The sequence below is a fragment of the Pseudomonas sp. 1176_21 genome, assembly GCF_052850635.1.
In genome coordinates, this window is record NZ_VXCV01000006.1 from 230687 (window position 1) to 346029 (window position 115343).

The window sequence follows — 115343 nt, forward strand, 5'->3', positions numbered from 1 at the left end:
GCAGGCCCTGCACCTGGTCGGCCTTCCAGCGGTGCAGGCGCGACAGGTCCGACAGGTTGGTCAGGCCCAGGTAGCCGTCGATCTCGCCGGCGCCCACGTGGAAGATGCCGACCACGGTGAAGCGCTTCATGCGCGGGAACATGCCGGCCGGGGTCACGGTGACCTCGGGGGCGACGAAGGTCAGCTTGTCGCCGATGCCCACGCCCAGCTTGGCTGCGGCCTTGTCGCCGATCATGATGCCGAAGCTGCCCGGCGCCAGCGCGTCGAGCTTACCCTCGCCCACGAAGTCGTCGATGATCGACACCTTGCGCTCTTGCGTCGGGTCAATACCGTTGAGCAGCACCTTCTGTACCTTGCCGTCATGGGTCAGCAGGCCCTGCATCTGGGTGAACGGCGCCACCGCCAGCACCGCCGGGTTCTGCTTTACTGTATCGGCAAGGGCTGGCCAGTCGCTGATCGGCTGTCCGGTCTCGAGGGTGGCATGGGGCACCATGCCCAATACGCGGGTACGCATTTCATGATCGAAGCCATTCATCACCGACAGCACCACGATCATCACCACCACGCCCAGGGCGAGGCCGATCATCGAGGTCAGCGAAATGAACGAGACGAAGTGATTGCGACGTTTGGCACGGGTGTAACGCGTACCGATAAATACGAAAAGAGGTCTGAACATGTCGGGGCTTGTTCGGAGGAAAGAGGAACGTCCTTGTGGCGGGGCTTGAATAGCAGCTTTACACTCAGACCACCGCCGCTACCATGGGTTCGCCATGTCGACATTAGATGAAGAAGATCGCCGCGAATACTACCGTATCGAGGACAGGATCGCACTGGAAATTACCCCTCTGAGCGCCGCCGAGGCCTTGGGCGGCGAGTTGTTGCAAGATGCTTCACCACTCTTCAACCTGCTCAGCGAACTGCACCTGAGCGAGTTCGAGTCCCAGCACCTGCTGCGCCAGCTCAGTGACAAGGACCGCACCCTGGCAGCTTTTCTCAAGGCCCAGAACAAACGCATCGACCTGCTCAGCGCCGTGGTTGCGCAAACCCTGCTGGGGCAGATCGGCGAGGCGCGCCCGGTGACTCTCTCCGAAGGTGGCGTCGAGGTGCACCAGGCCCAGGCCATCACCGCCGGCAGCCGCGTCTCGGTGAAGATGGTGCTGATGCCCCAGGCCCTGGGCCTGCTGCTGCGGGCCAAGGTGACCCACTGCGACAAGGCCGCTGATGACCTGTTCGACATCGGCGCCGAATTCGTCGAGATGACCGACGCCCAGCGCCAGTTGCTGGCGCGCTATATCCTGCAGAAACAGGCACTGCAACGCCGCCAGGCACTGGAACAGAACACCCCGCCTGCCTCCTGATTTTCCGTCTTGCTTGAAGGAACGAACGTGACCCTGATTTACGGCCACCGCGGCGCCAAGGGCGAAGCCCCCGAGAATACCCTGACCAGTTTCCAGCAATGCCTGAGCCACGGCGTTCGCCGTTGCGAGCTGGACCTGCACCTGTCCTCCGACAACGAGCTGATGGTCATTCATGACCCCAGCCTCAAGCGCACCACCGGCCGTGGCGGCAAGGTGGTGGAGCACAGCGCCGCCGACCTGGTGACCTACGATGCGCGCAAGGGCGGCCCGGGCTGGGTCAACCCCTGCCCGATTCCACGCCTGGAAGAGCTGTTCGAGAAATGTGATTTCGACCACTGGCAGCTGGAGGTCAAGAGTGCCTCGCGCACCCGCGCTGCCACCACGGTGCTGGCGATTCGCGAAATGGCCCAGCGCTTCGGCCTGCTGGACAAGGTCACCATCACCTCAAGCTCGCGGGAGGTGCTGGGCGCCGCCCTGGAGCTGACCCCGGACGTGTCCCGCGGGCTGGTCGCGGAATACACCTGGCTCGACCCGTTGAAGGTCGCGCAGAACTACGGTTGCGAACTGCTGGCGCTGAACTGGACGCACTGCACCCCCGAGCGCCTGGCCAAGGCCCAGCGTCAGGGGTTGCATGTGTCGGTGTGGACAGTCAACGAGCCGGCGCTGATGCTCCGACTCGCCGACTTCGGCGTAGACAGCCTGATTACAGACTTTCCCGGTTTGGCCAGCGCCACCCTCGAGAATCGCTGAAATCGGTCTCCCCGGCCGGCTCAGGCCACCGGCCGGAGCCGCTCAAAAAAGCCGGTTGAGACCGTCGTAGGCGGCAACCCGATAGGCTTCGGCCATGGTCGGGTAGTTGAAGGTGGTGTTGACGAAGTACTTCAACGTGTTCTGCTCGCCCGGCTGGCCCATGATCGCCTGACCGATGTGCACGATCTCCGAGGCCTGGTAGCCGAAGCAGTGCACGCCGAGAATCTGCAGCGTCTCGCGGTGGAACAGGATCTTGAGCATGCCTTGCGGCTCGCCGGCGATCTGCGCCCGGGCCATGCCCTTGAAGAACGCCTTGCCCACTTCGTACGGCACCTTGGCCTGGGTCAGCTCCTGCTCGTTCTTGCCGATCGAGCTGATCTCCGGAATGGTGTAGATGCCGGTCGGCACGTCGTTGACGAAGCGCCAGCTGCCATTGTCGACGATGCTGCCGGCGGCCGAGCGGCCCTGGTCGTGGGCGGCACTGGCCAGGCTTGGCCAGCCGATCACGTCACCGGCACCATAGATGTTCGGCACGCAGGTGCGGTAGGCCTCGTCCACTTCGATCTGGCCACGGCTGTTGACCTTCACGCCGATGTTTTCCAGGCCCAGGCGGTCGGTGTTGCCGGTACGCCCGTTGCACCACAGCAAGGCGTCGGCCTTGATCTTCTTGCCCGACTTCAGGTGCAGGATCACACCGTTGTCCAGGCCTTCGACGCGCTCGTACTCTTCGTTGTGGCGCACGGTGATGTTGTTGTTGCTGAAGTGATAGCTCAGGGCCTGGGAGATTTCCGAGTCCAGGAAGCTCAGCAGCTGGCCGCGGTTGTCCACCAGTTCCACCAGCACGCCCAGGCCGCTGAAGATCGAGGCGTACTCGCAGCCGATGACGCCGGCGCCGTACACGATCAGTTTGCGCGGGGTGTGGCCCAGGCTCAGGATGGTGTCGCTATCGTAGATGCGCGGGTGATGGAAATCGATATCGGCCGGGCGATACGGGCGCGAGCCGGTGGCGATGATGATGTGCTTGGCTACCAGCTTCTCGACCACACCGTTGGCGCAGACCACTTCGATGGTCTGCTCGTCGGCGAAGCTGCCGGTGCCGAAGAACACGTCAACGCGGTTGCGGGCGTAGTAGCCAGTGCGCGAGGCGACCTGCTTGGAGATGACCTTCTCGGCGCTTTTGAGCACGTCGGGGAAGGAGAACCAGCGCGGCTCACCGATGGCCCGGAACATCGGGTTGGTGTTGAACTGCATGATCTGGCGCACCGAGTGACGCAGGGCCTTGGACGGGATGGTGCCCAGATGGGTGCAGTTACCGCCGACCTGGCGACGGCTATCGACCATCGCTACCTTGCGTCCTGCTTTGGCGGCGTTCATTGCCGCCCCTTCTCCTGCCGGGCCGGAACCCAGCACCACTACGTCGTAGTTGTAGACAGCCATGCGTACTCCTTCAGAACAGGCCCGGACGCCAGATTGACCTCCGGGGCTACATCATGCCGCCATCGGCGCCATGCAAAAATTCGGGTGCAGTCTAATCAAGCTTGAACGCCGCGCACATTAACCCTTGGTCGCGTCGTAGGCTATTTTTCTCTGCACTACATGTAGGCCGCCTTGCTGGCGAAGCCTTTCATTTCCCCGCAATGCTGTTGAATGCTGGCGTGGCCCGGGAAACGAACCCACCCTCGACCCGATTCACGAACACTGCCGCAATCCGATGCTCGAGCGCGAAGCGCCAACCCTGCTCCGGGCCCAGGATCAGCAACAGGGTCGAGTACCCGTCAGCCATCAGCGCAGTGGGCGCCAGCACCGTCACCGCCGCCAACGCATGGGCCACCGGGGTGCCCAGGCGCGCATCGAAGGTATGCGAATAACGTTGGCCATTCTCCTCGAAATAATTGCGGTAGTCACCCGACGTGGACACCCCGTACCCCTCCAGCGGCAACACCTGCTGGGCTATCTGCAGATCGTCGCGCGGCAGTTCGAGTGCAATGCGCCAGGCACTGCCATCGGGCTTGCGCCCCATTGCCTTGAGCTCACCGGTAGCCTCCACCAGAAAGCTTTCGACCCCCAGGGCTTGCATACGTGCCACGATCAGGTCGACCGCATGCCCGGCGGCGATGCTGTTGAAGTCGACCTCGACGCCAGCGTCCTTGCACAGTTGCTGGCCTTCGATACGCAAGTGGGTATACCCCACCCGCTCGCGCACCTGCGCCAGCCGCCGGGCATCGGGCACCTTCTCTTCACGCGCCTGGGGCCCGAAGCCCCACAGGTCGAGCAGCGGCTCCACCGTGAGATCGAAGGCACCGTCACTCTGGCGCGAGAGCTGCTCACCTACCCGCACAAGCTGCAGCACGTCGGCCGGCATCGCCTGGCAGCGGTTGGCGGGCAACTGGTTGAACTGCCCCACCAGTGAATCGCTGCGGTAGGTGGAGAAGCGCTGGTCGATGCCCTGCAGGATCGCCTCGACCTCCTGCTGCACCTGCCCAGGCGTCGGGCCGCCGGCCTTGCGCACGTACTGCACGGTGTAGCTGCTGCCCATGGTCGGGCCACTGATGCGCTCGATCGAATCCCTGTGCTCGCAACCGACCAGCAATGCCACCAGGGCAGGCAGCGCAGCCCATCCCTTTTTCACACGACGCCTCCTTTTCTGAAGCCAAAAAAAACGGGAACCCGCAGGCTCCCGTTCTTTCAACGCAACGTAATGCTTAGCGTGGGAACGCTGGCGGGTTGACCCCGGCCATGTCTTCCATCACGCGCACTACCTGGCAGCTGTAACCGAACTCGTTGTCGTACCAAACGTACAGTACAACGCGGTTGTCGTTGCAGATGGTGGCCTCGGCATCGACCACACCGGCGTGACGCGAGCCGACGAAGTCGCTGGAAACCACTTCCTGCGAGCTGACGAAGTCGATCTGCTTGTGCAGGTCCGAGTGCATGGCCATCTGGCGCAGGTACTCGTTGATCTCGTCGCGGCTGGTGGCCTTTTCCAGGTTCAGGTTCAGGATCGCCATCGAGACGTTCGGCGTCGGAACGCGGATCGCGTTACCGGTCAGCTTGCCCTTGAGCACTGGCAGCGCCTTGGCGGCGGCAGTGGCGGCGCCGGTCTCGGTGATGACCATGTTCAGCGCAGCGGAACGACCACGGCGGCTGCCCTTGTGGAAGTTGTCGATCAGGTTCTGGTCGTTGGTGTACGAGTGAACGGTTTCGACGTGACCGTTGACGATGCCGAACTTGTCGTTGACTGCCTTGAGCACCGGCACGATGGCGTTGGTGGTGCAGGAAGCCGCCGAGATGATCTTGTCGTCAGGGCTGATGTCGGCGTGGTTGATGCCGTGCACGATGTTCTTCAGCGCGCCCTTGCCCGGTGCGGTGAGGATAACGCGTGCGGCACCCGGGCAGGCCAGGTGCTGGCCCAGGCCGTCGGCATCGCGCCAGACGCCGGTGTTGTCGACCACCAGGGCGTTCTCGATACCGTACTGGGTATAGTCGACTTCGCTCGGGTTCTTCGCGTAGATAACCTGGATCAGGTTGCCGTTGGCGGTGATGGTGTTGTTTTCTTCGTCGATGGTGATGGTGCCATCGAACGGACCGTGCACCGAGTCGCGACGCAGCAGGCTGGCGCGCTTGATCAGGTCGTTCTCGGCGCCCTTGCGTACCACGATGGCACGCAGGCGCAGGCCGTCGCCACCACCGGTCTTCTCGATCAGGATACGCGCCAGCAGACGGCCGATACGACCGAAGCCGTACAGGACCACGTCGGTGCCCTTGCGTGCGGAGGCGTTCTGCTGGCCAACCACGTCGGCCATTTCTTCACGCACGAACTGCTCGGCGCTGCGGCCGTTGCCTTCTTGCTTGAACTTGTTGGCCAGCTTGCCCAGGTCGACCGAAGCGGCGCCCAGCTTGAGCTCGCTCATGGCCTTGAGCAGCGGGAATGTCTCGTGGACAGACAGTTCGGTTTCGTCGGTCTGGCGATGACGGGCAAAGCGGTGGGCTTTGAGGATCGCGATCACCGAACGGTTGATCAGGCTACGGCCATAGATCGAGCTCACCACATTGTTATTGCGGTAGAGCTGACCGATAAGCGGGATCATCGCTTCTGCAAGCGCTTCACGATCGATCCACTCACCAAGACACTGGTCGGGCTTCTGAGTCACGGGAACCTTCCACATGTAGGGACAGAAAAAAGGGGCTACATTATGACGCCCCGCGTCGCTTCGAGCAATGAGCGCCTGTCGCCGGCGCCGCACGGTATGATCCGGGCCCCACATTCAGGCGGCTGAAACCTGACAGCAATGCCCCGCGCCCGGTACAATCGGCGTTTTGTCGCAACGCTTGGAGCTCGACCTCCCGTGCCTGTTCTGCGTCTACCTCACCTGCCGGCCAGCGCCGGCAAACACACCTGGGGCAACCTGCCCGGTGCCGCCCTGAGCCTGGCCATCGCCGAGGCCGCCAGCGCCGCGAAGCGCTTCACCCTGCTGCTGACCGCCGACAGCCAGAGCGCCGACCGGCTGGAGCAGGAGCTGCGTTTCTTCGCCCCGGAACTGGCCGTGCTGCCGTTCCCCGACTGGGAAACCCTGCCCTACGACCTGTTCTCGCCGCACCAGGACATCATTTCGCAACGGATCGCCAGCCTGTACCGGTTGCCGGAGCTGGACCACGGCATCCTCGTGGTGCCGATCACCACCGCACTGCACCGCCTGGCGCCCACGCGCTTTCTGCTGGGCAGCAGCCTGGTGCTGGACATCGGCCAGAAGCTGGATGTGGAACAGATGCGCACGCGCCTGGAGGCCAGCGGCTACCGCTGCGTCGACACCGTGTACGAGCATGGCGAGTTCGCCGTGCGCGGTGCCCTGATCGACCTGTTCCCGATGGGCAGCAAGCTGCCGTACCGCATCGACCTGTTCGATGACGAGATCGAGACCCTGCGCACCTTCGACCCGGAGAGCCAGCGCTCGATCGACAAGGTCGACTCGGTACGCCTGCTGCCGGCCCGCGAGTTCCCGCTGCAAAAAGACGAAGTCACCCGCTTCAAAGCGCGCTTTCGCGAACGCTTCGACGTGGATTTTCGCCGCAGCCCGATCTTCCAGGACCTGAGCAGCGGTATCGTGCCGGCCGGCATCGAGTACTACCTGCCGCTGTTTTTCGAAGAAACCTCGACCCTGTTCGACTACTTGCCGGAAAACACCCAGGTGTTCTCCCTGCCCGGTGTGGAACAGGCCGCCGAGCACTTCTGGAGCGATGTACGCAACCGCTATGAAGAGCGGCGCATCGACCCTAACCGCCCTCTGCTGCCGCCTGCCGAGCTGTTCATGCCGGTGGAAGACTGCTTCGCCCGGCTCAAGGGCTGGCCACGGGTGGTGGTCAGCCAGGACGACATCGACGCCGGCCCCGGCCGCGAGCGCTTTGCCGCGCAGACGCTGCCCAACCTCGCCATCGAAGCCAAGGCCAACCAGCCCCTGGCGGCGCTGTCGGGGTTTCTCGAGCAATTCCCCGGCCGCGTGCTGTTCACCGCCGAATCGGCCGGGCGCCGCGAAGTGCTGCTGGAGCTGCTCGAACGCCTGAAACTGCGCCCGCAAACCGTCGATGGCTGGCACGAGTTCGTCGCCAGCAAGCAGCGCCTGGCAATCACCATCGCACCACTGGACGACGGCCTGCTGCTGGACGATCCGGCCCTGGCTCTGGTTGCCGAGAGCCCGCTGTTCGGCCAGCGCGTGATGCAGCGTCGGCGCCGCGAAAAGCGCAGCGACGTCAACAACGACGCGGTGATCAAGAACCTTACCGAGCTGCGCGAAGGCGCCCCGGTGGTGCATATCGACCATGGCGTGGGCCGCTACCTGGGCCTGGCGACACTGGAGATCGACGGCCAGGCCGCCGAGTTTCTCACCCTTGAATACGCCGAAGGCGCCAAGCTGTACGTGCCGGTGGCCAACCTGCACCTGATCGCGCGCTACACCGGCAGCGACGATGCGCTGGCACCGCTGCACCGTCTGGGCTCCGAGACCTGGCAGAAGGCCAAGCGCAAGGCAGCCGAACAAGTGCGCGACGTGGCTGCCGAGCTGCTCGACATCTATGCCCGGCGCGCCGCGCGCAAGGGCTATGCGTTTGCCGACCCGTCGGTGGACTACGCCACCTTCAGTGCCGGCTTCCCGTTCGAGGAAACCCCGGACCAGCAGTCGGCCATCGAAGCGGTACGCGAGGACATGCTCGCCGCCAAGCCGATGGACCGCCTGGTGTGCGGCGATGTCGGCTTCGGCAAGACCGAAGTGGCCATGCGTGCCGCCTTCATCGCCGTGCACGGCGGGCGCCAGGTAGCGATCCTGGTGCCCACCACCCTGCTCGCCCAGCAGCACTACAACAGTTTCCGCGACCGCTTTGCCGACTGGCCGGTAACCGTCGAAGTGATGAGCCGCTTCAAGTCGGCCAAGGAAGTCGGTGCCGCCGTGGCGGACCTCGCCGAAGGCAAGATCGACATCGTCATCGGCACCCACAAGCTGCTGCAGGACGACGTCAAGTTCAAGGACCTGGGCCTGGTCATCATCGACGAGGAACACCGGTTCGGCGTGCGCCAGAAAGAGCAGCTCAAGGCGCTGCGCAGCGAAGTCGACATCCTGACCCTGACCGCCACGCCGATCCCGCGCACGCTGAACATGGCGGTGGCGGGCATGCGCGACCTGTCGATCATCGCCACCCCGCCGGCACGCCGGCTGTCGGTGCGCACCTTCGTGATGGAGCAGAACAAGAGCACCATCAAGGAGGCGCTGCTGCGCGAACTGCTGCGTGGCGGCCAGGTGTACTACCTGCACAACGACGTGAAGAGCATCGAGAAGTGCGCCGCCGACCTCGCCGAACTGGTACCCGAGGCGCGCATCGGTATCGGCCACGGGCAGATGCGCGAACGCGAACTCGAACAGGTGATGAGCGACTTCTACCACAAGCGCTTCAACGTGCTGATCGCCTCGACCATCATCGAGACCGGCATCGACGTGCCCAGCGCCAACACCATCATCATCGAGCGTGCCGACAAGTTCGGCCTGGCCCAGTTGCACCAGTTGCGCGGCCGTGTGGGGCGCAGCCACCACCAGGCCTATGCCTACCTGCTGACGCCCCCACGCCAGCAGATCACCCCCGACGCCGAAAAGCGCCTGGAGGCCATCGCCAATACCCAGGACCTGGGCGCAGGCTTCGTGCTGGCCACCAACGACCTGGAGATCCGCGGCGCCGGCGAACTGCTGGGCGAAGGCCAGAGCGGGCAGATCCAGGCGGTGGGCTTCACCCTCTACATGGAAATGCTCGAACGCGCCGTCAAGGCGATTCGCAAGGGCACCCAGCCCAACCTCGACCAGCCCCTGGGCGGCGGCCCGGAGATCAACCTGCGCGTACCGGCACTGATCCCCGAGGACTACCTGCCCGACGTGCATGCGCGCCTGATCCTGTACAAGCGCATCGCCTCGGCGGTGGACGAAGATGGCCTGAAGGATCTGCAGGTGGAGATGATCGACCGTTTCGGGCTGCTGCCCGAGCCGACCAAGAACCTGGTGCGCCTGACCCTGCTCAAGCTGCAGGCCGAGAAGCTGGGCATCAAGAAGGTCGACGCCGGCCCGCAAGGCGGACGGGTGGAATTCGAGGCCGAGACCCCGGTCGACCCGCTGGTGCTGATCAAGCTGATCCAGGGCCAGCCCAAGCGCTACAAGTTCGAAGGCGCGACGATGTTCAAGTTCATGGTGCCCATGGAACGCGCCGATGAACGCTTTACTACAGTGGAGGCGCTGTTCGAACGACTCGCCCCGAAACCCGCTTGAAGGATGATCCATGCGTGCAATTCGTAGCTTGACCCTGCTGCTGGCGCTGATTGCGCCGGCCGCCTTTGCCGACAGCCAGTACCAGGTCGAGATGTTCCTGCTGCGCCAGAATGCGGTGCCCGCGATCACCAGCCAGTTCGCCCCGGAAGACTGGCGCCAGGGCGCCAAGGCCCCCAGCGACTACGACGTGCGCAAGCCGGTGCTGACCGCACAGGCCGAAAAGCTGGCCGCCGACAGCAACTACACCGTGCTGCTGCACAAGGCCTGGCAGCAGCAGGTAGGCAGCGAACCGTCGCGGGTTGCCATCAGCGAGGGCCAGGAGCAGTTCGGCCACTTCCCGGTCGAAGGCAATGTCAGCCTCAGGCAGGGCCGTTTCATCGAAGTGCAGGCCAACTTCTGGGTCAACCAGCTCGATGGCAATGGCAGCGTGATCCAGAGCGAACAGCTCAGGCAGGTCAACAGCACGGTGAAGAACAACGAACTGACCTTCCTCGATGGCGGGCACCTGGCGGTCCTGTTCAAAGTGATCGCCGCCGGCACACGCACCACCTCTCCTGCTGAAGCGGAGATGATGGAACAGTAGAGCCATGTCGACCACACTGCAGCGCGCGCTCAAGAGCAAGCTCTGGCGCGAACAATTCGGCCCCAAGACCCTCACCCGAGGGCTTGACTATGCAGACAACAAGCGCGTCAGGCTCGTTTCGGTCGACGACAAGGGCGCGACCACCCTGTGCCACGGGTCCGGCGGCAACCTCTACCGGCAGACCCTGCTGATCGAAGGCGACGTTCACCCCCTCCTGATCGCCACCTGCAGCTGCCCTGTCCGCCAGAACTGCAAGCATTGCGCAGCGGCGCTGTACACCCTGACGGAGCGGCTGACGGCCAACGACTTTCCGCCGCCTCCAGCCACGGCGACCTACCAGAACCAGGTCATCGAAAATGTACCGGCTGTTGCGCACCTCACCCTGGGCAGCTACGAATTCACCGCCTACATGCCCAAGACCGGCAAGATGCAGCGCCAGTTGCAACACCGTGCGGCACTGGCGTTCACCTATGACGGGCAGCGCACCAGCGACAAGAGCAGCAGCGAAGTCATCCGTATCGACGGCAACGTCCGCCAGCGTATCCAGCGTCAGCCAGACGCCGAAAAGGCGCTGCGCCAGACCTTGAAGAAAATGGGCTTCAGCGTTGCCACGCGCCAGAGCAAGGCATTGCCCGACAGCGCCGGCGAAATGCTGCAGATGGCCGACGACCAGGCCTGGCTGCAGTTCGCCCGCACCGGCATCGATACCCTGCGTGCAGCCGGCTGGGAGGTGGAAGTGAGGCCCGACTTCGCCTTCAACCTGCATGACATCGACGACTGGTACGCCGATGTCGAGGAAGCGCCGGGGCGCGAATGGTTCGACCTGGAGCTGGGCATCGTGGTCAACGGCCAGCGCCACAGCCTGCTGCCGATCGTGCTGCACCTGCTGCGCAGCAACCCCGAACTGCTGCGCCCCAGCGAACTGGCCCGGCGCAGCGACGACGAGCACCTTCTGATCGACCTGAACCGCGCCCGCCATGACAGCCCGGCGCTGCGCGTGGCCTTGCCCTACGCACGCATCAAGCCGCTGATGGCCACCCTGGGCGAGCTGTACCTGGGCAATGACAGCGGGCCTTCGCTGCGCCTGGCAGCGCCGGATGCCGCGCGCCTGAGCAGCATCGACGACATGGCGCTGACCTGGCGCGGCGGCGACCGGGTACGCGACTTTGCCCGCCGCCTGCGCGAGTCCAGGCGTACCGACATCACCGCCCCCGAGGGCCTGAACGCCACGCTGCGACCCTACCAGCTCGAAGGCCTGAACTGGTTGCAGACCCTGCGCGAACTGGAGGTCGGCGGGATCCTGGGCGACGACATGGGCCTGGGCAAGACCCTGCAGACCCTGGCGCACCTGCTCACCGAAAAGAACGCGGGGCGCCTGCAGCGCCCTGCCCTGGCCGTGATGCCGACCAGCCTGATCCCCAACTGGCTCGACGAGGCGCAGCACTTCACCCCGCAGCTGCGCGTGCTGGCCCTGCATGGCCCCGGCCGCACCCGACACTTCGCCGACCTTGACCAGTACGACCTGGTACTGACCACCTACGCCCTGCTGCCCCGCGACCTGGCTCACTTCACCGCGCAGCCCTGGCACCTGCTGATTCTGGATGAAGCGCAGAACATCAAGAACGCCAACAGCAAGGCCGCCGAAGCGGCGCGCGAGATCCAGGCCAACCAGCGCCTGTGCCTGACCGGCACACCGATGGAAAACAACCTGGGCGAACTGTGGTCGATCTTCCACTTCCTGCTACCCGGCTGGCTGGGCGACAGCAAGGCCTTCAGCCGCGATTACCGCACCCCTGTCGAACGCCATGGCGACGTCGAGCGCATGGCGCATCTTGCCGCGCGCATCAAGCCATTCCTGCTGCGCCGCACCAAGGAACAGGTGGCCCGCGAACTGCCGGCCAAGACCGAGATCGTGCATTGGGTGGAGCTGAGCGACGCGCAGCGCGACACCTACGAAACGGTGCGGGTGGCGATGGACAGGAAGGTCCGCGAGGAAATCACCCGCAACGGCGCGGCACGCAGCCAGATCGTGATTCTGGATGCGTTGCTCAAGCTGCGTCAGGTGTGCTGCGATCTGCGCCTGGTCAAAAGCATTGCGCCAAGAACCACCCATTCGGACAAGGGCAAGCTGGGCAGCCTGATGCAGATGCTCGACGAACTGCTCAGCGAAGGGCGACGCATCCTGCTGTTCTCGCAGTTCACCTCGATGCTCGAACTGATCGAGCAGGAGCTGCACAAGCGTGGCGTCCGCTACAGCCTGCTGACCGGTGAAACCCGCGACCGGCGCACCCCGGTGCAGCAGTTCCAGAGCCTGCAGACGCCACTGTTTCTGATCAGCCTCAAAGCGGGCGGCACCGGCCTCAACCTCACCGCGGCCGACACGGTGATCCACTATGACCCGTGGTGGAACCCGGCCACCGAAAACCAGGCCACCGACCGCGCCTACCGCATCGGCCAGGACAAGCCGGTGTTCGTCTACAAGCTGATTACACGGGGGACGGTGGAAGAGAAGATCCAGAAGTTGCAACAGGAGAAGGCAGCGCTGGCTGCAGGCTTGCTGGAGGGGCGTCAGGCGGGGGACTGGAAGCTGGCGGATGAAGACATTGATGCGCTGTTTGCGCCGTTGCCCGGGAAGCGGCAGGCCGCGAAAATTAGTTGAGCCTTTCGCCGGCAAGGCCGGCTCCTACAGGTATCGCAGCACCTGCAGGAGCCAGCCTTGCCGGCGCAGGACCTCAGTCGATCAGTTGTGCATCTTTCAGCGCGCCAAGCGCCTCCAGCCAGCGGGGCTGCTGGCGGTAATCGGTACGCGCAAAACCCTGCCCGCGCATCTGCGCGATCCGCGGCGACGGCCTCACCCTCAACCGCTGCGCCGCCGACAACGCAAGCTCGGCAGCCGCCCGATCATTGCACACCAGGCCCATGTCGCAACCGGCACTCAGCGCCGCCTCGATACGGCTGGCGGCGTCCCCCACCACATGCGCACCGGCCATCGACAGGTCATCGCTGAAGATCACCCCGTCAAAGCCCAGCTCGCCACGCAGAATCTCCTGCAACCAGCGCCGCGAGAAGCCGGCCGGCTGGTTATCGACCTGTGGATAGATCACGTGCGCCGGCATCACCGCCGCCAACTGCCCGCTCAGGCGCGTGAACGGCACCAGGTCGGCTGCGCGGATCTGCTCCAGGCTGCGCTCGTCGGTGGGTATCGCCACATGCGAATCCGCCTCGGCCCAGCCATGCCCCGGGAAGTGCTTGCCGCAGGCCGCCATGCCCGCCGCGTTCATGCCGCGAATGAAGGCACCGGCAAGCAAGGTGGCGCGCTGCGGGTCACCCTCGAAGGCGCGACTGCCAACCACCGCGCTGCGCTGGTGGTCAAGGTCCAGCACCGGGGCAAAGCTCAAGTCGAGCCCTACCGCCAGCACTTCGGTTGCCATCAGCCAGCCGCAGTGTTCGGCCAGGCGCTCGGCATTGGGGTTGTCGGCAATCGCACGCATCGCGGGCAAGCGCACGAAGCCCTGGCGCAGGCGCTGTACGCGACCACCCTCCTGGTCCACGGCCAGGATCAGGTCCGGGCGCACGGCACGAATCGACGCACTCAGTTCGCGCACCTGGCGCGGGCATTCGATGTTGCGGGCAAAGATGATCAGGCCGGCCACTTCGGGCTGACGCAGCAGGTGGCGGTCTTCGGCAGTCAGCCAGGTGCCGGCCACGTCGACCATCAGGGAGCCTTGCAGGCGGGTACTCATAAATGATCCTTCAGTTGAGGGGCGCGCTCGCCCACTGGGGGCAGGCGGCTTCTTCGATCTGTACCGGGCAATGCACAGGCACCCGGTCGAACAGCGCTACCAGGTCGGCGTTGCGCAGGCGTATGCAGCCGTGGGACAACGGCACACCCATGGGTTCGCTGTCGGGCGTGCCGTGCAGGTAGATATAGCGGCGGAACGTATCCACGGGCCCGAGGCGGTTGCGCCCCGGCTCGCGGCCGCTGAGCCAGAGAATGCGCGAGAGAATCCAGTCGCGCCCAGGGAACTGCGCGTGCAGGTCGGGCGTCCAGACCTCGCCGGTCCAGCGACGCCCGCGCAGCACCGCGCCCTGGGGCAAGCCCGCGCCGATCTTCGCACGCACCTGATGCAGCCCGCGCGGTGTACAACCGGAGCCGTTGTGCTCGCCCGGGCCATTGAGTGCGGTGGACACCGCAAGACGCACCGCCAGTCGCCCCTGGGCGAACCCATAAAGGCACTGGTCGGCGATGGAAATGTGCAGCAAATCGAGAATAGGCATGGGCGCTAGCTTAGCCGAAGCCGGCTGTGCCGCCCAGCCGGGGAATCAGGCCTTTGCCGGCACCGGGGCGTGGCTGGTCTTGCTGCGCGGACGCAACTGCGCCGCCGCCATCGCCTCGTCCGTGACCCCGCTGTCGGCACGCATGCCGGCGGCCAGGAACGGCACCATCAGGCGCATGACCTGCTCGATCGAGGTATTGACCCCGAAATCGGTCTCGGCAATCGCGCGCAGGGCCTTGATGCCCGACATGCTGAACGCTGCAGCGCCGAGCATGAAATGCACGCGCCAGAACAGTTCGAGGGGAGGAATCTGCGGCGCAGCCTCGTTGACCAGCAGCATGTAGCGGCGGAACACCTTGCCGTACATGTCTTCGAGGTAACGACGCAGGTGGCCCTGGCTCTGGCTGAAGGCCAGGCCCAGCAGGCGCATGAAGATCGACAGGTCATTGCCGCTGCGCGGCTGCACCACCAGCGCCTGCTCGACCAGCATCTCCAGCAGTTCTTCAAGGCTGGGCTTGTGCTCGGGGCGCGCCTGGCGCCGCTCGAGCTCACGCTCCAGGCTCTGGCAGAACGGCCCTAGAAAACGCGAGAAGACCGCCTGGATCAGCGCCTTCTTCGAACCGAAATGGTAGTTCACCGCCGCCAGGTTGACGCCGGCCTTGCTGGTGATCAGCCGCAATGAGGTTTCTGCAAAACCTTTTTCCGCGAACAGCTGCTCGGCAGCATCGAGAATGCGTTCAACGGTTTCCGACTGGGCCATGACTACTCCGCGAGACAAACACTTGTTTGAAACATACGTTTCAAGGCAGGGTTCTGTCAAGTACGCACGGGCGTTTTGTGCCCGGCCGGTCATGGTATTGAAGGCAGCGACAAGCCACAAGCCGGAAGCGGCAGGCAGCTGCGGGCACGCTTGGAGCTTGCCGCTTGTAGCTTGCCGCTATCACTGTATATAATCCCAGTCACTGTATAAAAAGACAGAGCGATCGACATGCTAAAACTGACGCCACGCCAAGCTGAGATTCTGGCTTTCATCAAGCGCTGCCTCGAAGACAACGGCTTCCCGCCCACCCGCGCGGAAATCGCCCAGGAACTGGGGTTCAAATCCCCCAACGCCGCCGAAGAGCATCTGAAGGCACTGGCCCGCAAGGGTGCAATCGAGATGACCCCTGGTGCCTCGCGCGGCATCCGTATTCCGGGGCTCGAGAGCAAGCCCGATGAAAACGCCCTGCCCATCATTGGCCGCGTGGCTGCGGGTGCCCCTATCCTCGCCCAGCAGCACATCGAGGAATCCTGCGCCATCAACCCGGCCTTCTTCCACCCCCGCGCCGACTACCTGCTGCGCGTGCACGGCATGAGCATGAAGGACGTCGGCATCGTCGACGGCGACCTGCTGGCCGTACACACCTGCCGCGAAGCGCGCAATGGTCAGATCGTCGTAGCCCGCCTGGGTGACGAAGTGACGGTCAAGCGCTTCAAACGGGAAGGCAACAAGGTCTGGCTGATCGCCGAGAACCCCGAATTCGCCCCTATCGAAGTCAACCTGAAAGAGCAGGACCTGGTCATCGAGGGCTTGAGCGTCGGCGTTATCCGCCGCTAATAAGGAGGCGTCATGCAGTTCCCCCACGTACCACAGCAAGCACAGTTGCCCTTGTTCGAAGCATTCCTGGCCCAGCCGGTACTGCCGCGGGTCAAAACCAGGCAGCCCGCCCGGCAAAGCAACAAGCCGCAGGCATTCAGCGAGCTGTCCTTGCGTGGCGCGCTGGAGCACTGCCAAAGCCTGCTGGCACCGGTGCTACGCGACCTGAGCGAACTGAGTGAAGAGCATGACGCCCGCTGGCTTACCCTGATCGCCCCGCCCGGCAGCCTTACCCAGGCCTGGCTGAGGGACGCAGGGCTCAACCGCGAACGCATACTGCTGCTGCAGCCTCGCGGCAACCAGAGTGCGCTGCAACTGGCCTGTGATGCCCTGCGCCTGGGGCGCAGCCATACGGTGGTCACCTGGTTCAATCCGGTCAGCAACGGCGCCCGCCTGCAACTGACCAATGCTGCCCGTGCGGGTGACGCACAAAGCCTGAATATCCGCCTGGGCTGATACTCGCTGAACGCTCGAAGGGTATGCAGCAGGCTTCCTCAGGACGAGGAAGCCGGATACTGACGGTCAGTGCAGAACCCGTGGGCCTGCATGTTCCTGTTCGATCTCGCCTTCAACCAACTTGCCGGCCATCTGCACACCAACGCTGAGCATGGCCTTGGCTACCTCGACGTGTTGGCCCTGCAGGAACGCCTTGGCATCTTCCGAAAAATCCAGGGTTACCAACGACCCCTCGTCCTCGGCGCGGCGCAACTCGATGCGACCGTCAGGCAACTCTACAATTTCTAGAAAGGACGTGGGCATAAAAGACTGTTCTCCAGGAAAGGCCGGCATTGTACCAGCCACTGGCAGGATCAGCACTCACTCAGACCTTCGCGAAAACGCACCACGAGGCGTTTGAGATTCTGCCGCCAGCTCTCCAGTTCTTCGCGCGACAGCGCTGGCGCCTCGGGTTCATCCAGGCTCACGGCCTGAATCAACGGTTGGGTCACATCACCTTTGGGCGCCTTGCTCGCGACAGGTGGTCGGAACAAATCGGCATAAGCCCTGAGCAGTTGCGCCAGCCAGGTTTCAGGCTGCTCGGCGAGTTCGACCAGTTCAGCCAGCTCGGGAATGGCGATGGTCGCCAGTACTTCACGGCTCAGCAGTTGCTCGGCACGCAGCGCGCCGGCCTGGGGCAAGCGATAATAGCCACCGATCTCATGACACAGCCCCAACAGCGCACCATACAGGTGAAACAGCGCAGACTCCCGCTCGGCCTGGGTCTGCGCCTGGGCGTTCATGGCGCGACTGTCCTGCGCCTTGCCCAGTGCCTCCAGGGCCAGACCGGCGAAATAGATCTTCTGGTTGGTACGGGTATAGAGTTCCTGGGCCATCGAGGCGCGCTCCGAGGGAGTGTGAGGCGGGGCTCAGTTTCTGTGATGGATCGCAGGCGCGCAAGCTGAATCACCGCAGGCGTGAGGCTCAACCGCCCTTGCGGTCATCGTTGCGCGGCAAACCGCCAACCGTGGTTGCAGCCGAGTCTTTCGGCGTGGCCGGGGTGACCGGGCCGTAGATCTTTTCGATGCGCAGGCGGCCACGCTGCCACGCGGGATGAAAGTGCCGCCAGTGTGCGTCCTGAGCCGCGGCCAGCAGCTCATGGTCGCCCCGCGTGTCGCCCCAGGCGCGCATGCGGTACTGCGTCAGCACCCCGTAAACCGCCTCCAGGCGCAGAACCTTGGCTTCGCAGCGGCAATTGTCGCCACTGATCCTGCCGGTCAGCACGCCATCGATCACCTCCAGCTCGGTGCCGATCAGCTTGATGCCCAACTGTTCGGCAAAGGGCTTGAGCACTAGCGCCGGCGATGCCGAACAGATCGTCACCTCGGCACCAGAGGCCAGTTCCTGTTTCACCGAAATCACGCCCTGCGGGCGCATCAGCCGGGCCCACGCCTGCGACTTGAACGCCACCGCCCTCTGCGCGACCCATTGCTCTTTCACACCCGCAAGAAACGTCTGGATCAACTGGGCCTTGAGTTCATCGCGGCTGATCCGCCGCCCCATATAGCGCAGGCTTGGCCAGATCATCCGCAGCATGCGGCGAGCAAAAAAGCCGTTGCCGAAAGCGAACCTCAAAAAAGGTACAAAGCTGTCACGGCGGGTCAGCGTGCCATCGAAATCGAACACCGACAGGATTCTGGCCGACTGCGGCCCTGCTTCCAACATTTCCTGACTCATCTGCTTGCCTCTGCTCGATGGTGTACAGCCCTGGCGGAGAAACGTCCCGATCAAACCTCACAACCGTTCGCTGACCTGACTAAAAAAAAGGCTGCGTCCAGGATCACCAGATGCAGCCTCTTGTAGCCGATTCTATCGCTTAGCGCTTGTCTTCCACCTTCCACGCCTTGCCGTCATAGAACGCTCGCCAGCCGGTCGGCTTGCCGTCGACCTCGGTCTGCACATACTGCTCCTTGGTCTTGCGGCTGTAGCGGATCACCGTAGGGCGACCGTCCGGGTCCTTCTTCGGCGCTTCACAGAGGAAGTGATACTTCGGATCGATCTCGTCCTTGTGCGGCACGATCTCCATCACCAGGGGTGCGCGGGTCTCGCGGTTCTTCGGGAACTGGCTGGCGGCCAGGAACAGGCCCGAAGCCCCGTCACGCAACACATAGGTGTCGTTGACCTTCTCGCACTTGAGCTCCGGCATCTTCACCGCGTCCATCTTCGGCGGCGCCGCCTCGCCGCTCTTGAGCAGCTTGCGGGTGTTCTTGCACTCCGGGTTGGTACAGCCGAAGAACTTGCCGAAACGACCGGTCTTGAGCTGCATCTCGCTGCCGCACTTGTCACACTCAAGGCTCGGACCCTCGTAGCCCTTGATGCGGTAGCTGCCTTCCTCGATCTCGTAACCCGTGCAATCGGGGTTGTTGCCGCAGATGTGCAGCTTGTGTTTTTCGTCGAGCAGATAGGCGTCCATCGCCGTGGCGCAGATCGGGCAGCGGTGCTTGCCCAACAGCACGCGCGACTCGGACTCGCCCTCGTCGTCGGCGGCAATCTCGTCACCTGGCACCAGGTTCACGGTGGCCTTGCAACGCTCTTTGGGCGGCAGGCTGTAGCCCGAGCAACCGAGGAACACACCCGTGGAGGCTGTGCGGATCATCATGTGCCTGCCGCATTCCTTGCAGGCAATGTTGGTCGGGGTCGGCTGGTTGGCACGCATGCCCTTTTCGGCATCTTCAGCCAGTTGCAGCTTCTTGCTGAAGTCGCCATAGAACTCGTCCAGCACGTTTTTCCAGTCGCGCTCGCCCTGGGCCACATCGTCGAGGTTCTCTTCCATGCCGGCGGTGAAGCCGTAGTCCATCAGGTTGGAAAAGCTCTCGGACAGACGCTCGGTCACGATGTCGCCCATCTTCTCGGAGTAGAAGCGGCGGTTGTGCAGGGTCACATAGCCACGGTCCTGGATGGTGGAGATGATCGCCGCGTAGGTGGATGGACGACCGATACCGCGTTTTTCCATTTCCTTGACCAGGCTCGCTTCCGAGAAACGTGCCGGCGGCTTGGTGAAGTGCTGGCTCGGGTCGAGCTTGATGAGCTTGAGCACTTCGCCCTGGTTCATTTCCGGCAGTACATCGTCATCGCCCGGCTTGCTCTGCTGCGGCAACACACGGGTGTAACCGTCGAACTTGAGGATACGGCCCTTGGCACGCAACTCGAACTCGCCCGCCGTGACGCTGACGGTGGTCGACAGGTACTGCGCCGGCGGCATCTGGCAGGCCAGGAACTGGCGCCAGATCAGCTCGTACAGGCGCTCGGCATCACGCTCCATGCCGCTGAGCTTGGTCGGGTGCGTGGCCACGTCCGAAGGTCGGATCGCTTCGTGCGCTTCCTGTGCGCCTTCCTTGCTGCCGTAGACGATCGGCGCTTCTGGCAGGTACTTCTTGCCGAACTCGCTTTCGATGTAGCTGCGCGCCATTTCCACCGCATCGACCGACAGGTTGGTCGAGTCGGTACGCATGTAGGTGATGTAGCCGGCTTCGTACAGACGCTGGGCCATCATCATGGTCTTCTTCACGCCGAAGCCGAGGCGATTGCTCGCCGCCTGCTGCAGGGTCGAGGTGATGAACGGCGCCGAGGGCTTGCTGCTGGTCGGGCGGTCTTCACGCTTGGCAATGGTGTAGCTGGAAGCCTTGAGCTTCTCCAGCGCGGCCATGGCCTGGGCTTCGTTGAGCGGCTTGAAGGCCTCGCCGTTCTGGCGAGCCACCTCGAAGCGCACCTTGGCGTCCTTGGCAGTACCCAGGTCGGCGTGCACTTCCCAGTACTCTTCGGGGATGAATGCGCGAATCTCGCGCTCGCGCTCCACCACCAGCTTCACGGCCACCGACTGCACCCGGCCGGCCGACAGGCCACGGGCGATCTTCTGCCACAGCAGTGGCGAGACCATGTAGCCCACCACGCGGTCGAGGAAGCGACGCGCCTGCTGTGCATTGACACGGTCGATGTCCAGCTCGCCCGGCTGGGAGAAGGCCTCCTGGATGGCCTTCTTGGTGATTTCGTTGAACACCACGCGCTTGTAGCGGCTGTCATCCCCACCGATGGCTTCGCGCAGGTGCCAGGCAATGGCTTCCCCCTCGCGATCCAAGTCGGTTGCGAGATAGATGGTGTCGGCATCCTTGGCCAGGCGGCGCAACTCCTCGATGACCTTTTCCTTGCCCGGAAGGATCTCGTACTTGGCCTTCCAGCCGTGGTCCGGGTCGACGCCCATGCGCGCCACCAGTTGCTTGCGCGCCTTTTCTTTCGGCGACAGCGCGGGTGCCTCGCCGGCAGCAGCCTTGCCGCGCTTGGCAGCAGGCTCCTTGCTGGCGGAACCGCTGGTGGGCAGGTCTCGGATATGGCCGATACTCGACTTCACCACGTACTGGTTGCCCAGGTACTTGTTGATGGTCTTGGCCTTAGCCGGGGATTCCACAATGACCAGCGATTTGCCCATGGATCGGAAAATTCCTGAATAACGAAAATAAAAACACGGCAGGTACCTGACGTGGCACCGCTATATATAGTGGCAACAGAGTGAGGTCAAGCGCCGAAGGTTAGCCCGCTTGCGCATCGGCACGCGAAAACCGCTCGGGTTCGGCCTCGACCAAAGCAAAGCGCGGCACGTGCTCGCCGTCAACCTCGACCGACTCGGTGAACATCGAAAGCGGGCGTACCCACAGGCCGAAATCGCCGTACAGGGCCTGGTAGAACACCACCCACTCCTCGGTCTCGGAATGGCGCGCGGCACCGAATACACGATACTCAGGCCCTTTGTAATGCCGGTATACGCCTGGTTGTATCTGCATGCTGCCAACCCTCTTGAAAAAAAATCTGCAAAAAGCAAAAAACCGGGGCACCAGGCCCCGGCTTCCGACAACGAAACGCTTAGATGCGTTCGAAGACGGTGGTGATCCCCTGACCAAGGCCGACGCACATTGTCGAAACACCCAGGGTACCGCCATTCTGCTTCATGACATTGAGCAGAGTGCCGGAAATCCGCGCACCGGAGCAACCGAAAGGGTGACCCAGGGCGATTGCGCCGCCGTGCAGGTTAACCTTCTCATCCATCTTGTCGAGCACTTTCAGATCCTTGAGCACTGGCAGGGCCTGTGCAGCGAAGGCTTCGTTGAGCTCGAAGAAGTCGATATCGGCAATGCTCAGGCCCGCACGCTTGAGGGCTTTCTGGGTTGCCGGCACCGGGCCGTAGCCCATGATCGCAGGGTCCACGCCGGCCACCGCCATCGAGCGGATCACCGCCAGCGGCTGGATGCCCAGGTCCTGGGCACGCTGGGCCGACATCACGATCATGCACGAGGCGCCGTCGGTGATCTGCGAGGAGGTACCCGCTGTCACGGTGCCGCCCTTGGGGTTGAACGCCGGCTTCAACGCCGCCAGGCTTTCCAGGGTGGTGTCCGGGCGAATGGTTTCGTCGTAGTCGAAGACCTTGAGGAAGCCATTCTCGTCATAGCCCTGCATCGGGATGATTTCGTCCTTGAACTTGCCTTCGACCGTCGCCTTGTGGGCGAGCTGGTGCGAACGCAGACCGAAGGCGTCCTGCTGCTCACGGCTGATGCCATGCATCTTGCCCAGCATCTCGGCGGTCAGGCCCATCATGCCCGAAGCCTTGGCCGCATATAGCGACATGTGCGGGTTGGGGTCCACGCCGTGCATCATGCTCACGTGGCCCATGTGCTCGACACCGCCGACCACGAACACATCGCCGTTGCCGGTCATGATCGCCTGGGCAGCCGTATGCAGCGCGCTCATCGACGAACCGCACAGGCGGCTGACAGTCTGGCCGGCCGCAGTGTGCGGGATCTGGGTCATCAGCGAAGCCATGCGCGCGATGTTCCAGCCCTGCTCCAGGGTCTGGTTCACGCAGCCCCAGATCACGTCCTCGACTTCACTCGGGTCGACCTTGACGTTGCGCTCCAGCAGCTTGCTGATCAGGTGCGCCGACATGTCTTCGGCGCGGGTGTTGCGGTGCATGCCGCCCTTGGAGCGGCCCATCGGCGTACGACCGAAGTCGACGATCACGACGTCTCTTGGATTCAAGCTCATACAATATTCTCGCTCTAGTCGTTGGGCGCTTAACCGAAGAAGCTCTGGCCGTTCTTGGCCATCTCGCGCAGCTTCTCGGTGGGGTGGTACAGCGCGCCCAGGTCGGCGTACTGGTCAGCCAGGGCAACGAACGCGGCCACACCGATCGAATCGATGTAGCGCAGTGCACCGCCACGGAACGGAGGGAAACCGATGCCGTAGACCAGGCCCATGTCGGCCTCGGCCGCCGTCTCGACGATGCCGTCTTCCAGGCAGCGCACGGTCTCCAGGCACAGCGGGATCATCATCCAGTTGATGATGTCCTCGTCGCTGACTTCACGCTGCTCGTAGACGATCGGCTTGAGCACTTCGAGCACCGACGGGTCGGCAACCTTCTTCTGCTTGCCGCGCTTGTCGGCCTCGTAGGCATAGAAACCCTTGCCGTTCTTCTGGCCCAGGCGCTTGGCTTCGTAGAGCACGTCGATGGCCGAACGACGGTCATCCTTCATGCGGTCCGGGAAGCCCTCGGCCATCACGTCGCGGCCGTGGTGGCCGGTGTCGATGCCGACCACGTCCATCAGGTACGCCGGGCCCATCGGCCAGCCGAATTTTTCCATGATCTTGTCGATGCGCACGAAGTCCACACCGGCGCTCACCAGCTTGGCGAAACCGCCGAAGTACGGGAACAGCACGCGGTTGACCAGAAAGCCCGGGCAGTCGTTGACCACGATCGGGTTCTTGCCCATCTTCTTGGCGTAGGCAACGGTAGTGGCCACCGCCAGTTCGCTGGACTTCTCGCCACGGATCACTTCCACCAGCGGCATCATGTGCACCGGGTTGAAGAAGTGCATGCCGACGAAGTTTTCCGGACGCTTGAGGGCCTTGGCCAGCAGGCTGATGGAAATGGTCGAGGTGTTGGAAGCCAGGATGGTGTCCGCCTTGACCTGGTCTTCGACCTCGGCCAGCACGGCCTGCTTGACCTTGGGGTTTTCGACCACGGCTTCCACCACCAGGTCCACGTGACCGAAGTCGCCGTAGGACAGGGTCGGACGGATGCCGTTGAGCACTTCAGCCATTTTCGCGGCGGTCATGCGGCCCTTGTCGACGCGGCTGACCAGCAGCTTGGCGGCTTCGGCCAGGCCCTGCTCGATACCGTGCTCGTTGATGTCCTTCATCAGGATCGGCGTGCCTTTGGAGGCCGACTGATAGGCGATGCCGCCACCCATGATGCCGGCACCGAGTACGGCGGCCTGCTTCACGTCCTGGGCGATCTCGTCGTAGGCCTTGGCCTTTTTCTTCAGTTCCTGATCGTTCAGGAACAGGCCGATCAGGCTCTGGGCTGCCGAGGTCTTGGCCAGTTTGACGAAGCCGGCGGCTTCGACTTCCAGCGCTTTGTCACGCCCGAAGTTGGCGGCTTTCTGAATGGTCTTGATGGCTTCGACCGGCGCCGGATAGTTCGGGCCTGCCTGACCTGCCACGAAACCCTTGGCGGTCTCGAAGGCCATCATCTGCTCGATGGCGTTGAGCTTGAGCTTTTCCAGCTTCGGCTGGCGCTTGGCCTTGTGGTCGAGCTCGCCGCTGATGGCGCGCTTGATCAGTTCCAGGGCAGCTTCCTGAAGTTTCTCCGGGACCACCACTGCATCGACGGCACCGACTTTCAGTGCGTCTTCAGGGCGGTTCTCCTTGCCGGCGGCAATCCATTCGATGGCATTGTCGGCGCCGATCAGGCGCGGCAGGCGTACGGTACCGCCGAAGCCCGGGTAGATGCCCAGCTTGACTTCAGGCAGGCCGATCTTGGCCTTGGTCGACATGACGCGGAAGTCGGCCGCCAGGCACATTTCCAGGCCGCCGCCCAGCGCGATGCCGTTAATGGCGGCAACGGTCGGTACATCGAGATCTTCGAAATCGCTGAAGATTCTGTTGGCTTCGAGGTTGCCTGCAACCAGCTCCGCATCCGGCAGCTTGAAGTTGTCGACGAATTCGGTGATGTCGGCGCCGACAATGAACACGTCCTTGCCGCTGCTGACGATCACACCTTTGATCGACGCATCTGCCTTGATGGTGTCTACGGCCTGACGCAACTCATTCAGGGTAAGACGGTTGAACTTGTTGACGGACTCACCCTTGAGGTCGAACTTCAGTTCGACGATGCCGCTTTCAAGAGCCTTAACCGTGATGGCTTTACCTTCGTAAATCATCAACTGATCTCCACGATATGGAAGCTGAACTGTACACGCCGAACGCTGGCACGAAATTCGGCACCAGGCACACCCGTCAGCGCGATAGTCGGGATTCTGCGAGCGTCATGTGACATACAAACGCTCAATTCATACGCCCGTTTGATTTGGGTACGGACACATTCACCGAAAAGCCTGCCGTTGTCAAATACCCAAAAGCACGAGCAAAACGCGACTTTACGGTCATTTTGAGCGAAGGGGTGCGGGTTCAGCCTGTAGGTGATTGGCCATCATTCATGCAGGTGATCGGCCATGGATACGCATGAGAGAAGCAGCGAAGGGATAAAGCGCAGCTACACTGAGGGCATCGAAGAAGTTTCCGGCCTGCCTGGCCTTTTTTATTCAGTTGCCGGCCCCGCCATGGGGCTGGCGCTGGCGTTCAATCACACGACTCACGGGTCACGCCAGCGCCTTGAGCAACCGGGAAATGTCCTGCAACGCTGCGGCATCCCCCTTCTCTCCCCAGCACAACGCGATCATCTGCGGGTTGGCCTCGACCTTGTAGACACTCGCCGGCAGGCGCGACAGGTGCTCGAGCACGCGCGCATCCTCGCAGGGCTCGCGCCACTGGTTGAGCCACACCCCTGGTGTCACCTGCCAGTAGCTCCAGCTGTCGGCGTGCCCGCGACGGCGCGCACAATGATACTGCGCGCAGGTGTGCGGCGGCTCTTCGGGCAGCCAGTGCGGCCAGGTCTGCGGGGTGAGCTGCATGGCCAGCCCCATGCGCCGCGCCTCCAGGCGCAGGGCCATGCGCCCGCTGGTGCGACGCGAGGGCAACAGCCAGACCATGGGGCTGAGCATCAGCGCAAGGATTGACACTACTACCCAGAACGTCATATCTGTTATTCCTATAAAGACTTTGCAAATGAGCTGGTTAGCCGACATCGATGCGATCAGCCTGAAACCGACCATACTTTAACTATCGCGATTGTCAGGAGAGCCCTCATGCCCTACGAACACATTCTGGTCGCCGTCGACCTGACCGAAGAATGCGACCCGGTGATCAAGCGCGCTCGCGAGCTGGCCACGCCCAACGGCACCAAGGTTTCCCTGGTACATATCGTCGAGCCCATGGCCATGGCCTTCGGCGGCGACGTGCCGATGGACCTGTCGCAACTGCAGCAGCAACAGTTCGACCAGGCCAAGGAGCGCATGGACCGCCTATTCAACAAGTATCCGGAGATCAACCGCGGCGATTCCCACCTGACCTACGGCCAGCCTCGCCAGGAGATCCACCAGCTGGCCAAGGACCAGAAGTGCGACCTGATCGTGGTCGGCAGCCATGGCCGCCACGGCCTGGCGCTGCTGCTGGGCTCCACCGCCAATGACGTGCTGCACGGCGCACCGTGCGATGTGCTGGCGGTACGCCTGCAGAAGAAGGCCGACTGATACCAGAAGGCCCGCTGTTGGACACAGCGGGCCTTCTTCATATCAGCTGTCGAGCTCGGCCCAACGCTCCACCAGTGTGTCCAGCTCGCCCTGCAGCTTCTCGAGGCTGGCCAGCACGGCGGTGGTCTGGTCGATTGGCCGCTGATAGAAGCCTGCATCGGAAATCTCCGCCTGCACCGCAGCCATCTTCTGCTCCAGGGCATCGATCTGCCCCGGCAGAGCCTCCAGCTCGCGCTGCAGCTTGTAGCTGAGCTTCTTCTTGCCTTCATTGACCACCGGCGCTGCCGCAGGCTCGGGTGCAACGGCCTCGACCACCGCACTGTTGAGCTCGGACTTGCCCGACTTGCTTTCGGTCACGCCGAGCAGCTTGGGCGAACCGCCCTGGCGAATCCAATCCTGATAGCCGCCCACGTACTCACGCACCTTGCCCTCGCCTTCGAACACCAGGGTGCTGGTGACCACGTTGTCGAGGAACGCCCGGTCGTGACTGACCATCAGCACGGTGCCCTTGAAACCCGCCAGCACCTCTTCGAGCAGCTCCAGGGTTTCCACGTCCAGGTCGTTGGTCGGCTCGTCGAGCACCAGCAGGTTGGCCGGCTTGCTGAACAGCTTGGCCAGCAGCAGGCGCGCACGCTCGCCACCGGACAACGCCTTGACCGGCGTGCGTGCACGCTGGGGGCTGAACAGGAAGTCGCCCAGGTAGCTCAGTACGTGACGGTTCTGCCCATCGATCTCGATGAAGTCACGGCCTTCGGCCATGTTCTCGATCACGGTCTTTTCCAGGTCAAGCTGATGGCGCAACTGGTCGAAGTAGGCCACTTCGAGACGCGTGCCCGACTCCACCTTGCCCGAGCTTGGCTCCAGGTCGCCCAGCATCAGCTTGAGCAGCGTGGTCTTGCCGGTACCGTTGGCGCCCAGCAGGCCGATACGGTCCTCGCGCTGCAGGACCATCGAGAAATCCTTGACCAGGTAAGGGCCATCGGGGTGTGCGAAGCTGACGTTTTCCAGCACCATCACCTGCTTGCCGGACTTTTCCGCCACGTCGAGCAGGATGTTGGCCTTGCCCTGGCGCTCGCGACGCTCGCTGCGTTCCACACGCAGTGCCTTGAGGGCGCGCACGCGGCCTTCGTTGCGGGTACGCCGGGCCTTGATGCCCTGGCGGATCCACACCTCTTCCTGGGCCAGTTTCTTGTCGAACAGCGCGTTGGCAGTCTCTTCGGCAGCCAGCGCAGCTTCCTTGTGCACCAGGAAGCTGGCGTAGTCGCCGTTCCAGTCGATCAACCCGCCTCGGTCCAGTTCGAGGATGCGCGTGGCCAGGTTCTGCAGGAAGGAACGGTCGTGGGTAATGAACAGCACGGCGCCGCCAAAACCGCTCAGGGCATCTTCAAGCCAGGCGATGGCGCCGATGTCCAGGTGGTTGGTCGGTTCGTCGAGCAGCAGCAGGTCGGGCTCGGACACCAGCGCCTGGGCCAGCAGCACACGCCGACGCCAACCACCGGACAGCTCGGCCAGGGTCTTGTCGGCCGGCAGCTGCAGGCGGCTCAGGGTGCTGTCGACCAGTTGCTGCAAGCGCCAGCCATCGCGCGCCTCAAGGTCGCTCTGCACGTGCATGAGCTTTTCCAGGTCGGCGTCGGTGTGAATGTTCTGGCTCAGGTGGTGATACTCGGCGAGCAATGCACCGACACCGTCCAGGCCTTCGGCAACCACATCGAACACGGTGCGCCCGTCGGCCACCGGCAGTTCCTGCGGCAGCTCGCCGATCTTCAGGCCCGGGGCACGCCACACATCGCCTTCGTCGGGCTTCTGGTCGCCCTTGACCAGGCGCAGCATGCTCGACTTGCCCGTGCCGTTGCGGCCGATGATGCAGACCCGCTCACCACGGGCGATCTGCCAGGACACCTTGTCCAGCAACGGCATGGCGCCGAACGCAAGGGACACATCGCTTAATTTGAGCAGGGTCATGATCTTCTCCAAAAACCGGGGGCGCATTCTACCTGAGTTGCGCCTGCTTCACATTAAGCGCGACCGGCGTGCCGACCGCAGTCCTGCATTACATGCCGATACAAGCACAATGCTTTCTTCCGCCCCCGGCAAACGGCTAAGCTTAAGCACGTAATCCCACCAGTGCTGGCGCCGCCGACACTCGTTTTGGTCAAACTGTCCGGAAGTATCATGCGCCGCAGCCTGCTCAGCCTCGTATCCTGCCTGCTTTTTTCCGCCACCGCGGCCAGCACCGTCCAGGCCGCCGATCTCACCCAGCAACGCCAGTACTACGATGAAGCCAAGCGTGCCCTGGCCAAGGGCGACAGCGGCCCTTACCGCCGTTACGAACAGGCCCTGCGTGATTATCCGCTGGAGCCCTACCTGGCCTACGACGAACTGACGGCGCGCCTCAAGAGCGCCAGCAACGCCGAGATCGAGAAGTTTCTTGCCGAGCATGGCGACCTGCCCCAGGCCAACTGGATGAAACTGCGCTGGTTGCGCTGGCTGGCAGAGCGCGGCGACTGGCAACCCTTCGTCAAGTACTACGACCCCAAGCTGAACTTCACCGAGCTCGACTGCCTCAACGGCCAGTATCAGCTCAGCCACAACCTGCGCGCCGAGGGCTACGCCACCGCCGACAAGCTGTGGCTGGTGGGCAAGTCGCAGCCGGCGGCCTGTGACGTGCTGTTCGACCGCTGGGCCGCCGAGGGCCAGCTGACCGAACAGAAGCGCTGGGAGCGCATCAAGCTCGCGGCCCAGGCGCGCAACTACGCCCTGGCCAACACCCTGATCAAAGGCCTGAACACCCTGGGTCCGCAAGGCCGCCTGCTGGTGGATGTGGCGCAGAAGCCCGAACTGCTCAACAACCCCGGGCGCTTCACCCCGGTCAACGAAGCGATGTCCGACGTGGTCAGCCTGGGCCTGCGCCGCCTGGCGCGCCAGGACCCGGAGCGGGCCATGGCGCTGCTCGACGACTACGCCAATCGCATGCATTTCTCCCGCGACGAGAAGGTGGCGATCGCCCGCGAAATCGGCCTTACCCTGGCACGGCGCTACGACCCCCGCGCCCTGGGCCTGATGACCCAGTACGACCCCGAGCTGCGCGACAACACCGTGACCGAATGGCGCCTGCGCCTGCTGCTGCGCCTGGGCCGCTGGGAAGATGCCTACGAGCTGACCAAACGCCTGCCCCAGGACCTGGCCACCACCAACCGCTGGCGCTACTGGCAGGCGCGCAGCCTGGAGCTGGCGCAGCCGAAGAACCCGCAGATTCCACTGCTGTACAAGACGGTAGCGCGAGAACGCGACTTCTACGGGTTCCTGGCCGCCGATCGTGCACAGACCCCCTACCAGCTCAACAACAAGCCGCTGGTGCTCAGCCAGCAACTGATCAACAAGGTACGCAACACGCCCGGCGTGCGGCGCGCACTGGAATTCCATGCCCGCGGCCAGATCGTTGACGGGCGCCGCGAGTGGTACCACGTCAGCCGTCATTTCAGCCGCGACGAGATGGTCGCCCAGGCGCGCCTGGCCTATGAAATGCGCTGGTACTTCCCGGCCATCCGCACCATCAGCCAGGCCCAGTACTGGGACGACCTGGATATCCGCTTCCCGATGGCCCACCGCGACACCCTGGTACGCGAAGCCAAGGTACGCGGCCTGCACTCGAGCTGGGTATTCGCGATCACCCGCCAGGAAAGCGCCTTCATGGACGACGCCCGCTCCCACGTGGGTGCCAGCGGCCTGATGCAACTGATGCCGGCCACCGCCAAGGAGACGGCGCGCAAGTTCAACATCCCGCTGGCTTCGCCGGCGCAGGTACTGAACCCGGACAAGAACATCCAGCTGGGCGCCGCCTACCTGAGCCAGGTGCACGGCCAGTTCAACGGCAACCGGGTGCTGGCCTCGGCCGCCTACAACGCCGGCCCCGGACGCGTGCGCCAGTGGCTGCGCGGCGCCGATCACCTGAGCTTCGACGTATGGGTGGAGTCGATTCCGTTCGACGAGACCCGCCAGTACGTGCAGAACGTGCTGTCGTATTCGGTGATCTACGGGCAGAAACTCAATTCACCGCAGCCACTGGTGGATTGGCACGAGCGGTTTTTCGACGATCAGTAAGCGGTGATCAGCGCTTCGCCGGCAACGTCGAAGCGCAACCTTGTGGAGGCGACGGTGCGTGTGCAGGGGCAAGCCTTGCTGGCAAAGCGGCCCGTCGCTATTCCAGCACCTCGACCGCCATCCCCACCTCCAGCACGCCCTCGCCGTCGGCCACCAGGTTCTGGCCGAACAGCACATCCCCCTCCTTCTGCCGATAGGTCTTGAGCGTGGTCAAGGGTTCGCGATCGGGGCTGCGCTCGCCGGTCTGCGGGTCGAGGGTGGTGAGGATGCAGCGCGTGCACGGGGAAAGCACCCGAAAGGTCTGCTGACCAATGCGAATGCGCTTCCAGCCATCCTCGGCATATGCCGCACTGCCCTCGACCACCAGGTTGGGCCGAAAGCGCAGCATCTCCAAGGGGCGCCCAACCCGCTGTACCAGGTCGTCGAGCGACGCCTGGCCGATCAGCAGCAAGGGGAAACCATCGGCGAAGGCCACACGGTCGCTGTTCTCACCGTAGCCGGCCGGCAGATAGCGGGTACGCGGCTCGGGCACATGCACCAGGCGCACCGGCTTGCCGATGAAGCGGCTCAACCAGTCGGCCGCCGCATCGCCTGCATCCGGTACGCGCAGGGTGTCGCGCCAGATGGTCGCCCCACGCAGATTGGCGTCCGCCTGCGGCACCGCCACCTGCAAGGGGTCAAAACCCGGGGCACTGAGCACCAGCCCGCCATCGGCGTCGTACAGCGCCGATAACTGGCTCATCTGCGGGTAGGCGCGCTGGGTCAGGAAACGTCCGTTGTCCTGCTCCACCAGCATCCAGCGCCGGTCACCCAGCAAGCCCAGCAGGCCGCACGGCGACTGGCCCATGGCTTGCGCCTGGGCCGACTTGAGTGGGTAACGATACAACGCGCTCAGACGCATGGGCCGGCTCCGGATGATAAAGGCGCAAGCTTACACCGAAGGCCGGGCAACCGCTGCCCGGCCCTTGGTGCCGGCTCAGACGGTCGCTTCGTCCAGCATCAGGCGCTGGCGCACCACATCCACCAGCTTGTCGGGCTGGAACTTGGACAAAAAGTTGTCACAACCGACCTTCTTCACCATCGACTCGTTGAAGCTGCCCGACAAGGACGTGTGCAGTACCACGTACAGGCTGCGCAGGCGCGGGTCGTTGCGGATCTCGGTGGTCAGGCGGTAGCCGTCCATTTCCGGCATTTCGGCATCGGTGAAGACCATCAGCAACTTCGAGCACACGTCCTCACCGGCATCCGCCCAGCCTTTGAGCAGGTTGAGTGCCTTGAGGCCATCGCTGGCCACATGCATCTTCACCCCCAGCTGGCTCAGGGTTTCACGCAACTGCGCCAGGGCCACGGTGGAGTCGTCCACCAGCAGCACCTCCCGCCCTCGCGCCTGCGCCAGTACCGGGTCTTCCAGCTTGTCGCGGGACACCTTGGCGTTGTACGGCACGATTTCGGCCAGTACTTTCTCCACGTCGATGATTTCTACCAGTTGCTCGTCGACCTTGCTGATGGCCGTCAGGTAATGCTGACGCCCGGCACTGGTGGGCGGCGGCATGATCGCCTCCCAGTTCATGTTGACGATACGGTCCACGCCTCCCACCAGGAACGCCTGCACCGAGCGGTTGTACTCGGTGACGATGATGGTGCTGTTGGGCCCCGGCTCCAGTGGGCGCATGCCGATGGCCTGGGACAGGTCGATCACCGGCAGGGTCTGCCCACGCAGGTTGACCACGCCGCACACATACGCATGGCGTTGCGGCATCAGGGTCAACTTGGGCATCTGCAGCACTTCCTGCACCTTGAACACGTTGATCGCGAACAGTTGGCGCCCGGCCAGGCGAAACATGAGGATTTCCAGACGGTTCTCGCCTACCAGCTGCGTCCTTTGGTCTACCGTGTCGAGAATGCCAGCCATTAAACAACCCCCAGGCGTGTCGCAAAAATTGAATTATCAACCGTGTATCGGCCGCGTTCGTCTTGGCTTGACCCCCCAAAATAAAATGCTGCGGGGGGCATTGATGTCACTTTAGCATCATGGTTTACTGCGCTGACAGTTTTGCAGTCGCGGCAGGTCATCAGCGATCACACCAAGCCAATGCCATCAGGGAAACCCCTAGCCACAATCGGGCGAGACCTGATGTTCGCAATATCCTTTAGCCATTAATGTGACGCCATTCTCATTGCATGAATGGAGTCAGGCTTTTGCTCGCTACTGCCTTGTTGTCCACAACCAATGCTAGCGTCTTGCCAAAACACCGGCTCCAGGGCGTTTCAGCCCCCATCCGCAGTCTGCGCCTGGCAGGAAACGACTGATGTCCGACACCACTGCGGACATCAGCGCCCTACACGACTTTCAGGTCGATGCCCACGTACTGCTGACCCGCGCTCAGGAGTGCCTGTCGCACCTTGACCTGATCGGCCACGATACCGACGCGTGCGACTGCCTGCTGAACACCCTCGGCACACTGGCCGAGCGTGCCCACCTGCAGGCCCAGACGCAGATCGCCGACTTCTGTCGCCAACTCTGTCATGTGCTCGAACCGCAGCAATGCCGCGCGCGCCTTCACGCTGCACTGCCCAAGCTGAAAGCCTGCCTGAGCCTGCTGGCCTGGCAGCTTGAACTGATCGACCCGCACACCGGCCAATTGAACCTGGACCCCCAGGAGCAACTGGCCTTGCTGGAGGAACTGGAACAGACCTTCCGGCAGTTGCACGCAGAACCGGCCAAGGCGACCGCCACACCCGCCGCCCCTGCACCCGCCCTGGGCGCATGAAGTTGCACAACTAACCGGCGTGGGAAATTTCCCCGCCGCACATCATTTCAAAGCACTTTCCCACAACACTAAGCATTAACTTACGCGTGGGCGGCGAGTTTCTGTCAGCTGTATACAAAAACAATATCAGCGCATATAGGACAAGTTGTGTATCGCCACCAGTGATAGCAAAGTGCTAGACTTTGCGCCATCCGGAACGACCGTACCAGCCCGTAAAACTGACAGTTCGGACATCTTTCACGCCCCGCGACCATTTCCAAGCGAAGTGATACTATGCCCGACGCAAATTGCACACCGACAATGCACGGTGCTGAAGTTTGGCGTTTTCAGCACACTTGAAATCGTCTGATTCCAGTGTTGGCAAAACTGCACAAAGTTAAATCCAGGCGTTGCCCCAAACGCCTGTTGGGCGATATTCGACCGGCTTTCAACAGCGATACTTCAGTGGCTTCATTCCCTATGCTCTCAAGCCTCAAGACACTCAAGCGCGGCCCTCCGGGCGCTTCTCTGCTGCATTGGCTGAGCGCCCTGCTGTGCCTGGTGTCGGCGGCGGCCAACCTGTACCTGTACCTGCGTGCGGCACCGATGCCCGGCAGCCTGCTGGCACTGCAGCTGGCCGCCCTGCTCGGAATTGGCTGGCAATTGCGCCAGGCCGCGCGCTCGATCGCCATGCGCCCCCAGGAGCTGGCCCACCGCCTGCTCGAGGTGCAGGAGAGCGAACGCCAGCGTCTGAGCCGCGAACTGCATGACGATATCGGCCAACTGCTGACAGCCGCCAAGCTGCAGGCAGACTGGCTGCAACGGCGCATGCCGGCCGACCTGCAGGAACACTGCGCCACATTGCGCAGCACCCTGGACGACACCCTGGCCAACGTGCGTGATGTGTCGGCGATCCTCAACCCACGCCAACTGGCCAGCCTGGGGCTTGAAGCGAGCCTGCGCGCGCACCTGCTGCGCACCCTGGAAAACACCGACGTGCACTGGAGCCTGGAGTGCAGGCAGCGCCTGGGTGGCATTCCGGAAGACATGGCCATCGCTGCCTTTCGCATTACCCAGGAAGCCGTCACCAACATTCTGCGACACGCCCGGGCACGCAACCTGAGCGTGCGCATCGAGCGCACCCCCGAAGGCCTGGCGCTATCGATCAGCGACGACGGCCAGGGCTTCACGCCTGCTGCCGCCCCCGGCGAGGAGGGCCAGCGCGGCATGGCCGGCATGAGTGAACGGGTCAACCTGCTCAATGGCCGGCTGAGCGTGAACAGCCATCCCGGCCAGGGCACCCACATCGACGTACTGTTCCCCTGGCCACCGCGTGCCCGTGAACGCGCCAATACAAGTAAACCCCATGATCTGTAATCTGTTGCTGGTGGATGACCACTCCCTGATTCGCGCCGGCGTACGCGCCCTGGTCGCCGACATACCCGGCTACGCCGTGGTCGGCGAGGCCAACGACGGCAGCCAGTTGCTCGAACTGGTGCAGCGCCTGGACCCGGATATCGTGCTGCTGGACATCTCGATGCGCTCGACCGGGGGCCTGGAGGCCCTGGGCCGCCTGAAGGCTGCTGGCTGTCGCAGCAAGGTGCTGATCCTGTCGATGCACACCGACCCCGAGCTGATCATGCGCGCACTGGAAATCGGCGCCCATGGCTACCTGCTCAAGGACACCACCGCCACCGAACTGGAGCAGGCACTGGCCGCGCTGCGCAGCGACGAGCGCTACCTGAGCCCGGCCATCGCGCATACCGTGATCAACCAGGCGTTACTGCGCGCCCAGAGCAGCAAGCCCGAGGCCGTCGAGAACCACAACCTCACGGCGCGCCAGCTGGAAATCCTGCGCCTGATCGTGCGCGGCAAATCCACCCGTGAAATCGCCAACGGCCTGGGCCTGAGCATCAAGACCGTCGAGACCCACCGCTCGCAGATCATGAAACGCCTGCAGATCTACGACGTGGCGGGCCTGGTGCTGTTCGCCGTGCGCGAACAGATCATCAGCCTGGACGACTGAGCAGCGGCGACTCGGCGGGCAGGTGCACGCGCAGCGCCCCCGGCAGCGCACTGAAGCGCCAGCTGTCGCCTTGCAGCGGCTCGCCATCGAGGTTGATGTCCAGGCCTTCGGCGCTCTTGATCTCGACCCACGGCAGGCGCGCGCGAACAAACAGATTGTCCAGACCCAGGCCCTCGCTCAGCAGGTCACGCAAAGTGCCGACCACCTCCTGCGGCGCCGGCAGGATGCTGATATCGAGCAGCCCGTCGTCCACCTGCGCCTGCGGGCACAGCACATGCCCGCCGCCGGCCTGGCGGCCGTTGCCGATTCCCAGGGCCAGCAACTGACCTTGCCAGTGAAAATCCGGACCTTGCAGCTCCACCGAGGCCGCACGCAACTCGCTGAAACGCGACAGCCCGGTGAACAGATAGGCCGCGGCACCGATTACCTTCTTCAGGTCCTCGGAAGTGCTGGCCGTGACCTGGCTGCCGAAACCGCCGGTGGCCATGTTGAGAAACACCTGCCCGCCCACCTCGCCCAGGTCGATCGCCCGCGCCGGCAACTCCAGCAGGTTCAGAGCCTGGTCCGGCTCCAGCGGCACACCGGCAGCCCGTGCGAAATCGTTGGCGGTACCCAGCGGCAATAGTGCCAGGCTGGCATCACCGCGGGCCTGGGCCAGCGCCTCTGCCACATCGCGCAGGGTACCGTCGCCACCACCGGCCACCAGATGCGGGTACCCCGCCGCCAGCGCCTCGTGCACCAGGCGCTGGGCATCGCCCCCCTCCCAGGTGAGTCGAACATCGAGCTGCCAGCCGCGCTCGCGCAAGCCCATTACCGCCGCGCGCACCTCGTCGTTCATGGCCTGCTTGCCATGCAGAATCAACAATGCCCTGCGCTCACCCATAACTGCTCCCCCGCATTGATCACCGCCGACGGCGGTGCCGCGTCAGATGACGCCCGTGTATATCGACCGATTACAACACGGTTCCGTTGCATGCGGACCACGTCAAAAACAGCGCTTTCACACAATTGCCATTGAAAGATTCTCAATCGATGTGCATCATTCGACAAATATTTGGCCTTCACGGACGATGCCAGTGATAAAAGTCACTTTTTTGACTCATTGAGCAAAGCGCCTGCCAGGTTCACCTTTTCCCTGTTATCACACCGCCTAGCGGTGCCCAGAACACGAGGCTGAGTGAAATGAGCACACTGATCCCTTGCATCATTGCCGGTGGAGCCGGCACCCGATTGTGGCCGGTTTCACGCGAGGCCATGCCCAAGCCCTTCATGCGCATGCCCGATGGCCAGAGCCTGCTGCAGAAAACCTTCCTGCGTGCCTGCGCACTCAAGGATGTGGCCCGCGTACTCACCGTCACCAATCGCGAAGTGTTCTTCCGCACCCAGGATGAATACCGCCAGCTCAAACAGCCCGGCATCGCGCTGGACTTCATTCTCGAGCCCTGCGGGCGCAACACGGCCCCGGCGATTGCCGCCGCCGCCCTGCACTGTGCCCGTGAATACGGCGAAGACGCCCACCTGCTGGTGCTGCCCGCCGACCACCTGATCACCGACCAGGCAGCCTTCGAAGAGGCCGTGGAACGCGCCCGCGCCCTGGCCGAGCAAGGCTGGCTGACCACCTTCGGCCTGGTGCCCACCCAACCGGAAACCGGCTTCGGCTACATCGAGAAGGGCCAGGCCCTGGATGCCCATGGCTATCGCGTGGAGCGCTTCGTCGAAAAGCCGAACGCAGAGATCGCCCAGCGCTATGTCGAGGGCGGCCAGCACCTGTGGAACGCCGGCATGTTCTGCATGCGTGCAGATGCCATCCTGCGCGAGCTGCAGCAGCACGCACCGCAGGTTCTGGATGCGGTCGGCGAATGCCTGGGGCTGAGCCAGAGCAAACAGGGCAACAACAGCCTGCAACTGGAACTGGATGCCACCAGCTTCGCGCAGGTTGCCGACATCTCCATCGACTACGCCGTGATGGAGCGTTCCACCCAGGTGGCAGTGCTGCCCAGCCAGTTGGGCTGGAGTGACATCGGCTGCTGGCGGGCGGTGCGCAGCCTGGCCCAGGGCGATGCCCAGGGCAACCAGTGCAACGGCGAGACCGTGCTGCACGACGTGAGCAACTGCTACATCGATTCGCCTCGCCGCCTGGTGGGCGCCATCGGCCTGGACAACCTGATCATCATCGACACCCCCGACGCCCTGCTGATCGCCGACGCGAGCCGCAGCCAGGAGGTCAAGCTGATTGCCCAGCAGCTCAAGCGCCAGGACCACGACGCCTATCGCCTGCACCGCACCGTGACGCGCCCCTGGGGCACCTACACCGTGCTCGAGGAAGGCCCGCGCTTCAAGATCAAGCGCATCATGGTGCGCCCGCAGGCCTGCCTGTCCCTGCAGATGCACCATCACCGCAGCGAACACTGGATCGTGGTCAGCGGCATGGCCTGCGTGACCAACGGCGAAGAGGAATTTCTGCTCGACACCAACGAGTCGACCTTCATCAAGCCGGGGCGCGAGCATCGCCTGAGCAACCCCGGGGTGATCGATCTGGTAATGATCGAGGTGCAAAGCGGCGAATACCTGGGCGAGGACGACATCGTGCGCTTTACTGATATCTATGGACGCGCCCCGGCAGCAGCGATCGGCTGAGGCCCGCCAGGCGCGTTTTCGCATTCAGCCTGTCGACGCCCCTGCGGCAAGAGAGGAAGTGGGTCATGCGCGTACTCTGGACACTGCCTTACCTGCCCTGGCCCACCACCAGCGGCAGCAAGGCCCGGCAATACCACCTGTTGCGTGGCCTGGCTGAACGCGGGCACAGGATCACGCTGCTGGTGCACTCGAAAGTTCCGCTTGGCGAGGCAGCCCGACAGGCACTGGAGCCACTGCTCGAGCGCCTGATCGTGTTGCCGCGAAGGCCTTTGCGCAGCCCGCTCAACCTGCTGGCGGCGCTGTACGTCGGCTACCCGATGCGGGCCAGCACCAACGGCCTGGCGCCCCACCTGCGCCACTGCTTCGAAACGTTGCTGCGCGAGCAGTGGGATGTGATCCAGATCGAGCACAGCTACAGTTTCCAACCCTTCGAAAAGGCCCTGCAAGCCAGCGGCCTGCCTTTCATGGTCAGCGAGCATCATGTGGAGTCGGACACCGGCGCGGTGTGCCAGGACCGCCTGCCCCTGTGGCTGCGACCGTTCAACAGCTTCGACCGCTGGCGCTACCGGCGCTGGGAGTCGCGGGTGCTGCGCCAGGCCAGCGAAGTGGTGGCCGTCAACCCGCGCGATGCCGAACAGATCCGCCAGTTCACCGGCCGCCCTGCCGAGGTGGTGATCAACGGCGTGGACTACGAGTACTACCAGCACATCAGCGCCTGCCCGCACAGCCAGCGCCTGCTGCTGGTGGGCAACTTCGAATACGGCGCCAACCTGGAGGCGCTGGAGTGGGCGCTGGAGGAGATCCTGCCGCAGGTATGGCTGAGCAACCCGGCCGTGCGCCTGGCGGTGGTCGGACATGCCCTGCCCACCCAGTGGAAGCTGCGCTGGAACGACCCGCGCATCGAATGGATCGGCTACCTGCCCGACCTGCGTGAGCTGCAACGCCACTCGGCGCTGTTCTTTGCCCCGCTGCGTCATGCCGGTGGGTGCAAGATCAAGTTGCTCGAGGCCATGGCCGCAGGCCTGCCGGTGGTCACCACCACCCAGGGCGCAGCGGGGTTGGCAGTGCGCAACGGCGAGCACTACCTGGGTGGGGACGACACCGACACGCTGGCACTGATCATCACCCGTCTGCTGAGCCACCCGACGCGCATGCAGCAGTTGTCCGATGCCGCGCGCCAGTTCGTGCGCGAGCAGCATGACTGGAGCAGGGCCGCCGCGCAGCTGGAGAGCGTGTATGCGCGCCTCGCCGCGCAGGCCCCACTGGGCAACGACCGGGTTGCCCGGGGCCTGCTGCCGTCAGCCGAGTAGCTCGCTGAGGGGGATGAACTGCACGCTGTCGCCCTTGCCGGGCGCAGTGCCCTCGCGCACCTCCACCAGGCCCTCGGCCCACGCGGCGCTGCGCAGCACACCCGAGCTCTGGTTCTTGTAGATCAGCGCCTGGCCCTGCTCCATGCGCGCGCGCAGGTACTCGCGGCGATTGCCTGGCTTGGGCCAGTCGAAACCGGCAGGCACGCTGAACTGCAGCGGCGTCACGTCCTGCACACCCTGGCGGCGCAACAGGTACGGCCGGGTGAGCAGGCCGAAGGTGACCAGGGTCGACGCCGGGTTGCCTGGCAGACCGATCACCGGCACCCCGCGAAAATGCCCGAAGGTCAGCGGCTTGCCGGGCTTGATCGCAAGCTTCCACAGCGACAGCTCACCTTCTTCGCGCAGGGCGATACCCAGGTAATCGGCCTCGCCCACCGATACACCACCGGTGGACAGAATCAGGTCGACGTCCTTGAGCTGGCCCAGGCGCTCACGGGTCAACGCCAGATCATCGGGCAGGATGCCGGCGTCCTTCACCTCGCAGCCCAGGCGCTGCAGCCAGCTGACCAGCAGGCGCCGGTTGCTGTTGTAGATCTGCCCGGGGCCCAGGGGCAGCCCCGGCTCGACCAGTTCGTCGCCGGTGGAAAGCACCGCCACCCGCACCTTGCGCACTACCGACAGCACCGCGCAGCCGAGCGAGGCAGCCAGACCCAGCTCGACCGGCCCGAGGCGGGTCCCGGCGTCCAGCACGGTTTCACCTGCCCGGGTTTCCTGGCCCTGCGGGCGCACGTTGAGCCCGGCACTGAGCGGCTCGGTGAAACACACGCGTTGATCGGGCTGAACATCGGCGTTTTCCTGCATCTCAACGCAGTCGGCCCCTGCCGGCAGCGGCGCACCGGTAAAGATGCGCGCACAGGTACCCGGTTCCAGAGGCGCAGGCGCCTGCCCGGCCTGAATGCGCTGGCTCACCACCAGCGGCGTGCCCTGCCAGTCGGCGTGGTGCAGTGCGTAGCCGTCCATGGCGCTGTTTGGCCAGGGTGGCAGGTCAAGGCCGGCGACCAGCGCCGTGGCCAGCACACGGCCCTCGGCAGCAGCCAGTGGCACCTCTTCGCAGTCTTCGATGCGCGCCGCTTCGGCCAGCGCCAGCAAGCGCTCCAGTGCCTGCTCCACGGGCAGCAGCGGCTTTGCCGCAACAGGCTCAGCCACGGCTTTCACACGGCGCCGCCTGCTTGAGGTGCGCGACGAAATTGCACGGGCGATGGCGTACATCCAGTTGCTCGGCAAGAATCCCGTCCCAGCCGGTGCGTACCGCGTTGGTCGAGCCGGGCAGACAGCACACCAGCGTACCGTTGGCCAGCCCGGCCAGGGCGCGGGACTGCACGGTGGAGGTGCCGATATCGGCCAGGGAGATATGCCGGAACAGTTCACCGAAGCCGTCGACCTGCTTGTCGAGCAGGCAACCGACCGCCTCGGGGGTGCTGTCGCGGCCGGTGAAGCCGGTGCCGCCCGTGATCAGTACCACCTGCACCTGCTCGTCGGCGATCCAGGTGGCGACCTGCGCGCGAATCTTGTAGAGGTCGTCCTTGAGCAGTACACGGGCGGCCAGCGCGTGGCCGGCAGCAGTCAGGCGGTCGACGAACACCTGGCCGGAGGTATCGGTTTCCAGGGTGCGGGTATCGCTGACGGTCAGCACGGCAATGTTCAGCGGCACGAACGGTACATCAGCCTTGGCTTTCATGAGGAGGGTGAATCCATGACAGGGAAAGAATGCCGCCAGTTATATCACAGCCCTCCCCGCGCCCGCCCGCCAGCGGCCGATTGCATTGTTCCCGATCAATGACGCGGTTCAGCCGCTATGCTCAAGTTGCGAGGAACTTGCTGGGACGCGATGCGTCTCAATGACATGACCCGCAACTTCCCCCTCAATGGAGAAAGAATATGATTCAACGGACCCTCCCCGCTTTCCTGCTCGCCCTGGGCCTGGGCACCCTCGCCGGGTGTGCTTCGCCTACCGTGATCACGCTGAATGACGGACGTGAGATCCAGGCGGTCGACACCCCCAAGTACGATGAAGATTCGGGCTTCTATGAAATCGAACAGCTCGACGGCAAGAGCACCCGGATCAACAAGGACCAGGTCCGCACCGTGAAAGAGCTGTAAAAGGCAGTACAGACGGCAAGCTTCAGGCCCCTCGCCGGGGCTTGCCGGTCGCGTTTTTTTTTGAGTAGAATTTTGTCATCGGAGTGTAGCGCAGCCAGGTAGCGCGTCTCGTTCGGGACGAGAAGGCCGCAGGTTCGAATCCTGTCTCTCCGACCAGATCGGCAAAAACCACAAAGCCCGCTTTTGCGGGCTTTGTGGTTTCTGGCTGTACTGCATCCGCTGTGGCTCAAACCCGCCCCCACAAGGATGTCAATCATCCGGTGGGGGCGGGCTCGATCCGCGAAGCGTCAACCCGACGTTACTGCGCGGCCACCGCCGTCTCGTCCGGCAGCACCGGCACGAACAGCAGGTTCAGGCGCGAGCTGCTCCACTCACGGGTCTTGTTGGTCAGCTCGAGGTTGTTGTTGAGCTTCTGACCATAGGTCGGCACGATCTGCTTCAGCTTGGCCTGCCATTCAGGGGTCTTGATACGGTCCTTGAAGGTCTTTTCCAGCACGGTCAGCATGATCGGTGCGGCGGTGGAGGCACCTGGCGAGGCGCCCAGCAGCGCGGCGATGGTGCCGTCCTGCGAAGCCACCACCTCGGTACCGAACTGCAGGATGCCACCGTGCTCGGGATCCTTCTTGATCACCTGGACGCGCTGGCCGGCCTGCAGCAGTTTCCAGTCTTCGTTCCTGGCGTTGGGGAAGTACTCGCGCAGGGCATGCATGCGGTCTTCGAAGCTCAGCATCAACTGGCCCATCAGGTAGGTGCTCAGGTCGATGTTGTCGATACCGGCATGGGTCATCGGCATGATGTTGTGGGTGGTCAGTGCCGAGAACATGTCCAGCAGCGAACCGTTTTTCAGGAACTTGGTGGAGAAGGTCGCGAACGGGCCGAACAGCAGCACTTCCTTGCCATCGATGACACGGGTGTCCAGGTGCGGTACAGACATCGGCGGCGCACCGACCGAGGCCTTGCCGTACAGCTTGGCCTTGTGGCGTTTGACGATGTCCTGGTTGTCGGTCATCAGGAACTGGCCGCCCACCGGGAAGCCGGCATAGCCGTCAGCTTCCGGGATGCCGGACTTCTGCAGCAGCTTGAGCGCGCCACCACCGGCACCGATGAACACGAACTTGGCCTTGACGCTGGTTTCGACGCCCTTGTTGGCGAGGTCGGCGACCACCACGGTCCAGGTGTTGTCGGCGTTGCGCACGATGTCGCGCACTTCGTGCGAGGTGTGCAGCTTGACGTTGTCATGCTGGGTCAGCGAAGCGAACAGCTGGCGGGTGATCTCGCCGAAGTTCACGTCGGTACCGATCGGCATGCGCGTTGCGGCAATCTTCTGGTCGGCGGCACGGCCTTCCATCACGATCGGCACCCACTTCTGGATCTGCGCGTGGTCTTCGGAGTACTCCATGCCACGGAACAGCGAACTGTGCTGCAGGGCCGCATGACGTTTCTTGAGGAACTCGACGTTCTTGTCGCCCCACACAAAGCTCATGTGCGGCACGTTGTTGATGAACGAGGTCGGGTTGTTCAGCACCTTCTGCTCGACCTGGTAGGCCCAGAACTGCTTGGAGATCTCGAACTGCTCGTTGACGCCCACCGCCTTGCTGATGTCCATCGAACCGTCAGCCGCTTCGCTGGTGTAGTTCAGCTCGCAGAACGCAGAGTGGCCGGTACCGGCGTTGTTCCAGGCGTTGGAGCTTTCCTCGGCCACCTTGTCCATGCGCTCGTACACGTCGATGGACCAATCCGGCTCCAACTCGTTGAGGTAGGTCCCCAGGCTTGCACTCATGATGCCGCCGCCGATCAGCAGCACGTCGACGGTCTTTTCCGGTTCGCTGGGCTTGGAGCAACCCATGACGCTCAGGCACAGGAGCGTCAGCAGGATTTTTTTCATAGTTCAATCCAATTGAAGTGAAGTGATTGGCAATGACCATCACGCCCGCAGTGCACGCCCGTCTCTTGTGGTTCTGCGCGCGCAGGCCATGGCTCAAGGCATGGCGTCCCGGCCTTCGAGGCTGGCTGGCGGCTGGGGTATCGAGGGTGCGGGGAACGGTCTGACGCCATGGCTGCCGTAGCAGCCCTGAATGTTTCGCAAGGCTTAAGCCTGGGTCGCCTTAAGCATAAAGCGGGCCAACTTGCACAAGACCAACGGCTAATAGCTAGGACCTGTGGTCGCACCCCATCGTTGATGGTTTTGCTGGCGACAATCCGCCACATTGCCCGACATAAAGGCCGGCAGGTGGCGGATTTCCCCCGGTCAGGCCCGCAGGCGCGCCGTCACCTCGCCCAACCGACCCGACAGGTCGTGCAAGTGCTGCCCGGCCTGCTCGGTCCGCTGCACGGCGCCCTGATTGGCGGTGGCGATGCGGGTGATCTCCACCAGGTTGCAGGACATGTCTTCGGCCACGCTGGTCTGTTCCTCGGCGGCGGTGGCGATCTGGCGGTTCATGTCGCGGATGGCCTCCACCGCCTGGGTGATGCGCTGCAACATGGCACCGGCACGCTGTACCTGTTCGGCCCCCTCCTCGCTGCGGGCCTGGCCGTTCTCGATGGCCTTGACCGCCTCCAGCGCGCCCGACTGCACGGCGCTGATGATCTGGTTGATCTCGGCGGTGGACGCCGCCGTGCGCTGGGCCAGGTTGCGCACCTCGTCGGCCACCACCGCGAACCCGCGCCCGGCCTGGCCGGCACGGGCCGCCTCGATGGCAGCATTGAGCGCCAGCAGGTTGGTCTGCTCGGCGATAGCGCGGATCACCTCCAGCACCTTGCCGATACGGGCGCTGTCCTGTTCCAGATGGCGAATCACCGCCGCCGTGCCGGCGATGTCCCGGTTGACCGCGTCGATGGTGGCAATGGTCGACTGCATCACCTGCTCGCCGGACTGGGCACTGTGGTCGGCATCATCCGCGGCGCGCGCCGCGTCCGCTGCATGGCGGGCCACCTCCTGGGCAGTGGCGGACATTTCCTGCATGGCCGTGGCCACCTGGTCGGTCCGCTGGAACTGGTCTTCGGTGCCCCGCGCCATGCCGCCGGCCAGGCTGCGCAGCTCGCCGCTGGCGGACTCCAGCTCCCGGGCGTTGTCCTGCAGGCGCCCTACCGTGTCGGCCAGAAAATCGCGCAGGGTATTGGCAGCCACCGCCAGGCGCCCCAGCTCGTCATGGCGCCCGCAGGCCACACGGGCATCGAAGCGGCCCTGGCTCAGGTGTGCCACGTATTCGATCAGGCGTCGAATCGGCTCGATCAGGCTGCGATCAACCAGCCACAGGCTCAGCAGCGCAATCAGCAGCGCCGAGCCGAGCATCACCAGCAGCCCCAGCCACACCGTACGCTGCGCGCGGGCATCGATGGCCGCCGCCTGCACCTTGGCATCGGCACGCAACTGGCTGACCAGTTCGCTCATCTGTTCACTGGCCGCGCGGTCCACGCCCTTCACTGCCTGGTCCCCGACAGCGGGGTCGGCCCCTGCCGCGATGAACGCATCGCGACCGCGGGCGTAGGCAGCGCCCAGTTGCGCGTGGCTGTCCTTGAGTGCCTGCAGACGCGTTCTGAGCCCCGCATCGTCGGCGTTGGCCCGCACCAGCTGGGCCAGCAGCGCCTGCACCTGCTGTTCACGCGCCGAAAACTGCTGCCAGTACTTGTCCCGCTCGACCGGCTGCTTGCCGCGCAGCAATACGTTCTTCCATTCCTGCACCTGCACCTTGAACTGCAGGTTGGCTTCGTCGATCAATTGCGAAGCCAGTATCGGCCCCTCCACCAGCTGGCCATAGCCGCGCACGCTGGCCGACAGGAACTGAAAGCACACCAGGGCGATCAGCAACATCGCCAGCAGGCTGCCAGCCAGCAGGGCGAGAATTTGCAGCCGCAGGGATTTACGCACGAACATCGCAAGGGTCTCGGAACAAGAGGATAGGAAAGCTGGCGCGCCACCTGCCGCACCAGTCAAAGACGTCCTTGTCCTCGTTCACCGGGCAAAAAAAAGCTGCCATCGAGCGATGGCAGCAAACTGCATTGAGCATTACGCAACAGCTGATCCGATACTCTCAGGGGATTGCTACAGAAATGTTACAGACGTACAAAATCTGTAACATTTCCTTCATGCGCTGTTGAACTGCAAGGCGGCAAGCCGCGCATACAGCGGGTTCTCGGCAATCAGCTGGCGATGGGTGCCCACCGCGACCAGCCGGCCCTGGTCGATCACGGCGATACGGTCGGCGTGCTGCACCGTGGCCAGGCGATGGGCGATGACCAGCGTGGTGCGCCCGGCCATGAGGGCTGGCAAGGCCTGCTGGATCAGGTGCTCGCTTTGTGCGTCGAGAGCACTGGTGGCCTCGTCCAGCAGCAGGATCGGCGCGTCCACCAGCAGCGCCCGGGCAATGGCCAGGCGCTGGCGCTGACCACCGGAAAGCCCAAGCCCGGCATCGCCCAGGTGCGTCTGGTAGCCCTGGGGCAACTGCAGGATGAATTCATGGGCATGCGCGCTGCACGCCGCTGCCTCGACCTCGGCACTGGTAGCCTCGGCACGCCCGTAGCGGATGTTGTCTTCGACCGTGCCGAAGAACAGCGCCGGGTTCTGCGCAACCAGTGCGAAATGTCGACGCAGGTCCTGCGGGTCGAGCCGGGTCAGTGGCTGGCCGTCGAGCAGTATCTGCCCCTGCTGCGGGTCGTAGAAGCGCAGCAGCAGGTCGAACAGCGTCGACTTGCCCGCCCCCGAAGGCCCGACCAGGGCCAGGGTCTCGCCAGGCACCACCGTCAGGCTCAGGCCGTCGATAGCCGCTGGGGTGGGCCGCGAGGGGTAGGCAAAATGCACCTCCTGCAGTTCGAGGCGGCCACTGACCCTGGGAGGCAGGCGCTCCAGCCCTTCGTCGGGGGCGTGGATCTCGCTGCGTGCCGCCAGCAGCTCGGCGATCCGCTCGGCTGCGCCCGCGGCCCGTTGCAGCTCGCCGATCACTTCGCTGAGGGTGCCGAAGGCGCTGCCGACGATCAGGCTGTAGAACACGAACGCCGCCAGCTCGCCGCCGGAAATACGCCCGGCGATCACGTCCATGCCACCGACCCACAGCATCACACCGACCGCCCCGAGCACCAGCACGATCACCAGGGTGATCAGCCAGGCGCGCTGCACGATTCGCTGGCGAGCGGTGTTAAAGGCAGCCTCCACGGTCAGGCCGAAACGCTGCTGGTCACGGGCCTGGTGGTTGTAGGCCTGCACGGTCTTGATCTGGCCGAGGGTTTCGGCCACGTAGCTGCCCACGTCGGCGATGCGATCCTGACTCTGGCGCGACAGGCCGCGCACCCGCCGGCCGAAGATCAGGATCGGCGCCAGCACCAGCGGCAAGGCCAGCACCACGATACTGGTGAGCTTGGGGTTGGTGACAAACAGCAGCACGATGCCGCCCAGCACCATCAGGGCATTGCGCAGGAACAGCGAGAGCGACGAGCCGATCACCGATTGCAGCAGCGTGGTGTCGGTGGTCAGGCGCGACTGGATCTCCGAACTGCGGTTGCTTTCGAAAAAGCCCGGGTGCAGATAAACCAGGTGGTCGAACACCTGCTGGCGTACATCCGCCACGCACCGCTCGCCGATCCACGACACCAGGTAGAAACGACTGAAGGTACCCACCGCCAGTGCCAGCACCAGCAACATGAACAGGCCGATGGACTGGTTGAGCAGGTGTGGCGACTGGGTCATGAAACCCTGGTCCACCAGCAGGCGAATGCCCTGGCCCATGGACAGCGTGATACCCGCAGTGACCACCAGCGCCAGCAGTGCGGCCATGGCCTGTTTGCGGTAAGGGCGAATGAAACGCCAGGCCAGGCGCAGGGCCTGGCGCTGGCGAGCAGAAAGAAGGCTGGGCATGAAGGTCTTCGTTTATCCGGAGTATGCAGGTCAGCCTACACCCGACCACCGGTCAGGCGCCAAGGAACTCTGCAGCGCGTGGGGCATCACTGACAAGACCAGGCGACAAGTTCACTAGAGCGTTTCGTTCTAAAGTGCCGCTGGAGATTTGTCTGACTTTCTGTTGGACTGGAGGTGTGACAGGGCTGTCATGGTGCGGTCATGTCGCGGATCTAGTCTGAGCTTGCAACCTGATGAGGAGACAGGAAATGAGCTTGCAAAACAGCAATACCCAAGCGCAACGCCCAAGCCATCCGAACCCGGCGTGCGGGTCGATCATCGATGCCCAGGGTCGGGAAATCGAGATCACCGAAGACATGATCAGAAAAGCCTGCGAGGACCTGGAGAAAAGCCGGGTAGAGCTCGCCAAGAAAGCCTGACCCCTATTCAAATCAACCCGGCCCTGGTGCCGGGTTTTTTATGCCTGGTGTAAAGCCCGCTTCGCCGGCAAGGCCGGCGCCTGCAGGGAGACCCGTTGCCGGCCGGCGAAAGCAGTACCTCACACCAACAGGCCACCCAACGCCTTGACCATCTGCTGCAACTGCGGCGCATCACCCTCGATGCGCACCATCAGCCCCTCGATCTCGCGCCGCGGCGGGTACTGTTTGCGCAACACATCGAAGGCCGCGCGCTGGGCCTGCGGGTCACGGTCAAGGCTGCGACGAAACTCCGCATCGTCGCGGCGCGGGTCGTACACCGCACGGCACAGTGTGGCCAGAGCCCAGGCCGGATCGGTTTCGGCCTGCAGGCTGAGCTGCGCCAGCCATGGACGCGGCAGCAGGTCGGCCAGGCGCACCGTTTCGGCCTCGCCCCGCCAGGCGCAGAACGCCTGGTAGATCTGCGCCGTGCCGCGCTGCTTGCCATCCAGGCTGTAGCCGGCGATATGCGGGGTGGCAATCACGCACAGGTCGGCCAGCGCCTGATCGACCTGCGGCTCGCCCTCCCACACATCCAGCACCGCCTGCACATCGTCACGCGCCTGCAGCAGGCTGCGCAATGCCGCATTGTCGACCACCGGGCCGCGGCTGGCGTTGATAAGCCAGGCGCCGGGGCGCAGTTGCGCCAAGCGCTCGGCGTCCAGCAGGTGCCAGGTCGAATGCTCGCCGCCCTTGGTCAAGGGCGTGTGCAGGCTGATCACATCGCACTCGGCCAGCACCTGCTCCAGGCTCACGTAGTCCCCCCCCTCCTGCGCCTGGCGCAACGGATCGCATACCCGTACCGCCCAGCCCAGCCCGCGCAGCACCTCCACCAGGCGCCCGCCGACTTCACCGGCGCCAACCACCCCGTAGGTGCGCCGCGCCAGGTCTGCGCCATCCAGCTCGGCCAGGGTCAGCAGGCTGCCCAGCACATAATCCACCACGCCCCGCGCATTGCAGCCCGGCGCGCTGGACCACTGGATACCGGCCTGGGCAAAGTAGTCCAGGGCCAGGTGATCGGTGCCGATGGTGCAGGTGCCGACGAAGCGCACCTTGCTGCCTTCGAGCAGGGCCTGGTCGACGTTTGTCACCGAGCGCACCAGCAATACATCGGCGTCCTGCACGCAGGCGCGGTCGATGCTGCGGCCCGGGTAACGGCGGATCTCGCCGAAGCCTGCGAAGAAGGCATCGAGCAGCGGTATATTCTCGTCGGCAACAATCAGCATGGCGCTCTCCTGTAAGGGAGCGCAGTGTAGGCCCATACACCCGGCTCGATCCAGCCGAGATAAAGCCCGCCGGTGTATTTCCTGACCCGTGCGTCAAGGCGTAGACTAGGCGGTTTTCCGCGCCTTTATTGTGGACATCCGCCCCGTGACACAGTCGAACACCGCTATCACCCGCCTCTCCCGCCCAGCCAGGGTCGGCACTGAAGTACGCAGCCTGCTGCAGTTGGCCACGCCGATCATCATCGCCCAGCTGGCCACCACCGCCATGGGCTTCGTGGATGCCGTGATGGCTGGCCGGGTCGGCCCGCGCGACCTGGCAGCGGTTGCCCTGGGCAACTCGATCTGGGTACCGGTGTTTTTGCTGATGACCGGCATCCTGCTGGCCACCACGCCCAAGGTGGCGCAGCGCTTCGGTGCCGGTCAGCATGCCGAGATCGGCCCGCTGGTGCGCCAGGCCCTGTGGCTGGCCGGCGTGGTCGGCCTGGGCGGTTGCGGCCTGCTGCTCAGCGCCGAGCCGGTACTGCACCTGATGAAGGTCGACCCGGAACTGATCGCACCGTGCATGGGCTACCTGCAAGGCATCGCCTTCGGCCTGCCGGCGGTGGCGCTGTACTACGTGCTGCGCTGCAGCAGCGACGGCCTGGGCCGCACCCGGCCGAGCATGGTGATCGGGCTCAGCGGGCTGATGCTGAACATCCCGCTGAACTACGTGTTCATCTACGGCCACCTGGGCGTGCCAGCCATGGGCGGCGTGGGCTGCGGCTGGGCCAGCGGCATCGTGATGTGGTTCATGGCCCTGGCCATGGCGCTGTGGGTCGGCCGTGCAGCGGCCTATCGCCCGGCCCAGGTGTTCGCCCGTTTCGACTGGCCGCAATGGTCGGTGATCAAGCGCCTGCTCACGGTCGGCCTGCCGATCGGTATCGCGGTATTCGCCGAATCGAGCATCTTCGGCGTGATCGCCCTGTTGATCGGCAGCCTGGGCTCCACCGTGGTGGCCGGGCACCAGATCGCCCTGAACGTGAGTTCGCTGGTGTTCATGATCCCGTATTCGCTGGGCATGGCGGTAACCGTGCGGGTCGGCCAGGCCATCGGTGCCGGCGACCCGCGCCAGGCGCGCTTTGCCGCCGGGGTGGGCATGGGTACGGCACTGGCCTACGCCTGCTTTTCGGCCAGCCTGATGCTGTTGCTGCGCGAGCCTATCGCCAGCATCTACACCACGGACCTGGCGGTGATCCAGATCGCCTCGATGCTGATCGTGTATTCGGCGCTGTTCCAGTTCTCGGACGCGATCCAGGTGACTGCGGCCGGCGCCTTGCGCGGCTATCAGGACACCCGCGTGACCATGATCCTGACCCTGTTCGCCTATTGGGGCATCGGCCTGCCGGTGGGCTACCTGCTGGGGCTTACCGACCACTTCGGGCCGGCCAGCGGCCCCAGCGGGCTATGGGAAGGCCTTATCGTGGGGCTGACCTGTGCGGCGCTGATGCTGTCGGTGCGCCTGGCGCGCAGCGCACGCAAGCGCATCCGCCAGCAGCGCCGGGGTTAGGCGAGTTTCTTGCGGATCCAGTACAGGTAGGTGCCGGCATCTTCCTGCTGCTGCACCAGTTCATGGTCCAGAAACACACAGAACTTGGGGATGTCGCGGCGGGTCGAGGGGTCGGTGGCAATCACCTTGAGCAGGCCGCCGGGCGCCAGGTCGCGGATGTGCTGGTGCAGCATCATGACCGGCTCGGGGCAGTTGAGGCCGGTGGCATCCAGGGTGGCGTCGGGGGTGAGGTCGGTCATCAGGTACTCCGGGGTCAGCGGTTGTTCGGTGTTGATTGAAGGCCTTGCCGGCGAGGGTCTCAACGCGGTTTCAGATCCAGACGACGCAGGTGACACGTCACCTCTTCACGGTCGTGATACAGCTGCTTGCAGCCGATCGACACCTTGACCTTGCGCGCCTTGAATCCGTCCTCGATACGCTCGAGCAGCCGCCGCACCTCGGCATAGCGCTGCTTCATCGGCAGCTTGAGGTTGACCACTGCCTCGCGGCACAGCCCTTCCCCCAGCCAGGTTTCCAGCAGCGCTGCGCTGCGCGCCGGCTTCTCGACAATGTCGCACACCATCCAGTCCACGGTCTGCCTGGGCTTGTAGGTAAACCCGTCGGCCATCAGGTGCTGCACCAGCCCGGTATCCATCAGGCTCTCGGCCATCGGCCCGTTGTCGATCGCGGTCACCAGCATGCCGCGCTTGACCAACTGGTAGGTCCAGCCACCCGGCGCGGCGCCCAGGTCGACCCCGGTCATGTCGCCCGACAGGCGCTGCTCCCACTGCTCACGCGGGATGAAGTGGTGCCAGGCCTCCTCGAGCTTGAGGGTCGAACGGCTCGGCGCCTCGCGCGGAAACTTCAGGCGCGGGATGCCCATCGGCCACATCGCCGAGTTGTCCGCTGCGGCCAGGCCCACGAACACGCGCCGGCCACTGACGAAGGTCAGCAGCAGACGCGGCCTGGCCGGGTCGTCAACCAGCCGGCCAGCCTTGTTCAAGGCCTTGCACAACGGCGCCTCGAACTTGCGGCAGAAGGTAGACAGCTCTTTGCCGTCATTGGTGTCCATCACCTCCAGCCACACGCTGCCACACACCGGGTAGGCGGCCAGGTGCTCGAGCAGCACGCTGATACGGTCGGTTTCGGGCAACTCGACGAAGCTGCCGCGGGCCCACTGGCGCGGGAAGATCAGCTGCTTGAAACGCAGCTCGCGCATCAGGCGCTCGGCGCCCTCGGCGTCGTTGCACACGAACTCGGCACAGGCGCTCTGCGGCTTGCCCTTGGCATAACCGGCAACCCCCAGGCGTGCGGCATGCTCGGCGATCTCGGCGCACACTTCACCCTCGAAACCGGGCCGGCAATGCATAAACAGGGTATTCATCAACTACTCCAGAACGGCTGGCCTGCACGCCAACCCTGACCGGGCGCAACACCTGCACACGGCAAATCGGCGAATGATAAAGCAGTTTAGGAACTGGCGACACGCCCCGCCGGTCCAGTACATGGTCAGGTCCGCCAAACAGGGCTAACCTGACCGCTTAGCCAGGTCCGTGCCGTGCGGACCGTCACAGAGGCGGTGAACTGGCGACTGCAAGGATGATTGCCAGGCACCGACGCAGAAGGAGTTGGCAGATGCCCTCGCTCGACAGCCTGAAAACCCTCAAGACCCTGACGGTGGAGAACCGTGAATACCATTACTACAGCCTGACCGAGGCCGCCCGCAGCCTCGGCGACCTGCAGCGCCTGCCGATGTCGCTCAAGGTGCTGCTGGAAAACCTGCTGCGCTGGGAAGACGGCAAGACCGTCACCGGCCAGGACCTGCACGCCCTGGCCGAATGGCTGCAGCAGCGCCGCTCGGACCGCGAGATCCAGTACCGCCCGGCACGGGTGCTGATGCAAGACTTCACCGGCGTGCCCGCCGTGGTCGACCTGGCCGCCATGCGCGCCGCCATGGCCAAGGCCGGCGGCGATCCGCAGCGCATCAACCCGCTTTCCCCGGTCGACCTGGTGATCGACCACTCGGTGATGGTCGACCGCTACGCCACCGCGCAGGCCTTCGGCGAGAACGTCGACATCGAGATGCAGCGCAACGGCGAACGCTATGCGTTCCTGCGCTGGGGCCAGAACGCCTTCGACAACTTCAGCGTAGTGCCGCCGGGCACTGGCATCTGTCACCAGGTCAACCTGGAGTACCTGGGCCGCACCGTGTGGACCCGCGAGGAAGACGGACGCACCTATGCCTTCCCCGACACCCTGGTCGGCACCGACTCGCACACCACCATGATCAACGGCCTGGGCGTGCTGGGCTGGGGCGTGGGTGGTATCGAGGCAGAGGCGGCCATGCTCGGCCAGCCGGTGTCGATGCTGATCCCCGAGGTGATCGGGTTCAAGCTGACCGGCAAGCTGCGCGAAGGCATCACCGCCACCGACCTGGTGCTGACGGTGACGCAGATGCTGCGCAAGAAGGGCGTGGTGGGCAAGTTCGTCGAGTTCTACGGCGACGGCCTGGCCCAGTTGCCCCTGGCCGACCGCGCGACCATTGCCAACATGGCGCCGGAGTACGGCGCCACGTGCGGTTTCTTCCCGGTGGACGACGTGACCCTGGACTACCTGCGCCTGTCCGGTCGCCCCGCCGCCACCGTGCAGCTGGTGGAGGCCTACTGCAAGGCCCAGGGCCTGTGGCGCGAGGCGGGCCAGGAGCCGGTGTTCACCGACACCCTGGCACTGGACATGGACGAAGTCGAAGCCAGCCTGGCCGGGCCCAAGCGCCCGCAGGACCGTGTGGCGCTGTCCCAGGTGGCCCAGGCATTCAACAACTTCATCGGCTTGCAACTGAAGGTGTCGACCAAGGAGGTTGGGCGCCTGGAAAGTGAAGGGGGCGGCGGCGTCGCGGTGGGCAATGCCGACCAGGCCGGCGAAATCGAATACGAGCACGAGGGCGCCAATCACCTGCTCAAGGACGGTGCCGTGGTGATCGCCGCGATCACCTCCTGCACCAACACCTCCAACCCCAGCGTGATGATGGCTGCCGGGCTGGTGGCCAAGAAGGCCGTGGAAAAGGGCCTGCAGCGCAAGCCCTGGGTCAAGACCTCACTGGCCCCCGGCTCCAAGGTGGTGACCGACTACTACAAGGCGGCCGGGCTGACCCCTTATCTGGATGCCCTGGGCTTCGACCTGGTCGGCTACGGCTGCACCACCTGCATCGGCAACTCCGGCCCGCTGGCCGAGCCGATCGAAAAGGCCATCACCCAGGCCGACCTTACCGTCGCCTCGGTACTGTCGGGCAACCGCAACTTCGAAGGCCGGGTACACCCGCTGGTCAAGACCAACTGGCTGGCGTCGCCGCCGCTGGTGGTGGCCTACGCCCTGGCCGGCAGCGTGCGCGTCGACCTGTCCAGCGAGGCCCTGGGCCTGGGCAAGGACGGCAAGCCGGTGTACCTGCGCGATATCTGGCCCAGCCAGCAGGAAATCGCCGAAGCCGTGGCCAAGGTCGATACCGCGATGTTCCACAAGGAGTATGCCGAGGTATTTGCCGGCGACGCACAGTGGCAGGCCATCGAGGTGCCGCAGGCAGCGACCTATGTGTGGCAGGAGGACTCCACCTACATCCAGCATCCGCCCTTCTTCGACGACATCACCGGCCCGCTGCCGGTCATCGAAGACATCCACGGCGCCCGGATACTCGCGCTGCTGGGCGATTCGGTGACCACCGACCACATCTCGCCCGCCGGCAACATCAAGGCCGACAGCCCGGCCGGACGCTACCTGCGCGACAAGGGCGTGGAGCCGCGGGACTTCAACTCCTACGGCTCGCGTCGCGGCAACCATGAGGTCATGATGCGCGGCACCTTCGCCAACATCCGCATCCGCAACGAGATGCTCGGTGGCGAGGAAGGCGGCAACACGGTGCATGTGCCCAGCGCCGAGAAGCTGGCGATCTATGACGCGGCCATGCGCTACAAGGACGAAGGTACACCACTGGTGGTGATCGCCGGGCAGGAATACGGCACCGGTTCCAGCCGCGACTGGGCCGCCAAGGGCACCAACCTGCTGGGGGTCAAGGCGGTACTGGCCGAAAGCTTCGAGCGTATCCACCGCTCCAACCTGGTGGGCATGGGCGTGCTGCCCCTGCAGTTCGCCGAGGGCCAGACGCGCAAGACCCTGGGGCTGACCGGCCATGAGCGCATCGACATCCTCGGCCTCAGCCAGACCCAGGTGCAGCCACGCATGACGCTGACCCTGCGCATCACCCGCGAAGACGCATCGACGCAGCAGATCCAGGTACTGTGCCGCATCGATACGCTCAACGAAGTGGAGTACTTCAAGGCTGGCGGCATTCTGCACTACGTGCTGCGCCAGTTGATCGCGAGCTAGCCTGAAGCAGGCCCGGCGCCGTTGCGCCGGGCCTGCATTGGCCCGCCGTGTGGCCACTGAGTTCGACCTGAACCGGAGGCACTGTGCGGCGTTGCCCGCCCGCTACCTGCCCCCGCTTGAACACCAGGTCACTAGCTGACTAACATGACAAATATATGAAAGAATGCAAACAAGTTGCTTGACTTTGCAGCCTTTCAACTACAACACGAACAGCTAAGGCACCTTGAGCCGGATCAATATTCTTTAAATATCCATTCAATAAAAACGCCTGTCTGCCGATACACCACGAAAGCCTTCCGGATAGAACAGCTTATGCGTAACAATCAGCCGATTACCCAGCGCGAACGGACTTTCCCTGCCCAACAACGTCTGATATCGACCACCGATGCCAAGGGTGTGATCACCTACTGCAACGATGCGTTCGTCGAGATCAGCGGCTTTTCGCGGGAGGAGCTCATTCGTGCGCCACACAACCTGGTCCGGCACCCGGATGTGCCGCCGGCTGTGTTTGCGCATATGTGGAGTACGCTCAAGCAGGGCCTGCCGTGGATGGGCATCGTCAAGAACCGCTGCAAGTCGGGTGATCATTACTGGGTCAACGCCTACGTCACCCCCATCTTCGAGAACAACCAGGTAGTCGGCTACGAGTCGGTGCGGGTCAAGCCCAGCGCCGAACAGATCCGTCGCGCCGAGGCGCTGTATCACCGCATCAATCAGGGCAAGCCACCCATTCCGCGCCGCGACCGCTGGCTGCCGGTACTGCAGGACTGGCTGCCGTTCATCCTGGTCAGCCAGGTCGGCTTCCTGATCGGCAGCTGGCTGGGCCACTCCTGGGGCTTCGCCGTGGCGGCCGCCCTGTCGGTACCGCTGGGGCTGCTGGGCCTGAGCTGGCAGCAGCGTGGCCTCAAGCGCCTGCTGCGCCTGGCCGAACAGACCACCTCCGACCCGCTGATCGCGCAGATGTACACCGACAGCCGCGGCGTGCAGGCTCGCCTGGAAATGGCCATGCTCAGCCAGGACGCGCGCCTCAAGACCTGCCTGACCCGCCTGCAGGACACCGCCGAGCACCTCAACGAGCAGGCGCGCCAGTCCGACACCCTGGCCCACAACAGCTCCTCGGGCCTGGAGCGCCAGCGCGTGGAGACCGAGCAGGTGGCCGCTGCCGTCAACCAGATGGCCGCCACCACCCAGGAAGTGGCCAACCACGTGCAGCGCACCGCCGATGCCACCCAGGAAGCCAACCGCCTGACCGGGCGCGGCCGCGACATCGCCGGCGAAACCCGCGATGCGATCCAGCGTCTGTCGGCTGCCGTGGGCGAAACCGGCCTGACCGTGACCCAGCTGGCCCGCGACAGCGACGAGATTGGTGGCGTGGTCGATGTGATCAAGGGCATTGCCGACCAGACCAACCTGCTGGCGCTCAACGCCGCCATCGAAGCGGCACGCGCCGGTGAAATGGGCCGCGGCTTCGCCGTGGTGGCCGACGAAGTGCGTCAGCTGGCGCAGCGCACCAGTGAATCGACCGGGCAGATCCACGGCCTGATCGCCAAGCTCCAGCAAACCGCCAGCAATGCCGTACAGACCATGGAAACCGGCCATCGCCAGGCCGAGGAAGGTGTGGCACGGGTGATGGAAGCCGACCAGGCGCTGGTGGGCATCAGCGAGGCGGTGGCCAACATCACCGACATGACCACGCAGATTGCCGCCGCTACCGAAGAGCAGACCGCAGTGGCCGATGAAATCAGCCGCAACATCAGCACCATCGCCCAGCTTGCCGACCAGACCTCCGAGCAGGCCCAGCATTCGGCGCTGCTCAGCGAGGAACTGACCCTCACCGCCACCACCCAGTATTCCCTGGTGGAGCGCTTCAACCGTTGACCCGGTGGCGCACAACCTCTGGTTGTGCGCCCACAGCGGTCTACCAGTCCAGTGTCAGCCGGCTTTCGAAATAGCGCTCCTGCCCATCGAGCGGGTCGTTGAAGCGCAGGTTGTGGGCCAGCAGCTTGAGTGGCCTTGCGTAGTCATCGGGGCCCTGCACGATCTGCGGGTAGAACGGATCATTGCAGATACTCGCCCCCAGCGCCGTCATGTGCACCCGCAACTGGTGGGTCTTGCCGGTGACCGGTGACAGGCCGTAGCGCCACCACTCGCCGTTTTTTTCCAGAACCCGGGCAATGGTTTCGCTGTTGCTGACGCCGGGCACCTCCTGCATGCGAAAGAACGGCTCGCCATTGACCAGTCGGCTCTTGTGCACCCGCGGGAACTCCAGCTGCGGCAAGGCGCGGGCAATGGCCTGGTAGTGCTTGTCGATCTGTCGGGTGGGAAACAGCTGCTGATAGGCCGAACGGCTTTGCGGGTTGGCCGAGAACAGCACCAGGCCCGCCGTGTGCCGGTCGATGCGGTGCAATGGCACCAGGTGCGGGTTGTCGAGCCGGCGAATCAAACGGCGCAGCAACGTGTGTTCGACATATTCGCCAGTGGGCGTCACCGGCAGAAAGTGCGGTTTGTCGGCCACCACCAGGTGCTCGTCGACGTGCAGGATATGCTCCTGCACCGGGATCGGCTTTTCGTTGGGTACTTCGCGAAAATAGTGGATACGCAGGCCTGGCTTGTAGGCAAGGCCCACGTCAATCGGCGCGCCCTGGGCATCCAGCACCCGCCCACGGGCGATGCGATCGAGCCATTGTTCACGGCTGATCGCCTTGAAGTGGTCGCACAGGCAGTCGAGCACGGTGGCCCAACTGCCCGGTGGCAGGCAGACAGTGCTGGCCTGGTGCTGGGCCGGATCGAAAGGGACACTCATGGACATGCTCGCCAGTTGGGGGCCGTCCATTATCCGGCATGCCTGCCGGCTCAGCCAGCCCGGGTTGCCGCAGCCTCGGTAAACTCCTTGAGCCAGCGCAGCACATCCACCGCCTCCCAGCGGCCCGGATCGTACAACGCATACATCAGGCCCTGATAACCGACCACATCCAGCGCCCGGTGGTAACCGGCGCGCTGGAACAATGCCTCTATCTCGGCAAAGCAGGTGTTGAAGTGGATCTTGCTGAAAGGGGTCTTGCCCTCGGTGACCAGGCCATCGAGGCGCAATTCGAGCACGGCCTCGCGCACCTGTTCGACAGCCATGCGGTTGACGCTGTATTTCAATTGTTCGACGTTGACCATCGTCCGGCCCCTCTGGCGCAAGCGCTCACCCGATTACTGTATTTGCATACAGTGTATGAATGAACAGTACTCACTGCAACCCCGGCAGGTAGCCGGTACCCTCGCGCACCGTCAGCACCTGCTTGCGCCCTGCCCCTTCGGCGATGGCCAGGTGAACCCAGCGGTCGAACTCCAGAATGAGCTGGTCGAACGCCAGACCGCTGTCCAGGATACGTTGCGCCACCACCAGGGGTGAAAGCGCCGCGACGCTGATATCGGCTGCCAGCCCGAGGGTATGCGCACTGCCGCTCACCCCGCCGACACGACGGTTGAGCTCGTTGCTGCGGTAGGCACTGTTGACGCGGATGGGATGCCCGAGCAGGCTGCGTACCTGCTCCAGGGTCTGGCTCAGACGGCGCAGGTTGGCCAGGGCATCGGGGCCGGGCTGGTTGGTCAGGCCTTCACGTCGGGCAGTTTCGGAAGCAGTCAGTTCTTCCAGTGTGAAATGCGGACTCAGGTGCATGGTTCGCCACTCCTTGGCGGATGAGACTTCGTCACGGGTGTATGCTGCGCTGGCGATTCTCCAACAGCACCTGCGCCGTTGCATCACAGATTGTGCATCGGCATGTGAACACCCCGCTGGCGACGCTCAGCTCAGAAACGCGACCACCTGCTCGGTATCGAACGGCCAGAGCAGCTCGGCACCGGAGTCACAGCGACGCAGCACCGGAATCAGCAGGCCGTAGCGCTCGACATCGGCCGGATCATCGGCAATATCGACCAGCTCGACCAGCAGCCCGTGCTCGACAAGCGGCATCAGAATGGCCTCGGCCACCTCGCACAGGTGACAGCCCAGGGTGCCGAGCAGTTGAGTTTCAGGAAGCATGGGAAGTACCGTGAAACGTGAAAAGCGGACCCGTATTCTAGGCCCGTACACCTGGCGGGTCGAGACACCAACGACTGACCTGGGTCAGCCTGCGTGGCCTCGAGCGCTGTAGACTGACAAATTTTTTCGCGCCCGTCGGCATTGCAATGGAGTGTATTGAGTGTTTGCCAACCTGCTGATCATCCTGGCCTCGTCACTGGTGGTCATCGCCATTTTCCGGCGCCTGCAACTGCCCCCCGTGCTGGGCTACCTGTGCGTCGGCCTGTTCGTCGGCCCCACCGCCCTGGACTGGGTCAATGAAAGCGAAGAACTGCCCGACCTCGCCGAAATGGGCGTGGTGTTCCTGCTGTTTTCCCTGGGCCTTGAATTCTCCCTGAGCAAGATGCTCGCCCTGCGCCGCGTGGTCTTCGGCCTGGGCAGCCTGCAGGTGATCTGCTCGGCGCTGCTGCTGGCCGGCCTGCTGGGGCTGCTTGGCATGCCGGCCGGGGCTGCCCTGCTGCTGGGCGGCGGCCTGGCGCTGTCGTCCACCGCCATCGTCAGCAAGGAGCTCACCAGCCTCGGCGAAATCTTCAGCAGCCACGGCCAGAACGCCATTGGCGTGCTGCTGTTCCAGGACGTGATTGCGGTACTGCTGCTGACCCTGGTGCCGGTGTTCGCCGGCCAGGGCGGCCAGGCCTGGTACTGGGCGCTGCCGCTGACCCTGGGCAAGACCGTGATCCTGTTCATCGGCCTGCTGCTGGCCAACCGCTGGCTGCTGCCGCGCCTGTTCCACGAGGTGGCCCGCTCGCACTCGGCCGAGCTGTTCGTGCTGCTGGCACTGGTGATCGTGCTGCTGACCGCCTGGCTTACCCACCTGCTGGGCCTGTCTCCGGCACTGGGGGCGTTCCTCGCCGGGATGCTGCTGGGTGAAAGCAACTATCGCCACCAGATCGAGGCCGATATCCGCCCCTTCCGCGACATCCTGCTGGGGCTGTTCTTTGTCAGTATCGGCATGCTCATCGACCTGCAACTGTTTGCCAGCCACGGCCTGGAAATCCTCGGCCTGACCCTGGCCCTGCTGGCCATCAAGGGCGTGGTGGTGGCGGTGCTGGTCAAGCTGCGCGGCAGCGACAGCGAAACCGCCTGGCGCAGTGGCGTGGCCCTGGCCCAGGGCGGCGAGTTCTGCTTCGCACTGATGGCGCAGATGCAACAGACCCGCCTGCTGCCCGAAGACCTCGGGCACCTGCTGCTGGCCGCCACCTTCTGTTCGATGCTGGTCACCCCGCTGATGCTGCGCGGCGCTCCGGCGCTGGCCGCCCGCCTGCATCGCAAACCCAACCAGGAGGTGCAGCTCGAAGAGATCCAGGCACAAAGCGCCTCGCTCAGCGGGCACGTGCTGATCTGTGGTTATGGCCGGGTAGGCCAGTCCATCGGGCGCTTCCTGCGGCGCGAACAGCTGGCCTTCATTGCCCTGGACGACGACCCGGTCAGGGTGCAGGAGGCCGCCGCCGGCGAGCAGCGCGTGCACTACGGCGACTCGCGGCGCGGCGAACTGCTGGCGGCCATCGGCCTGGAGCGTGCCCGGCTGCTGGTGATCGCGGTAGACAAGACCGATGTCGCCATGAGCGTGCTCAAGGCCGCCCGTCACTTCAACACCCAGGTGCCGATCCTGGTGCGCACCCGCGACGACAGCCTGCGCGACGAACTGCGCGCCGCAGGTGCCACGGCGGTGGTACCGGAGTTGCTGGAGTCCAGCCTGATGCTCGCCTCCCATGCCCTGGTGATGCTCGGCGTACCCCAGGAGCGTGTACAGCAGCGTATCGACGAGGTGCGCCAGAGCCGCTATCGCCTGCTGCACGGGTTCTACCAGGGGGCGCAGACCAGCCCGGTCGACAGCGAAGGCCTGCCAAAGGTCATGCTGCATGCGGTCAACCTGGGCGCCGATGCCTATGCCTGCGGTCGCCCGCTGACCGAGCTGGGCCTGGACCTGCTCGGGGTGGAAGTACAGGCCGTGCAGCGCGATGGCGAGGAAGTGGCCCTGGCCACCGATACCTGCCTGCATGCCGGTGACGCGGTGCTGCTGAGCGGCCCCTCCAACGCCATCGATGCCTGCCAGGCCCGACTGCTGACCGGGCGCTAGCGGCTGCCGTGCGCACTACCCTGGCCCGCCATGGGGGGGGGCCGGGGGCGCGAATGCAGCGATGACGTGGAGTTTTTTCCGGGGTTTGTCGTGGATTGGGTTATGGTTTATCGACCGGCCGTCGTTTCGCGCCCTGATCTGGCGCGGCCGCCCGGCCTGCTGCACCAAGGCAAGGCAAATGCTGTACCACTGCCGATTGCACTGAACCTTACGCAGCGCTCGGCACTCGAAATGCCAGACGCCCACTTGACACGGAGAGACCCATGGCCCGCAAAACTGCAAAAGACATCCTTCAGGCAGACTTCGAAATCCTGGTACAGGATGCCGAAAAACTGCTGGAGCACTCCGCGACCCTGGCCGGCGATCAGGCCGACGAGTTGCGCAGGCAGATCGAGGAAAGCGTGTCGCGTGCCCGCGAGACCCTCAAGCAGACCCAGGACTCGGTACGTGAACGCAGCCAGGCTGCACTCAGCGCCACCGAGGACTACGTGCAGTCCAACCCCTGGCAATCCGTCGGCATTGCCGCTGGCGTGGGCTTTCTGATCGGCCTGCTGGCCAGTCGTCGCTGAGGTACGGGGTATGGAAACCGAAACCACCGGCTCGTCTTCACGGCGCCTTGGCGCCGCCATCCTTGGTCTGCTGCACGGCCACGTCGAACTGTTCGGCATCGAACTGCAGGAACAGAAGGCGCGCACCCTGAGCCTGCTGCTGTTCGCCGGGCTGGCCCTGGTGTTCGCCCTGCTGTTGCTGACGGCCTTGTCGGCGCTGCTGCTGATTCTGCTGTGGGACAGTTATCGCCTGGCCGGCATCATCGGCCTGTGCGTGTTCTACAGCCTGGCGGCGGTATTCTGCGGGCTGCGCCTCAAGGCAGCGGTGTTCGACGAGTCCTCGCCGTTCCATGCCACCCTCGAAGAACTTGCCAAGGACCGGGAGCGCCTGTTGCCATGAGCCTGCCTGAATTGCCGCAAACCACCGACCGCCGCGAACTGCGCAAGGCCCTGGTACGCCTGCGCCTGGAAATGCGTCGCCAGGAAATCCGCCACGAATCCGGGCAACTGCTCAAGCCGCTGACACGCCTGCGCGGGGTGGGCGACTCCCTGCAAGGCGGGCTGCAGGGCAGCCTGGGCATCAAGCACGCACCCCTCTGGGGTATCGGCGCCGTGGTGCTGCTGGGCTTTCTGACCGGCAAGGGCGCACGCAACGGCAGCCTGACACGGCTGGCCGGCGTGGGCAGCAGCCTGACCCCGCTGATACGCCTGTTCATGCAGTCAAGGCGCTGAACGCAAACTGGCTGCATTCTTGCAATACGAGGCGGCGGGCCGCAGGCTTGCCGTGCTGAGCATCCGGCCAGCCGTCTCGTAAAAACAAGGAGCCGCCGTGTACGACGGGCACCCGCTCGCCTGCTATCAACCCTTCATCGATACGGCCACTGGCCGCATCGCCGGTATCGAAGCCCTTGGCCGACTGGTTCAGGCCGACGGCCAGCTGCGCTCGGTCGGCCCGCTGTTCATTGACCCGCAAATGCCCACCGCAGCCCTGCGCACCCTCGATCGCACGCTGCGTGGCCAGGCCCTGGCAACCTTCAGCCAGGCACCGGGCGACTGGTTTCTGAGCCTGAACATCTCGCCCCGCTGGATCAGCGAGCTGGCTGCCGACGAGCCCTTGCCCAGCCTGATGCAGGTACGACAGCACGGCATCGATCCACGCCGGGTGGTCTTCGAGATCACCGAACAGGGCGGCGACCTGCAGCGCCTGGCCGATGTGGTCACGCGCTATCGCCAGGCCGGCGCGCGCATCGCCATCGATGATTTCGGCGCCGGCTACTCGCAGCTGGACCGGGTGCTGGCGCTGCAGCCAGACATTCTCAAGCTTGACATGCGCCTGTTCCAGGCCGCCGCCCGCGGCGGGCCCAGCAGCGAAGTGGTCAAGGCCCTGGCCCAGATGGCCGAGAAGACCGGGTGCTGGATCATTGCCGAAGGCGTCGAGAACGAGGCCGAGCTTGACTTCGCCCTGGAATGTGGCGCGCGTTACCTGCAGGGCCACCTGTTCGCCCAGGCCCAGGCCGGTTTTTTCGCCAGCGATGCATTCGTCACCCGCTTCGGCCACCTGCGCGAGCGCTACGTGCAGGGCAAGCTGGACGAGCGCGCACGGCTGATGCAGCGCCGCCAGCAACTGGCCGAACTGATGCCCCGGCTGCAGGCCTGGGCGCAGGCCCAGGCCTCGGTCGAACAGTTGCCGAACCTGCACGCCTACCCTTGGGTGCTGCGGTTTTTTCTGTGTGACCGGCACGGCACCCAGCTCACCCCCAATCTGGAATGGCACGGCCAGCACTGGCACGTGAACAACGGCTACCAGGGCCACAACTGGTCATGGCGGCCCTACTTTTATCACCTGCTGGCCGAGGGCTGGGATGAGCGCCGGTTGATTCTGTCCAGCACCTACCGCGACGCCACCACCAACCAGTACTGCATGACCGCCGGCCAGTTCTTCGACGACGGGCGCCGCCTGCTGCTGATCGACCTGGATGCCGATGGCCTCTGAGGGTTGCGGCCACGTCCGGGACACGGGAAGCTAGGGGCCTGCCCCGCACTGGAGAACCGGCCTTGGACTGGCACACACTGCTTACCCGCGAACGCCTCGGCAAAACCCTGCACAGCCCCGAAGAACTCGGGCGCAGCCCCTTCCACAAGGACCACGACCGGATCATCTTCTCGGGTGCCTTTCGCCGCCTGGGGCGCAAGACCCAGGTACACCCGGTCACCAGCAACGATCACATCCACACGCGTCTGACCCACTCGCTGGAGGTCAGTTGCGTGGGCCGCTCGCTGGGCATGCGGGTGGGCGAGACACTGCGCGACAGCCTGCCGGACTGGTGCGCGCCCAGCGACCTGGGCATGGTGGTGCAGTCTGCCTGCCTGGCCCACGATATCGGCAACCCGCCGTTCGGCCACTCCGGCGAGGACGCAATCCGGCACTGGTTCCAGCAGGCCGCCGGACGCGGCTGGCTGGATGCGATGAGCGATGCCGAACGGGGCGACTTCCTCAATTTCGAAGGCAATGCCCAGGGCTTTCGCGTGTTGACCCAACTGGAGTATCACCAGTTCGATGGCGGCACGCGCCTCACCTACGCCACCCTGGGCACCTACCTCAAGTACCCCTGGAGCGCCCGCCACGCCGATGCCCTGGGCTACAAGAAGCACAAGTTCGGCTGCTACCAGAGCGAGCTGCCGCTGCTGGAGCAGATCGCACGCAAGCTGGGCATGCCGCAACTCGAGCCGCAACGCTGGGCCCGGCACCCGCTGGTGTACCTGATGGAGGCCGCCGACGATATCTGCTATGCGCTGATCGACCTGGAAGACGGCCTGGAAATGGAGCTGCTCGACTACGCCGAGGTAGAAGCGCTGCTGCTGGGGCTGGTGGGTGACGACCTGCCGCAAACCTACCGCCAGCTGGGCCCCGGGGATTCGCGCCGGCGCAAGCTGGCGATCCTGCGCGGCAAGGCGATCGAGCACCTGACCAACGCCGCCGCACGGGCATTCGTCGAGCAGCAGCAAGCCTTGCTGGCCGGCACCCTGCACGGCGACCTGGTCGAGCACATGCACGGCCCGGCCAAGCGCTGTGTGCTGCAGGCCAAGGACATGGCGCGCAAGAAGATCTTCCAGGACAAGCGCAAGACACTGCATGAAATCGGTGCCTACACCACGCTGGAGATTCTGCTCAATGCATTTTGCGGCGCAGCACTGGAACAGCACGGCGGACGCACGCCCTCGTTCAAGCACCGGCGCATCCTTGACCTGCTGGGCAACAATGCGCCCGACCCCAACAGCACATTGCACAGCGCCTTCCTGCGCATGATCGACTTCATTGCCGGCATGACCGACAGCTATGCCAGCGAAATGGCCCGCGAAATGACCGGGCGTTCAAGCCCGATCTGATGCAGTTGACCCGATCAATACGCTGCAACTTCCACGTATGTAACGTAGGCGATTGCAGCCGTATTGATTAGTGCGCAAAACGATATGGCGCGCTTGAAAATCAACTATTTGTAGCCTTGCGCCCAACTTATTGTAGGAATTTTCCCATATTAAGTTTGAGCGCAACTCTATTTACGTGCACGCCTTCCAACTGGGCTATGGTGCGGCTTCTTTATGGCCCCTACCTGGAAGGTGATTATGCACTCCGTATTTATTGTCGACGATCATCCCGTCATTCGCCTGGCTGTACGCATGTTGCTGGAGAACGAGGGTTATCGGGTCACCGGCGAATCCGACAATGGCGTTGACGCCATGCAGATGACCCGCGAAACCGTGCCCGACCTGATCATCCTCGACATCGGCATCCCCAAGCTGGATGGCCTGGAAGTGCTGTCACGCTTCAACAGCATGGCCGTGCCGATGAAGGTTCTGGTGCTGACTGCGCAATCACCCGTACTGTTTGCAACACGCTGCATGTTGTCGGGGGCTTGCGGTTATGTATGCAAGCAGGAGGACCTCAGCGAGTTGCTCAGTGCCATCAAGGCGGTACTTTCCGGTTACAACTATTTCCCCAGCCAGGCAATAAACCCACTTCGCCATCAGGACAGCGGCGACAGCGAGATGGAACTGTTCAAGACCGTCAATGATCGCGAACTGATGGTTTTGCAACTGTTTGCCCAGGGCAAGAGCAACAAGGAAATTGCGTCCGGCATGTTTCTCAGCAATAAAACCGTGAGCACCTATAAAAAACGCCTGATGCAGAAACTCAAGGCCAACTCGCTGGTGGAACTGATCGAGATGGCCAAACGCAACGCGCTGGTATGAGTGCGAGCATGGCCAAACGTCTTCTGTTGTTCTGCCTGCTGTTCGCCGGGGCCTGCCTCGCCTCTTCGCTCTGCGCCAACGAACCCGGCGAGCGCAACTACGAGCTGCTCAGCCGCAGCGGCCTGGCGGCCATGGCTGTAACCCCCACACCGGCCCAGGCCGACTGGCTCGACAAGCATGAGGTGCTGGTACTGGGCACTTCGGCACCGGACTACGCGCCGTTCGACATCACCGCCAGTGGCCGCGACTACGAGGGCCTGACCGCCGACTACGCCGGCCTGATCGGCAATACCTTGAACCGGCCCATTCGGGTAAAGCGCTTCGCCAACCGCGACAAGGCCCTGCAAGCCCTGATAGACGGGCACATCGACCTGCTGGGAAGTGCCAATGGCTACGATGCCGCCCTCCCCGAGGTGGCCCTGTCGCGCCCCTATGCCGAAGACCTGCCGGTGCTGGTCACCCGCGAAAATGAAACCCGGGCACTGGACAACGGCCTCAAGGGGCTACGCCTGAGCGTGGTTGCCCATTACCTGCCATTGAGCGAGGTTCGCGCCACCTACCCCAACGCCACGGTGCAGACCTACAGCTCCTACCACAATGCCCTCAACGCGGTGGCCTTCGAACAGGCCGACGTGTTCCTGGGGGACGCCTTGTCGACCTATTACCAGATCAACCAGGGCTACCTGAAAAACCTCAAGATGGTGAACTTCGGCAAACACGAGCCTGTGGGCTTCAGCTTCGCCCTGCGAGCCGACAACCCGCTGCTGCTCGAGCTGGTCAATACCACCCTGGATGCGGTCACCAGCGCCATGCGCACCAGTATCTTCCAGCGCTGGAGCATCGGCGACGGCATGCTGCTGACTGATCGCAAGCTGCAACTTTCCCCACGCGAACAACGCTGGCTGGCGGCACACCCGGTGGTGCGTGTGGTGGTGGACGAAAACGCCGCGCCGCTGTCGTTCTACGACAGTGCCAACAACCTGCGAGGTATCGTTGCCGACCTGCTCGAGCTGATCCGTCTGCGCACCGGCCTGCGTTTCGAGATCCATCGCAGCGCCGGCATCAGCGACATGATCGACCAGTTGCACCAGGGTCGCGCCGACGTCATCGCCACCATCACGCCCAGCACACAGCGCGAAGCCACCCTGAACATCAGCCGGCCCTACCTGGAGAACGCCTACGTGCTGGTCACGCGCAAGGGCGAGGACGAACCTGCCTCGCTGCGCCAGCTGTATGGCAAGCGCCTGGCCGTGACCCGCGGCAGTACGCTCAACGACGGGCTGCGCATTCGCCATGGCGGCATCGAGCTGGTTGAAACGGAAAGCCCCGCAGCCTCCGCCGAACTGCTGTCGCGTCACCAGGTCGACGGCATGGTCACCGCGCTGATCAATGCCAATTTCAGGCTCACCACCCAAAAGCAGCTGATCATCCGCGCCAACATCGGCGACGAGCCGGCGACCTACTCCATGGCCACCGCCCAGGGCGCCGACGAACTGACCTCTATCCTCGACAAGGCCCTGCTTAGCATCCCGCCCCAGGAGCTGGGCGCAATCAATGGCCGCTGGCGCGATTTCAGCGGCGGACCCAGCTCTTACTGGCAAAGCCACCAGCGCTTCATCATTCAACTGGTGCTGGGCACTGGCCTGCTGCTGATCCTGTCGCTGGCCTGGAACGGCTGGATGCGTCGCCAGATCAAGAAGCGCGAGCAGATCGAGCGCGCCCTGGGCGACCAGCTCGAGTTCATGCGGGCGCTGGTCAACGGCACGCCACACCCGATCTATGTGCGTGACCGCCAAGGCCTGCTCAAGAGCTGCAACGACAGCTACCTGCAGGCCGTTGAGGCGCGCGCCGAAGAGGTACTGGGCAAGTCCATCCACGATGCGCCGCTCACCGATGCCGACAATGCCAGTCAGTTTCAGGCGGACTACCAGCAGGTGATGAACGAAGGCCTGCCATTGATCGTCGACCGCCCCATGATGCTGAAGAACCGCGAGCTGACCATCTACCACTGGGTACTGCCGTACCGCGACTCGCTGGGCGAGGTACAGGGCATCATCGGCGGCTGGCTGGACATCAGCGACCGCCGCCAGCTGATCCAGGAACTGCGCCAGGCCAAGGAGCAGGCCGATAACGCCAACCGCGCAAAAAGCAAGTTCCTGGCCACCATGAGCCACGAGATCCGTACCCCCATGAACGCGGTGATCGGCATGCTCGAGCTGGCACTCAAGCGCGCCGATGCCGGGCACCTCGACCGTCCCGCCATCGAGGTGGCCTACAGCTCGGCCAGGGACCTGCTGTCGCTGATCGGTGATATCCTCGACATCGCGCGTATCGAGTCCGGCCACATGAGCCTGAGCCCCCAGCGCGTCAACCTGGGTGAGCTGGTGGAGTCGGTGGGTCGGGTGTTCGAGGCCCTGGCCCGGCAGAAGGACCTCAGCCTGAGCCTGGTCATCGACGAGAGCGCCTGCCGCGACGTGCTGCTCGACCCGCTGCGCTTCAAGCAGATCCTCTCGAACCTGGTCAGCAACGCGATCAAGTTCACCGACCAGGGCCAGGTACGCGTGGACCTGGCCCTGCAACCGGGGGCCGGGCCCGATACCCTGCAACTGCTGCTCTCGGTCAGCGACAGCGGTATCGGCATCAGCGCGACCGACCAGCAGTACCTGTTCCAGCCCTTCGCCCAGGTCGCCCCCGACAGCCCGCTGGCACGCAGCGGCACCGGCCTGGGCCTGGTCATCAGCCGCAGCCTGTGCGCCATGATGGGCGGCCAGCTGACGCTGCACAGCGAACCGGGCACCGGGACCGAGGTGAAGATCAGCATGCCGCTGACGGGGCTGGCAGCCTGCGAGAAGCTCGCCGACCCCGTGCCCCAGCCGACCTTGCCGGCGCCGGCGGTGAAGGTGCTGGTGGTCGACGACCACCCGGCCAACCTGCTGCTGATGGGCCAGCAGCTGGACTTTCTCGGCGTGCAGCACACCAATGCCGAAAGCGGCCTGAGTGCGCTGCAGGCATGGCGCCTGGAGCCTTTCGACGTGTTGATCGTGGACTGCAACATGCCGCAGATGGACGGCTACCAGTTGGCCCAGGCCGTACGCGAGGAAGAGCGCATACTCGGGCGCGCGCCCTGCACCATCCTGGCCTACACCGCCAATACCCAACCTGAAGTGCGTGATCGCTGCCACGCCGCGGGCATGAACGACTGCCTGCTCAAACCCATCACCCTGCATGAACTCAGTCAGCGCCTGAACGACGCTCCCCTGTCGGCAGGCCGCACCCGTGGTGACATGCCCCTGATCGACCTGATGGGGCTGGGGCCGATCATCGGCAACGACCCAGGCGAACTGCGCCGCCTGCTCGAACAGTTGCTCAGTTGCGCCCCGATCGACCGTCAGCAGCTGCTCGACGCCGATACTCGCGGCTCGCCGGCAATACTCAGGGACGCTGCACACAAGGTGCTGGGGGTGGCGCGCATGGTGCAGTCCGAGGCGCTGATGCTGGCCTGCGAACGGCTGGAAGCGGCGTGCGAGGACGCTGCGCCAGAACCTGTGCTCAGGCGACGCAAACGGCAGGTGCTAAGGGCGATGAACGAGGTGGATCAGGCGTTGCGCGATACGCTGGAGGCGCTGTCGCAGGCCACGGGAACGGGGCCGATGCAGGGGTAGAACGCAAGCGGCAGCCACCAGGGCTGCCGCTTTGACGAGGTATCAGCTAGCCGGGTTGACCGGCTTTTCCGGATACCAGGCATCCAGCAACGGGCTGACTTCGATCTTGGTCAGCTCGCTGCGGCCTTTGAGCCATGCCTGCACTGCAGCACGCTGCTCTTCGGTGACCGAGCCACGATCTGCCTTGCAGACCAGACCGAAGTCGTCGCCGCCGACGTAGTCCAGGCCGTTGGCATCCATGGCTTCATCCAGGAAGGCGTCGAGGAAAGCGTCAATGGCTTCGTCGGACAGGTCTTCCTTGAACTCCAGGTTCAGTTCGAAACCCAGCTCCTGGAACTCGTCTACACACAGTTTTTTACGCAGACGGCGGGAACGGTTGGTCGCCATGAAACAATCCTCTTAAGTAATAACGCGCGGCACTTTACCAGTTCCACCGCGAAACTGCCTGAATAAAACCCGAAAAATCGCCGCACTGACAGGCATTGTTAGGCACATGGGCAGCATGCGTGGTGCATAATGCGCGCTATATTTTTCCATACCGGGGCCGTCACCCTATTGCGCTCTGGTTTTTTTCACCCCTCGCCTGCAGGGTTTCAGTGCAAATGACCACATCTCTACGTTCACTGCTGTTCGCCGGCCTGCTGCTGCCACTGGCCATGCCGGCCCACGCCGCCCCCGTCAACACCACCCTTTCGCCCAAGGTGCAACAGGCCCTCAAGACCAACAAGCTCGACGGCTCCGCGCTGTCGCTGGTGATGCTGCCGCTCAATGGTCCGGGCACACCCACGGTGTTCAACGCCGATGTGTCGGTCAACCCGGCCTCGACCATGAAACTGGTCACCACTTATGCCGCGCTGGAAATGCTCGGCCCGACCCACCAGTGGAAAACCGAGTTCTACACCGACGGCACCCTGAGCAACGGCACCCTCAACGGCAACCTGTACCTCAAGGGCGGCGGCGACCCCAAGCTGAACATGGAAAAACTCTGGCTGCTGATGCGCGACCTGCGCGCCAACGGCGTACAGACCATCAATGGCGACCTGGTGCTGGACCGCAGCCACTTCGTGCAGCCCCAGCTTCCCCAGTTCAACGACGACGGCGGCGATGAAAACAAGCCGTTCCTGGTCAAGCCCGACTCCCTGCTGGTCAACCTCAAGGCCTTGCGCTTCGTGGCACGCAACGATGGCGGCAAGGTCCTGGTATCGGTAGAGCCGCCCATCGCCAGCATCCGCATCGACAACCAGGTCAAGGCGGTACCGGGTAACCAGTGCAAGGGCGAAGTGCGCTACAACCCGGTGACCCAGGCCGACGGCGTCAGCGTGGTGGTCAGCGGCCAGTTGGCTGACGGCTGCAACTCCCAGACCTACCTGGCACTGCTCGACCACCAGACCTACGCCGCCGGCGCGGTACGTGCCATCTGGAACGAACTGGGCGGGCGCATCATGGGGGCTGACCGGGTTGCCGAAGTTCCCAAGAGTGCACGCCTGCTGGCCCGCGCATTCTCCCCGGACCTGGTGGAGGTGATCCGCGACATCAACAAATACAGCAACAACACCATGGCCCAGCAACTGTTCCTGAGCCTGGGCGCGCAGTACCGCACCGATGCCGACGGCGACGATGCCCGTGCCGCACAGCGTGTGGTGCGCCAGTGGCTGGCGAAGAAAGGCATCACCGCGCCGCATCTGGTCATGGAGAACGGTTCAGGGCTGTCGCGTGCCGAGCGTGTCAGCGCCAGGGAAATGGCCACCCTGCTGCAGGCAGCCTGGAAGAGCCCCTACGCTGCCGAATTCATCAGTTCGATGCCGCTGACCGGCATGGACGGCACCATGCGCAAGCGCCTCAAGCGCACCGCCATGACCGGTGAAGCACACATCAAGACCGGCACCCTGAATACGGTGCGTGCCATCGCCGGCTTCAGCCGCGACAGCAACGGCAACACCTGGGCGGTGGTGGCAATTCTCAACGACCCCAAACCCTGGGGCGCCTCGGCAGTGCTCGACCAGGTGCTGCTGGACCTGTACCGCCAGCCAAAGCTCAACAGCAGAACCGCAGCGCTGCAACCCTGAGCCGGGCTCAGGGCTCCACCCGGGCATGTAGGCGGTGGCTGCAAGGTAGCCACCCCCCACACGCCTGATCACATCCTGCGCGCCATCAGCGCGCCTGGATGCGCCATGCGCGGTGGATCTTGCTGTTGCGCGCGAAGTCCGGGTCCAGGGTCTGGGCGGTGATCTCCTCGACCGCGTAACGCTCCTGCAGGTGTTCGTCGAGCTGGAACTTGCGGAAGTTGTTGGAGAAATACAGCACGCCACCCGGTGCCAGGCGCGCAACGGCCAGGTCAAGTAGCTCCACATGGTCACGCTGCACGTCGAACACCCCTTCCATGCGCTTGGAGTTGGAGAAGGTCGGCGGGTCGATGAAGATCAGCTCGTACTCCTCGCGGCAGGCCTGCAGCCACGCCATCACGTCGCCCTGCTCCAGGCGGTTCTTGTCCGAGAAGCCGTTGAGCGAGAAGTTGCGCCGCGCCCAATCCAGGTAGGTTTTCGACAGGTCGACACTGGTGGTGCTGCGTGCGCCACCCTTGGCCGCATGCACGCTGGCCGTGGCGGTATAGCAGAACAGGTTGAGGAAGCGTTTGCCGGCCGCCTCGCGCTGGATGCGCATGCGCATCGGGCGATGGTCGAGGAACAGCCCGGTATCGAGGTAGTCGGTCAGGTTGACCAGCAGCTTGACGCCGCCTTCGCTCACCTCGGTGAACTGACCCTGGCTGCTCTGGCGCTCGTACTGCTTGGTGCCGGATTGCCGCTCGCGCCGCTTGATCACCACGCGGCTCTGGTCGATGTTCAGCGCCTGGGGGATCGCCGCCAGGGCATCGAACAGACGCGCCTGGGCTTTTTCCGGGTCGATCGAGCGCGGCGCGGCGTACTCCTGAACATGCACCCAGTCATGGTAGAGGTCGATGGCCAGCGCGTATTCCGGCATGTCGGCATCGTAGACGCGATAGCAGGTTATGTTCTCGCGCTTGGCCCACTTGCCCAGTTGCTTGAGGTTCTTCTGCAGGCGGTTGGCGAACATCTGCCCGCCTTCGCTCAGACGCGCCGGCTCGCTGGCGACTGAAACCACGGGCTCGCTCGGCTCGCTGCCCCGCTCGCGCTCTGGCTGACGACGCTCGCCAGTGACGAACTGATCGGGCTGCACCCTGATCAGCAGCAGCTTGCACGGCAGCGCGCCGTTCCAGAAGGCGTACTGCTTGTGGCTGCGAATACCCATGCGCTTGCCCAGATCGGGCGCGCCGGTGAATACCGCCGCCTCCCAGTTCAGGCAGGCCTGGCGCAGGCGTTCACCCAGGTTCTGGTAGAGATACAGCAGGCTGGCTTCATCACCCAGACGCTCACCGTAGGGCGGGTTGCAGATTACCAGGCCCTTCTGGTTCTGGTCGGGACGCGGCTCGAAGCTGCCCACTTCGCCCTGGTAGATCTTGATCCAGTCGCTCAGGCCCGCACGCTCGACATTGTTGCGCCCTGGCTGGATCAGCCGCGGATCGGCCTCGTAGCCGCGGATCCACAGCGGCGGACGTGCCAGCCCGGCTTCGGCGCGCGCCTTGGCCTCGTCGTGCAGCTTGCGCCACAGCGCCGGCACGTGACCCAGCCAGGCGCTGAAGCCCCAGCGCTCGCGGCGCAGGTTCGGCGCGATATCGGCGGCAATCATCGCCGCCTCCACCAGGAAGGTACCCACACCGCACATCGGGTCGGCCAGCGCGCCGCCCTGGGCAGCAATACGCGGCCAGCCGGCACGGATCAGCACGGCAGCGGCAAGGTTTTCCTTCAGTGGCGCAGCCCCCTGCTGCAGACGGTAGCCTCGCTGGTGCAGGCTGTGGCCGGACAGGTCCAGGGACAGAATCGCCTCGCCGCGTTCCAGGCGCAGGTGCACACGCAGATCGGGGTTGAGCTTGTCTACCGAAGGCCGCTCGCCCGCCGCGTTGCGCAGCTTGTCGACGATGGCATCCTTGACCTTGAGCGCGCCGAAGTGGGTGTTGTCGATGCCCGAGCCGTGCCCGCTGAACTCCACAGCCAGGCTGCCAGTGGCTTCCAGGTGATCCTGCCAGTCGACGGCGTTGACCCCGTCATACAGGTCATCGGCGTTCTTCATGTTGAAGCGCTTGAGCACCAGCAGTACGCGGTTGCCCAGACGCGACCAGAGGCACAGGCGATAGGCGGTTTCCATGTCGGCTTCGCCGCGAATGGCCGAGGTGTGCTCTCGCACATCCTCCAGGCCCAGCCCACGGGCTTCTTCGGCAAGCAGGCCTTCCAGGCCCTTGGGGCAGGTGAGATAGAGTTCGAAACGGTCCGACATGAGTAATCCAAGCCTTGAGCAATAGGTGAAAAGGCAAGCGCATCGCCCCTTCGCTGTTTGATCGAACGCCTTCCAGCAGGCGTTCGAATGGCGCTGACATGGCGCCGGGCCGCCGGACAACGGCCATTTACCCCAGGGTAAAAAGGCTTTGATCGTCCGGCAGAATGAAAAATTCTAGTAAAACTGCGACTTTTTATGACCCTTCGTCGTTTTGAGCCCCTGCGTTGGAAGTGATTCTCAACGATGGCGTTCTGACCTGAGCCATGAGCAAAGCCTGATCATAGCTGGCTTTGCCTTCATTTCGCCGCTGAAGCAATTTTTTACTTATCCCCTGACCCTTGGAAAGGTTACGTCCTTATGACAAAACGATCATTCACACTGTGACCTGCATTGGTTAGAACTCGTATCAGGTTGTCCTGCAACGGGGCAACACTTCCAGCTCGCCACGCCGGCAGCGAGCGCATAACCGGCAGAACGACTCTGCCCGGCCTCAGCCGAGGCCGACGGGACATTACAGTCAACAAGTGAGGGCAACACCCTATGAGAAGACTTAAGCGTGATCCGTTGGAAAGAGCATTTTTACGTGGCTACCAATATGGGGTCACCGGCAAATCCCGCGAGCTTTGCCCTTTTACTCTACCGTCAGTACGCCAAGCCTGGGTCAACGGCTGGCGCGAGGGACGTGGCGACAACTGGGACGGTATGACCGGCACTGCGGGTATCCATAGACTCAACGAACTTCACGCCGTTGGCTGAACGAGGATCTGAATTCTAGTCACCATGCACGCTCTATCCGAGCGGCGGGCTGCGGCCCAGGGGCCCCTTTTGAGGGGCCCTTTTTTATGCCCGCTCAGCGTGGCCCCATGGCGGCGATGGCGTCCACCGACTCGCGAATCAGCGCAGGCCCCTTGTAGATGAAACCGGAGTAGATCTGCACAAGGCTTGCGCCGGCCGCGATCTTCTCGGCGGCGTGCTTGCCTTCGGTGATACCGCCTGCTGCGATGATCGGCAGCTTGCCACCCAGTTCGGCGGCCAGCATGCGCACCGTGTGGGTACTCTTGTCGCGTACCGGGGCGCCCGACAGCCCACCGGCCTCGTCAGCATGCGCCAGGCCTTCCACGCCTTCGCGGCTGAGGGTGGTGTTGGTCGCGATCACTGCGTCCATGCCAGTGGCCAGCAAAGCCGACGCCACCTGTGCGGTTTCCTCATCGCTCATGTCCGGGGCAATCTTGATGGCCAGTGGTACGCGCTTGGCATGGGTCAGGGCCAACGCCTCACGGCGCTCGGCCAGGGCCTGGAGCAGTTGCTTGAGCGAATCGCCAAACTGCAGGCTGCGCAGGCCCGGGGTGTTGGGCGAACTGACGTTGACGGTGACGTAGCTGGCGTGACCGTAGACCTTCTCCAGGCAGATCAGGTAATCGTCCACTGCCCGCTCCACCGGGGTATCGAAGTTCTTGCCGATATTGATGCCCAGCACGCCATGGTAATTGGCCGCACGCACACGCTCGAGCAGATGGTCGACGCCCAGGTTGTTGAAGCCCATGCGGTTGATGATCGCCTCGGCTTCAGGCAGGCGGAACAGCCGCGGCTTGGGATTGCCTGGCTGCGGGCGCGGGGTGACGGTGCCGATCTCGACGAAACCGAAGCCCAGTTGAGCGAAGCCGTCGATGGCGGCACCGTTCTTGTCCAGCCCCGCTGCCAGCCCGACCGGGTTGGCGAACTGCAAGCCCATGACGGTTACCGGCAACTGCGCCGGCGCCTTGGTCAACAGCCCGTTGAGGCCCAGGCGCCCACCTGCACCGATCAGGTCCAGCGACAGGTCGTGGGAGGTTTCCGGGGACAGTTTGAACAGCAGCTGGCGGGCCAGGGTATACATGGGCAGGCTTAGCTCGAGGTGTGGGAAGGCAGCGATTATAGCGGTGCAGCCGCCACGAAGACAGGCCCGCGTACGCCTTGCACCCACCGCCCGATCAAATCGCAGGCAAAGAAAAGCCCGGCCGGAGCCGGGCTTTTCTCAAGCGTCAGACCAATTACTTGGCTTGGGCTTCTACTTGAGCTTCAACGCGACGGTTGACAGCGCGACCAGCTTCGGTGGCGTTGTCAGCTACCGGACGGGTCTCACCGTAGCCAACCGATTCAACGCGGTTCGACTCAACACCGTACTGGTTGGTCAGAACCTGCTTCACGGCGTTTGCACGACGCTCGGACAGCTTCTGGTTGTAAGCGTCAGGACCGACGGAGTCAGTGTGACCTTCAACAGTGGTGGTGGTGGATGGGTACTGCTTCATGAAGTCAGCCAGGTTCTTGATGTCGCCGTAGCTGTTTGGCTTGACGACCGACTTGTCGAAGTCGAACTTGACGTCCAGCTCTACACGAACGACTTCAGCAACAGCCGGGCAGCCATCAGCGTCAACGGTAACGTTGGCTGGGGTGTCAGGGCACTTGTCGACGTTGTCGCACACGCCATCGTTGTCGCTGTCGGAGCAGACTTCAGCTACTGGAGCTGGCGCAGGAGTCGGTGCAACCTTGCCACCGCTACCACCGAAGTTCAGACCCAGACCCAGGGATGGGCCCCACTCGGTGTTGCCGTTGTCGATGTTGTACATCGCTTCAACGCCAGCACGGGCGAACAGGTTGTCGGTGATGTACCACTTGGCGCCAGCGCCCAGGTTGGCGAAGGTGGAGTGATCGCGACCGTTACGGGTAGCTTGGCCCAGGCTCTCGTGAGCGAAACCAGCCGATACGTAAGGACGGATTGCGTCACCAACGGTACCCAGGTGGTAGGTGGCGTCCAGCTTGGCCTTGGAACCTTTGATGTCCTTGTTGAACACGTCGCCACGAGCGTTGTGAGTCTCGTTGTAGCCCAGGTCCAAGGACACGTCGTCGGTCAGGAAGTAACCGAGGCGAACACCAGGATTGGTGCCGTCGTTCTTGAAGTTACGCTCGCTGTCGTAGTACTGCTTGGTGACGTTGCCTTCAATTTCGACTGCGCCTTGGCCTTGTGCCAGAGCGCCGAAGGAAGTTGCGGCAACAAAAGAACCAATGGCCAAGCCCAAGGTGTTTTTCAATTTCATCCGTTAAATCCCCATCTGGTGATTGTTAAGTAGTCCCACCAAACCCGGGGGACAACTCGTCGACAAGTTTAGCAGACCTTGTCGATACGTTAGAGATATTTGCGACTCACTAAGTTTCGGTGAGGCCCGCAAATTTCTCGCGTAGCTTGTCGAGCGCACGCTTGTAGCGCATTTTCGTGGCGCTCAGGCCCATGTGCATGATGTCGGCGATCTCCTGGAACTCCAGCTCTGCGACAAATCGTAGCACCAGGATTTCGCGGTCGATCGGGTTCACATGAACCAGCCATTTATCCAGCCCGCCTTTCTCTTCCGGTTTGGGGGCCTTCTCTTCAGAGGCCTCCTCGAGCGGATCGAGACTTAGCGCATCCATCAAACGACGTTTGCGCCGCTCCTTGCGGTACTGGGTGATGCATTCGTTGTAGGTGATGCTGTAGAGCCAGGTCTTGAATTTCGACTTGCCTTCGAAATTCTTCAGGCCGTACAGCACCTTCAACATCACCTCCTGACAGACATCGTCAGCATCCCGATCGTTCCCCAGATAACGTGCACACACGTTAAAAAGGGTCCGCTGGTAGCGCCGCATGAGCTCTTCATAGGCGCGAGTAACATGAAAAAGCTCCTCATGCGAACGCGCCACCAACTCCTCATCAGTGAGCTCGCGGGGGTCGTAACGCATGGGCAGCGAGTGAACTTTATTCAAAACAAATCTGGCCGACAGTCAGGTCATTGTCGCCGCTCGCCCTGCCTGGGCGATTTTGCGGCGGCATACATTAGCAGGATTTGCCCGGTTAGCGGCTACTGACCCGCTGCTCCAGGAGGATCCGGTTCGACAGCGATACCAGTTCACCCTCGTCGGTGAGCACGGTCGTCTTGACCGTGCCGATCTCTTCGATCTGCCCCTCGACCTCGCCAATCTGGACCTGCTGGCCGACCTGATAGAGCTCACGTACGTAAATTCCAGCCAGGATCTGCCCGGCGATTTCACGGCTGCCCAGGCCCATGGCCAGCGCAACTGCCAGACCAACGGTAATCAACCCGATGACAATCACGTGGTTGAGCAGGTCGGTCTTGACCTCCAACTGGCTGATGGCCACCGAAATGCTGATGATGATGACCAGGCCCTGGGCGATACGCCCGACCCCTGCGGCGTATTCCAGGCCGATACCCTCGGCGGCACCGCGCACCAGGCCGTTGACGATCTGGGCCAGCAGCACACCGGCCAGCAGCACCAGCGCACCGCCAAACACCTTGGGCAGGTACAGCGCCAGCATGTCCAGGGTCGCCGAAACACGTTCAAGCCCCAGGGATTCGGCGGCCGAAACCAGGAAGATCAGCAGCACGAACCAGTAGACGATCTTGCCGATCAGCGTCGAGATCGGCACCTGGATGCCCACCCGGCTGAGCATCTTGGTCAGGCCGGTGCCGCCCATCAGGCGATCCAGGCCAAGCTTGGCCAGCAGCTTGGACAACAGGGTATCGAGCAGCTTGGCAACCACAAAGCCCAGCAGCACCACCACCAGCGCCCCAAACAGGTTGGGGATGAAGTTGGCGACTTTGGTCCACAAGGCGGTCATCGCCGCCACCAGGCTCTGGGTCCAGAGATCAAGTTCCATAATCAATCAGCCTTATCAGCTTTACGGGCAGAAGCGTTACGACGCACCGGCGCGACATGCGCCGAGCCATTGTTCACGGCGATCATCAGCGCCTGGCTCCAACGGCCGAGCAGGCTGAACAGATCGCCCGCGCCTACCTGACGGTTGGCGGTCTTGAGGACCCGGCCCAGGCAGGCGTCGTCGTCGCGGTCTTTGCCGGACGGCGAGGCCTTGAGCAGGTCCCGCAGGGATTCTTCAAACGGATCGTGCATGGGCACCTCGCGCAATGTCTGTCAAAGACGAGACGCTCATAGGGCGGGTCACATGAACAATCTGCGCAAATGTTGTAGGAAATTTCAAGAAAGTCCCCCTATACCCAGCGAAGACGGCGAAACAGCCACCATTGGCCCAGGGCCAGCACGAGCACCAGCAAGCTGGCATAAAGGAAGCCGTAGGGGTTTTCCGAACCCGGAATGCCCCCCACGTTGATGCCCAGCAAGCCGGTCAGAAAGCTCATGGGCAGGAAGATACAGGTGATGATTCCGAAGCGGTACATGGTCTTGTTCATGCGTTCGCTCAGGCGCCGGTCCTCGCTTTCAAGCACCAGCGCCACGCGCTCGCGGGTCAGTTCCAGCTCTTCGAGGTAGCGGATCAGGCTGTTGTTGAGCTCGTTCCAGTAGTCGGCATCGTCCGGCGCGAACCATGGCCATTTGTTGCGCGCCAGCTGCGCATAGATTTCCCGCTGCGGCGCCAGGAACCGACGCAGGCCGGCGGCGCGCCGCCGCATCTGCTGCAGGCTGCCGTGCTCAGGCGTATACCGTTCGTCGGATTCGAGTTTTTCTTCCTCTTCATCCACCACTTCGGACAGGTCCGACACCAGCGCCTGGACCTTTTCGGTCAGCAACTGGGCCAGGCTCAGCAACAGCTCGGAGGCCGTGGTCGGGCCACGCCCCTCGTCCAGTTGCTGAAGCAGCTCGTCGGTGGCGCGCAGCGGCCGCAGGCGCAGCGAAATCACCCGCTGCGCCTGGGCGAAGATGCGCACCGACACCATGTCTTCGGGTTCGGCGCCCGGGTTGAGGTTGACCCCGCGCAGAAACAGCAACATCTGCGCATCCGATAAAGGCACCAGGCGCGGCCGGGTGTTTTCCTCCAGCAGCAGGTCACAGGCGAAGGGGCTCAGGCCGCTGTCATGGCGCAGCCAGGTCTGGGTTTGCGGGTGGCTGCGATCCCAGTGCAGCCACAGGCTCTGCTCCGGCTGCAACTGCAGATCGTCCAGTTCGGTTCGAGCGATCGAACGCGCACCGCCCTTGCCATCGAGTACCAGGGCATGCACCAGCCCCCACTGCGCGTTTTCTTCCTCGAACATCCCTACCCCACGCACCGTCAGCGAAAATTACTCGGGCATCTTCAACGGGCTGGGCGACACGATGACACCGTTGTTGTCAGCGTACACGTACTCCCCCGGCCGGAAGGTCACACCAGCGAACGTGACCACCACATTCAGGTCACCAATGCCGCGCTTGTCGGTCTTCATCGGGTGGCTGGCCAGCGCCTGCACACCCAGATTGGTTTGCGCCAGCGCATCCACGTCACGCACGCAACCGTAGATCACCAGCCCTTCCCAGCCATTCTTGGCGGCCTTCTCGGCAATCATGTCACCCAGCAGCGCCCGGCGCAGCGAACCGCCGCCGTCGACCACCAGCACCTTGCCCTTGCCATCCAGGTCGGCTTGCGCCTTTACCAGCGAGTTGTCCTCGAAGCACTTGACGGTGACGATCTGACCGCCGAACGAATCGCGGCCGCCGAAGTTGCTGAACATCGGCTCCAGCACCTGCACCAGGTCCGGGTAGGCGTCACACAAGTCGGGGGTAAGGTAATGCATGGGAAACTCCTGTCGATGGCCAATTGAATGGAAAGCGGATTTCACACGTTCACTGAAAAGACGAAGCCGGCGCACCGGCGTTTAACCAAGGCTACACGCCGACGGGCTGCGGGTCACCTGTCTCGGCCGGGGCCAGCATGGCCTGCGGGTCGCTCAGCCAGCGCTCCACCAGCGGCCACACCTGGGCCTGGGCCGGTTTGCTGACCAGCATATCGACATGACCGAAATTGTCGAAGCCTTCCTCGCGCCCCAGCCGCACGAAACGCTTGTGCTCGCTGCCTATTTGCTCGAACAACTTGCGACAGGCCCACACCGGGTCCTGGTGATCTCCGGCCCCAGCCACCGCCAGCACTGGCACGCGCACCTCGGCAAGCCCGGCCCACCAGTCGCTCTGCTTGTCGCCAAAGCGTCCGAACAGGCCGAACCAGCGCATGCTTTCCAGCGCCAGGCCGATGGGCTCATCTTCGGGCCCGCGCTTGAGCCGCGAACCTGACAGGTGTGCAAAGCGCTTGAGCAGCAGGCGCCCGCCCCACTCCACCGGTGGGATTTTCAATGGCCAGTAGGTACGGCTGACCTGAGTGCCGAAAAAGGCCGCACTGGCGACCTGCTCCTGGGCCAGGTAAGCCCCGCCCAGCGCTGCCGCCAGCGTGGTACCGCCCAGCGAGTGGCCAAGCCAGTGCGGGGTGCGCCCGCTCACCTCGCACACGAACGCGGCAATTGCCGGCAGATCGTAACGGGCATAGTCCGCCACACGGTTGTGGCGGTAGTCGCGGTTGCGGGGTGACAGCCCATGGCCGCGCATTTCCGGTATCCACACGTCGAAACCGGCGCGTGCCAGGGTCGCGCCCAGGCCGATACCGCGCGGCGAGAACCAGAAGCGCCGGTTGGAAAAGCTGCCATGCAACAGGATGACCGGGGCACCGCGCACCTCGCTCTGGTCGGCCATACCAAGGCGTGTCAGCGCCAGCTCGACCGTACGGTCGGGGCTGTTGCCGGCCTTGAGCCGATACACATCTTCGCTGAGGTCGCCGCGCCGCTCGGCACTGAGCAGGGCAACGGGAAAAAGAGTACTGCTGCTTTGCATAGGTTACTTGCACAAAAAAGGGCGAGCCCATCACTGGATCACGCCCTGAAAATCCGTTGAAGCGGCCGCCCGACGCCTCCTGGCTGGCGGCCGCTCCTCTTCAGCGCATCAGGCCTGGGCCTGGCCCTCGGCCAGGAAGAACCAGGTTTCGAGCACCGAGTCAGGGTTCAGCGAGACGCTTTCGATGCCCTGCTCCATCAGCCACTTGGCCAGGTCAGGGTGATCGGACGGGCCCTGGCCGCAGATACCGATGTACTTGCCGGCCTTGTTGCAGGCCTGGATGGCGTTGGCCAGCAGCTTCTTGACCGCAGGGTTACGCTCGTCGAACAGGTGCGCAATGATGCCGGAGTCGCGGTCCAGGCCCAGGGTCAGCTGGGTCAGGTCGTTGGACCCGATGGAGAACCCGTCGAAGTACTCGAGGAACTCATCGGCCAGGATCGCGTTGGAGGGCAGCTCGCACATCATGATCACACGCAGGCCGTTGACGCCACGGCCCAGGCCGTTCTCGGCCAGCAGGTCGACCACCTGGCTGGCTTCGCCCAGGGTCCGTACGAACGGCACCATGATCTCGACGTTGGTCAGGCCCATTTCGTCGCGCACGCGCTTGAGTGCACGGCACTCGAGCTCGAAGCAGTCACGGAACGATTCGCTGATGTAGCGCGAGGCGCCACGGAAGCCCAGCATCGGGTTTTCTTCTTCCGGCTCGTACAGCTTGCCGCCGATCAGGTTGGCGTACTCGTTGGACTTGAAGTCCGACAGGCGCACGATGACCTTCTTCGGCCAGAACGCTGCGGCCAGGGTGCTGATGCCCTCGACCAGCTTCTCGACGTAGAAACCGACCGGATCGCCGTAGCCGGCAATGCGCTTGTCGACGCTTTCCTTGAGCTCGGCCGGCAGGCCGGCATAGTTGAGCAGTGCCTTGGGGTGCACGCCGATCATGCGGTTGATGATGAATTCCAGGCGTGCCAGGCCGACACCGGCGTTGGGCAGCTGGGCAAAATCGAATGCGCGATCCGGGTTGCCGACGTTCATCATGATCTTGAACGGCAGGTCGGGCATGGCATCCACCGAGTTCTGGCGAATGTCGAAGCCCAGCTCGCCTTCGAAGATGAAGCCGGTATCGCCTTCGGCGCACGACACGGTCACGCCCTGGCCATCCTTGAGCAGCTGGGTGGCGTTGCCGCACCCGACCACCGCCGGAATGCCCAGTTCACGGGCAATGATCGCGGCGTGGCAGGTACGCCCGCCACGGTTGGTGACGATGGCGCTGGCGCGCTTCATCACCGGTTCCCAGTCCGGGTCGGTCATGTCGGACACCAGCACGTCGCCTGGCTGGACCTTGTCCATCTCCGACACGTCCTTGATGATCCGCACCTTGCCGGCACCGATGCGCTGGCCGATGGCACGGCCTTCCACCAGCACGGTGCCGGTTTCCTTGAGCAGGTAGCGCTCCATGACGTTGGCCTGGGCGCGGCTCTTCACGGTTTCAGGGCGCGCCTGCACGATGTACAGCTTGCCGTCGTCACCGTCCTTGGCCCACTCGATGTCCATCGGGCACTTGTAGTGCTGCTCGATGATCATGGCCTGCTTGGCCAGCTCGCTGACCTCTTCGTCGCTCAGGCAGAAACGGGTGCGGTCGACCTTGTCGACATCGACGGTCTTGACCGAACGACCGGCCTTGGCCTCGTCGCCGTAGATCATCTTGATGGCCTTGCTGCCCAGGTTGCGGCGCAGGATGGCCGGGCGCCCGGCTTGCAGGGTGCCCTTGTGCACGTAGAATTCGTCGGGGTTGACTGCGCCCTGCACGACGGTTTCGCCCAGGCCGTAGGCGCCGGTGATGAACACCACGTCACGGAAACCCGACTCGGTGTCCAGGGTGAACATCACGCCGGCGGTGCCGGTTTCGGAACGCACCATGCGCTGCACGCCGGCCGACAGGGCCACCAGCTTGTGGTCGAAGCCCTGGTGCACGCGGTAGGAAATGGCGCGGTCGTTGAACAGCGAGGCGAACACTTCCTTGGCCGCGCGGATCACGTTGTCCACGCCGCGGATGTTCAGGAAGGTTTCCTGCTGCCCGGCAAACGAGGCGTCCGGCAGGTCTTCGGCAGTGGCCGAGGAACGCACGGCGACAGCCATGTTCGGGTTGCCCTGGGACATTTCGGCGAAGGCGGTACGGATTTCGGTGTTCAGCCGCTCGGGGAATTCGGCTTCCATGATCCACTGGCGGATCTGTGCGCCGGTGCGGGCCAGGGCATTGACGTCATCCACATCCAGCGCGTCGAGGGCGGCATGGATCTGGGCGTTCAGGCCGCTCTGCTCGAGAAAGTCACGATACGCCTGAGCCGTAGTGGCAAAGCCGCCGGGGACCGATACACCGGCGCCCGCGAGATTACTGATCATCTCTCCGAGGGATGCGTTCTTGCCCCCCACATGCTCTACATCATGGACGCCGAGCTTATCGAGGGAAACTACGTACTCTACCAAGGTGATCTCTCCACTAACTGTGTTGGAAAAGCTCATGACGCCGGTCAGTTCGCTGTGACCGTACCGGGCGTTTGTGGCCTGGACCTGGAAAATAAGTGAGAATGCCGACCAGGGATGTTCGGCAAACCGAACGTATCATATCCAAGAATCGTCACCAGCTTAAGGCCCAAGGCGCAAATGAAACGATCTGCTTTCTTTATTTCCGACGGCACCGGCATCACTGCCGAAACGCTGGGACAAAGCTTGTTGGCACAATTCGAGAGCATCGGGTTCAACAAGTTCACGCGACCGTACATCGACACCGTGGACAAAGCGCGCACCATGGTACAGCAAATCAATACCGCCGCAGAACGCGACGGCGTGCGCCCGATCATCTTCGACACCATCGTCAACCAGGATATCCGCGAGATCCTGGCTACCTCCAACGGCTTCATGATCGACATCTTCTCGACCTTCCTGGCGCCGCTGGAACAGGAGCTGACCGCCCATTCGTCGTATTCGGTGGGCAAATCGCACTCGATCGGCGGCAACTCCAACTACATGGAGCGCATCGAGGCGGTGAACTTCGCCCTGGACAACGACGACGGTGCGCGCACCCACTACTACGACAAGGCCGACCTGATCCTGGTGGGCGTATCGCGCTGCGGCAAGACCCCCACCTGCCTGTACATGGCCATGCAGTTCGGCATTCGCGCAGCCAACTACCCGCTGACCGAAGACGACATGGAGCGCCTGCAGTTGCCACCGGCCTTGAAGAACCACCAGCACAAGCTGTTCGGCCTGACCATCGACCCCGACCGCCTCACTGCCATTCGCCACGAGCGCAAGCCCAACAGCCGCTACGCCAGCTTTGCCCAGTGCGAGTTCGAGGTGCGCGAAGTGGAGAACCTGTTCCGGCGCGAGAACATTCCCAACATCAACTCCACGCATTTTTCGGTGGAAGAGATATCCGCCAAGATCCTGGTGGAGAAAGGCGTGGAGCGGCGCTTCAAGTAAGCCGCCCGGCCGGCCTTGCCGGCGCAACGGCCCACCCCGCCAAAAGAAAGCCCCGGCACAGGCCGGGGCTTCTTTTTACCTGCTACACACTCACGACGGCACCGCCGCCGACTGCCCGCTCAGCGCCAGGTCAACCAGCTCGCGGTTGGCCACCGCGTACATGGCGTAATCGGTGCCGGTGGCCGCACGCAGCTCATCGAGCATCGCGCGCCAGCGCTCCACCATCACCGCATGCTGCGCCAGCCACAAGGCAACCCGCGCATCCATGTCGGCAGGCGCATCGACCATCTGCAACACGGAGATGGTGATGGCGCGCTGCTGCAGGTCGATGTCATCGCGAAACGCTTCACGTGCCAGTGCCTGCCAGTTGTTCTCCACCGGCAGGTTGCTGATTTCCTGCAGGTACCAGGTCAGGTCCAGCGCGCTGCCCACGGCGAAGAACGCCTTGGCCACCTCGGCCGGGTCCTGGCCGGTCACATCGGAGGCCTCGATGATCGGCAACAGGGTGTACAGGTGCGTAGTGCCAGCCACCATGCGCGCCAGCAGCTCCGGCACGCCGGCTTCGACGAAGCCCTGGTAGCGGGTCATCCAGCGCTCGCGGGTCGGCCCCTCCAGCAGTTCGTCCAGCTTGAGCCCCAGCGCCGCGATCTTGGGCCCGAAGTGGGCCACGTCACGCCCGGCATCCTGCTCGTTGCGACGGCTGCGCAGGAACCAGCGGGTGGCCCGGCGGCCCAGGCGCATCAGCTCGTCCATCAGCGTCAGCTGCACTTCGGCGGGCACCAGGTAGTCCAGCGCCTCGATCTGGCGGAACCAGTGCGGCAGGTGGAAGATGTCGCGCACGATCACGTAGGCACCGGCCACGTTCGCCGGGCTCATGCCCGTGGACTCCTTGAGCCGCTGCACGAAGGTGATGCCCATGTTGTTGACCAGGTCGTTGGCGATCTGGGTGCTGACGATCTCGCGCTTGAGGCGATGGCGACGCATGGCCTCGGCGAACTTGTTCACCAGCGACGGCGGGAAGGCTGTCTCCATGTCGCGGGTCAGGTAGTCGTCATCCGGCACCAGCGACTGCAGCAGGGCTTCCTTGAGGTCGATCTTGCTGTACGAGATCAGCACCGACAGCTCGGCCCGGGTCAGGCCCTGGTTGGCCGCAATGCGCTCGGCCAGTTGCTCTTCGGTAGGCAGGAACTCGATGGCCCGGTCCAGCTTGCCGCGACTTTCCAGGTCGGCCATCAGGCGCTTGTACTCGGAAATCCGCTCACGCGCCCGGCGCGCCGCCAGCGACAGTGCCTGGGTCTGCTTGTAGTTGTTGCCCAGCACCAGCGCAGACACTTCGTCGGTCATGCTGCCCAGCAACTGGTTGCGCTGCTTCTCGGTCATGTCACCGGCCTGCACCACCTCGTTGAGCAGGATCTTGATGTTGACCTCGTGGTCGGAGCAGTCCACGCCACCGGCGTTGTCGATGAAGTCGGTGTTGGTCGCGCCGCCGTTGAGGCCGAACTCGACCCGACCCAGCTGGGTCATGCCCAGGTTGCCGCCCTCGCCCACCACCTTGCAGCGCAGCTCGTTGCCGTCCACGCGCAACGCGTCGTTGGCCTTGTCGCCCACATCGGCGTGGCTCTCTTCGCTGGACTTGACGTAGGTGCCGATGCCGCCGTTCCACAGCAGGTCGACCGGCGCCTTGAGCAGCGCATTGAGCAGCTCGGTCGGGGTCAGCTTGTCGGCCTCGATGGCAAAGCGTTCCTTCATCTGCGGGCTGATGGCGATGCTCTTGGCACTGCGCGAGAAGATCCCGCCACCTTCGGACATGATGCTGGTGTCGTAGTCGCTCCAGGCCGACCGCGGCAGGTCGAACAGGCGCTTGCGCTCGGCAAAGCTACTGGCAGGCTCCGGGTTCGGGTCGATGAAGATATGCAGGTGGTTGAAGGCGGCCACCAGTTGCAGCTTGTCTGACATCAGCAGGCCGTTGCCGAACACGTCGCCGGCCATGTCGCCCACACCGACCACGGTGATCGGGTCCTGCTGCACGTTGATGCCACGCTCGCGGAAATGGCGCTGCACGCCAACCCACGCACCACGGGCGGTAATCCCCATCTTCTTGTGGTCGTAGCCGGCCGAACCGCCCGAGGCAAAGGCGTCTCCCAGCCAGAAGCCGTAGTCGATGGCGATGCCGTTGGCGATGTCCGAGAAGGTCGCGGTGCCCTTGTCGGCCGCCACCACCAGGTACGGGTCGTCATCGTCGTGACGCACCACGTTGACCGGCGGCACCAGCACGCCATCCTTGAGGTTGTCGGTAATGTCCAGCAGGCCGGAAATGAAGATGCGGTAGCAGGCGATGCCTTCGGCCTGGATATCGTCGCGGCTGCCGCCCAGCGGCAGCCGGCGCGGCAGGAAGCCACCCTTGGCACCTACCGGCACGATCACCGAGTTCTTCACCTGCTGCGCCTTCACCAGGCCCAGCACTTCGGTGCGGAAGTCCTCTTCGCGGTCCGACCAGCGCAGCCCGCCGCGTGCCACGTTGCCAAAGCGCAGGTGCACGCCCTCGACCCGCGGCGAATACACGAAGATCTCGAACTTGGGCACCGGCTTGGGCAGCTCGGGAATCAGCCTTGGGTTGAACTTGAAGCTGAAGTACGACTTGGCCTGGCCATTGGCGTCGGTCTGGTAGAAGTTGGTGCGCAGGGTGGCCTTGATCAGGTCCAGGTAGCGACGCAGGATGCGGTCTTCGTTGAGCACCTGCACGTCGTCCAGCGCGGTCAGGATCGCCTGTTCCAGGCGTTGCTGCTTGTCGTCCAGGTCATCCCCGGCCAGCTTGCGCGCCAGGTAGAAGCGGGTCTTGAACAGCCGGGTCAGCTCGCGGGCGATGTCGGTATGGTTGTTCAGGGTGCTGGCGATGTAGCCCAGGTCGAAGCCCAGGCGAATCTGCTTGAGGTAGCGGGCATAGGCGCGCAGCAGCGCCACGTCGCGCCACGGCAGGCCGGCGGTCAGTACCAGACGGTTGAACGCATCGTTTTCGGCGTCGCCGTTGACGATGTGCACGAAGGCGTCCTGCAGGGTGTCGTTGAGCTGCTGGATATCCAGGTTCAGGCCTTCGCTGTAGGTGAAGGCAAAGTCATGAATCCAGAACTCGCGGCCATTGCTGTGGCGAAGACGGTACGGGAACTCGCCCAGTACGCGCAGGCCCAGGTTTTCCAGGATCGGCAGCACGTCCGACAGCGCCAGCGGGGTGTCGGCGTGGTACAGCTTGCAGTGCAGTTGCTGTTTGCCGGCCTGGGTCAGCGGCTGGTAGAAGCTCATCACCAACGGCTTGCTGTCGGACAGGGTCAGCAGGTGCTGCATGTCCACCACCGCCGAATGCGCGGCAAAGCGCTCGCGGTAGCCGGCCGGGAAGCCTTTGGGGAAGTCGGCCAGCACATTGGTGCCCTGGGCCTCGCCGAAGCTCTCGACGGTCAGGCTGGCATAGTCGTCCTGCCACGAACGGCAGGCCTGCACCACTTCGTTTTCCAGCTGCTGGGGGTCGATGTCGATGCGGTTTTTCGGGTCGACTCGCAGAATCAGTTGCACGCGGGCCAGCACCGACTCGGAGAAGAAGGTCCAGAACTCGCAGTCGCTGGCCTTCAGGCGCTCCATCAGCACCTGCTGGATCTTCTGGCGCACCTCGGTGGAATAGATGTCGCGCGGCACATAGGCCAGGCAGTAGCAGAAGCGCCCGTAGGGGTCCTTGCGCAGGAACACGCGAATCTTGTTGCGCTCCTGGATCTGCACGATCGACATCACGGTGCTGAACAGCTCGTCCACCGGGGTCTGGAACAGGTCGTCGCGCGGCAGCACCTCGAGTACCTGGGCCAGCTCCTTGCCCAGGTGGGCCTTGGCGTCGAAGCCCGAACGGCGCTCCACTTCGGCGACCTTGCCGCGAATGTACGGGATCACCCGCACACTTTCGCCATACACCGACGAGGTGTACAGGCCCATGAAGCGGCATTCCTTGATCACCTTGCCGTCGGCGTCCAGCTGGCGGATCGACACGTAGTCCGGGTAGGCCGGGCGGTGCACGCGGCTGGGGTGCGCGGCCTTGGCGAACGACAGCAGCAGCGGCTCGTTGAGGTAATTGACGGCGTAGTCTTCGATGCGCAGGTCGTCGGCGCTGAGGCCGCTGCGCAGGCGGCGGGTCAGGCCGAGGAAGGACTGCTCGTCATACTCCAGCTGGCCGCCCTGGGCGTCGGCCTTGACCACGAACTCTTCGTAGCCCAGGAAGGTGAAATGGTTGCTCACCAGCCATTGCAGGAAGCTCTTGACCTCGTCCTTCTCGGCAGCGGCCGGGGCGTAGGCCGTGTGGTCGATCAGCTCGAGCAGCTCGCGCACCTTGGCCTTCATCGGCTCGAAATCGGCCACCACCACGCGCACTTCGGCCAGCACCTGCTCCAACTCGCGGGCCAGCAGGTTGAGCTCGGCGGCATTGGCGCAGCGGTCGATCTCCAGGTACATCAGCGATTCCTGCAGGATGCCCTCACCCTGGGTGCCCTTGGGCAGAATCTCCAGCAGCTCGCCCTTGGCCCCGCGACGCACGCTGAGCACGGTGGTCTGCAGGGTATGGATGCTGTAGCCGCGGCGGTTGAGCTCGGTACGCACCGAGTCGACCAGAAACGGCAGGTCATGGTGCAGCACTTCCACGGCCGTGTGGGTGGACTGCCAGCCGTGGCGTTCGTAATCGGGGTTGTAGACCCGAACCTGGGGTTCGGTGTGGTCGAAGCGTTCGATGATGCGCCAGGCCGAGAGGGTGCAGCCGGCCAGGTCGGAGAGGCGACGCTGGGTCAATTCGTCAAGAGAGATGATGCCAAAGAACTGCTCGGCAAACAGCGCCACTTGTGGCAGTGCCTGTTCCCCGATGTGCTGCGCCAGGGCCGCCTGCAGTTGATGCTGGAAGTCGGCTTTGCTGGCTGCGGTGAAAAACGCCATCTGTGGTACTCCGCTTGGGCTTGTTATTGAGTGAAGCGTCGCGCACATGCCGTCATGCTCGGATCAACCATAGCCAACCACACGCTGGGTGTCGTCGGGTTGTCCATCGACAGGGCAGCTTAACGACTGGCCGGTCACCCCTGCTTGCGATGCTGCGACATATTCGGTCAATCAGCGGCAGGCGGCGATTTATCCATTGACCGAAGACTGGCACACTCGCGTTTCACTTCTTGACCACCGAGCCGTCCATGCAACTGACCACCCCCCTGCTCTTCGCCACCCCCTGCGATGATGAAGAAGACAACATGGCCACCCTGTGCTGCCACAGCGACAAGGGCCAGATGTTCCTCATGACCCGCTACCCGGACGAAGACACGGTGGACATCACCCTGGATGACGAACCGAGCACACTGGACGGCATCAAGGTCACCCTCAGTGCCAGGCGCCTGCTGATCGAAGTGGCGCCGGGAGACGCCGACGTGTTCAACGGCGCCGATCATCTGGAAATCACCCTCAGCAGCGACGGCACCGACCTCGCCGAAGTCGAGCAGACCCTGCAGAACATCCTCAAGGGCACCGGCACCTACGTCAGCGAGCTGTAACCCCGTCAAGGAGCCCCCATGCCCCAGCCGATCTTCGACGCCCACTGCCACATCATCGACCCGCGCTTCGCGCTGGTGCCCAACAACGGCTACCTGCCCGAGGCCTTCACCACCGAGGACTACCTGGCGGCCGTCACGCCGCTGGGCATCTGCGGCGGCGCGGTGGTGTCGGGCTCGTTCCAGGCCTTCGACCAGGGCTACCTGCTGGCCGCCTTGAAACAGCTGGGCCCAGGCTACGTGGGGGTGACCCAGGTGCCGGTCGGCATCAGCGATGCCGAGCTGCTCGCGCTGGATGCCGCCGGCGTGCGAGCGCTGCGCTTCAACCTCAAGCGCGGCGGCTCGGCGCAGGCCGATCAGCTCGAAGCCATGGCCCTGCGCGTGTTCGAACTGGCCGGCTGGCACGTCGAGCTGTACGTCGATTCGCGCGAGCTGGGCGAGCTGACCCCGCTGCTGCGCCGCTTGCCGGCGGTAAGCATCGATCACCTGGGCCTGCGCCGCGACGGCCTGCCGGCGCTGCTGCAACTGGCCGAGGCAGGTGTGCGCATCAAGGCCTGCGGCTTTGGCCGGGTCGATTTCGACGTGGTCAAAGCCCTGCGCGACATCGATGCCGCCAACCCCCACGCCCTGCTGTTCGGCAGCGACCTGCCCTCCACCCGCGCACCGCGCCCGTTCGACCCGGCCGATATCCAGCTGATCCGCCACACGCTGGGCAGCACCAGTGTCGAGCGCGTGCTGTGGGGTAACGCACGGGCGTTCTATCGCCTGCAACCCCAGGCACATTCTTGACAACATGCAACTGCACGGGCATTGTCTGACAACCTGACCTACTGGCTTTATCCTTCATGCTCGAGCTTCAACGCCCCGACACCCTGGTGGAACGCGTCGTCAGCGCCATCCGCACCGAGATCGACTCGGGGCGCCTGGCTGCCGAAGCACGCCTGCCCACCGAGCAGCAACTGGCCGAACAGCTGAATGTCAGCCGCTCGGTGGTGCGCGAGGCGATCTCCCAGCTCAAGGCCGATGGTGTACTGATCGCCCGGCGCGGGCTGGGCTCGTACATTTCGCAGAATCCGACCGGCACGGTGTTCCGCTTCCCCAGCAACAACGGGCGCAGTGCCGACCTGGTGCAGATGTTCGAAGTGCGCCTGTGGATTGAAACACAGGCCGCTTCGATTGCCGCCCAGCGCCGCGACCAGGCAGACCTGTCGCGCATGGCCAAGGCCCTGCAGGAGATGATCGACAAGCGCAGCCAGTTCGACGTGGCCGCGGCTGCCGACGTGGAGTTTCACCGCGCAATTGCCGAAGCCAGCAAGAACGACTACTTCGTCGCCTTCCATGACTTTCTGCGCGGCCAGCTGGCTGCCGCGCGCAAGACCGCGTGGGAGAACTCGGCGGCGCATTCGGTGGGCGGCTCGGCCGACGCCAATCGCGAACACCAGGCGCTGTACCAGGCGATTGCCGACGGTGACCGCCAGCGCGCCGCGGCCTGCGCCGAAGCGCACCTGCGGGCCTCGGCCAAGCGCCTGAAGCTGGACCTGCCAGCCATGGAATGAACATCACGTGACGGGCGCTGCGGGTCAGCGCCTTTTTCTTCGCACTACTTAGTCTGACAACCTGATAACCAGATAAGAATACCAAGGTGACCCCTGCATGATTTACGACTACTGCATCATCGGCGGCGGCATCGTCGGCCTCGCCACCGCCATGGCGCTGCTCAAGCGCCAGCCTGGCGCCTCGCTGGTCATCCTGGAGAAGGAAACCACACTGGCCCGGCACCAGACCGGCCACAACAGCGGGGTCATCCACGCCGGCATCTACTACGCACCCGGCAGCCTCAAGGCCGACCTGTGCAAGCGCGGCGCCCAGGCCACCAAGGACTTCTGCGACACCCACGCCATCAAGTACGAGGTGTGCGGCAAGCTGCTGGTGGCGTCCAACCCGCTCGAGGTGCAACGCATGCAGGCGCTGTACGAGCGCTCGCAACAGAACGGGCTGAAGGTCGAGCGCCTGGATGCCGCCGAACTGCGCCGTCGTGAGCCGAACATCGTCGGCCTGGGCGGGCTGTTCCTCGATGCCACCGGCATCGTCGACTACAAGCAGGTGTGCCAGGCCATGGCCAAGGTCATCCAGGCCGCCGGCGGCGAGATCTGCCTGGACACCCGCGTGGCGGCGATCGCCGAAAGCGGCGACAGCGTCACCATCAGCAGCGAAGACCGCGTATGGCGCGCCAGGCAGCTGGTCGCCTGCGCCGGCCTGCAGTCGGACCGCCTGGCGGCGCTGGCCGGGGTCAGGATCGACCACCAGATCATCCCGTTTCGCGGCGAATACTTCCGCCTGCCAGCCACCAAGAACCAGATCGTCAATCACCTGATCTACCCGATCCCCGACCCGGAGCTGCCGTTTCTGGGCGTGCACCTCACCCGCATGATCGACGGCAGCGTCACTGTCGGGCCGAATGCGGTGCTGGGCCTGGGCCGCGAGAACTACGGCAAGTTCTCGATCAACTGGCGCGACGTGGCGCAGTACGCCAGCTTCCCCGGCTTCTGGAAAACCCTGTGGAACAACCTCGGTTCGGGCACCACCGAGATGAAGAACTCCCTGTTCAAGCGCGGCTACCTGGAACAGTGCCGCAAATACTGCCCTTCGCTCGAGGTCGACGACCTGCTGCCCTACGAGGCGGGCATCCGCGCCCAGGCAGTGATGCGTGACGGCACCCTGGTGCACGACTTCCTGTTCGCCGAGACCCCGCGCATGGTCCACGTGTGCAACGCACCGTCGCCGGCAGCCACCTCGGCCATCCCGATCGGCGAAATGATCGCCGACCGCCTGCTCACACCACGCTGATCCGCATTGCTGCACGGGCGCCCGCCGCCCGCTTGAAAATAACTACAAAGACCAACAAGGAATCTCTCGATGTCGGTACATGAAGCGGTCACCACCGCAACCGAAACCCCGGAACAGAACAGGAAGCGCCTGCGCAAGGTCGCGGCGGCCACCATCTTCGGCTCGATGCTGGAGTGGTACGACTTCTACCTGTACGCCACCATGGCGGCCATCGTGTTCTCGAAGATCTTCTTCGACGCCAGCAACCCTCAGGTTGCCTCGCTGCTGGCCTTCTCCACCTTTGCCATCGGCTTTATCGCCCGCCCGTTCGGCGGCGTGCTGTTCGGCTACCTGGGCGACCGTTTCGGGCGCAAGCAGGTACTGGTGGTGACCTTCTGCATGATGGGCCTGTGCACCACCCTGATCGGCCTGATCCCCAGCTACGCCAGCATTGGCATCTGGGCGCCGATCATCCTGGTGCTGGTGCGCATCATCCAGGGCCTGGGCGCGGGCGCCGAGCTGTCCGCCGCGGCCGTGACCAGCTACGAGCATGCCAGCGAAGGCAAGCGCGGCAGTCAGGGTGCCTGGCCTGCGCTGGGGCTCAACCTGGGTCTGCTGCTGTCGTCGCTGACCGTGTACCTGCTGACCATGAACGGCAACGACTTCCTGCTCTCGGGCGGCTGGCGCATCCCGTTCATCTGCAGCATCGTGCTGGTGGGCGTGGGCTTCTGGGTACGCCGCAGCATTCCGGAAACCCCGCAGTTCGCCGAACTCGAGCAGGCGCCGAAAAAAGCCAAGGTGTCGCCGCTCAAGGCGCTGTTCAAGAACGACCTCAAGGGCCTGGCCGTGGTGTTCTTCGTGGCCATCGGCTACAACGCCCTGAGCTATATCTTCAAGACCTTCTCGCTGGCCTACCTGACCCAGTTCAAGGGTGTGGAGGCCCACGTGACCTCGCTGTCGGTGACCATTGCCAGCCTGGTGGCGATCGTGGCGGTGCCATGCTTCGGCTGGTTGTGCGACAAATGGAGCAGCAAGGCCGTGCTGATCATGGGCGGTCTGTTCTCGGTACTGTTCGCGTACCCGTTCATGGCCCTGCTCAACACCGCCGAGCCGCTGATGATCTACATCGCCATCGCCATTGGTACCGGCCTGCTGGCGCCGATGATGTTCGCCCCGCAGGGTTCGTTCCTCAGCCGCCAGTTCCCCACGGCCACGCGCTCATCGGGCTTTGGCACCGGGCGCGAGATCGGCACCGCGGTGGCCGGTGGCCTGGCGCCACTGGGCGGCCTGGCACTGGTGGCCAGCTCGCCGACCCATTCGACCGACGGCGTGGTGGCGATCCTGGCGATCGCCGCAGTGTTCGTGGTGGTGTTCGCCCTGTGTGACCAGGGGCGCAAGCACTCCAGCTTCAAGAACTGACTCGCCTGGCTAATCATCGCGGGTCAAGCCCGCTCCCACAAGAACAGCGCCGACCTTGTGGGAGCGGGCTTGACCCGCGATGGCGGCACCGATGATTTGTGATCTGCGCTCAAATTTACCCACCCACCATTAGTCGCCGCACCCCCGGATGGATTAAAGTATCAGCCCCTGCCCGGGCGTTGTTGCCCTCCCCCCGGGCGCACGCCCAGGAACCGTCCCGATGGAACATCGTGAAGCGCTCATCGCGCTGCGCACCTTTCTCTCCACCCAGATTCTTGGCCAGGAAAAACTGGTCGAGCGCCTGCTCATCGTGCTGCTCGCCGATGGTCATATGCTGGTGGAGGGTGCGCCGGGCCTGGCCAAGACCAAGGCCATCAAGGAACTCGCCGAAGGCGTCGAGGCGCAGTTCCACCGCATCCAGTTCACCCCCGACCTGCTGCCCGCCGACATCACCGGCACCGAAATCTATCGCCCTGAAACCGGCAGCTTCGTGTTCCAGCAGGGTCCGATCTTCCACAACCTGGTGCTGGCCGACGAAATCAACCGCGCCCCGGCCAAGGTCCAGTCGGCCCTGCTCGAGGCCATGGCCGAGCGCCAGGTCAGCGTGGGGCGCAGCACCTACGAGCTGTCGCCCCTGTTCCTGGTGATGGCCACGCAGAACCCCATCGAGCAGGAAGGCACCTACCCGCTGCCCGAAGCCCAGCTCGACCGTTTCCTGATGCACGTGAAAATCGGCTTTCCCGATGCCGCCGTGGAGCGGCGCATCCTGCAGCAGGCCCGCGGCGAGGCGCTCAACGGCGAAACCAAGCCCGAACGCCGGGTCAGCCAGCAGGCGATCTTCGCCGCACGCAAGGAGATCCTCGGCCTGTACATGGCCGACGCAGTGGAGGAGTACCTGGTGCAACTGGTGATGGCCACCCGCACCGGTGCCAAGTACGACGCCGAACTCGGCGACTGGATCGCCTACGGCGCCAGCCCGCGCGGCTCCATTGCCCTGGACCGCTGCGCACGCGCCCACGCCTGGCTGGCCGGACGCGACTTCGTGAGCCCCGAAGACATCCAGGCGGTGCTGTTCGACGTGCTGCGCCACCGCATCATTCTTTCGTTCGAGGCCGAAGCGGCCGGTATCGACCAGGACCGGGTGATCCAGCGCATCCTCGACGTCGTCGCCGTGGCCTGAAGCCATGCCTCTTTCAGCGCAGGCCGAGCCCGGCATCCGCATCGGCCTTTCCGAGCTGATCGAGATGCGTCATCGCGTGCGCGAGGTGCAGCTGTTCTCCGCCCCTGGGCAACGCAGCCCGCTGGTGGGCCTGCATCACTCGCGTCTGCGCGGGCGCGGCGTGGACTTCGACCAGGTGCGCGTTTACCAGGCCGGCGACGATGTGCGCAATATCGACTGGCGAGTCACCGCCCGCACCCAGGAACCCCACACCAAGCTGTTCCACGAAGAGCGCGAGCGGCCCATCTTCATTTTGGTCGAACAGAGCCGACGCCTGTTCTTCGGCTCCGGGCTGATGTTCAAGTCGGTACTTGCCGCCCAGGCCGCCGCCCTGATCGGCTGGGCCGCGCTGGGCCACAACGACCGCATCGGCGGCCTGGTGTTCGGCGACAACGAGCACTATGAAATCAAGCCACGGCGCAGCAAGCAGAGCCTGCTGCAACTGCTCAACCGCCTGGCGCGGGTCAACCAGTCGCTGCACACCGAGGCCCAGCCCCAGGGCGACAACCTCAACATCGCCCTGCGCCGCGCCCGCGAAGTGCTGCGCCCGGGCAGCCTGGCCATCGTGATCTGCGACGAACGCGCGCTCACCCCCGGGGTGGAGCAACAGATGAGCCTGCTGGCGCGCCACTGCGACCTGCTGCTGCTGCCGGTGTCCGACCCACTCGACCACGCCCTGCCCGCCGCCGGCTTGTTGCGCTTTGCCCAGCGCGGCGCACAGCTGGAGCTCGATACCCTGGATGCCAACCTGCGCAAGAGCTATCGCCAGCAGAGCGAGGCACGCATCGAACGCTGGGAACTGCTGGCCCAGAAACTGCGCGTGGTGCTGATGCCCTTGAGCACCCAGAGCGAAATGATCGAGCAACTGCGCGAATACCTCGACCCGCAACGCTCGGGTAAAAGCCGATGAACCCACTGGACGCACTGCAACCGCTGATCGCCCCCGCCCCCATCGGCGCGTGGCCGCCCGCGCCGGGCTGGTGGGTGCTGCTGGCATTGCTGCCCGTGCTCGCCTGGGGCCTGTGGCGGCTGCGTCACTGGCGCCCGCGCAAGGCTCCGCTGCCACGCGCCGAACAACCGCTGGAACCGATCCGCATCGCCGCCCTGGCAGAGCTGGCGGCGCTGCCCAAGCCCTACGACGGCGCACCGGCCGGTGCCTGGCTGCAGCAGATCAACGCCCTGCTCAAACGCCTGTGCCGCAACCACTACCCCGACAGCCACAGTCACACCCTCAACGGGCGCAAGTGGTTGGCGTTTCTCGACAACCGCTGCCCGGCCGCCGGCCTGACCCGCTGGATGGTACTGGTGGAAGGCGCCTACAAGCCCGTGTGCCGGCTTGACGACAAGGCCATCGCCGGGCTCAACCAGGCGGTCGACACCTGGATTCGCAAACATGTTTGAACTGGCCTGGCCGTGGGTCTTCGCGCTGTTGCCGCTGCCGTGGCTGGCCCGTCTGCTGCTGCCGGCCGCCGACAGCGGCGAACCGGTGCTCAAGGTGAGCTTTCTGGACGAGCTCGAAGGCCTGGCCGGGCGCCGCGCGCGGCTCAACCTGCCGACCTGGCGCCAGCAGGCGCCGTTCGTGCTGGTGTGGCTGCTGTTGCTGTGCGCCGCCGCACGCCCGCAATGGCTGGGCGAGCCGCTGCCGGTGGCCGCCAGTGGGCGCGACCTGCTGGTGGCGGTGGATGTATCCGGCTCGATGGACTTCCCCGACATGCGCTGGGACGACGAGGACGTCAGCCGCCTGACCCTGGTCAAGCAACTGATGGGCGACTTTCTGCAAGCGCGTGAAGGCGACCGCGTGGGGCTCATCCTGTTCGGCAGCCAGGCCTACCTGCAGGCCCCGCTGACGTTCGACCGACGCACCGTGCGCAGCTTTCTCGACGAGGCGCAGATCGGTATCGCCGGCAAGAACACCGCCATTGGCGATGCCATCGGCCTGGCGGTCAAGCGCCTGCGCATGCGCCCTGCGCAAAGCCGCGTGCTGATTCTGCTGACCGATGGCGCCAACAACGGCGGGCAGATCCATCCGCTGACCGCCGCGCGCCTGGCCGCCCAGGAAAGCATCAGGATCTACACCATCGGCATCGGCGCCGACCCGGACGAAACCGGCACCGCCGGCATGCTCGGGCTCAACCCGAGCCTGGACCTGGACGAAGCCTCGCTCAGGGAGATCGCCGAGGTCACCCACGGCGCCTACTTCCGCGCCCGCGACGGCAACGAACTCAACGCCATCGGCCAGACCCTCGACCGCCTCGAGCCGGTAGCCCAGCAACCGACCCAGGCGCGTACCGCGCATGCCCTGTACAGCTGGCCGCTGGCCCTGGCGCTGGGCCTGAGCGTACTGCTGGTGGTGCGCGATCGCTGGCCCGACAACCTGCTGCAACGCCTGCTGCGCCGGCCGCACTTTCTGCAGCCGCATCCCGAATGGCGCGAGCGCCTCAAGCGCCTGCGCCTGCGGAGGCGTCGATGATCGAGCTCTGGCCCCAATGGTTGCGCCCGGCCTGGCTGTTGCTGCTGCCGCTGCTCGGCTGGCTGCTGTGGAAGCTGTGGCACCGGCAAAAGCGCGCCGGACGCTGGCAGATGATCCTGCCCGCGGCGTTCCATGCCGTGCTGCTGGGCGGCGGCAATGGCCGCGACAGCAAGCTGCCGTGGATCGCCCTGGGCCTGGCCTGGCTGCTGGCCGTGCTGGCCCTGGTCGGCCCCAGCTGGGAGCGCCTGGAAGAGACCCGCCAGCGCGCCGCCGACCCGCTGGTGGTCATGCTCGAACTGACCCCGCAGATGCTCGCCGACGACACCCCGCCCAACCGCCTGCAGCAGGCCAGACGCAAGCTGCTCGACCTGCTCGAACACCGCCGCGACAGCCAGACCGCGATCATCGTGTATGCCGGCAGCGCACACACCCTGGTGCCACTGTCCGACGACCTGGCCACCAGCCGCAACCTGCTCGACGCCCTGGACCCCGCCATCATGCCGCAACCTGGTCAGCGCGCCGACCTGGCGGTACGCAAGGCGCTGGCACTGCTGGCCCAGGGCGCGCTGGGCCAGGGGCGCCTGCTGCTGATCGGCTCCTCGCTCAGCCCGCAGGAACGTCAGGGCATCACCCAGGCACTGGGGCGTCATGGTCCCAAGCTGCTGATGCTGGGCGTGGGCACCCCCGAAGGCGCGCCGGTCAGGCAGACCAACGGCGAATACCTCAAGGACGTGGACGGGGCAATCCTGGTTCCGCGCCTGGACAGCGCCGAGCTCAAGGCCTTCATCAACAGTACCGGCGGGCGTTACCGCAAGGCGCGCATCGACGACCTCGACCTGCGCGGCCTGGGCCTGTTCGACAATCCCCAGGCGCTGCGCGCCGACGGCCAGACCCTGCAACTGGACAGCTGGGCCGACCAGGGCTACTGGCTGCTGATCCCGCTACTGCTGCTGGCCGCGTGCGCTGGCCGGCGTGGCTGGCTGTTCTGCCTGCCGCTGCTGCTCGGCCTGCTGCCGCAACCGAGCTACGCCTTCACCTTCAACGACCTGTGGCTGCGTCCCGACCAGCAGGGCCAGCGCCTGCTCGAACAGCAGCGTCCGGCCGAGGCCGCCCGCCACTTCGAAGACCCGCAATGGAAAGGCATGGCGCTGTACCAGGCTGGCGACTATGCTGGCGCCGCCCGTGAATTCGCACGGGCCAGCAGCGCCAGCGCCCATTACAATCGCGGCAATGCCCTGGCCCGCAGCGGCGAACTGGAGGCGGCCGTGGATGCCTGGGAGCAGGCCCTGGAGCTGGAGCCCGAGCTGGAAGCGGCCCAGGCCAACAAGGATCTGGTCGAGCAACTGCTGCGCCGCCAGCCCGAACAGCCCCAGCAACCGCCGGCCACCGAAGACCCGCCTCAGGGCCGGCCCGACCTGCCGACCGATTCGGCCAGCAACGGCCAGCAATCGAACAGCAGCGACAGCAGCCAGGGCGATGCCAAGGCCGGCGCCGGCGAAGACACCGCCACCGCGCCAGAGCACGCGCACAACGCCAGCGAGCCGCCGGACGAAGACACCACCCGGCCACCGCAGCGCCCCGTCGACAGCAGCCTGGATGCCGAGCAGCGCCAGGCCCTGGAACAATGGCTGCGCCAGATCCCGGACAACCCGTCCGAGCTGTTGCGCCGCAAGTTCTGGTACGAACAGCAACTGCATCAGGAAAGCCCCAAATGATCCGCGTCTGCGCCCTGGTTTTCAGCTTCTTGTTCGCCCTGCAGGTGCAGGCGGCGACGCTGCTCGCCAGCGTCGACCGCAGCCGCCTGATCGCGGGCGAAACCCTGGAGCTGACCCTGGAAATCGAAGACGTGACCCAGTTCGGCAAGCCCGACCTGACCCCGCTGCAGGCCGACTTCGAAGTGCGCGACACGCGCCAGGTCAACAGCCTCAAGAGCCTCGACGGCCAGACCCAGGCCAATACCCGCTGGATCATCACCCTGCGCCCGCGCCAGAGCGGCACGGTCCAGGTGCCGGTGCTGCACCTGGGCGAGGCGCAGAGCCAGCCGGTGACGTTGCAGGTACTGCCGGCCGAGGCGGCCAGCGACATCAGCCAGGCGCCGGTGAGCATCGATGCCAGCCTGGACGCAGACAGCGTGTACGTGCAGGCCCAGGCCGTACTGACCCTGCGCATCTACCACTCGGTGTCGCTTTACGATGACAGCAGCCTCAGCCCGCTGGTGATCGCCAATGCCCGGGTCGAACCGCTGGGCGAGTCGCGCACCTATGAAAAACTGATCAACGGCGTGCGCTTTGGCGTGATCGAGATGCGCTACGCGATCTTCCCCCAGCAAAGCGGCGCACTGAGCATACCCGCCCTGACCTTCAGCGCCACCAGCGCCGACGAGCCGGCCCAGGGCGACAGCGGCGCGGCACGTGGCAAGCAGGTACGGGTCAGTTCCACGCCGCTGCCCTTGCAGGTGCTGCCGATACCGGCCGAGTACCCCGCCGACCAGCCGTGGCTGCCGGCACGCAGCCTGAGCCTTGAGGAACGCTGGAGCCCGGACCCGGCGCAGACCCCGACCCAGATCGGCGACTCGCTGACGCGCAGCGTGATCCTCAGCGCCGACGGGCTGTCCAGTGCGCAACTGCCACCGCTGCCCGCCACCGAAGTCAACGGCCTGCGCCGTTACCCGGATCAGCCGCAACTGCGTGAAGAGGTCAGCGAACGCGGGCTGGTAGGCCTGCGCGAGGAACGCGAGGCGCTGGTGCCGACCCACAGTGGCGCACTGGAACTGCCGAGCCTCGAGGTGGTGTGGTGGAACACCCGCGAACAGCACGTGGAGCGCACCAGCCTGCCGGCGCGCGGGTTGAAGATCGAAGACAACCCCGCCCTCACGGCAGACACCCCGGCCAGCGTCGTCAACCTCGAGAACCGGCCGCTATGGCCGTGGCAACTGAGCACGCTGCTGCTGGCCCTGACCACCCTGCTCGGCTTCGCCCTGTGGTGGCGCGCACGCTCGCAGCCGGCGGTAATGCGTGCGGCGCAGAGCGGGCCGAGCCCGCGCACCCTGCTCGACGACCTCAAGCGTGCCTGTCAGGCCAACGACCCGCAGGCCACCCGCCAGGCGCTGGATGCCTGGGCCCGCCAGCAGCCCGAGACCCTGGCCGAGATGGCGGCGCGCTTCGTGCCGCTGTCGGATGCGCTGGACGGGCTCAACGGCGCGCTGTACAGCGAGAGCGGGCAATACTGGCAGGGCGATGAACTGTGGCGGGCGATCGGCACCATTCCCGCAGCCGAGCAGGCGCAGCCGAGCGCCGCCGAGAACGGCAGCCTGCCGCCGCTCTATCCCAAATAACGCGGCGCCTGCGCAGGGGCTATCGCAGCCCCCAAAACCTGCCACCCGCGTTACCATAGCCGGCTACCGGCTCGACCTTCACGGGACTTCCAATGCGTCTGTTTCACACCTCCGACTGGCACCTGGGGCAAACCCTGCATGGCCAGGAGCGCGACTTCGAACATGCCTGCTTTCTCGACTGGCTGCTCGGCCAGCTCAAGCTGCGCCAGCCTGACGCGCTGCTGATTGCCGGCGACATCTTCGACACCGTCAACCCGCCGGTCAAAGCCCAGGAGCGCCTCTACGACTTCATCGTCCAGGCCCACGAACAGCAGCCCAGGCTGAACATCGTGATGATCGCCGGCAACCACGACTCCGGCTCGCGCATCGAATTGCCCGCACCGCTGATGCGCCGTCTCAGGACCTACGCCCTGGGTCGCGTGCACTGGCTCGACGACGGCCAGCTCGACAGCGAGCGCCTGCTGGTGCCGCTGACCAACGCCAAGGGCAAGGTGACCGCCTGGTGCCTGGCCCTGCCCTTCCTGCGCCCGGCCGAAGTCACCGGTGCGCACCTGGGTGACGACTACCTGCGCGGCATCGGCCAGGTGCACGAATGGCTGATCGAGGCCGCCCTCAAGCAACGCAAGCCTGGCCAGGCGCTGATCGCCGTGAGCCACGCACACATGGCCGGCGGCTCGGTATCAGAAGACTCCGAGCGCAGCCTGATCATCGGCAATGCCGAGGCCCTGCCCGCCAGCCTGTTCGGCAGCCAGATCAGCTACGTTGCCCTGGGCCACCTGCACAAGCCGCAGAAGGTCAACCGCGAAGACCGCATCCGCTACAGCGGCTCGCCGATTCCGCTGTCGTTCTCCGAAATCGGCTATCAGCACCAGATCCTCGAAGTCGAACTCGACGGCGCCACCCTGACCAGTGTCGAACCGCGCCTGATACCGCGTGCCGTGCCCCTGCAACGCCTGGGCCCGGCGCCGCTGGTGGAGATTCTCGAACAACTCGGGCAACTGCCCCAGGTCGACCTGCTCGACGACCCGCAGCGCCAGCCCTGGCTGGAGGTGCGGGTGCGCCTGGACGAACCGCAGCCCGACCTGCGCCAGCAGCTCGAAGCCTGCCTGCAAGGCAAGGCCGTGCGCCTGGTACGCATCGCCGCCGAATACGCCGGCACCGGCGCCAGCGACGGCGAGGACGACACCCGCCTGATCGAGCTGGGCCAGCTCAGCCCCCACGACCTGTTCAGCCGTGCCTGGGAACAGGCCTACGGCACCGGCGTCGACGAACAGACCCTGGCCGACTTCGCCCTGCTGTTGCAGGACGTGCAGCAGGAGGAGGAACAGCCATGAAGATTCTTGCCATTCGCCTGAAGAACCTCGCCTCCCTGGCCGGCCCGTTCAAGATCGACTTCACCTGCGAGCCGCTGGCCAGCGCCGGCCTGTTCGCCATCACCGGGCCGACCGGGGCCGGCAAGAGCACCCTGCTCGACGCCTTGTGCCTGGCGCTGTTCGGCGCGGTGCCGCGGCTGAACAACATCGGCCGCGAGACCAAGCTGCCCGAGGTCGACAGCGAAATACTCACCAGCGACCCGCGCACCCTGCTGCGCCGCGGCACCGGCAGCGGCTTTGCCGAAGTCGACTTCGTCGGCATCGACGGGCGCCATTACCGCGCGCGCTGGGAAGCCAACCGCGCCCGTGACAAACCCACCGGCAAGTTGCAGGGCAGCCGCCAGAGCCTGCACGACCTGGACAGCAACCAGTTGCTGAGCAACCAGAGCAAGCGCGAATACGAGCAGATGATCGAGGCCCGCCTGGGCCTGAACTTCGAACAGTTCACCCGCGCCGTGATGCTGGCGCAGAGCGAATTCAGCGCGTTCCTCAAGGCCGACGACAAGGAACGCAGCGAACTGCTCGAAAAGCTCACCAACACCGCCATCTACAGCCAGCTGGGCCGGCGCGCCTACAGCAAGAGCAAGGAGGCCGAAGAGGCGCACAAGGCGCTCACCGACCAGGCCCAGGGCGTGATGCCGATGGCCGAGGAGGCACGCGCCGAGCTCGACCAGCGCCTCGCCGAGGCGCAGCGCCAGCTCAAGGCCGAACAGGCCCGCCTGCGCCTGCTCGAACAGCAGCGCAGCTGGTTCGCCGAACTCAAGCAGTTGCAGGACCAGCAGGCCGCCGCCAGCGAGCAGTTGCACAGCGCGCAGCAACAGTGGACGCAGTTGCAGGGCGAACGCCTGAACCTGAGCCGCCTCGAACAACTCGCCCCGCAGCGCCATCAGTTCGCCCGCCAGCGGGAGCTGGCCAGCCAGCTCAGCCCACTGGCAGCGAGCATCCAGCAGCAACGCCAGCAGCAGGCCGCGTTGCAGCAACGCCTGCAGCAGCTTGAACAGGCGCAGCAAGCCGCCGGTGAGCACCTGGCCACGGCCCTGGCCCGGCAGACCGAGTGCGCGCCGCTGCTGCGCCAGGCCTTCGCCGAGCAGCAGACGCTGGCGCGCCTGGAGCAGGAACTTGACCAGCGCAACGTTCAATGTCAGCACGCCGAACAAGCCAGTCGCCAAGGCCAGCAGCAGATCCAGGCGCTGATCGAGCGCCAGCAGCTCACCCACCAGCGCCTGGCCCAGGTCGACGAGCAGTTGAGCCAGAGCGCTCACCTGGCCAGCATCGGTGATGCCTGGAACGCCTACCGCGCCCAGTTGCAGCAACTGATGCTGGTCGGCAACCGCCTCAGCCAGGGCCGCGAGGAGCTGCCCGGCCTGCAGCAGCGCGCCGATGAGTGCGCACGCCAGTTGCAGGCACACCGTGAAAGCCTGGCCCTGCTCTACCACGAGGCCGGCGCCGAGCCCGAGGCGCTGGCCGAACAGATCGACCTGCTCGGCACCCTGCTGCAGGACAACCGCAAGCAGCAGCGCGCCGTCGAAGAGCTGTCCCGCCTGTGGGCCAGCCAGCAGGAGCTGACGCAACGCGCCCAGGCCCTGCGCGAGCGCCAGCAGGCAGCCCAGCAACAGCGTGAAGGCCTGATCGCCGAAGGCCTGCAGGGCAAGACCGAGCTGACCGCCGCCGAACAGGCCCTGCAGGTCACCCGCCAGGTGCTCGAACGTCAGCGCCTGGCCCGCAGCGCCAGCGTCGAGGAACTGCGCGCGCAGTTGCAGGACGACCAGCCCTGCCCGGTGTGTGGCAGCCAGGAGCACCCCTATCACCAGCCCGAAGCCCTGCTGCAAAGCCTCGGCCGGCACGACCAGACTGAAGAGGCCGGCGCCCTGCAGGCGGTGGAGGCGCTCAAGCTCAAGCTCGACGAACTGCGCAGCACCCTGGGCGGCGTGAATGGCCAGATCAAGGAGTACCTGCACCAGCAGGAACAACTGGCCGTCCAGCAGCAGGCACTGGCTCCTGGCCTGGAGGCGCACGCGCTGTATGCGCAACTCTCGGCACAGGATGTGGGCGAGCGCTCGGCCTGGCTGGAGCATCAGCTACGCCGCCTGAACGACGACATCGCCCGCGACGAGCAACGCCTCGCTACCCTGCTGACCCTGCAGAAAGACGCCGCCCGTGTGCAGCAGCAGGTGCAGGCGAGCGTCGAGGCGAACCAGCAGGCCGCGCAGCACCTCAGCCAGCAACAGCATGCGCTGCAGGCCGACGACGAACACCTGGAGCAGGCGCTGGCCGGCTTCGCCACGCTGCTGCCAGGCGACATTCTCGACGCCTTGCGCCAGGAGCCCGCCGCGACCTTCCTGCAACTGGACCAGCAACTGGCCCAGCGCCTGGAGCTGCTGGACCGGCAAAAGGACGAGCAGCAGGAGCACGCCGAGCGTCAGCAGCAGCTTGAAAAGACCCAGGTGCAGCAACAGGCGCTCGAACTCAGCCATCAGGCCGTGCAGCAGCAGGTCGATGCACTGCGCACCCAGCAGCAACAGGCCCGCGACGCCCTGACCGCGCTGATTGGCGAGCATGCCGGTGCCGAGCACTGGCAGCAGCACCTGGAACAGCAGGTGGAGGCAGCGCGCAGCGCGCAGGCAACGACCGGCCAGCAGTTGCAGCAGGCCCAGGCCCAGGCCATCGAGCGGGCTGCCGAACTCAAGGCAGACGAACAGCGTCTGGGCGCCCTGGAGCAGGAAAGCCAGCAACTCGACCACGCCATCGGGCAATGGCGCCAGGGTCACCCGGAACTCGACGATGCCGGGCTGGACCAGCTGCTGGCGGTGGATGACGAGCAGGTCAGTCAACTGCGCCAGCGCCTGCAACAGGCAGAAAAGGCCATCGAGCAGGCCGGCGTGCTCGTCGCAGAGCGCGAACAGCGCCTGCAGCAGCATCAGGCCCAGGCCAGCGGCGAGGTACCCGCCGAGCAGCTGGAGCAGGCGCTGAGCGAGCTGCAGCAACACCTGGTGATCAGCGAACAGCAGTGCGCCGAACTGCGCGCCGAGCAGGCCGACGACCAGCGCCGGCAACTGGCCAACCAGGCCCTGGCCGAGCGCATCGCCCAGGCCTATGCCCAATGGCAGCGCTGGGCACGCCTGAACGCGCTGATCGGCTCGGCCACCGGCGACGTGTTCCGCAAGATCGCCCAGGGCTACAACCTCGATCTGTTGGTGCACCACGCCAACGCCCAGTTGCGCCAGCTGGCGCGGCGCTACCGGCTCAAGCGTGGCGGCAGCGCGCTGGGGCTGCTGGTACTGGATACCGAGATGGGCGACGAACTGCGTTCGGTGCACTCGCTGTCCGGCGGCGAGACCTTCCTGGTGTCGCTGGCACTGGCGCTGGGCCTGGCCTCGATGGCCTCGAGCACCTTGCGCATCGAGTCGCTGTTCATCGACGAAGGCTTCGGCAGCCTCGACCCGGAGTCGCTGCAACTGGCCATGGACGCGCTGGACGGCCTGCAGGCCCAGGGCCGCAAGGTGGCGGTGATCTCCCACGTGCAGGAAATGCATGAGCGGATCCCGGTGCAGATCCAGGTGCGGCGCCAGGGCAATGGGTTGAGCACGGTGGAGGTCAGCGGATGATCCTGTATTCGTTCCGCCGCTGCCCCTACGCGATGCGTGCGCGCATGGCCTTGCGCTACGCCGGTTGCCCGGTGCAGATCTGCGAAGTGAGCCTGAAAGCCAAGCCGGCCGACATGCTGGCGCTGTCGCCCAAGGGCACGGTGCCGGTGTTGAGCGTGGACGGTGAGGTACTGGAGGAAAGCCTGCAGATCATGCACTGGGCGCTGGCCCGGCATGATCCGCAAAACTGGGCGCTGCGGGACGACCCGAACGCAGCGCAGCAGGCCACGCAACTAATCGAGCGCAATGACACGCTGTTCAAGCAGCAGCTCAATCACTACAAGTATGCCGAGCGTTACCCGGAGCAGTCGCGCGAGACGTATCGTGCGCTGGCCGAGGCGGTACTGCTGGACCTGGAACAGCGCCTCGAGCGGCAGGCCTACCTGGTGGCGGCGCACCCGAGCATTGCGGACGTGGCGCTGATGCCATTCGTTCGCCAGTTTGCCGGGGTCGAGCCTGACTGGTTTGCCACAGCGCCCTACCCGCGCTTGCGCGTGTGGCTGCAGGGGTGGCTGGAGTCGGCGCTGTTCAAGGCGATCATGGCACGCTGACCAGCGAAGGGGCCGGTACTGACGCTACAAGGTCAGCACCGGAAACGATCAGTGCTGGACCTTGTGATCCAGCGCCGCATAGAAATTCGCGCTTTGCTGCAGGTACTTCTGGGTGTAGCTCGGGGTGGAGGATTTTTTCTCGCGGATCTCGACCTGGGCGCCGGCAGGCAGCACCACGGAGGCAGAAATGGCCGAAGCCGCGATAACCGAAAAAAGATTGAAGTTCATGGCAATGCCCTCGAAAGCGTCAGGTTGAAGTGGCCGGTTGGGCCGTGGTTCAAACCTACGCCGCTGCCGGCGCACTGAAAAATTCATTGCGCCAGTAGCGAATATCAAGGCGATTGATAGTTCAGTCGACGAACTTGAGGTCCGAAGGCGATTGCAGTGCCAGCGTCTGCACCACCTCGCCCAGCAGGCCGGTCTGCGCATCGCGCCGGATCACCACGATCTGGTTGCTCTGCTGGTTGCCGACCAGCACGTAGCCCCCGGTCGGGTCCAGGGTGAACTCGCGCGGGTGATCACCCTCCACCGAACGGCGCTGCACCTGGCGCAGGCTGCCATCCTGACGGTCGATGGCGAACACGATCAGTTCGTTGCGGGTGCCGCGGTTGCTCACGTACACGAAGCGCCCGTCGGCGGACACATGCACCGCGCTGGCCGCCTTGGCCGCGGCATCGGCCTGTTCGGTCAACGGCAGGATCTGGCGCTGGCTCAGCGTGCCGTCGTGGTAGTCGAACACCACCAGCTGTGCACTCATCTCCAGGGTCAGGTAGGCGTGCTTGCCGTTTGGACCGAACGCCAGGTGACGCGGCCCGCTGCCCGGCGGCAGAACGACCGGGGTTGCCGCGCCCAGTGGCCGGGTCGGGGTCTGGGGCTGGTAGCGGTAGCCGATCACCTGGTCGGCGCCAAGGTCGCTGGCAAACAGGTATCGCCCGTCCGGGGACGGCACCACCGAATGCACATGCGGCCCGGCCTGGCGCTCGGGGTTCACCCCGCTGGCCACATGGCGCACCTGCTGCACCGACGCCGACAAACGGCCATCGGCAGCGACCGGCAACACGCTGAGGCTGCCGCCCGGCTCAGGCTTGACGCCGTAGTTGGCCACGAACAGATAACGCCCATCCAGGCTCAGGCTCGAGTGGGTCGGTTCGTCACCGTCGCTGGACACCTGGCTCGACAGGCTCAGTTCACCGCTGTCATGCGCCCGGGCAAAGCTGCTGACCTGGCCCTGGCCGTCACCGTTCTCGTTGACCGCGAACACGTTGCGCCGGTCCGGCGACAGCGTCAGCCAGGACGGGTTGCTGCTTCTGAGCACTTGCAGGGGCGTGGGGTCGAGCTGGCCGCGCTGGCTGTCGAAGCGGTAGCGGTAGACCCCGTCATGGGTGCCCACCAGCAGTTCATGGCCGTGGGCGTTGAGCGTCAGCGCCATGGCACTAGCGGTCAGCAGGGACATCAGCTGGCGTTTCATCGTCGTCCTCTTCAGAAGCGCGCAAGGCACTCATGCAGACTAGTTGATGCTCGCCCGTGTCGTCGCTGAGCTGCCAGTGCTCGCCGGCAAGCGTCGCGTTGCCGATCTGCTCGGGGCTGAACTGCCATTTCTTCAACGCACGGCCGTCCATCAATTCGATGCGCAGGCCCGTATCGTCGAAGATGAAGTCGAATGCGTGCAGGCCATCGATCAACAGCATGTCGCAGGATTCAAGGGCTTGGGCAAGGGTGGTCATGGGGGGGTATCCCTGATTAAACACGCATGATACCCCAACCTTAAAAGCATCGCGGGTCAAGCCCGCTCCCACAAGGACCGCGGTAGTCATTGTGGGAGCGGGCTTGACCCGCGATGAAAACGACGCAGTGTGTCAGTGCGCGAAAATCGACTTGCTCTGGGTGCCCGCCATCTTCTCCGGCTTGATCAGGAAGCGTGCCAGCGCCGGCAACAGCCACAGCGCGCCGAACATGTTCCACAGCAGCATGAAGGTCAGCATCAGGCCCATGTCGGCCTGGAACTTGATAGCCGAGAAAATCCAGGTGCACACCCCGATCGCCAGGCACAACCCGGTGAACAGCACCGCCTTGCCGGTGGAGCGCAGCGTCTGGTAGTAGGCCTCCTGCAACGGCAGGCCGGCGCGCAGGAAGCTCTCCAGGCGGCTGTAGATGTAGATCCCGTAGTCCACGCCGATGCCCACGCCCAGCGCCACCACCGGCAACGTCGCGACCTTGACGCCGATGCCCATGAACGCCATCAGCGCGTTGCCCAGCACCGAGGTCAGCACCAGCGGCAGCACGATGCACAGGGTGGCAGCAAACGAGCGGAAGGTGATCATGCACATCACCGCCACGCACAGGTACACCAGGATCAGGATGGTCAGCTCGGCCGACCGGATCACCTCGTTGGTGGCCGCCTCGATCCCCGCGTTGCCCGCCGCCAGCAGGAACTCTAGGCCCTCCTGGTCATGCTCGGCAGCGAACGCCTTGACCGCATCCACCACGCGGTCGAGGGTCTCGGCCTTGTGGTCGTTGAGGAACACCAGCACCGGCGCCAGCGAACAGTCGGCGTTGTACAGGCCCTCGGCACGCGACACCGAGGTGTTGAGGATGTCCGGGTTGCGCGACAGGCTCTCCCATTTCAGGTTGCCCTCGTTCATGCCCTTGATCATCTGCTTGGACACGGTCACCAGCGAGATCGCCGACTGCACCCCGGGGGTGTTCTCCATCTTCCACATCAGCTCGTCGACCGGCGCCATGGTCTTGTACACCGAGCAGCCTTCGGTCGGGGTCTTGACCATCACCACCAGCACGTCGGAGCTGGTGGAGTAGTTGTCGATGATGAAGGCGTTGTCCTTGTTGTAGCGCGAATCCGGACGCAGCTCCGGCGCACCCTGGTCGAGGTCGCCGATCTTCAGGTTCTGGCTGTACCACAGGCCGCCACCGAACATCGCCAGCGCCAGCAGCACCGACACCGGCGCCACCTTGGGGCTGGCGAAGCTGGACAGCAGGCGCCAGAACGGATGCTCGCGGGTCGCATCCTTCTTGCTGCGTTCGATGGCCTTCTTGCTGATGCCCACATAGGAGATCGCCACCGGCAGCAGGATCAGGTTGGTGAACACGATCACCGCCACGCCGATCGAGGCACCGATGGCCAGTTCACGGATGACCCCGATGTCGATGATCAGCAAGGTGATGAAGCCCACCGCATCGGCCAGGATGGCGATCATGCCCGGCAGGAACAGCTGGCGGAAGGTACGCCGCGCCGCAGTCAGCGCGTTCTCGGCCTCGCTGGACTGCAAGGCGATGCCGTTGATCTTCTGCACCCCGTGGGAGATGCCGATGGCGAAGATCAGGAACGGCACCAGCATCGAATACGGGTCGAGCCCGAAGCCCACCGCGTGCATCAGCCCCAGTTGCCACACCACCGCCACCAGGGTGGTGATGAGCACGGCAATGGTGCTGCGGATGCACCAGGTGAACCAGTACAGCAGCACCCAGGTGATCACCAGGGCGATGCCGAAGAACATCACCACCATCATCAGGCCGTCGATCAGGTCGCCGACCTTCTTGGCAAAGCCCACGATGTGGATCTTGACGTTGGGGTTCTGCGCCTCGAACTTGTTGCGGATCAGGTCTTCGAGCTGGTGCGAGAACGCCTGGTAGTCGAGCTTGATCTGGCGCCCCGGGTCGTTGGGGTCGGGGTAGGATTCGAGCAGCGGCACATCGACGATGCTCGACTTGAAGTTGTTGGCCACCAGCCGGCCGACCTGACCGGACTTGAGCACGTTGTTGCGCAGTTGCTCCAGGCTGTCGGGCGAACCGTCGTAGGTCTGCGGGATCACCTCGCCACCGGCGAAGCCCTCCTCGGTCACCTCGGTCCAGCGCACGCTGGGGCTCCACAGCGACTTGAGCGCCGAACGATCGACGCCAGGAATGTAGAACACCTCGTCGTGGATCTGGCGCAGGGTCTCCATGTACGCCTTGCTGAAGATGTCACCGTCCTTGGCCTCCACCGAGATCCGCACGGTATTGCCCAGGTTGGCCAGGTCGTTGCGGTGCTCGATCATGTTCTGGATGAACGGATGCTCCAGCGGAATCATCTTCTCGAAGCTGGTGGACGGGCGAATCAGCATGGCCTGCCAGAACAGGAACAGGCTCACCAGCACACAGATGCCGATCACCGCCGGGCGGTTGTTGAATATCAGGCGCTCGAGCAGGCTCGCCTTGTCCTGGTTGTGCTGCATGTTGAACGACTCCTGACTGCTCATGGTTGCGCCCTCGCGGCGCCGGTGGCGGTAGCCAGGCGTGCCCCGCCCTGGCCGACCAGGATCAGCTGCCCATCGGCCTGGCCGCTCACGCCCGAAAGGGCGATACGGTCGGGCCGGTTGAACACGCTGAAGCTCTGGCCGTCATCGGTGCTGCGCAACACGCTGCCGCCGTTGCCCACCAGCACCAGGCTGCCGTCTTCGAGTAGCGTAGCGCTTGCCAGGCCGAATTCGAGCGCGCCGCGCTCGCCCTGGAGCGCGATGGCCTGCCAGGTGCTGCCGAAATCGCTGGAGCGGTACAGGTTGCCGCGCAGGCCGTAGACCAGCAGGGTATCGGCGCGGGCGGTACCGATGGCTCCGAACAGCGAGCCCTCGTAGGGGCCGTCGAGGTGTTCCCAGGTCTGCCCGGCATCGCGGGAGCGGAACATGCTGCCCTGCTCGCCCACGATGAACAGGCCCGCGTCCTTCACGGCAGCGATGCCATTGAGGTGGTACTGATCGGGGTTGTCGAGGCGCTCTGCGACGTCCTGCCAGTGCGCGCCGCCGTCGGTGGTTTCGAACAGGCTGCCATAGGCCCCCACGGCCAGCCCGTGCCGGGTGTCCTGGAACCAGACATCCAGCAGCGGGGATTCGCGGGACGGGTCTTCGAACTGTTTGCTCCAGGTGGCGCCGCCGTCGCTGCTGGCGAGGATCTGCGCATCATGGCCCACCGCCCAGCCGTGCTTGGCATCGGCGAAGTACACGGCAGTGAGCAGTTGGCGGCTGGGGACGCGGGCCTGGGTCCAGCTCTGCCCCTGGTCGTCGGAGAAGAGGATATGCCCGCGTTCGCCCACCGCCACCAGGCGCGGCCCGGCCTTGGCGATGTCGATCAGCAGGCTGTGGGAGGCCTTGTTCGAGGTCTGTGAATACACCGTCTGCGGTGTCGGGCCGTCATCGGCAGCCCCGGCGGTTGCGGCGAACAGCCCCAGGCCCAGGCTCAGCAAGACGCTGGCCGTGAATACATTCATAGTCCTCTCCCACATTATTGTTATTCGGTGCTACTGGCGGGGCTGGAAGCGGCAATCTAGAGCCCCGCGAATGCTGGCCTCAAGCTAGCAGGCTTTGGAAATGGATGACAACGTACAACGCGTTATGTTTTGTTAAGCGCGGCCTCTGGATCGTGGATGTCGCGTTTTCCGCCCGCACCTTCATCATAAAAAAAGGGGCTGCCCCGAAAAGGCCAGCCCCCTGTTCAACCTGCCCTCAACCTCAGGCCAGGCTCTTGCTCACCACCTCGAACACATCGCTGGACAGCCCGCCCGAGCCGCGGATGCGCTCCAGCTCGGCCTTCATCAGCGCCTGGCGCGCGGCATCGTACTTGCGCCAGCGGGTCAGCGGCGCCAGCTGGCGCGAGGCGATCTGCGGGTTGAAGCCGTTCAGTTCGATCACCAGGTCCGCCAGGAAGCGATAACCCGAGCCATCGGCCGCATGGAAGTTGACCAGGTTCTGCCCGGCGAACGCACCGATCAACGCGCGCACCTTGTTCGGGTTCTTCAGGGTGAACGCCGGGTGCTCCATCAACGCCCGCACTCGCGCCAGGCCGCCCGGCAACGGGCTACCCGCCTGCACGCTGAACCACTGGTCCATCACCAGCGGGTTGTCCTTGAAGTGCTCGGCAAAGCTTTGCAGGGCCCTGGCGCGCTCGTCCTGGAACGGCGAATTGACCAGCACGGCCAGTGCGGTCAGGCGTTCGGTCATGTTGTCGCACGCCTCGAACTGCTCGAGCGTCGCCTCCAGCACCTGCGCCCGGCCCGTGAGCATCAGGTACGACAGCGCGATGTTCTGCAGGCTGCGCCGGGCAAAGTGCTCGGCCTCGGCCACATAGGCGGTTTCGCGCGAGACCGCACGGTTGGCCTGGTAGCGCGCCCACAGCCCGTCGAACAGTTGCTCGGCCAGTTGCTGGCGGGCAAAGTCGCGGGCCGCGTGAATCGCGTCCACATCGGCCACTTCGCTGATTTCGGTGAGGTAGGCCTCACTCGGCAGCGAGAGCATTTCGGCGACCATGGCCTGGTCGAGTGCCTCGTTGGCCAGCACGCTGCCCAGGGCAGTGACCAGGCGCTGATCGAGCACCAGGGCTTCACCGCGCTGATGCTGCGCGATCAGTTCCTGCAAGACCTGAACCGACAGTTGCTGGCCGGCTTCCCAGCGATTGAAGCCATCGCTGTCGTGCTGCATCAGGAACATGAGTTGGTCGCGGTCGTACGGGAAGCTCAGCTTGACCGGCGCACTGAAGCCGCGCAGCAGCGACGGCAACGGCCTGGCGGCCACGTCGACGAAGGTGAATGTCTGCTCGGCCTCGGTCACCGACAGCACCCGCGTGGTCGCGCCCGCCTGCGTTTCGCCTTGCAGGCGCAGGGCAATGTCGTTGCCCTGGGCATCGAGCAGGCCCAGTTCGACCGGGATCACGAATGGCTGCTTCTCGACCTTGTCCGGGGTTGCCGGGCAGCTCTGGCTGAAGGTCAGGCTGTAGGTCTGGGCAGCGGCGTCGTACGCCTCGCTGACGTTCAGGCGCGGCGTACCAGCCTGGCTGTACCAGCGCTTGAACTGGGTCAGGTCGACGCCGTTGGCGTCTTCCATGGCCTTGATGAAGTCGTCGCAGGTCACGGCCTGGCCGTCATGGCGTTCGAAGTACAGGTCGCTGCCCTTGCGAAAGCCCTCGGCACCCAGCAGCGTGTGCACCATGCGCACCACTTCCGAGCCCTTCTCGTACACGGTCAGGGTGTAGAAGTTGGAAATCTCGATGAAGCTGTCCGGGCGCACGGCGTGGGCCATGGGGCCGGCGTCTTCGGCGAACTGGTGGGTACGCAGGTAGGCCACGTCCTCGATGCGCTTGACCGTGCGCGAGTTCATGTCGGCGCTGAACTCGGAATCGCGGAACACCGTGAAGCCTTCCTTGAGCGACAGCTGGAACCAGTCGCGGCAGGTCACGCGGTTGCCCGACCAGTTGTGGAAGTACTCGTGGGCCACCACCGCCTCGACCCGCTGGTGCGCGGCATCGGTGGCGGTCTCGGCACGCGCCAGCACGCAGCTGGAGTTGAAGATGTTGAGGCCCTTGTTCTCCATGGCGCCCATGTTGAAGTCGTTGACCGCCACGATCATGAAGATGTCCAGGTCGTATTCGCGGCCATACACCTCTTCGTCCCAGCGCATGGACTTCTTCAGGCTGACCATGGCGTGCTGGCACTTGTCGATGTTCTCCGGCTCGACATAGATGCGCAGGGTCACGTCGCGCCCCGACTGGCGGGTGAAGGTGTCTTCGAAGCACCACAGGTCGCCGGCCACCAGTGCGAACAGGTAGGCCGGTTTCTTGAACGGGTCTTCCCAGGTGGCCCAGTGCCGACCGTCCTGCTGCGGCCCGCTGCCGATGGGGTTGCCGTTGGACAGCAGGACCGGGTAGCGATGCTGCTCGGCGATCACCGTGGTGGTGAAGGTGCTCATCACGTCCGGGCGGTCGAGGTAGTAGGTGATCTTGCGAAAGCCCTCGGCCTCGCACTGGGTGCAGAACATGCCGCCGGACTTGTACAGGCCCTCGAGCGCGGTGTTGGTCTCGGGGTGGATCTTCACGCTGGTGTCCAGGGTGAAGCGCTCGGCAGTGGGCTGCAGGGTCAGGTGGCTGTCGTCGAGCTGGTAGTCGTCAGCGCCCAGC

The 115343-nt window shown here is 64.5% G+C and carries 93 protein-coding genes, 1 tRNA gene and 1 pseudogene (2 of these 95 running past the window's edge); 45 read left to right on the forward strand and 50 right to left on the reverse strand.

Annotated features, from left to right (window positions below; genetic code table 11):
• Nucleotides 1–676: the 5' portion of a lipoprotein-releasing ABC transporter permease subunit gene (locus FW760_RS16430; protein ID WP_446443891.1), read on the reverse strand. It extends 575 nt beyond the left edge of the window; 676 of the gene's 1251 nt are visible here — the first part of the coding sequence; the start codon lies at nucleotides 674–676; its stop codon lies off the left edge, out of view.
• A 94-nt stretch (nucleotides 677–770) separates the two neighbouring features.
• On the opposite strand from FW760_RS16430, the gene FW760_RS16435 reads away from it, so the two are divergent.
• Entirely contained in the window at nucleotides 771–1358 is a 588-nt protein-coding gene (locus FW760_RS16435; protein WP_446443892.1) for a PilZ domain-containing protein, read from the forward strand.
• Between the two features lie 27 nt (nucleotides 1359–1385).
• Nucleotides 1386–2108 carry a glycerophosphodiester phosphodiesterase gene (locus tag FW760_RS16440; RefSeq protein WP_043864554.1) on the forward strand — a complete coding sequence of 241 codons (723 nt, stop codon included), beginning with the start codon at nucleotides 1386–1388 and terminating at the stop codon, nucleotides 2106–2108.
• Between the two features lie 42 nt (nucleotides 2109–2150).
• Here the strand turns inward: FW760_RS16440 and sthA are convergent, their stop codons facing one another.
• The 3 genes from sthA to FW760_RS16455 all read right to left on the reverse strand — a co-directional run bounded on the left by sthA (nucleotide 2151) and on the right by FW760_RS16455 (nucleotide 6274).
• A complete protein-coding gene (sthA, locus tag FW760_RS16445; protein ID WP_043864555.1) occupies nucleotides 2151–3545 on the reverse strand; it encodes a Si-specific NAD(P)(+) transhydrogenase in 1395 nt (464 codons plus the stop codon).
• A 187-nt stretch (nucleotides 3546–3732) separates the two neighbouring features.
• Entirely contained in the window at nucleotides 3733–4644 is a 912-nt protein-coding gene (locus FW760_RS16450; protein WP_100633411.1) for an FAD:protein FMN transferase, read from the reverse strand.
• A 166-nt stretch (nucleotides 4645–4810) separates the two neighbouring features.
• Nucleotides 4811–6274 (reverse strand): glyceraldehyde-3-phosphate dehydrogenase, encoded by a 1464-nt coding sequence (locus FW760_RS16455; protein ID WP_043864557.1) that lies wholly within the window; start codon nucleotides 6272–6274, stop codon nucleotides 4811–4813.
• A gap of 180 nt (nucleotides 6275–6454) precedes the next feature.
• Here FW760_RS16455 and mfd point away from each other — a divergent pair, with 180 nt between their 5' ends.
• The 3 genes from mfd to FW760_RS16470 are packed head-to-tail and all read left to right on the forward strand — an operon-like array spanning nucleotide 6455 to nucleotide 13146.
• Nucleotides 6455–9904: a transcription-repair coupling factor gene (gene mfd, locus FW760_RS16460; protein WP_043864558.1), complete on the forward strand. Its 3450-nt coding sequence runs from the start codon at nucleotides 6455–6457 to the stop codon at nucleotides 9902–9904.
• Nucleotides 9905–9914: 10 nt separating this feature from the next.
• Entirely contained in the window at nucleotides 9915–10487 is a 573-nt protein-coding gene (locus tag FW760_RS16465) for a CsiV family protein (RefSeq protein ID WP_043864559.1), read from the forward strand.
• Nucleotides 10488–10491: 4 nt separating this feature from the next.
• Nucleotides 10492–13146, forward strand: coding sequence for a DEAD/DEAH box helicase (locus tag FW760_RS16470; RefSeq protein ID WP_254998382.1), 2655 nt, complete (start codon nucleotides 10492–10494; stop codon nucleotides 13144–13146).
• 73 nt (nucleotides 13147–13219) lie between these two features.
• On the opposite strand, the gene nagZ is transcribed toward FW760_RS16470, so the two are convergent.
• Genes nagZ through FW760_RS16485 form a run of 3 tightly spaced genes read right to left on the reverse strand, consistent with a single transcriptional unit; the run spans nucleotide 13220 to nucleotide 15524 of the window.
• A complete protein-coding gene (gene nagZ / locus FW760_RS16475; RefSeq protein WP_173925092.1) occupies nucleotides 13220–14218 on the reverse strand; it encodes a beta-N-acetylhexosaminidase in 999 nt (332 codons plus the stop codon).
• A 22-nt stretch (nucleotides 14219–14240) separates the two neighbouring features.
• A complete protein-coding gene (locus FW760_RS16480; protein WP_177333000.1) occupies nucleotides 14241–14765 on the reverse strand; it encodes a L,D-transpeptidase in 525 nt (174 codons plus the stop codon).
• Between the two features lie 45 nt (nucleotides 14766–14810).
• Nucleotides 14811–15524: a TetR/AcrR family transcriptional regulator gene (locus tag FW760_RS16485; protein WP_043864562.1), complete on the reverse strand. Its 714-nt coding sequence runs from the start codon at nucleotides 15522–15524 to the stop codon at nucleotides 14811–14813.
• Nucleotides 15525–15752: 228 nt separating this feature from the next.
• Between FW760_RS16485 and lexA the strand changes: the two genes are divergently transcribed.
• A complete protein-coding gene (gene lexA / locus FW760_RS16490) occupies nucleotides 15753–16361 on the forward strand; it encodes a transcriptional repressor LexA (RefSeq protein ID WP_043864563.1) in 609 nt (202 codons plus the stop codon).
• A gap of 12 nt (nucleotides 16362–16373) precedes the next feature.
• A complete protein-coding gene (sulA, locus tag FW760_RS16495) occupies nucleotides 16374–16856 on the forward strand; it encodes an SOS-induced cell division inhibitor SulA (protein WP_054916190.1) in 483 nt (160 codons plus the stop codon).
• Nucleotides 16857–16922: 66 nt separating this feature from the next.
• On the opposite strand, the gene FW760_RS16500 is transcribed toward sulA, so the two are convergent.
• From FW760_RS16500 to FW760_RS16535, 8 genes are all read right to left on the reverse strand, one after another.
• The gene (locus FW760_RS16500) at nucleotides 16923–17159 is read right to left on the reverse strand and encodes a hypothetical protein (RefSeq protein ID WP_043864565.1); all 237 of its coding nucleotides are present in this window, start codon (nucleotides 17157–17159) and stop codon (nucleotides 16923–16925) included.
• Nucleotides 17160–17209: 50 nt separating this feature from the next.
• The gene (locus tag FW760_RS16505) at nucleotides 17210–17731 is read right to left on the reverse strand and encodes a DUF6586 family protein (RefSeq protein ID WP_054916191.1); all 522 of its coding nucleotides are present in this window, start codon (nucleotides 17729–17731) and stop codon (nucleotides 17210–17212) included.
• Between the two features lie 88 nt (nucleotides 17732–17819).
• Nucleotides 17820–18572, reverse strand: coding sequence for an HAD-IB family hydrolase (locus tag FW760_RS16510; protein WP_100633164.1), 753 nt, complete (start codon nucleotides 18570–18572; stop codon nucleotides 17820–17822).
• A gap of 139 nt (nucleotides 18573–18711) precedes the next feature.
• Nucleotides 18712–21318, reverse strand: a complete 2607-nt coding sequence (gene topA, locus FW760_RS16515) for a type I DNA topoisomerase (RefSeq protein ID WP_043864567.1) — start codon at nucleotides 21316–21318, stop codon at nucleotides 18712–18714.
• Between the two features lie 100 nt (nucleotides 21319–21418).
• The gene (locus FW760_RS16520) at nucleotides 21419–21670 is read right to left on the reverse strand and encodes a DUF1653 domain-containing protein (protein ID WP_104572765.1); all 252 of its coding nucleotides are present in this window, start codon (nucleotides 21668–21670) and stop codon (nucleotides 21419–21421) included.
• A 79-nt stretch (nucleotides 21671–21749) separates the two neighbouring features.
• Entirely contained in the window at nucleotides 21750–22925 is a 1176-nt protein-coding gene (gene fadA / locus FW760_RS16525; protein ID WP_043864569.1) for an acetyl-CoA C-acyltransferase FadA, read from the reverse strand.
• 29 nt (nucleotides 22926–22954) lie between these two features.
• Nucleotides 22955–25102 carry a fatty acid oxidation complex subunit alpha FadB gene (gene fadB, locus FW760_RS16530; protein WP_043864570.1) on the reverse strand — a complete coding sequence of 716 codons (2148 nt, stop codon included), beginning with the start codon at nucleotides 25100–25102 and terminating at the stop codon, nucleotides 22955–22957.
• A gap of 438 nt (nucleotides 25103–25540) precedes the next feature.
• Complete coding sequence (locus FW760_RS16535; protein ID WP_104572766.1) at nucleotides 25541–25978, reverse strand: hypothetical protein; 438 nt, start codon at nucleotides 25976–25978, stop codon at nucleotides 25541–25543.
• Nucleotides 25979–26086: 108 nt separating this feature from the next.
• On the opposite strand from FW760_RS16535, the gene FW760_RS16540 reads away from it, so the two are divergent.
• On the forward strand, nucleotides 26087–26530 hold the full coding sequence (locus tag FW760_RS16540) for a universal stress protein (RefSeq protein ID WP_043864572.1): 444 nt from the start codon (nucleotides 26087–26089) through the stop codon (nucleotides 26528–26530).
• Between the two features lie 42 nt (nucleotides 26531–26572).
• Here FW760_RS16540 and FW760_RS16545 read toward each other — a convergent pair whose 3' ends face one another.
• Nucleotides 26573–28492 (reverse strand): ATP-binding cassette domain-containing protein, encoded by a 1920-nt coding sequence (locus tag FW760_RS16545; protein WP_043864573.1) that lies wholly within the window; start codon nucleotides 28490–28492, stop codon nucleotides 26573–26575.
• A 210-nt stretch (nucleotides 28493–28702) separates the two neighbouring features.
• Here FW760_RS16545 and FW760_RS16550 point away from each other — a divergent pair, with 210 nt between their 5' ends.
• On the forward strand, nucleotides 28703–30631 hold the full coding sequence (locus FW760_RS16550; protein WP_043864574.1) for a transglycosylase SLT domain-containing protein: 1929 nt from the start codon (nucleotides 28703–28705) through the stop codon (nucleotides 30629–30631).
• A gap of 97 nt (nucleotides 30632–30728) precedes the next feature.
• Here FW760_RS16550 and FW760_RS16555 read toward each other — a convergent pair whose 3' ends face one another.
• Nucleotides 30729–31532, reverse strand: a complete 804-nt coding sequence (locus tag FW760_RS16555) for an MOSC domain-containing protein (protein WP_116055041.1) — start codon at nucleotides 31530–31532, stop codon at nucleotides 30729–30731.
• Nucleotides 31533–31607: 75 nt separating this feature from the next.
• Nucleotides 31608–32543 carry a chemotaxis protein CheV gene (locus FW760_RS16560; RefSeq protein WP_043864576.1) on the reverse strand — a complete coding sequence of 312 codons (936 nt, stop codon included), beginning with the start codon at nucleotides 32541–32543 and terminating at the stop codon, nucleotides 31608–31610.
• A gap of 397 nt (nucleotides 32544–32940) precedes the next feature.
• Here FW760_RS16560 and FW760_RS16565 point away from each other — a divergent pair, with 397 nt between their 5' ends.
• From FW760_RS16565 to FW760_RS16575, 3 genes are all read left to right on the forward strand, one after another.
• Nucleotides 32941–33402, forward strand: a complete 462-nt coding sequence (locus FW760_RS16565; protein WP_043864577.1) for a hypothetical protein — start codon at nucleotides 32941–32943, stop codon at nucleotides 33400–33402.
• Between the two features lie 459 nt (nucleotides 33403–33861).
• A complete protein-coding gene (locus tag FW760_RS16570) occupies nucleotides 33862–34758 on the forward strand; it encodes a sensor histidine kinase (RefSeq protein WP_116055043.1) in 897 nt (298 codons plus the stop codon).
• Nucleotides 34748–35407: a response regulator gene (locus FW760_RS16575; RefSeq protein WP_043864579.1), complete on the forward strand. Its 660-nt coding sequence runs from the start codon at nucleotides 34748–34750 to the stop codon at nucleotides 35405–35407. Before FW760_RS16570 ends, FW760_RS16575 begins: the two co-directional genes overlap by 11 nt.
• Here the strand turns inward: FW760_RS16575 and yegS are convergent.
• Nucleotides 35391–36290: a lipid kinase YegS gene (gene yegS / locus FW760_RS16580; protein ID WP_043864580.1), complete on the reverse strand. Its 900-nt coding sequence runs from the start codon at nucleotides 36288–36290 to the stop codon at nucleotides 35391–35393. The genes FW760_RS16575 and yegS overlap by 17 nt on opposite strands.
• Nucleotides 36291–36589: 299 nt before the next feature.
• On the opposite strand from yegS, the gene FW760_RS16585 reads away from it, so the two are divergent.
• Together FW760_RS16585 and FW760_RS16590 are read left to right on the forward strand one after the other, a co-directional pair.
• On the forward strand, nucleotides 36590–38044 hold the full coding sequence (locus FW760_RS16585; RefSeq protein WP_088514233.1) for a mannose-1-phosphate guanylyltransferase/mannose-6-phosphate isomerase: 1455 nt from the start codon (nucleotides 36590–36592) through the stop codon (nucleotides 38042–38044).
• Between the two features lie 65 nt (nucleotides 38045–38109).
• Complete coding sequence (locus FW760_RS16590; RefSeq protein ID WP_043864582.1) at nucleotides 38110–39354, forward strand: glycosyltransferase family 4 protein; 1245 nt, start codon at nucleotides 38110–38112, stop codon at nucleotides 39352–39354.
• Here FW760_RS16590 and FW760_RS16595 read toward each other — a convergent pair.
• On the reverse strand, nucleotides 39343–40569 hold the full coding sequence (locus tag FW760_RS16595) for a molybdopterin molybdotransferase MoeA (protein ID WP_043864583.1): 1227 nt from the start codon (nucleotides 40567–40569) through the stop codon (nucleotides 39343–39345). The genes FW760_RS16590 and FW760_RS16595 overlap by 12 nt on opposite strands.
• Nucleotides 40553–41092, reverse strand: a complete 540-nt coding sequence (gene moaB, locus FW760_RS16600) for a molybdenum cofactor biosynthesis protein B (protein ID WP_043864584.1) — start codon at nucleotides 41090–41092, stop codon at nucleotides 40553–40555. The genes FW760_RS16595 and moaB overlap by 17 nt, the downstream gene beginning before the upstream one ends.
• Before the next feature lie 200 nt (nucleotides 41093–41292).
• On the opposite strand from moaB, the gene FW760_RS16605 reads away from it, so the two are divergent.
• Nucleotides 41293–41514, forward strand: a complete 222-nt coding sequence (locus tag FW760_RS16605) for a YgdI/YgdR family lipoprotein (protein WP_043864585.1) — start codon at nucleotides 41293–41295, stop codon at nucleotides 41512–41514.
• 79 nt (nucleotides 41515–41593) lie between these two features.
• A tRNA-Pro gene (locus tag FW760_RS16610) sits at nucleotides 41594–41670 on the forward strand.
• A 142-nt stretch (nucleotides 41671–41812) separates the two neighbouring features.
• On the opposite strand, the gene mqo is transcribed toward FW760_RS16610, so the two are convergent.
• The 4 genes and pseudogenes from mqo to FW760_RS16630 form a co-directional block, all read right to left on the reverse strand.
• Nucleotides 41813–43399: a malate dehydrogenase (quinone) gene (gene mqo / locus FW760_RS16615; protein ID WP_054916197.1), complete on the reverse strand. Its 1587-nt coding sequence runs from the start codon at nucleotides 43397–43399 to the stop codon at nucleotides 41813–41815.
• Between the two features lie 363 nt (nucleotides 43400–43762).
• Complete coding sequence (locus FW760_RS16620) at nucleotides 43763–44530, reverse strand: methyl-accepting chemotaxis protein (protein ID WP_446443897.1); 768 nt, start codon at nucleotides 44528–44530, stop codon at nucleotides 43763–43765.
• A 162-nt stretch (nucleotides 44531–44692) separates the two neighbouring features.
• Nucleotides 44693–45388: pseudogene (locus FW760_RS16625) on the reverse strand (methyl-accepting chemotaxis protein); the annotation flags it as partial.
• A gap of 210 nt (nucleotides 45389–45598) precedes the next feature.
• Nucleotides 45599–47362, reverse strand: a complete 1764-nt coding sequence (locus FW760_RS16630) for an ABC transporter transmembrane domain-containing protein (RefSeq protein WP_116055049.1) — start codon at nucleotides 47360–47362, stop codon at nucleotides 45599–45601.
• A 248-nt stretch (nucleotides 47363–47610) separates the two neighbouring features.
• Here FW760_RS16630 and FW760_RS16635 point away from each other — a divergent pair, with 248 nt between their 5' ends.
• A complete protein-coding gene (locus tag FW760_RS16635) occupies nucleotides 47611–47781 on the forward strand; it encodes a PA1571 family protein (protein ID WP_167400204.1) in 171 nt (56 codons plus the stop codon).
• 119 nt (nucleotides 47782–47900) lie between these two features.
• On the opposite strand, the gene pdxB is transcribed toward FW760_RS16635, so the two are convergent.
• Nucleotides 47901–49043, reverse strand: coding sequence for a 4-phosphoerythronate dehydrogenase PdxB (gene pdxB / locus FW760_RS16640; protein ID WP_078479596.1), 1143 nt, complete (start codon nucleotides 49041–49043; stop codon nucleotides 47901–47903).
• Between the two features lie 145 nt (nucleotides 49044–49188).
• Here pdxB and FW760_RS16645 point away from each other — a divergent pair, with 145 nt between their 5' ends.
• Nucleotides 49189–50589 (forward strand): MATE family efflux transporter, encoded by a 1401-nt coding sequence (locus FW760_RS16645; protein ID WP_446443893.1) that lies wholly within the window; start codon nucleotides 49189–49191, stop codon nucleotides 50587–50589.
• On the opposite strand, the gene tusA is transcribed toward FW760_RS16645, so the two are convergent.
• Both tusA and rlmM read right to left on the reverse strand, forming a co-directional pair.
• Nucleotides 50586–50828, reverse strand: a complete 243-nt coding sequence (gene tusA, locus FW760_RS16650; RefSeq protein ID WP_043864590.1) for a sulfurtransferase TusA — start codon at nucleotides 50826–50828, stop codon at nucleotides 50586–50588. The genes FW760_RS16645 and tusA overlap by 4 nt on opposite strands.
• Before the next feature lie 59 nt (nucleotides 50829–50887).
• Complete coding sequence (rlmM, locus tag FW760_RS16655; protein ID WP_058541336.1) at nucleotides 50888–51952, reverse strand: 23S rRNA (cytidine(2498)-2'-O)-methyltransferase RlmM; 1065 nt, start codon at nucleotides 51950–51952, stop codon at nucleotides 50888–50890.
• 251 nt (nucleotides 51953–52203) lie between these two features.
• Between rlmM and acnA the strand changes: the two genes are divergently transcribed.
• A complete protein-coding gene (gene acnA, locus FW760_RS16660) occupies nucleotides 52204–54945 on the forward strand; it encodes an aconitate hydratase AcnA (RefSeq protein ID WP_100633159.1) in 2742 nt (913 codons plus the stop codon).
• A gap of 312 nt (nucleotides 54946–55257) precedes the next feature.
• Nucleotides 55258–56823, forward strand: coding sequence for a methyl-accepting chemotaxis protein (locus tag FW760_RS16665; protein ID WP_043864593.1), 1566 nt, complete (start codon nucleotides 55258–55260; stop codon nucleotides 56821–56823).
• A gap of 40 nt (nucleotides 56824–56863) precedes the next feature.
• On the opposite strand, the gene FW760_RS16670 is transcribed toward FW760_RS16665, so the two are convergent.
• From FW760_RS16670 to FW760_RS16685, 4 genes are all read right to left on the reverse strand, one after another.
• A complete protein-coding gene (locus FW760_RS16670) occupies nucleotides 56864–57748 on the reverse strand; it encodes a pseudouridine synthase (RefSeq protein WP_043864664.1) in 885 nt (294 codons plus the stop codon).
• 50 nt (nucleotides 57749–57798) lie between these two features.
• Nucleotides 57799–58110 (reverse strand): hypothetical protein, encoded by a 312-nt coding sequence (locus FW760_RS16675; protein WP_043864594.1) that lies wholly within the window; start codon nucleotides 58108–58110, stop codon nucleotides 57799–57801.
• Nucleotides 58111–58180: 70 nt separating this feature from the next.
• Nucleotides 58181–58612 carry a D-Ala-D-Ala carboxypeptidase family metallohydrolase gene (locus FW760_RS16680; RefSeq protein WP_058541337.1) on the reverse strand — a complete coding sequence of 144 codons (432 nt, stop codon included), beginning with the start codon at nucleotides 58610–58612 and terminating at the stop codon, nucleotides 58181–58183.
• A 126-nt stretch (nucleotides 58613–58738) separates the two neighbouring features.
• Nucleotides 58739–58975 (reverse strand): glutaredoxin family protein, encoded by a 237-nt coding sequence (locus FW760_RS16685; RefSeq protein WP_043864595.1) that lies wholly within the window; start codon nucleotides 58973–58975, stop codon nucleotides 58739–58741.
• Nucleotides 58976–59135: 160 nt separating this feature from the next.
• Here FW760_RS16685 and FW760_RS16690 point away from each other — a divergent pair, with 160 nt between their 5' ends.
• The 8 genes from FW760_RS16690 (at nucleotide 59136) to FW760_RS16725 (ending at nucleotide 69555) form a co-directional block, all read left to right on the forward strand.
• Nucleotides 59136–61094: a monovalent cation:proton antiporter family protein gene (locus tag FW760_RS16690; RefSeq protein ID WP_043864596.1), complete on the forward strand. Its 1959-nt coding sequence runs from the start codon at nucleotides 59136–59138 to the stop codon at nucleotides 61092–61094.
• Between the two features lie 263 nt (nucleotides 61095–61357).
• A complete protein-coding gene (locus tag FW760_RS16695; RefSeq protein ID WP_043864597.1) occupies nucleotides 61358–61663 on the forward strand; it encodes a DUF883 family protein in 306 nt (101 codons plus the stop codon).
• 10 nt (nucleotides 61664–61673) lie between these two features.
• Nucleotides 61674–62042, forward strand: coding sequence for a phage holin family protein (locus tag FW760_RS16700; protein WP_043864598.1), 369 nt, complete (start codon nucleotides 61674–61676; stop codon nucleotides 62040–62042).
• Nucleotides 62039–62374, forward strand: a complete 336-nt coding sequence (locus FW760_RS16705) for a hypothetical protein (RefSeq protein WP_116055051.1) — start codon at nucleotides 62039–62041, stop codon at nucleotides 62372–62374. The genes FW760_RS16700 and FW760_RS16705 overlap by 4 nt, the downstream gene beginning before the upstream one ends.
• A gap of 97 nt (nucleotides 62375–62471) precedes the next feature.
• Nucleotides 62472–63635, forward strand: coding sequence for an EAL domain-containing protein (locus FW760_RS16710; protein WP_054916204.1), 1164 nt, complete (start codon nucleotides 62472–62474; stop codon nucleotides 63633–63635).
• 62 nt (nucleotides 63636–63697) lie between these two features.
• A complete protein-coding gene (locus FW760_RS16715) occupies nucleotides 63698–65029 on the forward strand; it encodes a deoxyguanosinetriphosphate triphosphohydrolase (protein WP_054916205.1) in 1332 nt (443 codons plus the stop codon).
• Between the two features lie 237 nt (nucleotides 65030–65266).
• Nucleotides 65267–65893: a response regulator transcription factor gene (locus FW760_RS16720; protein WP_043864602.1), complete on the forward strand. Its 627-nt coding sequence runs from the start codon at nucleotides 65267–65269 to the stop codon at nucleotides 65891–65893.
• An 8-nt stretch (nucleotides 65894–65901) separates the two neighbouring features.
• Nucleotides 65902–69555 carry a transporter substrate-binding domain-containing protein gene (locus FW760_RS16725; protein WP_116055053.1) on the forward strand — a complete coding sequence of 1218 codons (3654 nt, stop codon included), beginning with the start codon at nucleotides 65902–65904 and terminating at the stop codon, nucleotides 69553–69555.
• A 42-nt stretch (nucleotides 69556–69597) separates the two neighbouring features.
• Here FW760_RS16725 and FW760_RS16730 read toward each other — a convergent pair whose 3' ends face one another.
• On the reverse strand, nucleotides 69598–69942 hold the full coding sequence (locus tag FW760_RS16730; RefSeq protein ID WP_043864604.1) for a YggL family protein: 345 nt from the start codon (nucleotides 69940–69942) through the stop codon (nucleotides 69598–69600).
• 215 nt (nucleotides 69943–70157) lie between these two features.
• Between FW760_RS16730 and dacB the strand changes: the two genes are divergently transcribed.
• Nucleotides 70158–71621, forward strand: a complete 1464-nt coding sequence (gene dacB / locus FW760_RS16735) for a D-alanyl-D-alanine carboxypeptidase/D-alanyl-D-alanine endopeptidase (RefSeq protein WP_116055055.1) — start codon at nucleotides 70158–70160, stop codon at nucleotides 71619–71621.
• 85 nt (nucleotides 71622–71706) lie between these two features.
• Here dacB and rlmKL read toward each other — a convergent pair whose 3' ends face one another.
• Nucleotides 71707–73905 (reverse strand): bifunctional 23S rRNA (guanine(2069)-N(7))-methyltransferase RlmK/23S rRNA (guanine(2445)-N(2))-methyltransferase RlmL, encoded by a 2199-nt coding sequence (gene rlmKL / locus FW760_RS16740; RefSeq protein WP_078479588.1) that lies wholly within the window; start codon nucleotides 73903–73905, stop codon nucleotides 71707–71709.
• Nucleotides 73906–74445: 540 nt separating this feature from the next.
• Between rlmKL and rmf the strand changes: the two genes are divergently transcribed.
• Nucleotides 74446–74661: a ribosome modulation factor gene (gene rmf / locus FW760_RS16745; protein WP_078479587.1), complete on the forward strand. Its 216-nt coding sequence runs from the start codon at nucleotides 74446–74448 to the stop codon at nucleotides 74659–74661.
• Between the two features lie 94 nt (nucleotides 74662–74755).
• Here rmf and FW760_RS16750 read toward each other — a convergent pair whose 3' ends face one another.
• From FW760_RS16750 to ppsA, 9 genes are all read right to left on the reverse strand, one after another.
• Entirely contained in the window at nucleotides 74756–75781 is a 1026-nt protein-coding gene (locus FW760_RS16750; RefSeq protein ID WP_043864607.1) for a quinone-dependent dihydroorotate dehydrogenase, read from the reverse strand.
• A 154-nt stretch (nucleotides 75782–75935) separates the two neighbouring features.
• Nucleotides 75936–76979: an OmpA family protein gene (locus tag FW760_RS16755; protein WP_043864608.1), complete on the reverse strand. Its 1044-nt coding sequence runs from the start codon at nucleotides 76977–76979 to the stop codon at nucleotides 75936–75938.
• Nucleotides 76980–77088: 109 nt separating this feature from the next.
• On the reverse strand, nucleotides 77089–77655 hold the full coding sequence (gene sigX, locus FW760_RS16760) for an RNA polymerase sigma factor SigX (protein WP_010223317.1): 567 nt from the start codon (nucleotides 77653–77655) through the stop codon (nucleotides 77089–77091).
• 112 nt (nucleotides 77656–77767) lie between these two features.
• Nucleotides 77768–78592 carry a mechanosensitive ion channel family protein gene (locus tag FW760_RS16765; RefSeq protein WP_043864609.1) on the reverse strand — a complete coding sequence of 275 codons (825 nt, stop codon included), beginning with the start codon at nucleotides 78590–78592 and terminating at the stop codon, nucleotides 77768–77770.
• A gap of 2 nt (nucleotides 78593–78594) precedes the next feature.
• Nucleotides 78595–78843 (reverse strand): hypothetical protein, encoded by a 249-nt coding sequence (locus tag FW760_RS16770; RefSeq protein ID WP_043864610.1) that lies wholly within the window; start codon nucleotides 78841–78843, stop codon nucleotides 78595–78597.
• Nucleotides 78844–78941: 98 nt separating this feature from the next.
• On the reverse strand, nucleotides 78942–79937 hold the full coding sequence (locus FW760_RS16775) for a zinc transporter ZntB (protein ID WP_116055057.1): 996 nt from the start codon (nucleotides 79935–79937) through the stop codon (nucleotides 78942–78944).
• A gap of 27 nt (nucleotides 79938–79964) precedes the next feature.
• On the reverse strand, nucleotides 79965–80453 hold the full coding sequence (gene rraA, locus FW760_RS16780; RefSeq protein WP_043864612.1) for a ribonuclease E activity regulator RraA: 489 nt from the start codon (nucleotides 80451–80453) through the stop codon (nucleotides 79965–79967).
• 91 nt (nucleotides 80454–80544) lie between these two features.
• Nucleotides 80545–81537, reverse strand: a complete 993-nt coding sequence (locus FW760_RS16785) for an alpha/beta fold hydrolase (RefSeq protein ID WP_043864613.1) — start codon at nucleotides 81535–81537, stop codon at nucleotides 80545–80547.
• Nucleotides 81538–81645: 108 nt separating this feature from the next.
• Nucleotides 81646–84021, reverse strand: coding sequence for a phosphoenolpyruvate synthase (gene ppsA / locus FW760_RS16790; RefSeq protein WP_116055059.1), 2376 nt, complete (start codon nucleotides 84019–84021; stop codon nucleotides 81646–81648).
• Between the two features lie 177 nt (nucleotides 84022–84198).
• Between ppsA and ppsR the strand changes: the two genes are divergently transcribed.
• A complete protein-coding gene (ppsR, locus tag FW760_RS16795; RefSeq protein WP_043864615.1) occupies nucleotides 84199–85017 on the forward strand; it encodes a posphoenolpyruvate synthetase regulatory kinase/phosphorylase PpsR in 819 nt (272 codons plus the stop codon).
• A 90-nt stretch (nucleotides 85018–85107) separates the two neighbouring features.
• On the opposite strand, the gene FW760_RS16800 is transcribed toward ppsR, so the two are convergent.
• Complete coding sequence (locus tag FW760_RS16800; RefSeq protein WP_116055061.1) at nucleotides 85108–89973, reverse strand: NAD-glutamate dehydrogenase; 4866 nt, start codon at nucleotides 89971–89973, stop codon at nucleotides 85108–85110.
• A gap of 248 nt (nucleotides 89974–90221) precedes the next feature.
• Between FW760_RS16800 and FW760_RS16805 the strand changes: the two genes are divergently transcribed.
• The 14 genes from FW760_RS16805 to FW760_RS16870 all read left to right on the forward strand — a co-directional run bounded on the left by FW760_RS16805 (nucleotide 90222) and on the right by FW760_RS16870 (nucleotide 107408).
• Complete coding sequence (locus tag FW760_RS16805) at nucleotides 90222–90575, forward strand: hypothetical protein (protein WP_043864617.1); 354 nt, start codon at nucleotides 90222–90224, stop codon at nucleotides 90573–90575.
• Between the two features lie 18 nt (nucleotides 90576–90593).
• Nucleotides 90594–91361 carry an amidohydrolase family protein gene (locus tag FW760_RS16810; RefSeq protein ID WP_116055063.1) on the forward strand — a complete coding sequence of 256 codons (768 nt, stop codon included), beginning with the start codon at nucleotides 90594–90596 and terminating at the stop codon, nucleotides 91359–91361.
• A gap of 56 nt (nucleotides 91362–91417) precedes the next feature.
• The gene (locus FW760_RS16815) at nucleotides 91418–92128 is read left to right on the forward strand and encodes a FadR/GntR family transcriptional regulator (protein ID WP_116055065.1); all 711 of its coding nucleotides are present in this window, start codon (nucleotides 91418–91420) and stop codon (nucleotides 92126–92128) included.
• A 97-nt stretch (nucleotides 92129–92225) separates the two neighbouring features.
• Entirely contained in the window at nucleotides 92226–93419 is a 1194-nt protein-coding gene (gene lhgO / locus FW760_RS16820) for an L-2-hydroxyglutarate oxidase (protein ID WP_043864620.1), read from the forward strand.
• Nucleotides 93420–93488: 69 nt separating this feature from the next.
• A complete protein-coding gene (locus FW760_RS16825; RefSeq protein ID WP_043864621.1) occupies nucleotides 93489–94817 on the forward strand; it encodes an MFS transporter in 1329 nt (442 codons plus the stop codon).
• 220 nt (nucleotides 94818–95037) lie between these two features.
• Nucleotides 95038–95997, forward strand: a complete 960-nt coding sequence (locus FW760_RS16830) for an AAA family ATPase (RefSeq protein ID WP_043864622.1) — start codon at nucleotides 95038–95040, stop codon at nucleotides 95995–95997.
• 4 nt (nucleotides 95998–96001) lie between these two features.
• Nucleotides 96002–96946, forward strand: coding sequence for a DUF58 domain-containing protein (locus tag FW760_RS16835; protein ID WP_054916213.1), 945 nt, complete (start codon nucleotides 96002–96004; stop codon nucleotides 96944–96946).
• A complete protein-coding gene (locus FW760_RS16840; protein ID WP_116055067.1) occupies nucleotides 96943–97437 on the forward strand; it encodes a DUF4381 domain-containing protein in 495 nt (164 codons plus the stop codon). Before FW760_RS16835 ends, FW760_RS16840 begins: the two co-directional genes overlap by 4 nt.
• Complete coding sequence (locus FW760_RS16845; RefSeq protein ID WP_054916214.1) at nucleotides 97430–98506, forward strand: vWA domain-containing protein; 1077 nt, start codon at nucleotides 97430–97432, stop codon at nucleotides 98504–98506. The genes FW760_RS16840 and FW760_RS16845 overlap by 8 nt, the downstream gene beginning before the upstream one ends.
• Nucleotides 98503–100221, forward strand: a complete 1719-nt coding sequence (locus FW760_RS16850) for a vWA domain-containing protein (RefSeq protein ID WP_078479579.1) — start codon at nucleotides 98503–98505, stop codon at nucleotides 100219–100221. The genes FW760_RS16845 and FW760_RS16850 overlap by 4 nt, the downstream gene beginning before the upstream one ends.
• Nucleotides 100218–101840, forward strand: a complete 1623-nt coding sequence (locus tag FW760_RS16855) for a BatD family protein (RefSeq protein ID WP_088514246.1) — start codon at nucleotides 100218–100220, stop codon at nucleotides 101838–101840. Before FW760_RS16850 ends, FW760_RS16855 begins: the two co-directional genes overlap by 4 nt.
• A gap of 92 nt (nucleotides 101841–101932) precedes the next feature.
• Entirely contained in the window at nucleotides 101933–103174 is a 1242-nt protein-coding gene (locus FW760_RS16860; protein ID WP_116055069.1) for an exonuclease SbcCD subunit D C-terminal domain-containing protein, read from the forward strand.
• Nucleotides 103171–106818 carry an AAA family ATPase gene (locus FW760_RS16865; protein WP_116055071.1) on the forward strand — a complete coding sequence of 1216 codons (3648 nt, stop codon included), beginning with the start codon at nucleotides 103171–103173 and terminating at the stop codon, nucleotides 106816–106818. Before FW760_RS16860 ends, FW760_RS16865 begins: the two co-directional genes overlap by 4 nt.
• The gene (locus tag FW760_RS16870; protein ID WP_043864630.1) at nucleotides 106815–107408 is read left to right on the forward strand and encodes a glutathione S-transferase; all 594 of its coding nucleotides are present in this window, start codon (nucleotides 106815–106817) and stop codon (nucleotides 107406–107408) included. The genes FW760_RS16865 and FW760_RS16870 overlap by 4 nt, the downstream gene beginning before the upstream one ends.
• Before the next feature lie 48 nt (nucleotides 107409–107456).
• Here FW760_RS16870 and FW760_RS16875 read toward each other — a convergent pair whose 3' ends face one another.
• From FW760_RS16875 to pepN, 6 genes are all read right to left on the reverse strand, one after another.
• Entirely contained in the window at nucleotides 107457–107636 is a 180-nt protein-coding gene (locus FW760_RS16875; protein WP_043864631.1) for a hypothetical protein, read from the reverse strand.
• Between the two features lie 121 nt (nucleotides 107637–107757).
• Nucleotides 107758–108876: a lactonase family protein gene (locus tag FW760_RS16880; protein WP_116055073.1), complete on the reverse strand. Its 1119-nt coding sequence runs from the start codon at nucleotides 108874–108876 to the stop codon at nucleotides 107758–107760.
• On the reverse strand, nucleotides 108842–109132 hold the full coding sequence (locus FW760_RS16885; RefSeq protein ID WP_116055075.1) for a DUF5629 family protein: 291 nt from the start codon (nucleotides 109130–109132) through the stop codon (nucleotides 108842–108844). Before FW760_RS16885 ends, FW760_RS16880 begins: the two co-directional genes overlap by 35 nt.
• A gap of 132 nt (nucleotides 109133–109264) precedes the next feature.
• The gene (locus FW760_RS16890; protein ID WP_043864634.1) at nucleotides 109265–111661 is read right to left on the reverse strand and encodes an efflux RND transporter permease subunit; all 2397 of its coding nucleotides are present in this window, start codon (nucleotides 111659–111661) and stop codon (nucleotides 109265–109267) included.
• Complete coding sequence (locus tag FW760_RS16895) at nucleotides 111658–112665, reverse strand: WD40/YVTN/BNR-like repeat-containing protein (RefSeq protein WP_229590342.1); 1008 nt, start codon at nucleotides 112663–112665, stop codon at nucleotides 111658–111660. Before FW760_RS16895 ends, FW760_RS16890 begins: the two co-directional genes overlap by 4 nt.
• Before the next feature lie 241 nt (nucleotides 112666–112906).
• Nucleotides 112907–115343, reverse strand: partial view of an aminopeptidase N gene (gene pepN, locus FW760_RS16900; RefSeq protein WP_446443894.1) — the 3' portion only. It continues 221 nt past the right edge of the window; 2437 of the gene's 2658 nt are visible here — the last part of the coding sequence; its start codon lies off the right edge, out of view — the gene reads right to left on this strand; it ends in the stop codon at nucleotides 112907–112909.

Coding starts and splice junctions, on each gene's coding strand:
- FW760_RS16435 (WP_446443892.1), top strand. CDS start 771: ATGTCGACATTAGATGAAGAAGATCGCCGCGAATACTACCGTATCGAG.
- sthA (WP_043864555.1), bottom strand. CDS start 3,545: ATGGCTGTCTACAACTACGACGTAGTGGTGCTGGGTTCCGGCCCGGCA.
- FW760_RS16450 (WP_100633411.1), bottom strand. CDS start 4,644: ATGGGCAGCAGCTACACCGTGCAGTACGTGCGCAAGGCCGGCGGCCCG.
- FW760_RS16455 (WP_043864557.1), bottom strand. CDS start 6,274: ATGTGGAAGGTTCCCGTGACTCAGAAGCCCGACCAGTGTCTTGGTGAG.
- FW760_RS16465 (WP_043864559.1), top strand. CDS start 9,915: ATGCGTGCAATTCGTAGCTTGACCCTGCTGCTGGCGCTGATTGCGCCG.
- FW760_RS16470 (WP_254998382.1), top strand. CDS start 10,492: ATGTCGACCACACTGCAGCGCGCGCTCAAGAGCAAGCTCTGGCGCGAA.
- FW760_RS16480 (WP_177333000.1), bottom strand. CDS start 14,765: ATGCCTATTCTCGATTTGCTGCACATTTCCATCGCCGACCAGTGCCTT.
- FW760_RS16485 (WP_043864562.1), bottom strand. CDS start 15,524: ATGGCCCAGTCGGAAACCGTTGAACGCATTCTCGATGCTGCCGAGCAG.
- lexA (WP_043864563.1), top strand. CDS start 15,753: ATGCTAAAACTGACGCCACGCCAAGCTGAGATTCTGGCTTTCATCAAG.
- sulA (WP_054916190.1), top strand. CDS start 16,374: ATGCAGTTCCCCCACGTACCACAGCAAGCACAGTTGCCCTTGTTCGAA.
- FW760_RS16500 (WP_043864565.1), bottom strand. CDS start 17,159: ATGCCCACGTCCTTTCTAGAAATTGTAGAGTTGCCTGACGGTCGCATC.
- FW760_RS16505 (WP_054916191.1), bottom strand. CDS start 17,731: ATGGCCCAGGAACTCTATACCCGTACCAACCAGAAGATCTATTTCGCC.
- FW760_RS16510 (WP_100633164.1), bottom strand. CDS start 18,572: ATGAGTCAGGAAATGTTGGAAGCAGGGCCGCAGTCGGCCAGAATCCTG.
- topA (WP_043864567.1), bottom strand. CDS start 21,318: ATGGGCAAATCGCTGGTCATTGTGGAATCCCCGGCTAAGGCCAAGACC.
- FW760_RS16520 (WP_104572765.1), bottom strand. CDS start 21,670: ATGCAGATACAACCAGGCGTATACCGGCATTACAAAGGGCCTGAGTAT.
- fadA (WP_043864569.1), bottom strand. CDS start 22,925: ATGAGCTTGAATCCAAGAGACGTCGTGATCGTCGACTTCGGTCGTACG.
- fadB (WP_043864570.1), bottom strand. CDS start 25,102: ATGATTTACGAAGGTAAAGCCATCACGGTTAAGGCTCTTGAAAGCGGC.
- FW760_RS16535 (WP_104572766.1), bottom strand. CDS start 25,978: ATGACGTTCTGGGTAGTAGTGTCAATCCTTGCGCTGATGCTCAGCCCC.
- FW760_RS16540 (WP_043864572.1), top strand. CDS start 26,087: ATGCCCTACGAACACATTCTGGTCGCCGTCGACCTGACCGAAGAATGC.
- FW760_RS16545 (WP_043864573.1), bottom strand. CDS start 28,492: ATGACCCTGCTCAAATTAAGCGATGTGTCCCTTGCGTTCGGCGCCATG.
- FW760_RS16550 (WP_043864574.1), top strand. CDS start 28,703: ATGCGCCGCAGCCTGCTCAGCCTCGTATCCTGCCTGCTTTTTTCCGCC.
- FW760_RS16555 (WP_116055041.1), bottom strand. CDS start 31,532: ATGCGTCTGAGCGCGTTGTATCGTTACCCACTCAAGTCGGCCCAGGCG.
- FW760_RS16560 (WP_043864576.1), bottom strand. CDS start 32,543: ATGGCTGGCATTCTCGACACGGTAGACCAAAGGACGCAGCTGGTAGGC.
- FW760_RS16565 (WP_043864577.1), top strand. CDS start 32,941: ATGTCCGACACCACTGCGGACATCAGCGCCCTACACGACTTTCAGGTC.
- FW760_RS16570 (WP_116055043.1), top strand. CDS start 33,862: ATGCTCTCAAGCCTCAAGACACTCAAGCGCGGCCCTCCGGGCGCTTCT.
- FW760_RS16575 (WP_043864579.1), top strand. CDS start 34,748: ATGATCTGTAATCTGTTGCTGGTGGATGACCACTCCCTGATTCGCGCC.
- yegS (WP_043864580.1), bottom strand. CDS start 36,290: ATGGGTGAGCGCAGGGCATTGTTGATTCTGCATGGCAAGCAGGCCATG.
- FW760_RS16585 (WP_088514233.1), top strand. CDS start 36,590: ATGAGCACACTGATCCCTTGCATCATTGCCGGTGGAGCCGGCACCCGA.
- FW760_RS16590 (WP_043864582.1), top strand. CDS start 38,110: ATGCGCGTACTCTGGACACTGCCTTACCTGCCCTGGCCCACCACCAGC.
- moaB (WP_043864584.1), bottom strand. CDS start 41,092: ATGAAAGCCAAGGCTGATGTACCGTTCGTGCCGCTGAACATTGCCGTG.
- FW760_RS16605 (WP_043864585.1), top strand. CDS start 41,293: ATGATTCAACGGACCCTCCCCGCTTTCCTGCTCGCCCTGGGCCTGGGC.
- mqo (WP_054916197.1), bottom strand. CDS start 43,399: ATGAAAAAAATCCTGCTGACGCTCCTGTGCCTGAGCGTCATGGGTTGC.
- FW760_RS16620 (WP_446443897.1), bottom strand. CDS start 44,530: ATGGCGCGGGGCACCGAAGACCAGTTCCAGCGGACCGACCAGGTGGCC.
- FW760_RS16630 (WP_116055049.1), bottom strand. CDS start 47,362: ATGCCCAGCCTTCTTTCTGCTCGCCAGCGCCAGGCCCTGCGCCTGGCC.
- FW760_RS16635 (WP_167400204.1), top strand. CDS start 47,611: ATGAGCTTGCAAAACAGCAATACCCAAGCGCAACGCCCAAGCCATCCG.
- pdxB (WP_078479596.1), bottom strand. CDS start 49,043: ATGCTGATTGTTGCCGACGAGAATATACCGCTGCTCGATGCCTTCTTC.
- tusA (WP_043864590.1), bottom strand. CDS start 50,828: ATGACCGACCTCACCCCCGACGCCACCCTGGATGCCACCGGCCTCAAC.
- rlmM (WP_058541336.1), bottom strand. CDS start 51,952: ATGAATACCCTGTTTATGCATTGCCGGCCCGGTTTCGAGGGTGAAGTG.
- acnA (WP_100633159.1), top strand. CDS start 52,204: ATGCCCTCGCTCGACAGCCTGAAAACCCTCAAGACCCTGACGGTGGAG.
- FW760_RS16665 (WP_043864593.1), top strand. CDS start 55,258: ATGCGTAACAATCAGCCGATTACCCAGCGCGAACGGACTTTCCCTGCC.
- FW760_RS16670 (WP_043864664.1), bottom strand. CDS start 57,748: ATGAGTGTCCCTTTCGATCCGGCCCAGCACCAGGCCAGCACTGTCTGC.
- FW760_RS16675 (WP_043864594.1), bottom strand. CDS start 58,110: ATGGTCAACGTCGAACAATTGAAATACAGCGTCAACCGCATGGCTGTC.
- FW760_RS16680 (WP_058541337.1), bottom strand. CDS start 58,612: ATGCACCTGAGTCCGCATTTCACACTGGAAGAACTGACTGCTTCCGAA.
- FW760_RS16685 (WP_043864595.1), bottom strand. CDS start 58,975: ATGCTTCCTGAAACTCAACTGCTCGGCACCCTGGGCTGTCACCTGTGC.
- FW760_RS16695 (WP_043864597.1), top strand. CDS start 61,358: ATGGCCCGCAAAACTGCAAAAGACATCCTTCAGGCAGACTTCGAAATC.
- FW760_RS16700 (WP_043864598.1), top strand. CDS start 61,674: ATGGAAACCGAAACCACCGGCTCGTCTTCACGGCGCCTTGGCGCCGCC.
- FW760_RS16705 (WP_116055051.1), top strand. CDS start 62,039: ATGAGCCTGCCTGAATTGCCGCAAACCACCGACCGCCGCGAACTGCGC.
- FW760_RS16720 (WP_043864602.1), top strand. CDS start 65,267: ATGCACTCCGTATTTATTGTCGACGATCATCCCGTCATTCGCCTGGCT.
- FW760_RS16725 (WP_116055053.1), top strand. CDS start 65,902: ATGGCCAAACGTCTTCTGTTGTTCTGCCTGCTGTTCGCCGGGGCCTGC.
- FW760_RS16730 (WP_043864604.1), bottom strand. CDS start 69,942: ATGGCGACCAACCGTTCCCGCCGTCTGCGTAAAAAACTGTGTGTAGAC.
- dacB (WP_116055055.1), top strand. CDS start 70,158: ATGACCACATCTCTACGTTCACTGCTGTTCGCCGGCCTGCTGCTGCCA.
- rlmKL (WP_078479588.1), bottom strand. CDS start 73,905: ATGTCGGACCGTTTCGAACTCTATCTCACCTGCCCCAAGGGCCTGGAA.
- rmf (WP_078479587.1), top strand. CDS start 74,446: ATGAGAAGACTTAAGCGTGATCCGTTGGAAAGAGCATTTTTACGTGGC.
- FW760_RS16750 (WP_043864607.1), bottom strand. CDS start 75,781: ATGTATACCCTGGCCCGCCAGCTGCTGTTCAAACTGTCCCCGGAAACC.
- FW760_RS16755 (WP_043864608.1), bottom strand. CDS start 76,979: ATGAAATTGAAAAACACCTTGGGCTTGGCCATTGGTTCTTTTGTTGCC.
- sigX (WP_010223317.1), bottom strand. CDS start 77,655: ATGCGTTACGACCCCCGCGAGCTCACTGATGAGGAGTTGGTGGCGCGT.
- FW760_RS16765 (WP_043864609.1), bottom strand. CDS start 78,592: ATGGAACTTGATCTCTGGACCCAGAGCCTGGTGGCGGCGATGACCGCC.
- FW760_RS16770 (WP_043864610.1), bottom strand. CDS start 78,843: ATGCACGATCCGTTTGAAGAATCCCTGCGGGACCTGCTCAAGGCCTCG.
- FW760_RS16775 (WP_116055057.1), bottom strand. CDS start 79,937: ATGTTCGAGGAAGAAAACGCGCAGTGGGGGCTGGTGCATGCCCTGGTA.
- rraA (WP_043864612.1), bottom strand. CDS start 80,453: ATGCATTACCTTACCCCCGACTTGTGTGACGCCTACCCGGACCTGGTG.
- FW760_RS16785 (WP_043864613.1), bottom strand. CDS start 81,537: ATGCAAAGCAGCAGTACTCTTTTTCCCGTTGCCCTGCTCAGTGCCGAG.
- ppsR (WP_043864615.1), top strand. CDS start 84,199: ATGAAACGATCTGCTTTCTTTATTTCCGACGGCACCGGCATCACTGCC.
- FW760_RS16800 (WP_116055061.1), bottom strand. CDS start 89,973: ATGGCGTTTTTCACCGCAGCCAGCAAAGCCGACTTCCAGCATCAACTG.
- FW760_RS16805 (WP_043864617.1), top strand. CDS start 90,222: ATGCAACTGACCACCCCCCTGCTCTTCGCCACCCCCTGCGATGATGAA.
- FW760_RS16810 (WP_116055063.1), top strand. CDS start 90,594: ATGCCCCAGCCGATCTTCGACGCCCACTGCCACATCATCGACCCGCGC.
- FW760_RS16815 (WP_116055065.1), top strand. CDS start 91,418: ATGCTCGAGCTTCAACGCCCCGACACCCTGGTGGAACGCGTCGTCAGC.
- lhgO (WP_043864620.1), top strand. CDS start 92,226: ATGATTTACGACTACTGCATCATCGGCGGCGGCATCGTCGGCCTCGCC.
- FW760_RS16825 (WP_043864621.1), top strand. CDS start 93,489: ATGTCGGTACATGAAGCGGTCACCACCGCAACCGAAACCCCGGAACAG.
- FW760_RS16830 (WP_043864622.1), top strand. CDS start 95,038: ATGGAACATCGTGAAGCGCTCATCGCGCTGCGCACCTTTCTCTCCACC.
- FW760_RS16835 (WP_054916213.1), top strand. CDS start 96,002: ATGCCTCTTTCAGCGCAGGCCGAGCCCGGCATCCGCATCGGCCTTTCC.
- FW760_RS16840 (WP_116055067.1), top strand. CDS start 96,943: ATGAACCCACTGGACGCACTGCAACCGCTGATCGCCCCCGCCCCCATC.
- FW760_RS16845 (WP_054916214.1), top strand. CDS start 97,430: ATGTTTGAACTGGCCTGGCCGTGGGTCTTCGCGCTGTTGCCGCTGCCG.
- FW760_RS16850 (WP_078479579.1), top strand. CDS start 98,503: ATGATCGAGCTCTGGCCCCAATGGTTGCGCCCGGCCTGGCTGTTGCTG.
- FW760_RS16855 (WP_088514246.1), top strand. CDS start 100,218: ATGATCCGCGTCTGCGCCCTGGTTTTCAGCTTCTTGTTCGCCCTGCAG.
- FW760_RS16860 (WP_116055069.1), top strand. CDS start 101,933: ATGCGTCTGTTTCACACCTCCGACTGGCACCTGGGGCAAACCCTGCAT.
- FW760_RS16865 (WP_116055071.1), top strand. CDS start 103,171: ATGAAGATTCTTGCCATTCGCCTGAAGAACCTCGCCTCCCTGGCCGGC.
- FW760_RS16870 (WP_043864630.1), top strand. CDS start 106,815: ATGATCCTGTATTCGTTCCGCCGCTGCCCCTACGCGATGCGTGCGCGC.
- FW760_RS16875 (WP_043864631.1), bottom strand. CDS start 107,636: ATGAACTTCAATCTTTTTTCGGTTATCGCGGCTTCGGCCATTTCTGCC.
- FW760_RS16880 (WP_116055073.1), bottom strand. CDS start 108,876: ATGAAACGCCAGCTGATGTCCCTGCTGACCGCTAGTGCCATGGCGCTG.
- FW760_RS16885 (WP_116055075.1), bottom strand. CDS start 109,132: ATGACCACCCTTGCCCAAGCCCTTGAATCCTGCGACATGCTGTTGATC.
- FW760_RS16890 (WP_043864634.1), bottom strand. CDS start 111,661: ATGAGCAGTCAGGAGTCGTTCAACATGCAGCACAACCAGGACAAGGCG.
- FW760_RS16895 (WP_229590342.1), bottom strand. CDS start 112,665: ATGAATGTATTCACGGCCAGCGTCTTGCTGAGCCTGGGCCTGGGGCTG.